This window comes from Klebsiella sp. 141240 (assembly GCF_050600805.1).
In the GTDB taxonomy this organism is placed as follows: Bacteria; Pseudomonadota; Gammaproteobacteria; order Enterobacterales; family Enterobacteriaceae; genus Klebsiella; species Klebsiella aerogenes.
Window position 1 is genome coordinate 1 of the sequence record NZ_JAQIRK010000015.1, and the last position, 87,051, is coordinate 87,051.

Annotated in this window: 81 protein-coding genes, 6 tRNA genes and 1 rRNA gene; 25 read left to right on the plus strand and 63 right to left on the minus strand. The window is 55.7% G+C overall.

Going from position 1 to position 87,051, the window contains the following annotated elements; translation table 11 throughout:
- Window positions 1-337: 337 nt before the first annotated feature.
- Genes hemG through pepQ form a run of 4 tightly spaced genes read right to left on the minus strand, consistent with a single transcriptional unit; the run spans window position 338 to window position 4,321 of the window.
- Window positions 338-871 (minus strand): menaquinone-dependent protoporphyrinogen IX dehydrogenase, encoded by a 534-nt coding sequence (gene hemG, locus PGQ95_RS20820; protein ID WP_087858686.1) that lies wholly within the window; start codon window positions 869-871, stop codon window positions 338-340.
- Between the two features lie 11 nt (window positions 872-882).
- The gene (gene trkH, locus PGQ95_RS20825) at window positions 883-2,334 is read right to left on the minus strand and encodes a Trk system potassium transporter TrkH (RefSeq protein ID WP_045378745.1); all 1,452 of its coding nucleotides are present in this window, start codon (window positions 2,332-2,334) and stop codon (window positions 883-885) included.
- Between the two features lie 41 nt (window positions 2,335-2,375).
- Complete coding sequence (locus tag PGQ95_RS20830) at window positions 2,376-2,990, minus strand: IMPACT family protein (RefSeq protein ID WP_015704001.1); 615 nt, start codon at window positions 2,988-2,990, stop codon at window positions 2,376-2,378.
- On the minus strand, window positions 2,990-4,321 hold the full coding sequence (pepQ, locus tag PGQ95_RS20835) for a Xaa-Pro dipeptidase (RefSeq protein WP_015704000.1): 1,332 nt from the start codon (window positions 4,319-4,321) through the stop codon (window positions 2,990-2,992). Before pepQ ends, PGQ95_RS20830 begins: the two co-directional genes overlap by 1 nt.
- 191 nt (window positions 4,322-4,512) lie before the next feature.
- Here pepQ and fadB point away from each other — a divergent pair, with 191 nt between their 5' ends.
- From fadB to PGQ95_RS20850, 3 genes are all read left to right on the plus strand, one after another.
- Window positions 4,513-6,702 carry a fatty acid oxidation complex subunit alpha FadB gene (fadB, locus tag PGQ95_RS20840; protein ID WP_430919207.1) on the plus strand — a complete coding sequence of 730 codons (2,190 nt, stop codon included), beginning with the start codon at window positions 4,513-4,515 and terminating at the stop codon, window positions 6,700-6,702.
- Between the two features lie 9 nt (window positions 6,703-6,711).
- Window positions 6,712-7,875: an acetyl-CoA C-acyltransferase FadA gene (fadA, locus tag PGQ95_RS20845; protein WP_008807927.1), complete on the plus strand. Its 1,164-nt coding sequence runs from the start codon at window positions 6,712-6,714 to the stop codon at window positions 7,873-7,875.
- A gap of 162 nt (window positions 7,876-8,037) precedes the next feature.
- Window positions 8,038-8,340: a hypothetical protein gene (locus tag PGQ95_RS20850; RefSeq protein ID WP_213317868.1), complete on the plus strand. Its 303-nt coding sequence runs from the start codon at window positions 8,038-8,040 to the stop codon at window positions 8,338-8,340.
- Between the two features lie 45 nt (window positions 8,341-8,385).
- Here the strand turns inward: PGQ95_RS20850 and fre are convergent, their stop codons facing one another.
- On the minus strand, window positions 8,386-9,087 hold the full coding sequence (gene fre / locus PGQ95_RS20855; RefSeq protein ID WP_008807928.1) for an NAD(P)H-flavin reductase: 702 nt from the start codon (window positions 9,085-9,087) through the stop codon (window positions 8,386-8,388).
- A 55-nt stretch (window positions 9,088-9,142) separates the two neighbouring features.
- The gene (gene ubiD / locus PGQ95_RS20860; protein ID WP_015368839.1) at window positions 9,143-10,612 is read right to left on the minus strand and encodes a 4-hydroxy-3-polyprenylbenzoate decarboxylase; all 1,470 of its coding nucleotides are present in this window, start codon (window positions 10,610-10,612) and stop codon (window positions 9,143-9,145) included.
- Between the two features lie 177 nt (window positions 10,613-10,789).
- Between ubiD and rfaH the strand changes: the two genes are divergently transcribed.
- Complete coding sequence (gene rfaH, locus PGQ95_RS20865; RefSeq protein ID WP_015703997.1) at window positions 10,790-11,278, plus strand: transcription/translation regulatory transformer protein RfaH; 489 nt, start codon at window positions 10,790-10,792, stop codon at window positions 11,276-11,278.
- Between the two features lie 8 nt (window positions 11,279-11,286).
- Here the strand turns inward: rfaH and tatD are convergent, their stop codons facing one another.
- From tatD to udp, 9 genes are all read right to left on the minus strand, one after another.
- Entirely contained in the window at window positions 11,287-12,081 is a 795-nt protein-coding gene (gene tatD / locus PGQ95_RS20870) for a 3'-5' ssDNA/RNA exonuclease TatD (protein WP_430919209.1), read from the minus strand.
- A gap of 32 nt (window positions 12,082-12,113) precedes the next feature.
- Window positions 12,114-12,887, minus strand: coding sequence for a Sec-independent protein translocase subunit TatC (gene tatC / locus PGQ95_RS20875; protein ID WP_015368842.1), 774 nt, complete (start codon window positions 12,885-12,887; stop codon window positions 12,114-12,116).
- Window positions 12,888-12,890: 3 nt separating this feature from the next.
- The gene (tatB, locus tag PGQ95_RS20880; RefSeq protein WP_087858690.1) at window positions 12,891-13,427 is read right to left on the minus strand and encodes a Sec-independent protein translocase protein TatB; all 537 of its coding nucleotides are present in this window, start codon (window positions 13,425-13,427) and stop codon (window positions 12,891-12,893) included.
- 3 nt (window positions 13,428-13,430) lie between these two features.
- Window positions 13,431-13,682 (minus strand): Sec-independent protein translocase subunit TatA, encoded by a 252-nt coding sequence (gene tatA / locus PGQ95_RS20885; protein ID WP_015368844.1) that lies wholly within the window; start codon window positions 13,680-13,682, stop codon window positions 13,431-13,433.
- A 131-nt stretch (window positions 13,683-13,813) separates the two neighbouring features.
- The gene (gene ubiB, locus PGQ95_RS20890) at window positions 13,814-15,454 is read right to left on the minus strand and encodes a ubiquinone biosynthesis regulatory protein kinase UbiB (RefSeq protein ID WP_015368845.1); all 1,641 of its coding nucleotides are present in this window, start codon (window positions 15,452-15,454) and stop codon (window positions 13,814-13,816) included.
- Window positions 15,451-16,056: a ubiquinone biosynthesis protein UbiJ gene (ubiJ, locus tag PGQ95_RS20895; protein WP_032713803.1), complete on the minus strand. Its 606-nt coding sequence runs from the start codon at window positions 16,054-16,056 to the stop codon at window positions 15,451-15,453. The genes ubiB and ubiJ overlap by 4 nt, the downstream gene beginning before the upstream one ends.
- Window positions 16,057-16,069: 13 nt before the next feature.
- Entirely contained in the window at window positions 16,070-16,825 is a 756-nt protein-coding gene (ubiE, locus tag PGQ95_RS20900; RefSeq protein ID WP_015368847.1) for a bifunctional demethylmenaquinone methyltransferase/2-methoxy-6-polyprenyl-1,4-benzoquinol methylase UbiE, read from the minus strand.
- A 70-nt stretch (window positions 16,826-16,895) separates the two neighbouring features.
- The gene (rmuC, locus tag PGQ95_RS20905) at window positions 16,896-18,344 is read right to left on the minus strand and encodes a DNA recombination protein RmuC (RefSeq protein WP_430919211.1); all 1,449 of its coding nucleotides are present in this window, start codon (window positions 18,342-18,344) and stop codon (window positions 16,896-16,898) included.
- Window positions 18,345-18,482: 138 nt separating this feature from the next.
- Window positions 18,483-19,244 (minus strand): uridine phosphorylase, encoded by a 762-nt coding sequence (gene udp / locus PGQ95_RS20910; protein WP_004181652.1) that lies wholly within the window; start codon window positions 19,242-19,244, stop codon window positions 18,483-18,485.
- Between the two features lie 265 nt (window positions 19,245-19,509).
- Here udp and PGQ95_RS20915 point away from each other — a divergent pair, with 265 nt between their 5' ends.
- A complete protein-coding gene (locus PGQ95_RS20915) occupies window positions 19,510-20,322 on the plus strand; it encodes a dienelactone hydrolase family protein (protein WP_430919213.1) in 813 nt (270 codons plus the stop codon).
- A gap of 59 nt (window positions 20,323-20,381) precedes the next feature.
- Here PGQ95_RS20915 and metE read toward each other — a convergent pair whose 3' ends face one another.
- Window positions 20,382-22,646, minus strand: a complete 2,265-nt coding sequence (gene metE, locus PGQ95_RS20920) for a 5-methyltetrahydropteroyltriglutamate--homocysteine S-methyltransferase (RefSeq protein ID WP_430919215.1) — start codon at window positions 22,644-22,646, stop codon at window positions 20,382-20,384.
- Window positions 22,647-22,763: 117 nt separating this feature from the next.
- Here metE and metR point away from each other — a divergent pair, with 117 nt between their 5' ends.
- Window positions 22,764-23,717: an HTH-type transcriptional regulator MetR gene (gene metR, locus PGQ95_RS20925; RefSeq protein ID WP_015703991.1), complete on the plus strand. Its 954-nt coding sequence runs from the start codon at window positions 22,764-22,766 to the stop codon at window positions 23,715-23,717.
- Here the strand turns inward: metR and PGQ95_RS20930 are convergent.
- From PGQ95_RS20930 to pldB, 3 genes are all read right to left on the minus strand, one after another.
- Window positions 23,605-24,504, minus strand: a complete 900-nt coding sequence (locus PGQ95_RS20930; protein WP_015368852.1) for a carboxylate/amino acid/amine transporter — start codon at window positions 24,502-24,504, stop codon at window positions 23,605-23,607. The two genes, metR and PGQ95_RS20930, sit on opposite strands and share 113 nt — an antisense overlap.
- Window positions 24,505-24,592: 88 nt before the next feature.
- Window positions 24,593-25,393, minus strand: coding sequence for a sugar/pyridoxal phosphate phosphatase YigL (yigL, locus tag PGQ95_RS20935; protein ID WP_015368853.1), 801 nt, complete (start codon window positions 25,391-25,393; stop codon window positions 24,593-24,595).
- Between the two features lie 44 nt (window positions 25,394-25,437).
- Window positions 25,438-26,430, minus strand: coding sequence for a lysophospholipase L2 (gene pldB, locus PGQ95_RS20940; protein ID WP_045378727.1), 993 nt, complete (start codon window positions 26,428-26,430; stop codon window positions 25,438-25,440).
- A 109-nt stretch (window positions 26,431-26,539) separates the two neighbouring features.
- Between pldB and rhtB the strand changes: the two genes are divergently transcribed.
- A complete protein-coding gene (gene rhtB / locus PGQ95_RS20945) occupies window positions 26,540-27,160 on the plus strand; it encodes a homoserine/homoserine lactone efflux protein (protein WP_015368855.1) in 621 nt (206 codons plus the stop codon).
- A gap of 162 nt (window positions 27,161-27,322) precedes the next feature.
- Window positions 27,323-28,219, plus strand: a complete 897-nt coding sequence (locus PGQ95_RS20950) for an Rpn family recombination-promoting nuclease/putative transposase (protein WP_349178464.1) — start codon at window positions 27,323-27,325, stop codon at window positions 28,217-28,219.
- Window positions 28,220-28,266: 47 nt separating this feature from the next.
- Here the strand turns inward: PGQ95_RS20950 and rhtC are convergent, their stop codons facing one another.
- From rhtC to pldA, 3 genes are all read right to left on the minus strand, one after another.
- Window positions 28,267-28,887, minus strand: a complete 621-nt coding sequence (gene rhtC / locus PGQ95_RS20955) for a threonine export protein RhtC (RefSeq protein WP_308958004.1) — start codon at window positions 28,885-28,887, stop codon at window positions 28,267-28,269.
- Window positions 28,888-28,948: 61 nt separating this feature from the next.
- Window positions 28,949-30,775, minus strand: coding sequence for an ATP-dependent DNA helicase RecQ (gene recQ, locus PGQ95_RS20960; protein ID WP_015368858.1), 1,827 nt, complete (start codon window positions 30,773-30,775; stop codon window positions 28,949-28,951).
- Window positions 30,776-30,842: 67 nt separating this feature from the next.
- The gene (gene pldA, locus PGQ95_RS20965; RefSeq protein WP_087858698.1) at window positions 30,843-31,715 is read right to left on the minus strand and encodes a phospholipase A; all 873 of its coding nucleotides are present in this window, start codon (window positions 31,713-31,715) and stop codon (window positions 30,843-30,845) included.
- 155 nt (window positions 31,716-31,870) lie between these two features.
- Between pldA and yigI the strand changes: the two genes are divergently transcribed.
- A complete protein-coding gene (gene yigI, locus PGQ95_RS20970) occupies window positions 31,871-32,335 on the plus strand; it encodes an acyl-CoA thioesterase YigI (RefSeq protein WP_004097567.1) in 465 nt (154 codons plus the stop codon).
- Window positions 32,336-32,383: 48 nt separating this feature from the next.
- Window positions 32,384-33,277 (plus strand): EamA family transporter RarD, encoded by an 894-nt coding sequence (gene rarD, locus PGQ95_RS20975; RefSeq protein WP_015368860.1) that lies wholly within the window; start codon window positions 32,384-32,386, stop codon window positions 33,275-33,277.
- Between the two features lie 88 nt (window positions 33,278-33,365).
- Here rarD and corA read toward each other — a convergent pair whose 3' ends face one another.
- From corA to lptM, 8 genes are all read right to left on the minus strand, one after another.
- Window positions 33,366-34,316: a magnesium/cobalt transporter CorA gene (corA, locus tag PGQ95_RS20980; protein WP_002883400.1), complete on the minus strand. Its 951-nt coding sequence runs from the start codon at window positions 34,314-34,316 to the stop codon at window positions 33,366-33,368.
- 150 nt (window positions 34,317-34,466) lie between these two features.
- Entirely contained in the window at window positions 34,467-34,523 is a 57-nt protein-coding gene (gene ysgD, locus PGQ95_RS20985; RefSeq protein WP_349815745.1) for a YsgD/CorL family protein, read from the minus strand.
- A 148-nt stretch (window positions 34,524-34,671) separates the two neighbouring features.
- Window positions 34,672-36,834 (minus strand): DNA helicase II, encoded by a 2,163-nt coding sequence (gene uvrD / locus PGQ95_RS20990; protein WP_015368861.1) that lies wholly within the window; start codon window positions 36,832-36,834, stop codon window positions 34,672-34,674.
- Between the two features lie 63 nt (window positions 36,835-36,897).
- Complete coding sequence (gene yigB, locus PGQ95_RS20995; RefSeq protein ID WP_430919219.1) at window positions 36,898-37,614, minus strand: 5-amino-6-(5-phospho-D-ribitylamino)uracil phosphatase YigB; 717 nt, start codon at window positions 37,612-37,614, stop codon at window positions 36,898-36,900.
- The gene (gene xerC, locus PGQ95_RS21000; RefSeq protein WP_430919221.1) at window positions 37,614-38,516 is read right to left on the minus strand and encodes a tyrosine recombinase XerC; all 903 of its coding nucleotides are present in this window, start codon (window positions 38,514-38,516) and stop codon (window positions 37,614-37,616) included. The genes yigB and xerC overlap by 1 nt, the downstream gene beginning before the upstream one ends.
- Window positions 38,513-39,220 (minus strand): DUF484 domain-containing protein, encoded by a 708-nt coding sequence (locus PGQ95_RS21005; protein WP_015368864.1) that lies wholly within the window; start codon window positions 39,218-39,220, stop codon window positions 38,513-38,515. The genes xerC and PGQ95_RS21005 overlap by 4 nt, the downstream gene beginning before the upstream one ends.
- On the minus strand, window positions 39,217-40,041 hold the full coding sequence (dapF, locus tag PGQ95_RS21010) for a diaminopimelate epimerase (RefSeq protein ID WP_430919224.1): 825 nt from the start codon (window positions 40,039-40,041) through the stop codon (window positions 39,217-39,219). The genes PGQ95_RS21005 and dapF overlap by 4 nt, the downstream gene beginning before the upstream one ends.
- A 35-nt stretch (window positions 40,042-40,076) precedes the next feature.
- Entirely contained in the window at window positions 40,077-40,280 is a 204-nt protein-coding gene (gene lptM, locus PGQ95_RS21015; RefSeq protein ID WP_020077593.1) for an LPS translocon maturation chaperone LptM, read from the minus strand.
- 263 nt (window positions 40,281-40,543) lie between these two features.
- Here lptM and cyaY point away from each other — a divergent pair, with 263 nt between their 5' ends.
- Entirely contained in the window at window positions 40,544-40,864 is a 321-nt protein-coding gene (gene cyaY, locus PGQ95_RS21020) for an iron donor protein CyaY (RefSeq protein ID WP_015368867.1), read from the plus strand.
- A 48-nt stretch (window positions 40,865-40,912) separates the two neighbouring features.
- Here the strand turns inward: cyaY and cyaA are convergent, their stop codons facing one another.
- A complete protein-coding gene (gene cyaA, locus PGQ95_RS21025) occupies window positions 40,913-43,465 on the minus strand; it encodes a class I adenylate cyclase (protein ID WP_015368868.1) in 2,553 nt (850 codons plus the stop codon).
- Between the two features lie 350 nt (window positions 43,466-43,815).
- On the opposite strand from cyaA, the gene hemC reads away from it, so the two are divergent.
- From hemC to hemY, 4 genes are read left to right on the plus strand one after another with little or no spacing between them, the layout of a single operon-like run.
- Entirely contained in the window at window positions 43,816-44,757 is a 942-nt protein-coding gene (hemC, locus tag PGQ95_RS21030; RefSeq protein WP_032715387.1) for a hydroxymethylbilane synthase, read from the plus strand.
- Window positions 44,754-45,494 carry a uroporphyrinogen-III synthase gene (gene hemD / locus PGQ95_RS21035; protein WP_045395574.1) on the plus strand — a complete coding sequence of 247 codons (741 nt, stop codon included), beginning with the start codon at window positions 44,754-44,756 and terminating at the stop codon, window positions 45,492-45,494. Before hemC ends, hemD begins: the two co-directional genes overlap by 4 nt.
- Before the next feature lie 21 nt (window positions 45,495-45,515).
- Window positions 45,516-46,688 carry a uroporphyrinogen-III C-methyltransferase gene (gene hemX, locus PGQ95_RS21040; RefSeq protein WP_271032863.1) on the plus strand — a complete coding sequence of 391 codons (1,173 nt, stop codon included), beginning with the start codon at window positions 45,516-45,518 and terminating at the stop codon, window positions 46,686-46,688.
- A 3-nt stretch (window positions 46,689-46,691) separates the two neighbouring features.
- Window positions 46,692-47,888 (plus strand): protoheme IX biogenesis protein HemY, encoded by a 1,197-nt coding sequence (gene hemY / locus PGQ95_RS21045; RefSeq protein WP_042894676.1) that lies wholly within the window; start codon window positions 46,692-46,694, stop codon window positions 47,886-47,888.
- Window positions 47,889-48,354: 466 nt separating this feature from the next.
- On the opposite strand, the gene PGQ95_RS21050 is transcribed toward hemY, so the two are convergent.
- From PGQ95_RS21050 to trxA, 20 genes are all read right to left on the minus strand, one after another.
- A tRNA-Pro gene (locus PGQ95_RS21050) sits at window positions 48,355-48,431 on the minus strand.
- Window positions 48,432-48,473: 42 nt separating this feature from the next.
- Window positions 48,474-48,560, minus strand: a tRNA-Leu gene (locus tag PGQ95_RS21055).
- Window positions 48,561-48,582: 22 nt separating this feature from the next.
- Window positions 48,583-48,658: transfer RNA gene (locus PGQ95_RS21060), tRNA-His, on the minus strand.
- Between the two features lie 55 nt (window positions 48,659-48,713).
- Window positions 48,714-48,790, minus strand: a tRNA-Arg gene (locus PGQ95_RS21065).
- Between the two features lie 102 nt (window positions 48,791-48,892).
- A complete protein-coding gene (thrP, locus tag PGQ95_RS21070; protein ID WP_087858704.1) occupies window positions 48,893-50,278 on the minus strand; it encodes a bifunctional threonine/serine APC transporter ThrP in 1,386 nt (461 codons plus the stop codon).
- Window positions 50,279-50,483: 205 nt separating this feature from the next.
- Window positions 50,484-51,224, minus strand: a complete 741-nt coding sequence (gene wecG / locus PGQ95_RS21075) for a lipopolysaccharide N-acetylmannosaminouronosyltransferase (protein WP_015368874.1) — start codon at window positions 51,222-51,224, stop codon at window positions 50,484-50,486.
- Between the two features lie 11 nt (window positions 51,225-51,235).
- The gene (wzyE, locus tag PGQ95_RS21080; protein ID WP_087858705.1) at window positions 51,236-52,582 is read right to left on the minus strand and encodes an ECA oligosaccharide polymerase; all 1,347 of its coding nucleotides are present in this window, start codon (window positions 52,580-52,582) and stop codon (window positions 51,236-51,238) included.
- Window positions 52,579-53,655, minus strand: coding sequence for a TDP-N-acetylfucosamine:lipid II N-acetylfucosaminyltransferase (locus tag PGQ95_RS21085; RefSeq protein ID WP_213794872.1), 1,077 nt, complete (start codon window positions 53,653-53,655; stop codon window positions 52,579-52,581). Before PGQ95_RS21085 ends, wzyE begins: the two co-directional genes overlap by 4 nt.
- Window positions 53,652-54,902 (minus strand): lipid III flippase WzxE, encoded by a 1,251-nt coding sequence (gene wzxE, locus PGQ95_RS21090; protein ID WP_045378694.1) that lies wholly within the window; start codon window positions 54,900-54,902, stop codon window positions 53,652-53,654. Before wzxE ends, PGQ95_RS21085 begins: the two co-directional genes overlap by 4 nt.
- 1 nt (window position 54,903) lies before the next feature.
- Window positions 54,904-56,034, minus strand: a complete 1,131-nt coding sequence (gene rffA / locus PGQ95_RS21095) for a dTDP-4-amino-4,6-dideoxygalactose transaminase (protein ID WP_113374967.1) — start codon at window positions 56,032-56,034, stop codon at window positions 54,904-54,906.
- 4 nt (window positions 56,035-56,038) lie between these two features.
- Window positions 56,039-56,713: a dTDP-4-amino-4,6-dideoxy-D-galactose acyltransferase gene (rffC, locus tag PGQ95_RS21100; protein WP_087858708.1), complete on the minus strand. Its 675-nt coding sequence runs from the start codon at window positions 56,711-56,713 to the stop codon at window positions 56,039-56,041.
- On the minus strand, window positions 56,691-57,572 hold the full coding sequence (rfbA, locus tag PGQ95_RS21105; protein ID WP_430919238.1) for a glucose-1-phosphate thymidylyltransferase RfbA: 882 nt from the start codon (window positions 57,570-57,572) through the stop codon (window positions 56,691-56,693). Before rfbA ends, rffC begins: the two co-directional genes overlap by 23 nt.
- Before the next feature lie 18 nt (window positions 57,573-57,590).
- Complete coding sequence (gene rffG / locus PGQ95_RS21110) at window positions 57,591-58,658, minus strand: dTDP-glucose 4,6-dehydratase (RefSeq protein WP_047038438.1); 1,068 nt, start codon at window positions 58,656-58,658, stop codon at window positions 57,591-57,593.
- Complete coding sequence (wecC, locus tag PGQ95_RS21115; RefSeq protein WP_087858710.1) at window positions 58,655-59,917, minus strand: UDP-N-acetyl-D-mannosamine dehydrogenase; 1,263 nt, start codon at window positions 59,915-59,917, stop codon at window positions 58,655-58,657. Before wecC ends, rffG begins: the two co-directional genes overlap by 4 nt.
- Window positions 59,914-61,044: a non-hydrolyzing UDP-N-acetylglucosamine 2-epimerase gene (gene wecB, locus PGQ95_RS21120; RefSeq protein WP_072048022.1), complete on the minus strand. Its 1,131-nt coding sequence runs from the start codon at window positions 61,042-61,044 to the stop codon at window positions 59,914-59,916. The genes wecC and wecB overlap by 4 nt, the downstream gene beginning before the upstream one ends.
- Window positions 61,045-61,099: 55 nt before the next feature.
- Window positions 61,100-62,146: an ECA polysaccharide chain length modulation protein gene (wzzE, locus tag PGQ95_RS21125; RefSeq protein WP_087858711.1), complete on the minus strand. Its 1,047-nt coding sequence runs from the start codon at window positions 62,144-62,146 to the stop codon at window positions 61,100-61,102.
- A 13-nt stretch (window positions 62,147-62,159) separates the two neighbouring features.
- The gene (gene wecA, locus PGQ95_RS21130) at window positions 62,160-63,263 is read right to left on the minus strand and encodes a UDP-N-acetylglucosamine--undecaprenyl-phosphate N-acetylglucosaminephosphotransferase (RefSeq protein WP_015368885.1); all 1,104 of its coding nucleotides are present in this window, start codon (window positions 63,261-63,263) and stop codon (window positions 62,160-62,162) included.
- A 241-nt stretch (window positions 63,264-63,504) separates the two neighbouring features.
- Complete coding sequence (rho, locus tag PGQ95_RS21135) at window positions 63,505-64,764, minus strand: transcription termination factor Rho (RefSeq protein ID WP_002883293.1); 1,260 nt, start codon at window positions 64,762-64,764, stop codon at window positions 63,505-63,507.
- A gap of 86 nt (window positions 64,765-64,850) precedes the next feature.
- Window positions 64,851-64,952 carry a rho operon leader peptide gene (locus PGQ95_RS21140; protein WP_049245627.1) on the minus strand — a complete coding sequence of 34 codons (102 nt, stop codon included), beginning with the start codon at window positions 64,950-64,952 and terminating at the stop codon, window positions 64,851-64,853.
- Between the two features lie 143 nt (window positions 64,953-65,095).
- The gene (trxA, locus tag PGQ95_RS21145; RefSeq protein WP_002883224.1) at window positions 65,096-65,425 is read right to left on the minus strand and encodes a thioredoxin TrxA; all 330 of its coding nucleotides are present in this window, start codon (window positions 65,423-65,425) and stop codon (window positions 65,096-65,098) included.
- Window positions 65,426-65,768: 343 nt separating this feature from the next.
- Between trxA and rhlB the strand changes: the two genes are divergently transcribed.
- The 5 genes from rhlB (at window position 65,769) to PGQ95_RS21170 (ending at window position 71,507) form a co-directional block, all read left to right on the plus strand.
- Window positions 65,769-67,034 carry an ATP-dependent RNA helicase RhlB gene (gene rhlB / locus PGQ95_RS21150; RefSeq protein WP_015368886.1) on the plus strand — a complete coding sequence of 422 codons (1,266 nt, stop codon included), beginning with the start codon at window positions 65,769-65,771 and terminating at the stop codon, window positions 67,032-67,034.
- Window positions 67,035-67,149: 115 nt separating this feature from the next.
- Window positions 67,150-68,655: a guanosine-5'-triphosphate,3'-diphosphate diphosphatase gene (gene gppA, locus PGQ95_RS21155; RefSeq protein ID WP_213317857.1), complete on the plus strand. Its 1,506-nt coding sequence runs from the start codon at window positions 67,150-67,152 to the stop codon at window positions 68,653-68,655.
- A gap of 19 nt (window positions 68,656-68,674) precedes the next feature.
- Window positions 68,675-69,592, plus strand: a complete 918-nt coding sequence (locus PGQ95_RS21160; protein WP_087858713.1) for a LysR family transcriptional regulator — start codon at window positions 68,675-68,677, stop codon at window positions 69,590-69,592.
- A 131-nt stretch (window positions 69,593-69,723) separates the two neighbouring features.
- Window positions 69,724-70,722, plus strand: coding sequence for an amidohydrolase family protein (locus tag PGQ95_RS21165; RefSeq protein WP_087858714.1), 999 nt, complete (start codon window positions 69,724-69,726; stop codon window positions 70,720-70,722).
- 62 nt (window positions 70,723-70,784) lie between these two features.
- On the plus strand, window positions 70,785-71,507 hold the full coding sequence (locus PGQ95_RS21170) for a DUF554 domain-containing protein (protein ID WP_396265072.1): 723 nt from the start codon (window positions 70,785-70,787) through the stop codon (window positions 71,505-71,507).
- Between the two features lie 4 nt (window positions 71,508-71,511).
- Here PGQ95_RS21170 and rep read toward each other — a convergent pair whose 3' ends face one another.
- Complete coding sequence (rep, locus tag PGQ95_RS21175; RefSeq protein ID WP_087858715.1) at window positions 71,512-73,533, minus strand: DNA helicase Rep; 2,022 nt, start codon at window positions 73,531-73,533, stop codon at window positions 71,512-71,514.
- Between the two features lie 112 nt (window positions 73,534-73,645).
- On the opposite strand from rep, the gene ppiC (PGQ95_RS21180) reads away from it, so the two are divergent.
- A complete protein-coding gene (ppiC, locus tag PGQ95_RS21180) occupies window positions 73,646-73,927 on the plus strand; it encodes a peptidylprolyl isomerase PpiC (RefSeq protein ID WP_032709514.1) in 282 nt (93 codons plus the stop codon).
- A 51-nt stretch (window positions 73,928-73,978) separates the two neighbouring features.
- A complete protein-coding gene (ppiC, locus tag PGQ95_RS21185) occupies window positions 73,979-74,260 on the plus strand; it encodes a peptidylprolyl isomerase PpiC (RefSeq protein WP_002883180.1) in 282 nt (93 codons plus the stop codon).
- Window positions 74,261-74,358: 98 nt separating this feature from the next.
- Here the strand turns inward: ppiC (PGQ95_RS21185) and ilvC are convergent, their stop codons facing one another.
- Complete coding sequence (ilvC, locus tag PGQ95_RS21190; RefSeq protein WP_015703965.1) at window positions 74,359-75,834, minus strand: ketol-acid reductoisomerase; 1,476 nt, start codon at window positions 75,832-75,834, stop codon at window positions 74,359-74,361.
- Between the two features lie 155 nt (window positions 75,835-75,989).
- Between ilvC and ilvY the strand changes: the two genes are divergently transcribed.
- Window positions 75,990-76,880 carry an HTH-type transcriptional activator IlvY gene (ilvY, locus tag PGQ95_RS21195; protein ID WP_430919230.1) on the plus strand — a complete coding sequence of 297 codons (891 nt, stop codon included), beginning with the start codon at window positions 75,990-75,992 and terminating at the stop codon, window positions 76,878-76,880.
- Here ilvY and ilvA read toward each other — a convergent pair.
- The 6 genes from ilvA to ilvL form a co-directional block, all read right to left on the minus strand.
- A complete protein-coding gene (ilvA, locus tag PGQ95_RS21200; protein ID WP_080924842.1) occupies window positions 76,877-78,421 on the minus strand; it encodes a threonine ammonia-lyase, biosynthetic in 1,545 nt (514 codons plus the stop codon). The genes ilvY and ilvA overlap by 4 nt on opposite strands.
- A 2-nt stretch (window positions 78,422-78,423) precedes the next feature.
- On the minus strand, window positions 78,424-80,274 hold the full coding sequence (gene ilvD / locus PGQ95_RS21205; protein WP_430919232.1) for a dihydroxy-acid dehydratase: 1,851 nt from the start codon (window positions 80,272-80,274) through the stop codon (window positions 78,424-78,426).
- A 60-nt stretch (window positions 80,275-80,334) separates the two neighbouring features.
- A complete protein-coding gene (locus PGQ95_RS21210; RefSeq protein WP_008807980.1) occupies window positions 80,335-81,264 on the minus strand; it encodes a branched-chain amino acid transaminase in 930 nt (309 codons plus the stop codon).
- A 19-nt stretch (window positions 81,265-81,283) separates the two neighbouring features.
- Window positions 81,284-81,541, minus strand: coding sequence for an acetolactate synthase 2 small subunit (ilvM, locus tag PGQ95_RS21215; RefSeq protein WP_015368897.1), 258 nt, complete (start codon window positions 81,539-81,541; stop codon window positions 81,284-81,286).
- Entirely contained in the window at window positions 81,538-83,184 is a 1,647-nt protein-coding gene (ilvG, locus tag PGQ95_RS21220; protein ID WP_430919234.1) for an acetolactate synthase 2 catalytic subunit, read from the minus strand. Before ilvG ends, ilvM begins: the two co-directional genes overlap by 4 nt.
- Before the next feature lie 140 nt (window positions 83,185-83,324).
- Window positions 83,325-83,423 carry an ilv operon leader peptide gene (ilvL, locus tag PGQ95_RS21225; RefSeq protein ID WP_001311244.1) on the minus strand — a complete coding sequence of 33 codons (99 nt, stop codon included), beginning with the start codon at window positions 83,421-83,423 and terminating at the stop codon, window positions 83,325-83,327.
- Window positions 83,424-83,777: 354 nt separating this feature from the next.
- Between ilvL and PGQ95_RS21230 the strand changes: the two genes are divergently transcribed.
- Entirely contained in the window at window positions 83,778-85,298 is a 1,521-nt protein-coding gene (locus PGQ95_RS21230; RefSeq protein ID WP_430919236.1) for a YifB family Mg chelatase-like AAA ATPase, read from the plus strand.
- 23 nt (window positions 85,299-85,321) lie between these two features.
- Here PGQ95_RS21230 and PGQ95_RS21235 read toward each other — a convergent pair whose 3' ends face one another.
- Window positions 85,322-85,660 carry a DUF413 domain-containing protein gene (locus tag PGQ95_RS21235; RefSeq protein ID WP_015368901.1) on the minus strand — a complete coding sequence of 113 codons (339 nt, stop codon included), beginning with the start codon at window positions 85,658-85,660 and terminating at the stop codon, window positions 85,322-85,324.
- Window positions 85,661-85,778: 118 nt separating this feature from the next.
- Here PGQ95_RS21235 and hdfR point away from each other — a divergent pair, with 118 nt between their 5' ends.
- Complete coding sequence (gene hdfR, locus PGQ95_RS21240; protein ID WP_045389306.1) at window positions 85,779-86,600, plus strand: HTH-type transcriptional regulator HdfR; 822 nt, start codon at window positions 85,779-85,781, stop codon at window positions 86,598-86,600.
- A 102-nt stretch (window positions 86,601-86,702) separates the two neighbouring features.
- Here the strand turns inward: hdfR and PGQ95_RS21245 are convergent.
- From PGQ95_RS21245 to rrf, 3 genes are all read right to left on the minus strand, one after another.
- Window positions 86,703-86,778, minus strand: a tRNA-Trp gene (locus PGQ95_RS21245).
- Between the two features lie 52 nt (window positions 86,779-86,830).
- Window positions 86,831-86,907, minus strand: a tRNA-Asp gene (locus PGQ95_RS21250).
- 56 nt (window positions 86,908-86,963) lie between these two features.
- Window positions 86,964-87,051, minus strand: a 5S ribosomal RNA gene (gene rrf, locus PGQ95_RS21255); the annotation flags it as partial.

Here is an 87,051-nt window from a genome sequence, read left to right on the forward strand (position 1 = left end):
AGAGACTTGGTATTCATTTTTCGTCCGAGGACGTTAAGAATCCATGTCACTTTGAGTGCCCACACAGATTGTCTGATAAATTGTTAAAGAGCAGTGCCGCTTCGTTTTTCGCTGCGGCGCGGGGTGTGCATATTACGCTTTCCCGCCTCAGAGTCAAGCATTTATTTTTGCTTTTCTCCGCGAGGTTCTCACCGGAACCCCGCTGACCCGGCGGCTTGTTTGCCGTTGTTCCGTGTCAGTGGTGGCGCATTATAGGGAGTAATTCTGAAGTGACAAGAGGAAATTCAAAAAAACTTTTCGTTCGCTCGATTTTCCACCATAACGCGAGTTTTACGCGCTATTTGCTCGTCATTTGCGCGATTTCTCGGGCAAATCTGGCCACCTGCGGCCAATCGGTATAAACCACTTCTTTACTAGTATCCGTTTCCCCGCCGGTCATCTTCATAATTAAGCGAATCATTATTCGATCGTACCAGCGATAGCGCGGATAACGCAGCGCACCGGCAAATACCGCGCAGCTCTGCGGCTGCCACGGCGAGTTAAGGAGAAACTTGCGCGTATAGCTGTTGGTTTGCGGCGTTCGCTTTTCCGGTTTGCGCGCCACCAGGTTTACCGAGAAGAACGCTCCCGGCAACGCCTGCAGAGATGCCAGATGCTTTTTCACGAAGCGGTCCAGCGCTGGATGAAAGTGCCCGTAGCGAATAGAAGCGCCAATCACCACCCGATCGTAATGATGCCACTCAACCGTCTCGGTACGGTTCAGGTTCACAGTATCCGCATCAACCCCCAGCTCTTTGAGTTCAGAGGCCAGATAGGAGGCAATTTCACGGGTCTGCCCATCCCGGGTGGAGAAAAGAATTAAAGTTTTCACGAGCACTCCTGTTAATCGCGCCAGAAAGTGGGAGTAAAGAGCACCAATAAGGTGAACACTTCCAGACGACCAAACAGCATATTAGCAATCAGGATCCATTTCGCGACCGGGTTCATTGTCGCAAAGTTATCAGCAACGACCCCAAGACCAGGCCCCAGGTTGTTCAATGTCGCCACCACTGAAGCAAAGGCAGAAAAGTCATCAACCCCAGTCGCGATTATCGCCAGCATACTAATGATAAAGACCAGCGCATAGGCGGAGAAGAATCCCCACACGGCTTCCAGAATACGTTCCGGCAGCGCGCGGTTACCTAACTTAATGCTATAGACCGCATTCGGGTGCACCAGGCGCTTAAGCTCACGATTCCCCTGCTTAAACAGCAACAGGATACGAATGACCTTTAAACCACCGCCCGTTGACCCGGCGCAGCCGCCGATGAAAGCCGAACAGAGCAGCAGCACCGGCAGGAACAACGGCCAACGCGCAATACTGTCGGTGGTAAACCCAGCGGTCGTCGCCATCGACACCACCTGGAAGAACGCCTGGTTCAGCGTTGTTAACACCGAGCCGTAGACATTATGTAACCACAATACCAGCGTACAGACGATAACCAGGGTTAGCTGAACACCAATAAACATTCTGAACTCCGGATCACGCCAGTAAACCCGTAAACTGCGCCCACTTAATAGCGAAAAGTGCAGGCCATAGTTACAGCCGGAGATTAGGAGGAAGATGGCGATGATGGAGTTAATCATCGGGCTATTAAAGTAGCCGACGCTGGCATCGTGAGTTGAGAAGCCGCCGATAGCGATGGTCGCAAAGCTATGGCCAATCGCATCAAACGCCGGCATCCCGGCAAACCATAGCGCTAATGCGCAGGCGACGGTCAATAAGACATAAATAAGCCACAGCGTTTTTGCCGTCTCGGCAATACGCGGTCGCATCTTATTGTCTTTCAACGGGCCCGGCATTTCCGCCCGGTAGAGCTGCATCCCGCCGACGCCGAGGATAGGCAAAATCGCCACCGCCAGCACGATGATACCCATACCACCGAACCACTGCAGCATCTGGCGATAGAACAGGATGGCATGAGGCAGTGAGTCAAGCCCCACCAGCGTCGTCGCGCCGGTAGTGGTTAAGCCGGAGAAGGATTCAAAAAAGGCATCCGTCACCGTCAGATTAGGCTGTTCAGCAAAGATAAACGGTAACGCACCGACGCTGCCCAGCACCGTCCAGAACAATACGACTATCAGAAATCCTTCACGGGATTTCAGCTCGCCTTTTTGCTTACGGTTCGGCCACCACAGCATGGAGCCGATCGCCAGGGCAACAAAGAAGGTTTGGGTGAAAGCTCGCCCCGCGCCATCGCGATATATCAGGGCCACTAATCCCGGGACAATCATCGTCCCCGAAAATAAGATGACCAACAGTCCAACGATTCGGGTTATCGCGCGAAAATGCATCTCTGGCGCTTCCTTTGGGTTACAAAAAAATCAGGTGGGGATTATTCGTCAATCTTCAGTAATTGCAATGAACCACGACTAAAATCAGCCAGTTTTGTCGAAAAAGAGGCCACTTCAGCTTGCGGAAGCGCGACGCGCAGTTGCACAGACGCCTGATATTCGCTTTCCACAATAATGCCCGAGAACTGCGCCAGCAACGCTTCTACCCCGGCCAGCTGTCCGTATTCACATTGCAAAGTATATGCGGTTAACGGCGTCTTGCGCTGCGTTTTCAACTGCGCAAGCGCCTGATGGACGCCGCCGCCATAGGCCTTCACCAGGCCGCCGGTACCCAGCAGAATACCACCGTAGTAGCGCACCACCACCGCGGTTATCTCGCCGACGCCGCTGCCCATCAGCTGCGCCAGCATGGGTTTACCTGCCGTTCCCGCCGGTTCGCCATCGTCAGAGAACCCCAGCTGCTGTGAATCATCAGGAGGCCCGGCAACCCACGCCACGCAGTGGTGACGTGCGTCCGGGTGCTCAGCCCTGACCGATTCGACAAACGCTTTTGCCGCCGCCACGCCGTCGGTATGCGCCAACAGCGTGATGAAACGGCTCTTTTTGATCTCTTCAACAACGCTCACCGGCGCGGCCGGCACCAACCAACTTTCCATTACGCCAGTTTCAGGTCGCGCGTCATATTTTCGATGCTGTTTTCGTGAACCACCACGTTATCTTCGATACGAATCCCGCCAAACGGCTTCATGGCTTCAATTTTCTGCCAGTTGAAGTGCTTGCTGAACTGCCCTTCACGCCAAGGCGCCAACAGCGACTCAATAAAGTAGATGCCTGGTTCGATAGTCAACACCATACGCGGCTCGAGAATACGGGTGCAACGCAGGTAAGGATACTTCGACGGCGCCGCCAGATGCGTACCGGTATCGTCCTGCATGAAACCGGCGACATCATGAACCTGCAGGCCCAGCGGATGACCAATCCCGTGCGGCATAAACGGTCCGGTCAGATCGTTTTCCACCATCGCCTCTTCGCTCATGCCGGTCACTAGCTGGTGTTTACGCAGCAGCTTTGCGATGCGCTGATGGAACTGAATATGGTAATCAACGTAACTGGTGCCGGCCTTCATGGTGCTAATCAGCGCCAGTTGCTCGTCGTTAACGTCTTTAATCAGCTGCGCGAAATCGTTGTCGCTGTGGCCTGCCCAGGTACGAGTCAGGTCCGCGGCATAGCCGTTGTACTCTGCGCCCGCATCCAACAGGAAGCTGCGCATCTCGGTTGGCGCACGGTGATCCAGCTTGGTGTAGTGCAATACGGCCGCATGCTCATTCAGCGCCACGATATTGCTGTAAGGGACGTCGGTATCGCGATGACCGGTCGCCGTCAGGTAAGCCTGATTAATATCGAACTCGCTCATCCCCGACTGGAAAGCTTCGTGGGCCGCGCGATGGCCGTTGACCGCCGATTTCTGCGCTTCACGCATACAGGCCAGCTCATAATCGGTTTTGTAAGCGCGATAATAATGCAGATAGTCGATAACGCCTTTCGGGTTGATTTTGTCTGCCGCGATCTCCAGACCTAAAGCACGTTCCGGCACCGGGCCGATATACGCGATGTTGCCACGCGCCGCGGGCAGTTGACCGCCAATACCGTCGGCTTTCGGCAACGCAATGACATCTACTTCCTCAGTCCAGAAAGAGGTCGGCAGCGGCTCAACGTTGTGCCAGTAATCGACCGGCAAATAAAACCACAACTTCGGTTTATTCACGCCATCCACCAGCAGCCAGCAGTTTGGCACCTGGGTCACCGGCACCCACGCCTTAAACTGCGGGTTAACCTTAAACGGATACGGATGATCGTCGAGGAAGACATTGATCAGCTCGCCGGAGTGGATAAGCAGAGCATCCAGCTTGAAGCGATCTAAAACTTTGCGGGTACGTTCTTGTAGGGTAACGATATGATTTTTATAAAGCGCGGCCAGTGATTCCATCTTTTATCCTTTGCTTTTATTGGATCGTGATTCTCCGCATCTTAGCACATTGGCTCCAGGCCGGGTGATTTCTACCGGATGTGATCCGACCAGCAATTATTTAAAGAGTAATTTGCATTTTCTTAACATAAATTCCACACTCCGAGTCATCTGGTATGACCAGATCATATTGCTGGATTCAGGAGACTGACATGCTCTACAAAGGCGACACCCTGTACCTCGACTGGCTGGAAAATGGCATTGCCGAACTGGTTTTCGACGCCCCCGGCTCGGTTAACAAGCTTGATACTGCAACCGTTGCCAGCCTCGGCCACGCGCTGGACGTACTCGAAAAACAAAAAGATCTCAAAGGGCTGCTGCTGCGCTCTGAAAAAGCGGCCTTTATCGTCGGCGCCGATATCACCGAATTCCTTTCACTATTCCTGGTGCCGGAAGAACAGTTGAGCCAGTGGCTGCACTTTGCCAACAGCGTCTTCAATCGCCTGGAAGATTTGCCGGTCCCTACTCTGTCAGCGGTTAACGGCTACGCGCTGGGCGGCGGCTGCGAATGCGTGCTGGCGACCGACTATCGCCTCGCCACGCCGGATCTGCGCATCGGCCTGCCGGAAACCAAGTTGGGCATTATGCCTGGCTTCGGCGGTTCCGTACGTCTGCCGCGCCTGCTCGGCGCCGATAGCGCGCTGGAAATTATTGCCGCCGGTAAAGACGTCGGCGCCGATCAAGCGCTGAAAATTGGCCTCATTGACGGCATTGTTGCCGCGGAAAAACTGCATGACGGCGCGCTGGCGATTCTGCGCCAGGCGATTAATGGCGACCTGGACTGGAAAGCCAAACGTCAGCCGAAACTGGAGCCGCTGAAGCTCAGCAAAATTGAAGCCGCCATGAGCTTCACTATTGCCAAAGGCATGGTCGCGCAAACCGCCGGAAAACATTACCCGGCGCCGATCACCGCGGTAAAAACCATCGAAGCCGCCGCGCGTCTTGGCCGTGACGACGCGCTGAAGCTGGAAAACCAAAGTTTTGTTCCGTTGGCACATACCAACGAAGCGCGCGCGCTGGTCGGCATCTTCCTTAACGACCAGTACGTCAAAGCGAAAGCGAAAAAACTCACTAAAGATGTCGAGACGCCGAAGCACGCTGCCGTCTTAGGCGCCGGCATAATGGGTGGCGGCATCGCTTACCAGTCAGCCTGGAAAGGCGTGCCGGTGGTGATGAAAGACATTAGCGACAAATCGCTGACCCTTGGCATGACCGAAGCGGCGAAGCTGCTGAATAAACAGCTGGAACGCGGAAAAATCGACGGTCTGAAGCTGGCCGGAGTGATTAGCACCATTCAGCCAACGCTGGAATACAGCGGTTTTGACCGCGTGGACGTCGTCGTTGAAGCGGTGGTGGAAAACCCGAAAGTGAAGAAAGCGGTACTGGCGGAAACCGAAGAGAAAGTGCGTCCGGACACCGTGCTGGCTTCCAACACCTCAACGATTCCTATCAGCGAGCTGGCCAGCGTTCTGCAGCGCCCGGAGAATTTCTGCGGTATGCACTTCTTTAACCCGGTACATCGCATGCCGCTGGTTGAAGTGATCCGCGGCGAGAAAACTTCGGACAAGACCATTGCCAAAGTCGTTGCCTGGGCCAGCAAAATGGGCAAAACGCCGATCGTGGTGAATGATTGCCCCGGCTTCTTCGTTAACCGTGTACTGTTCCCCTATTTCGCAGGCTTCAGCCAGCTGCTGCGCGACGGCGCGGATTTCCGCAAAGTCGACAAAGTGATGGAAAAACAGTTTGGCTGGCCGATGGGCCCGGCCTATCTGCTGGATGTTGTCGGCATCGATACCGCGCACCATGCTCAGGCGGTAATGGCGGCGGGGTTCCCACAGCGGATGCAGAAAGATTATCGCGATGCTATCGACGCGCTGTTTGACGCCAGCCGTTTCGGCCAGAAGAACGGCCTCGGTTTCTGGCGTTATAAAGAAGACAGTAAAGGTAAGCCGAAGAAAGAAGAAGATGCCGCAGTCAATAGTCTGCTGGCCGAAGTCAGCCAGCCGAAGCGCGATTTCAGCGATGAAGAGATTATCGCCCGTATGATGATCCCGATGGTTAACGAAGTTGTTCGCTGCCTGGAAGAAGGCATTATCGCCAGCCCGGCGGAAGCGGATATGGCGCTGGTATACGGCCTGGGCTTCCCTCCGTTCCACGGCGGCGCATTCCGCTGGCTGGACACCATCGGCAGCGCAAAATATCTCGATATGGCGCAGCAATACCAGCACCTCGGCCCGCTTTATACCGTGCCAGAAGGTCTGCGTAACAAGGCCCGTCATAACGAAGCGTATTATCCTCCAGTAGAACCAGCCCGTCCGGTTGGCGAACTGAAAACGGCTTAAGGAGTCACAATGGAACAGGTTGTCATTGTCGATGCAATTCGCACCCCGATGGGCCGTTCAAAGGGCGGCGCCTTTCGCAACGTGCGTGCGGAAGACCTCTCCGCGCACCTGATGCGAAGCCTGCTTTCGCGTAACCCGTCCCTTGAGGCGAGCGCGATTGACGATATTTACTGGGGCTGCGTGCAACAAACGCTGGAGCAGGGTTTCAACATTGCGCGTAACGCCGCGCTGTTGGCGGAAATACCGCACTCGGTACCGGCAACAACGGTTAACCGCCTGTGCGGTTCCTCCATGCAGGCGCTGCACGATGCCGCCCGTATGATCATGACCGGCGACGCCAGCGTCTGCCTGATTGGCGGCGTTGAGCACATGGGCCATGTGCCAATGAGTCATGGTGTCGATTTCCATCCGGGCCTTAGCCGTAACGTGGCGAAAGCCGCCGGTATGATGGGGCTGACCGCGGAAATGCTGGCGCGTCTACACGGCATTAGCCGTGAAATGCAGGATCAATTCGCCGCACGTTCCCACGCTCGCGCCTGGGCGGCGACGCAATCCGGGGCATTCAAGGCGGAGATTATCCCGACCGGCGGCCACGATGCCGATGGCGTGCTGAAATCCTTTAATTATGACGAAGTCATCCGCCCGGAAACCACCGTAGAAGCGCTGGCGGCGCTGAGACCGGCTTTCGATCCGGTGACCGGCACGGTCACGGCAGGTACCTCTTCCGCGCTTTCCGACGGCGCGGCGGCGATGCTGCTGATGAGCGAAAGCCGCGCCCGCGAGTTGGGGCTGAAGCCGCGCGCTCGCGTCCGTTCAATGGCGGTGGTCGGCTGCGATCCGTCCATTATGGGTTATGGCCCGGTTCCGGCCTCAAAGCTGGCCCTGAAAAAAGCGGGATTATCCACCAGCGATATCGACGTCTTTGAAATGAATGAAGCGTTTGCCGCGCAGATCCTGCCGTGTATTAAAGATCTGGGGTTAATGGAGCAGATTGACGAGAAGATCAACCTCAACGGCGGCGCGATCGCGCTCGGCCACCCGTTGGGCTGTTCCGGGGCGCGTATTAGCACCACCTTGATCAATCAGATGGAACGCAAAGACGCGCAGTTCGGTCTGGCGACCATGTGCATCGGTTTAGGTCAGGGGATCGCCACCGTATTCGAGAGGATATAGGTAAAAAACTCGATGCCATTATTGCCTGCCAGCCAACAGGCAATAATGGATTAGAGGGGGTTTAGTTGCCGTTCTTCCCGCCTGTCAGGGGCGGGTTTTTTATTTCTATCATTCAGTTATTATCTCCACTACTGTAGAAATCATTAAGGATAATAACTAGTTATGAAAAAACTCTTACTAATTCTCCCACTGATTGCATTACCTGCTGCAGCTCTCGCCGATGAACAAACTGACGCTCAGGCGTGTCTATCATGGGGGATCAGCAAAATGGCGCCTAACCAGCAATTAAGCCATGTAGATATCACTGATATTAATAGCGAACGCTATGATGAGAAGGTAGGTTCCCAGCATATTGCGACGCAACTAACCGCAACGCTGGCAAAAAAAGGCGACAGCGTTGGAAACATGCTCTGTTTGCTGGAAAACGAGCGGCCGCTGTACGTTTACTTCAGCGATATGCAGTAAAAAAAGCATCCGGGTCTCGCGCCTGGATGCTTATTAGAAACACGATCAGATAAACGCAAACGCATCGCCAAACAGGCGATCTTCACGCGCGCCGCGCTCATTACAGAACAGGTCGCGGGCAATTTTGGCCATCTCAAAACGACCGGCAATGTAAATATCATGCTCGGCCAGCGTACCGTAATCCTGCAGCACGGCGGTGAGTACCGTACCGGAGCGGCCGCGCCACCCTTCTTCCGGCTGCTCAACCACCGGCTCGATGCGCAGATTCGGATGCTTGATGCTTAACGCTTCCAGCTCGGCCAGATCGTACAGATGCTTAGCCTCGCGGCCGCCCCAATAAATGGCGATATCACGATCCGGGTTACGCGCCAGCGCGGTTAACAGAATAGAACGCACATAAGAGAATCCGGTACCGCCGGCGATCAGAATCAGCGGGCGATCTTCGTCATCGCGCAGCCACGCTTCGCCATGCGGAATATCAACCTCAATTTCACGCTCTTTCAGAATGCGATCCATCACCGCCATCGCATACAGATTGAGTTCAGAAGCACCGATATGCAGCTCGATAAACTCGTGCTCTGACGGCGTGGAAGCCATAGAGAACGGACGCTTGTCGCGCTCATCCATCACTACCATCAGATACTGGCCGGCGCGGAAAGAAAATGCCGCTTCCGGTACTAATCGAACGCGATACACGGTATCGGTAATCGCCTCCACCGAGGTCACTTTACAGCTTAAGGTTGTCATGCGTCCCCTCTGTCGGGTCTATAGAGCAAAACAGCGGCGTTAGCCCCGCTTACTGTTATTTAAAGATGGCCAGTTCATCCCAGATGGCGTCGATACGCGCCGTCACCTCAGGATCTTTTTTGATTGGACGACCCCATTCACGCTGGGTTTCGCCAGGCCATTTATTTGTGGCATCCAGCCCCATTTTTGAACCCAGGCCGGAAACCGGCGAGGCAAAATCCAGATAATCTATTGGCGTATTTTCTACCAGTACCGTATCACGAGCCGGGTCCATACGGGTAGTAATCGCCCAAATCACGTCATTCCAGTCGCGCGCGTTCACGTCATCGTCGCAGACAATCACGAACTTGGTATACATGAACTGGCGCAGGAACGACCAGACGCCCATCATCACGCGCTTGGCATGGCCTGCGTACTGTTTTTTCATGGTGACCACCGCCAGGCGATAGGAACATCCTTCCGGCGGCAGATAGAAGTCGACGATTTCCGGGAACTGCTTTTGCAGAATAGGCACAAAGACTTCGTTAAGCGCCACGCCCAGCACCGCAGGTTCATCCGGCGGACGGCCGGTATAGGTCGAATGATAAATCGCGTCTTCACGCTGGGTAATATGGGTCACCGTAAATACCGGGAAGCTGTCTACTTCATTGTAGTAGCCGGTATGATCGCCGTATGGCCCTTCCGGCGCCATCTCGCCGGCCTCAATGTAGCCTTCAAGCACGATTTCCGCGCTGGCCGGCACTTCAAGGTCATTGGAAACGCATTTAACCACTTCGGTCTTGGTGCCGCGCAGCAAGCCTGCGAAAGCGTATTCCGACAGGGTATCGGGCACCGGCGTCACCGCGCCCAAAATGGTCGCCGGATCGGCGCCAAGCGCCACGGATACCGGGAAACGCTCGCCGGGATGCGCCGCGCACCACTCCTGGAAATCGAGCGCGCCGCCGCGGTGGGACAACCAACGCATGATGAGTTTATTTTTGCCGATCAGCTGCTGGCGATAAATACCCAGATTTTGCCTCTCCTTGTGCGGGCCGCGGGTCACCGTCAGCCCCCAGGTAATCAGCGGCGCGGCATCTTCCGGCCAGCAGGTCATAATCGGTATTTTGTTGAGATCGACATCATCGCCCTGGATGATTTTTTGCTGACAAGGCGCGCCGCGCAGGCGTTTGGTCGGCATATTCAACACTTGCTTGAACTGCGGCAGCTTATCAAACAGATCGCGGAAGCCTTTTGGCGGCTCCGGCTCTTTCAGAAAGGCCAATAGCTTCCCGACTTCCCGTAGCGAACTGACGTCTTCCTGGCCCATCCCCAGCGCCACACGACGCGGCGTGCCAAACAAGTTACACAGCACCGGCATCGAGTAGCCTTTCGGGTTTTCAAACAGCAGCGCCGGGCCGCCGGCACGCAGGGTGCGGTCGGCAATTTCGGTAATTTCCAGATGCGGGTCGACCGGCAGGGTTATCCGTTTTAGCTCGCCCTGCTGCTCAAGTAATGTCAGAAAGTCGCGTAGATCGTGGTATTTCATGGAGTTATTATTGACCTCTATACAAGCGGCTGATTATACGATTTTCGCCGCAACGATGCTGTACTTTTGTTAAATAAGCGTAAATGAACAGGCTATTTACGCTTTCGCTTATAATGGTTTTCGCGATTGTTCCAGGCTTTTGTTATGCTTGCAGGTAGTAAAGCGGAAAGAGTCATTATGCAAGCCTGGTACTTACTTTATTGCAAACGTGGGCAGCTTCAGCGCGCCCAGGAACACCTTGAACGTCAGGCAGTCAACTGCCTGATGCCGACGATCGCGCTGGAAAAAATCATCCGTGGTAAACGTACTACGGTCAGCGAGCCCCTGTTCCCAAACTATCTGTTCGTCGAATTCGATCCCGAGATCATTCATACCACCACCATCAGCGCTACCCGAGGGGTGAACAGTTTCGTCCGTTTTGGCGCCCAACCGGCAGTGGTCCCTTCAGAGGTGATTCACCAGCTTTCCATCTATAAACCGGAAGGTATTACCGACCCGGAAACGCCTCATGAAGGCGATAGCGTGTTGATCACCGACGGCGCTTTTGAAGGACTGCAGGCTATCTTCACCGAGCCCGACGGCGAAGCCCGTTCAATGCTGCTCCTCAATCTGTTGAATAAACAGGTCCTGCAAAGCGTTAAAAATACCGACTTCTATAAAATCTGACGGCGCGGTTAAAAGCGCACGCCAAACAGCTTCCTGACGTTCGCATCCGTAACCTCCTCCAACCATTGCGCTTCCTCGCCTCGCCAGCCCGCTACGCTTGCCAGAATATGCGACAGATAAGCGGGCTCGTTGCGCCGCGAGGAGGGCTTCGGCTTCATGTCCCTCGGTAATAGATATGGCGCGTCGGTCTCCAGCAACAGACGTTCCGCCGGGATTGCCGGCAACAGTTCACGAAGCTCCAGTCCCCGCCGCTCATCGCACACCCAGCCGGTGATACCGATAAATAACCCTTTATCAAGGCACTGAAGCACTTCCTCGCGGCTACCGGTAAAGCAGTGCAACACGGCGCCGGGCAGTTTATTGAGCCACGGATCCAGCAGTGCAAGGAACCGTTCATGGGCGTCACGGCAGTGTAAAAATACCGGCATTGAGAGCTCGGCCGCCAGCGCCAGCTGGGCGCTGAACGCCTTCTCCTGCTCCTGCGGCGTTGAGAAATTACGGTTGAAATCAAGACCGCATTCGCCAATCGCCGCCACCTGCGGCTGGCGGGCCAGCGCGTGGATTTCTTCAGCCACCGACTCAGTCCAGGTGCTGCTATCGTGCGGATGCACACCCGCGGTAGACCAGCAGTTGGCGTAATGGCCAGCCATCTGCCGCGCCTGCTGGCTTTCATGCAGATTGGTGCCGGTTAGCAGCATCCCATGAACACCCGCCGCCTGCGCGCGCGCAACCACGGCGTCGTGGTCGCGAGAAAACTGCGAGCTGGTCAGATTCACGCCAATATCAAACATCATAGCTCCCATATGACAACCGCCCTGACGGGCGGTTGGCGTTGTTACTCTTCTTTGCTCTCCGCCTCTTCGGCGGCGGCATCTTCGTCACGCGTCAGGCGTTTACCGGTATAGAAACGGGCAAAGAACACCCCGACTTCAAACAGGCAATACATGGGGATGGCCAACAGCGTTTGCGAGAACACATCCGGCGGCGTCAGCAGCATACCGACCACGAAGGCGCCCACCAGCACGTAGGGCCGTTTTTTACGCAAATCCTCCGGCGTCGTGACGCCCATCCAGCAGAGCAGGACGATGGCGACCGGCACTTCAAACGACACGCCAAAAGCCATGAACAGCGCCATGACAAAATCGAGGTAGCTACGGATATCGGTCGAAACTAATACCCCTTCCGGCGCGGCGTGAGTCAGGAAGCCGAATGCCAGCGGGAACACGACGAAATAAGCGAAAGCCATGCCGATATAGAACAGCAGCGTACTGGAAACCAGCAGCGGCATGACCAGCCGACGTTCATGCTTATACAGCGCCGGCGCCACGAATGCCCATACCTGATAAAGAATGACCGGCACTGACAGGATCACCGAGACCATAAAGGTCAGTTTGATCGGCGTGAAGAAAGGAGAAGCGACATCGGTGGCGATCATCGTCGCGCCTACCGGCATTTTGCTGATAAGCGGAGCGGAAACCAGTTGATAGATATCGTTGGCGAAGTAAACCAACGCCAGGAAGATCACCAGGATGGCAATGATGCTGTTGAGCAGGCGCTTACGCAGCTCAATCAGATGTGAAATTAACGGTTGAGTCTCGTCTACGCCCATTTTTTACGCTTTATCACTCGATGCGGGGGAAGAATCTGGCACTGCCGCGGCGGCTTTTTCCTTAACCGCCGGGACTTCAGCCGGCGAAACGGATGGCTCCTCGGCAACGGGCTCCGGCGTATGTGCCGGGGCGCTGACCTGATGTTCCGCCGTTGCCGGTGTGACATCCTGGCGCTGCGCTTCGCTACCTTTGACGACCGGATTATGGATGGTGTTCGCTTCGTCGCTGGCCTTTTCAGGATCGTGGGCGGTATAGGAACGCTTCATGGATTCGGCCGCTTCGCGCAGTTCATCCATCGAGGCTTTGAGCTCCGGAGTCAGATTATCCAGGCTGGCCTTCTCCACCTTCTTCAGGCTCTCCTGAAACTCCTGCAGTTTTAGCTCCTGGGCAAGCTCATTTTGTACGGTGGTCGCCAGCGAGCGCAACGTACGGATCCAGCTGGCCACCGTTTTGACGGCGACGGGTAGTCGCTGTGGCCCCAATACGATGAGGCCAATCACGAACACCAGCAATAGTTCACTAAAACCGATATCGAACACGAATTACACCTGCTCTTTGTCGTGGCGTTTTGTCTCGTCTTTTTTCGCATCATCTTGTTTATCAGCGATAGTTTTCGCTGCAAAATCTGCATCGGCTGAGGATTTATCAGATTTCTCATCATCGCTCATCGCTTTTTTAAAGCCCTTGATCGATGCGCCTAAATCCGAACCCAGCGAGCTCAGCTTCTTCGTCCCGAAAAGCAGAACTACGATGACGACAACAATTAATAACTGCCAAATACTGATACCACCCATACACGTTCCCCTATGACAGATGATGAATGATGAGAGCGCATTATACACGTCATCCGGTGAGACGCCTCTTTGTCAGGCCGCTCACATGACTTCGCGCAAGAATCAATGCGCCAGAATAAACGCGAAACCTGTCAGCGCGTTTTTCGCCAACCAATAAGCCAGGTCACGACGCCGCCGGCCATCAGCCAGCCTGGCATCATGCCCCACTCCGGGCGGTGGATAAATAACAGCGTACCGCTTAAAAGCAAAACGGCGCCTATACCAAACAGATAGCGGGACTGCCCCTGGCGCACGTGACGCACCTGGAAGTCACGCACGATAGTATCGACGCTGGTCTGCAGCTGTTTGCTCTGCTGCAGGCTTTGGTACACCAGCTCAGGAATTTCCGGCATCCTTTCAATCCAGAACGGCGCTTTTTCTTTAAACGCACGCACCAGCGCGGGAATACCGACCTGATCCTTAATCCACGACTCGAGGAAAGGCTTCGCCGTTTTCCACAAGTCTAACTGAGGATAGAGCTGACGACCTACCCCTTCTACGTAAAGTAATGTCTTCTGAAGCAAAACCAGCTGCGGCTGTACTTCCATATTGAAACGCCGCGCGGTGTTAAACAGATTCAGCAATACGTGGCCGAAGGAGATTTCCGCCAGCGGCTTTTCAAAGATGGGCTCGCACACGGTACGAATCGCAAACTCAAACTCTTCAACGTTGGTATCCGGCGGCACCCAGCCGGAATCGACGTGCAGCTCGGCAACCTTACGATAATCGCGGTTGAAGAAAGCAATAAAGTTTTCTGCCAGATAGCGCTTATCGTCTTTGTTCAGCGAGCCGACGATACCGCAGTCGATACCGATATATTGCGGGTCATGCGGATGATCGTAGCTAACGAAAATATTACCCGGATGCATATCCGCATGGAAAAAGCTGTCGCGAAACACCTGGGTAAAGAAGACCTGCACCCCACGCTCCGCAAGCAACTGCATGTTGGTGCCCTGGGCTTCCAGCGCAGCGACGTCGGAAACCGGAATACCGTAGATCCGCTCCATCACCATCATGCCTTCGCTACAGTAATCGGAATAGACTTCCGGCACGTATAGCATTGGGCTATCTTCGAAATTGCGCCGTAGCTGAATAGCGTTAGCCGACTCGCGTAACAGGTTCAGCTCGTCCATCAGCGTTTTTTCATATTCGCGGACGACTTCTTGCGGGCGCAGACGGCGGCCATCCGGCAGCAGACGAGGTACCCAGCGCGCCAGGCGGTAGATTAATTTCATGTCCGCTTTAATTACCGGCAAGATATCCGGGCGGATGACCTTGATGACGACCTCTTTACCGTTGTCTTTCAGGCGCGCGGTATGGACCTGGGCAATGGAGGCGGAAGCGAGCGGCTCAATGGCGAAATCATCGAACCAGGCTTCAATGGGCAAACCGCCCATCGCTTGTTCGATCTGTTGTTTAGCCAGTTTGCCATCGAAAGGCGCGACGCGATCCTGCAGCAGCGCTAGTTGATCGGCGATTTGCGGCGGGAACAGGTCGCGGCGGGTGGAGAGCATTTGGCCGAACTTAATCCACACCGGGCCCAGCTCCTGCAGCGCCAGGCGTAAGCGTTGACCCAGCGGTTTATCTTTGTGGCGATTCGGCATCCAGAACAACATTCGCCGCCAGATGCGCAGCGGCAACGTGATACGCATTTTGGGAATGAGCTCATCAAGCCCGTAACTCAAAAAGGTGCGGATGATAAAATACAGGCGCCGTAATTCTCCTGGCGTCATTTGCCCTCCAGCGTTTCCAGCCGTTTTTCCAGTGCGGCCAGCGCGCGTTCTACAGCGGCGGACTCTTCAGCAAACCAGGCCATCTCTAACGGCCCCGGCGCCAGTCGCCACTCTTCGGTAATCGCTTCAGCGACGTAGCGCTGCTGGCTTTTCGCGCCCTGCAGCAGGAAGCGCGCGCCGCCGCGAAGCACCTTGCCAACCCCTTCAGCGACGATGTCACCGGTATATGGCGCCAGTAGCTCTGCCGGGTCGAACTCCGCCAGATCGCAAAGCGCGACCATGTTCTGCACAACCTGCAGGTCGCCCTGTACTTCCAGATCGCCGCTGCGAATCAGCGCGGTCAGTTGTTGGCGGTTACGCAACTGCGGCAGCACGCTCAGGCGGGTTATCACGGTACAGTCAGCTTCGCCTTCCCACGCGCCGAGCACGTCGATTTGCTGCTCGCTAAAGGCCAGCACGACAGGCGCCGACAGCTCTTTGAGCTCTACGCGCAGCACTTTCCCCAGTAGGCGTTGACGCGCCGGTTTAAGCGCGCGGTCGCGCCAGAGAAAAGTATTAAGAACCGTTTCGATGCCAGCGGTAACCAGTGGTGCGAAAGGCATAGCGTCCCTCCTGTCAGAACTTATAGCCGCGGTGTAGCGCGACAATACCTGCCGTCAGGTTGTAGTAGTCGACGCTTTCAAAACCCGCCTCCTGCATCATGCCTTTCAAGGTGTCCTGATCGGGATGCATGCGGATGGATTCCGCCAGATAGCGATAGCTTTCCGCATCGTTTGCCACCAGTTCGCCGACTTTCGGCAGCACGTGGAAGGAATAAGCGTCGTAGGCTTTGCTCAGTGGTTCGAGAATCGGTTTGGAGAACTCCAGAACCAGCAAACGTCCGCCCGGTTTCAGCACGCGGTACATTGAACGCAGCGCTTTGTCTTTATCGGTAACGTTACGCAGGCCAAAGGAGATGGTGATGCAGTCAAAGGTGTTATCCGCAAACGGCAGCGCTTCAGCGTTGGCCTGAACGTATTCGACGTTACCGACAATACCGATGTTACGCAGTTTTTCGCGGCCCATTTTGAGCATCGAGTCATTGATATCGGCGAGCATTACGCGGCCGGTTTCGCCCACCAGACGGGAAAACTTCGCCGTCAGGTCGCCGGTGCCGCCCGCTAAGTCCAGCACGGTTTGCCCGCGACGCACGCCGCTGCAGTCGATGGTGAAGCGCTTCCACAAGCGATGAATCCCGAACGACATTAAGTCGTTCATCACATCATATTTTGCAGCGACAGAATGGAATACATGCGCCACCATGTCCGCCTTCTGCTCTTTGGCTACCGTTTGAAAGCCAAAATGCGTTGTTTCTTGTGAATCCTCAACCATCTCTATGCCCGCTTACTTATCAAGAAAATGTTCAGCGAGTGTAACAGATTCAGGCCATTTCCCATACGTTTCAGCTTGGCCTGACGTGCTCGTTTACTCTCGCTGCAGGCGCGGAATCGGAGCTAAGGACATCTTCCTGCGGTGAATTTTCATCTTCCTCAAGGCGGTATTCGTCATCCTGCGCCGTGGCCTGCTCGACTAAATCAGGATTAATCCCGCGCTTAACCTCGACTCCCAGGCCACGGAATGACTCGGCCTGAACCAGCAGGTTGCCGCGCCCCGAGGCGAGCTTTTTCATCGCCTGGCGATAGTTATCCTGGGCTTTATCAAGGCTTTGACCAATAGCCGACATATCGTCGACAAACAGTCGCATCTTGTCATACAGGCGCCCGGCGCGCTCGGCGATTTTCTGCGCATTACGGCTTTGATGCTCATAGCGCCACAAGTTGGCGATGGTGCGCAACGCCACCAGCAGGGTTGTCGGGCTAACCAGCATAATATTGTTCTTCAGCGCCTCGCTGATAAGCTCAGGTTGACGGTCGATGGCCAGCAGGAACGCTGGCTCAACGGGGATGAACATCAGCACATAATCGAGCGAACGTAACCCTGGCAGTTGTTGGTAATCTTTACGCCCCAGCAGGCGAATGTGATTACGCACCGAGGCAATATGCTCCTGCAGCGCCGCTTCGCGGGTGTAATCATCCTCAGCGTTGAAATAACGCTCATAGGCGACAAGGGTCATTTTGGCGTCGATAACCACGTCTTTGCCCTGCGGCAGACGCACGATAACATCCGGCTGCATCCGCGATCGGTTATCGGTTTCGATGCTCACCTGAGTTTGATACTCATAGCCTTCGCGCAGGCCGGAGGCCTCCAGCACGCGGGTTAGCACCACTTCTCCCCAGTTGCCCTGGGTTTTGTTATCGCCTTTCAGCGCTTTCGTCAGGTTCAGCGCCTCTTGCGCCATCTGTGCGTTCAGCTGTTGCAGGTTGCGGATTTCGTGCGCCAGCGTGTGGCGCTCACGCGCCTCCTGGCCGAAGCTATCCTGCACCTGGCGACGGAAGCCGTCGAGCTGTTCACGCAGCGGCGTCAGCAGGCCATGCAGGCTCTGGCGATTTTGTTCATCAACCCGGCGGTTGCTGTGTTCGAATATGCGGTTCGCCAGATTTTCAAACTGCTCGCTCAGGCGCTGCTCGCTGTTGACCATCTGGCGGATTTTATCTTCGGCGTGCAGCTGTGTAGATTCCAGACGGGTGGTCACTTCACGCAGGTCGGCCTCCAGCGAGGTGTTGATATCACGTAGGCTGCGCAGCTCGTTGTTGAGAAGTTCGCACTCATCGCGCCAGTGCGATTCCTGCACCAGCTGCTGACGTGCGGCGCTAAGTTCGATATCCAGCTCGCGGCGCTCTTCAATGAGATCGGCACGGATTTGATCGGCACGGGCTTTTGTCGCCAGCCAGCCAACGATTAATCCTGCCGCCAGCGCCACCACGGCGCTTATCACAATAGAGATATCCACAACGCCTCCCCGGCAACCACTTACGACACAAAAATAGAATTGTGCTGTACAAACGTCCAGTTGAAAAGGATTTTCCTGCGAGGCGCTACGCAAAAAAGAAGGGCCGGAAGATCCGGCCCTGTCAGAAAGAGAGAAGAACTACAGCAGACGGCGCGCCGCTTCCACAACGATTTTTACCGCGTGGCTTTCGGTTTGCTTCATGGTTTCGGCGTTAGGGATCTCTTGCTGGGTACGGTTGACGATAACCCCTGCCACCATCCCTGCGCGCAGGCCCTGGCTGGCGCACATGGTCAGCAGCGTAGCGGATTCCATTTCATAGTTCATGACGCCCATTGCCTGCCACTCTTCCATCGAGCCTTTGAAACGGCTCACGACGCGGCCGGAGAAGGTGTCGTAACGCTCCTGGCCTGGATAGAAGGTATCAGAGGAAGCAGTCACGCCGATATGCGTAGTCGCGCCGATTGATTTCGCCGCTTCCACCAGCGCGGTGGTACAGGCGAAGTCAGCAACGGCCGGAAACTCCATCGGCGCAAAGTGCAGGCTGGCGCCGTCCAGACGGACAGAACCGGTCGTCACCAGTACATCGCCAACATTGATATGCGGCTGAATCGCGCCGGTGGTGCCGATACGCAGGAAGGTACGAACTCCCAGCTGCGCCAGCTCTTCCACGGCGATAGAGGTCGACGGGCCGCCGATACCGGTGGAGCAAACAATCACCGGTTTGCCGTCCAGCTCAGCGCGCCAGGAGGTAAATTCACGATGTGATGCCAGCTTAACCGGCTTATCCATCAGCGCGGCGATCTTTTCCACACGCTCCGGATCGCCAGGGACGATAGCCAGCGTAGCCCCTTGTAAATCGTTCTTAGTGAGGCCGAGATGAAAAACATCAGACTTGGACATAAAAAACTCCTCTGTGGGTCGAAGTATCAGCAGAAGCAAAAGGGTACTTTACAGAAGCCACTCGCTTATTTTTGTGATGATAGTCACCATGCATAACAATGATTGCATTTGTTTTTCAACAAATAGTGATTCACATCACATTAACAAGTTATATTCGCGGTCACAGAACAAAAGATAGCCGCTTTCAGGCACTGTGCTTTATTAACGTTCAGTCTAAGAGTCTATATTTATCGATGCGCTAATAAATAAGGGTACGGAGAATACCATGACCACAACCAAGCAACCCGGATTCGCACCTGCAGCCTCGCCGCACGCCTCTACCGCCGTCCATACGTCGGATGAGCATATTGTCGCCGGAGAAACCTCGATCCCATCGCAGGGCGAGAATATGCCGGCCTATCACGCCCGCCCGAAAAACGCCGACGGCCCGCTGCCGATCGTTATCGTGGTGCAGGAAATTTTCGGCGTACATGAGCATATTCGCGATCTGTGCCGCCGCCTGGCGCAGGAAGGCTATTTGGCGATTGCGCCAGAACTTTACTTCCGCCAGGGCGATCCGAATGAGTACAACGATATCCCTACTCTGTTCAAAGAACTGGTCACTAAGGTGCCTGACGCGCAGGTGCTGGCGGATCTCGACCACGTCGCCAGTTGGGCGGCACGCCACGGCGGCGATGCCCATCGTCTGCTGATCACCGGTTTCTGCTGGGGCGGTCGCATCACCTGGCTGTATGCCGCGCATAACCCGCAGTTGAAGGCAGGCGCCGCCTGGTATGGCAAACTGGTGGGAGAAAAATCGCTGAATTCGCCAAAACACCCGGTGGATATCGCCGTCGACCTCAACGCGCCGGTACTTGGCCTGTACGGCGCTAAAGACGCCAGCATTCCGCAGGATACCGTCGAGACCATGCGCCAGGCGCTGCGGGCGGCGAATGCGAACGCCGAGATCGTGGTCTATCCCGAGGCCGATCACGCCTTTAACGCCGACTATCGCGCCAGCTATCACGAAGAGTCAGCCAAAGACGGCTGGCAGCGAATGCTGGCCTGGTTTGCTCAATATGGCGGTAAAAAAGGGTAACTCGCCTGATACATGAAAAGAGGAGGCCGTGGCCTCCTCTGTTGTTTTCCGCCTATCTATCAGGCTGATTCGCGCAGATTTTGCGCCGCTTGCACCATGTTCGCCAGCGCGGCGCGGGTTTCCGGCCAGCCGCGAGTTTTCAGGCCGCAGTCCGGGTTAACCCACAAGCGCTCCGCCGGGATACGTTGCGCGGCCTTCTCCAGCAACCCTTCAATCCACTCCACGCTCGGTACGTTTGGCGAGTGAATATCATAAACGCCCGGGCCGATTTCGTTTGGATATTCGAACTCTTCAAACGACTCCAGCAGTTCCATGTCAGAACGCGAGGTTTCAATGGTGATGACGTCGGCATCCAGCGCGGCGATAGAATCCATGATGTCATTGAACTCGCAATAACACATGTGGGTATGAATCTGGGTGTCATCCTTAGCAACCGCGGCGTTGATGCGAAAAGCTTCTACACCCCACTGTAGATAAGCATCCCAGTCGCTGCGCTTCAGCGGCAGACCTTCGCGTAGCGCCGGTTCATCAATCTGGATAATACCGATACCGGCCGCCTCCAGATCCGCCACTTCATCGCGCAGCGCCAGCGCAATCTGTTTCGCGATGGTTTCACGGCTGACATCTTCCCGCGGGAAGGACCAGCACAGAATGGTTACCGGACCGGTCAACATGCCTTTGACCGGCTTGTCGGTAAGAGACTGCGCGTACTTCGCCCATTCGACGGTGATCGCCTGCGGACGGCTGACGTCGCCGATAACCACCGGCGGTTTCACGCAGCGAGAGCCATAGCTTTGCACCCAACCGTTTTGCGTGAAGATGAAACCGTCCAGATGCTCACCGAAATACTCCACCATGTCGTTACGCTCGGCTTCTCCATGCACCAGCACGTCTAAACCCAGACGTTCTTGTTCGACGATCGCCTGCTTAATATGTTCGGCAATACCCGTCCGATAATGGCTGGCGTCGAGGTTACCTTTTTTGAAATCCAGCCGCAGGGTACGAATTTCGGTTGTCTGCGGGAATGAACCGATCGTCGTCGTCGGCCATGCTGGCAGGTTAAAGCGCCTGCGCTGCGCCTGTGCGCGCTCGGCATAAGGGCTGGCGCGCTGGCTGTCCTGAGCAGTGATTGCCGCCAACCGTTTTTCCACTGCCGCGTTGTGTACGCGAGTCGAATGGCGACGAGCCTGGATTGGCGCGCTCCACGCCTCGATCGCCGTCGTATTACCGCTGTTCAGCGCATCGCGCAGCAGCGCCAGTTCGCCGCACTTCTGCAGGGCGAAAGCAAACCAACTTTTTACTTCGGCATCAAGACGGGTCTCTACGCTCAGATCGATCGGGCTATGCAACAGCGAGCAGGATGAAGCGATCCACAGCGCACGTTGACCGACAATCGCTTTAATTTGCGCATATTTTTCCGTGAGATCGGCGCGCCAGACGTTACGACCGTTGATCAGCCCGGCGGATAGCAGCCAGTCGGCCGGCAGGCGTTTATGTAATTCAGCAACATCATCTTTGCCATGCACCAGATCGACGTGAAGCCCCTGTACCGGCAGCGCGGTGATAACATCAAGGTTGTCGGCGATCCCTTCAAAATAGGTGGTCAGCAGTAGTTTTAGCTGCCCCTGCAGGGCCTCATAAGCCGGTTTAAAGGCATCCAGCCATGCTTGCGGCAGCTCCAGCACCAGCGCCGGTTCATCAATCTGCATCCACTCAATGCCGCGTTTCGCCAGCTCGCCCAGTACCTGCTGGTAAACCGGAAGGATATCGTTCAGCAGGCTTAAACGGTCAAACTGTTCGCCTTTTACTTTGCCCAGCCACAGATAGGTTACCGGCCCCAGCAGTACAGGCTTAATCTTGTGGCCCAGCGCCAGCGCTTCGTCCACTTCATCCAGCAGTTGGGTCCAGCTCAGCTTGAACTGCTGGCCCTGGACAAATTCCGGCACCATGTAGTGATAGTTGGTATTGAACCACTTGGTCATTTCCGCGGCGGCAGCGGGTTCGCCGGTCGGCGCGCGACCGCGACCAATGCGGAACAGAGTATCGATATCGACGGTGCCGTCTTTGTTCTGATGACGAGCCGGCACGTTGCCCAGCAGCAGGCTGGTGGTCAGAACATGGTCGTACCAGGCAAAATCGCCCACCGGCAGCAGATCAATGCCAGCCTGTTTCTGCTGCTCCCAGTGACGAGCGCGAAGTTCGCGACCTACCGCCAACAGCTCTTCACGCGTGGCGTTGCCCGCCCAGTAGCTCTCTTGCGCTTTTTTCAGCTCGCGGCGAAGGCCAACGCGAGGAAAACCGAGGGTGTGATTGAGGATTGTCATGTTATGCCCCTTATGGAATTTTTTGCATTTAGCCATCCAGATGTTTACACATCCATAATGTAAAGGTACTGTATATTCCTCAAGCGCAAATTATTCATGCCGAAGTGAAGGACATTCATGATCGAGATTAAACACCTGAAAACGCTACAGGCGTTGCGGAACAGCGGCTCGCTGGCGGGCGCGGCGGCGGCCCTGCACCAAACCCAGTCGGCCCTGTCCCACCAGTTTAGCGATCTGGAACAGCGCCTTGGCTTCCGTTTGTTTGTGCGTAAAAGCCAGCCGCTACGCTTCACGCCGCAAGGAGAAATTCTGCTGCAGTTGGCCAATCAGGTGCTGCCGCAGATCGCTCGCGCGCTACAGGATTGCAACGAACCACAGCAAACCCGTCTGCGGCTGGCGATTGAGTGCCATAGCTGTATTCAATGGCTCACCCCGGCGCTGGAAAGCTTCCGCGCCCGCTGGCCGCTGGTGGAAGTTGATTTTCAGTCCGGCGTCACCTTTGACCCGCAGCCAGCCCTGCAGCAGGGTGAACTCGATCTGGTGATGACCTCAGATATTTTACCGCGTAGCGGTCTGCACTATTCACCGATGTTTGATTATGAAGTTCGTCTGGTGTTAGCACCGGAACATCCGCTGGCGGCGAAAACGCGCATCTCCCCGGAAGATCTGGCTGCGGAAACGTTACTGATTTATCCGGTACAGCGCGGGCGACTGGACATCTGGCGCCACTTCCTGCAACCGGCGGGGATCAGCCCGCAGTTGAAAAGCGTCGATAACACGCTGCTGCTAATTCAGATGGTTGCCGCGCGAATGGGTATCGCCGCCCTGCCGCATTGGGTGGTGGAAAGTTTTGAACGCCAGGGTTTGATTGTCACCAAAACCCTGGGAGAAGGACTGTGGAGCCGGCTGTACGCTGCGGTGCGCGATGGTGAGCAACGCCAGCCGGTAACAGAAGCATTTATTCGCTCAGCGCGGAACCACGCTTGCGATCATCTGCCGTTTGTACGGAGTGCGGAGCGACCCAGCGGCGATGGACCCATAGCGAAGCCAGGATTACCAGCGCGCCAATGATAAAGCTCGGCCAGTGAGGCTGCTCCTGCCAGATAGCAAGGTTAACCAGCAGCCCGGCGGGGACGTGAACGTTATTCATGATCCCCAACGTACCGGCATCCACCTGCGTCGCGCCGTAATTCCACATGAAGTACCCCAATCCGGAAGCAACCACGCCAAGCCAGACCAGGATTCCCCACTGCAGACCGGTAGTCGGTAGCCTCTGCGGATTGCCCAGCATAAACCACGCCGCTACCGCCACAATAAAGGCGCCGGCATAGAACCAGGCAAAAGCATTGTGTTGCGGCATCGGGCGGACTTCCATCAAACGCTTGTAGCCCACCATGCCGATGGCGAAGCAGATATTCGACAACTGCACCAGCAATAGCCCGGTCCAGAAATGATCGCTGACTTTGTCGTAGCGGATGATCGCCGCCCCTAACACCGCCAACGCCGCGCTAAGCAGATAGCCCCAGCGCAGTTTACGACCGCTGAGCAGATCGTAAATCAGGGTGATATATAGCGGGGTAAAGACCGTAAACAACAGAAATTCCGACACCGTCAGATAGAGATAGGCGCGGAAAGCCAGCAAATACATAATGCCAAGCTGCATTGCCCCCACTAGCATATAGAGCACGATGGTACGCGGAGACTGGCCGCGCGTACGCAGGAAAGGCAGGAACACCAGCGCTGCCAGGCCCACGCGCATCAGCACGGAAAAATAGCTATCGACGCTACCGGCAAGGTATTCGCCAATCAGACTAAACGAAAAGGCCCACAGGATAGTGGTGATAATTAAAAGCGCCACAACGGTCGTCTCATTGAATAAAGAACAGGCATTGTAGCGGAGAGAAGGGTTGACGACTGACCACTTATTAGTCAGTCGTCAATGTTTATCAATCGAGATATAACTTGCGCAGGTAATGCGGTACGGCATCGTCGGCGTTGCTGCCGATCACTTCCAGCTCCGGATGCAAATCCTTCAACCGCTGATGGGCGTTTGCCATAATGCAGCCTTTACCGGCCATCGACAGCATCTCGGCGTCGTTCATGCCGTCGCCAAAGGCGATACACTCCTTGAGGCTGTAGCCGAGCATTTTCGCAACGGCCTCCAGCGCATGTCCCTTCGAAACACCGCCGGCCATTACTTCAAGACAAGTTAGCGTGGAAAAACTCACATTGACGCGGTCGCCCCAGCGCGCGTTGATAGCCTGCTCAAGCGGCAGCAAATGTTCATGATCTTCACAGGTGAAGAAAACTTTGCTGATGCCATCCGCATCCAGCTCGCCCGGTTCATAAAGCTTGTAGTTGAATACCGCCTCTTTGAAGAAGCGCATCTCTTCCGGGCGATGGCGATTCATAAACCATTCATCTTCACGATAGACGTTGGTCACAATCTTCACATCGTTACGCACCATCTCAAACAGATCGCTGGCGATATCGCGGTCGAGGTTATGGGCGAAGATTTGTTTTCCTTCACTATCATGTACCCGCGCGCCGTTAGAGGTGATCATGTACGACTTAATGCCGAGATTATCGCGGATCTGCCCCACATCGATGTAGTGGCGGCCAGTGGCGAAGACGAAATTTATCCCGCGCGCGGTGAGTAGCTTCAGCGTCTCTTTGGCATAAGGGGTGAGGAAATGGTCGGGGGAAAGCAGCGTGCCATCTAAATCAGACGCAACAACCTGGTACATAAAAAATTTAACCTCTAAGCAGGGCGACGAGATCTATCGTCGGATTAAGTATGTCGATTGAAAAAATCGACGATGGCATTTAGCGCGACTGAGCGCATAGCGTCCTTTTCAAAAAGGATCTCGTGATATGCCCCTTCAATAACGAGCGGCTTATCGCCTTCACAAGGGTGCCCGGCAGCGGAACGGAGTTCACAATAGCGGTCGTGCATCAGATTATCGACCACCCTTTCATCCTCAGCCTGAATCAATAACGTCGGAGTCGTGTCTTTCTCGACGCCGGACAATATCTCTTCACCGGCCAGAATACCTTCACGCACCCAGTGATAGGTTGGCCCGCCAACGCGTAGCCGCGGATCGTCAGCATAAAAACGCAGGTTGCGACGATAGCGCTGGCGGCTATGAGTCAATACATTGAGCGAAAACGGCAGCGCCCGCCAGCGGCCCGTACCGATGGCATACTCTTCGCGAATACGCTGATGGCCCTCAGCCCAGTCGAGAATATGGCGCACCATCCAGTCAGGCAGGCGCATGATGATGCCAAACATTGGCGCGCACAAGGCAATGGCGTCACAATGCTGCCGGTGACGCTGCAAGAACAGCGTGGCAATGGCGCCGCCCATCGAGTGGGCGAGAATAAAACGTTTACGCCAGTGGCCGGGAACCACTTCCTGCTGCCAAAGCGCAGCCAGATCGTCAACATAATCGCTAAAGCGCACAACATGACCGCGGTGGGTATCAGACAGCAACCTACCGGAGCGACCCTGACCGCGGTGATCGATAATCATCACGTCAAAGCCGCTGTGGAAGAGATCGTAGGCTAGTTCGGCGTACTTCACGTAGCTTTCGATGCGGCCGGGGCAAATGACCACCAGCCGGTCGTTATTTGCGGCACAAAAGCGCACAAAGCGTACCGGAACCTTATCGACGCCCGTAAATTCAGCTTCTTCCCGCTGATGCCAAAAATCCGTCAGCGGCCCCATGGTAAAGGCCGCAAACGCGTTTTCTCGTGTGTCCCAGTCCTTTTGCTGCCCAAACATCGGGTTTACACCCCTGTTAACCGCTGAAAATCGTTTTTTTGTCGCACATCACACAATGCTGATGCAATAGCGTATTGTGGCATAAAAATAGACAATCAGGGAGATTCTCATGACCTTCGAGTGGTGGTTCGCTTATCTGCTGACATCAATCATTCTCAGCCTGTCGCCGGGTTCCGGCGCGATCAATACCATGACCACATCCATCAACCACGGCTATCGCGGCGCGGCGGCCTCTATTGCCGGCCTGCAAACCGGGTTGGCCATTCATATCGTGCTGGTCGGCGTCGGTTTGGGCACGCTCTTCTCACGCTCGGTACTGGCATTTGAAGTGTTGAAATGGGCGGGCGCGGCCTATCTTATCTGGCTGGGGATTCAGCAATGGCGGGCGGCGGGTTCAATCGACCTGAATACGCTGGCGCGAACTCAAAGCCGCGGTAAGCTCTATAAACGCGCGGTGTTCGTCAATCTAACCAACCCAAAAAGTATCGTCTTCCTCGCCGCACTGTTTCCCCAGTTCATCGTGCCGCATCAGCCGCAGGTGATGCAGTACCTGGTACTCGGCGTCACCACTATCGTAGTCGATATCATTGTGATGATCGGTTACGCGACGCTGGCGCAGCGCATTGCGGCCTGGATTAAAGGTCCGAAGCAGATGAAGGCGCTGAATAAAGTGTTTGGTTCGCTGTTTATGCTGGTGGGTGCGCTGCTCGCTTCCGCCCGTCACGCCTGAATACTGGAATCTTGCTCGCACAGCGCTGCGCCATTTGCGGCCTTAGTCGTATTATCACGCGTGCTGGCGCGCAAAGATGAGAGAGACTTTATCCACGCGCTGTCGGCCCCGCCTTTTCAGTGCCAGAATGCCGCCATTGGGTTTATTCACGGATGAACGAAAATGGCGGAAACGGCAACCCCTCATGATGCAGTCTTTAAGACCTTTCTGTCGCGGGTAGAAACGGCGCGCGATTTTATTGAGATCCACCTTCCGCCGGCGTTAATTCAGGTTTGTAAACTGGATACGCTGCGCCTGGAATCCGGGAGTTTTCTGGAAGATGACCTGCGGCCCTACTACAGCGATATTCTGTATTCGCTGGAGACAAACCGCGGCCCGGGGTATATCCATGTCCTGATAGAACACCAGAGTTCACCTGATAAACTGATGGCGTTTCGTCTGATGCGCTACGCCATCGCCGCCATGCAGAGGCATCTGGAGAATGGTCATAAAACGTTACCGCTGGTAATTCCCATTCTCTTTTATCAAGGACGTCGCAGCCCCTATCCCTGGTCGCTGAACTGGCTGGATAATTTTGACGACTCGATGCTTGCCCATCAGCTGTATTCAGGCGCGTTTCCGCTGGTCGATATTACGGTGATCCCTGATGACGAAATTATGCGCCACCGCAGTATGGCGGCGCTTACGCTGGTACAAAAACATATTCGCCAGCGCGATATGGCACAGCTGCTTGACAAGTTGACCCACCTCTTAATGTTGGAGCAGATGAGCGGACAACAAATCGCCGTGCTGATAAAATATATGGCTCAGGCGGGAGAAGCTCAGGATATTCGGGCACTATTGTATGGGCTGGCACAGCGTGTGCCGCAGCATGGAGGAATGCTAATGACTCTGGCAGAAACGTGGCTCGCAGAAGGCAGAGAGAAAGGTATTAAAGAAGGAAAACGACAGGCCCTTTTACAGGTCGCCGCAGCGATGCTCAATCGCGGCATGGATGACGATGCTATCCTGGAAATGACCGGTTTGACCAGGGATGAACTACAGCGCCTTCGTCACTAATGTCTGCCCCACCCGGCAACCAACCGGGTGGATAATCGCATGACGAGTTAGCGCGAAATAATCAGATGAATGCCGAAACCGGCAAACAGGGTGCCGGCGATGCCGTCTATCCACTTTGCCATCCGCTGATAGCCGCGGCGCATTTTCGGCAGTGCGAAGAGGCTGGCTACGATGGTGAACCACGCCAGCGTTTCAAGGACGATCAGCAGGAAAATTCCCCAACGCGCCCCGGCGCCGATGTTATCGCCAACGAACAGCGAGAAGACCGATCCGAAGTAGATAATCGCTTTCGGGTTGGCGAGGTTAGTCAGCAGGCCCTTCAGGAAACTGCGCCCGCTACGCGCCAGCTCAACCTGCGGTTCCGCCGCAACAATGTCGTTTTTCTTCAGCGCGCCGCGCAGCATTTGATAGCCCATCCAGCACAGATACAGCCCACCGCCGACCATAATCAACGTATGCAGCCAGGCCATTTTCTCGATAATCAGATGCAAGCCGAGCAGCGCGACGCCCGCCCAGACCATCACGCCGCCGGTGATCCCCAGCACGCCCATCATCGCCTCTTTGCGCGAGCGGCTCACCGCGGTTTGCGAAACGAAGAAAAAATCCGGCCCCGGACTCATTAGCGCAATGATGTGCACCAGCGCCACGGTGAGAAAAAGCATCAACATGTTTAACTCGCAGGGAAATAGTGAAGAAGGAAACTATTCTGGCACCTTTTCCCGCGGCTGACTACTCATCATCGCCATCGACATGAGCACGTATCAGCGCCATGAATTCTTTACCGAAGCGCTCAAGCTTGCGAGTCCCCACGCCGTTGACGCTAAGCATCTCCCCGGCGGTAAGCGGCGACTGTTCGGCCATCTCAATAAGCGTCGCGTCGTTAAAGACGACGTATGGCGGGATATTCTCCTCGTCGGCGATCGCTTTACGTAATTTACGCAGCTTGGCGAACAGCTTGCGGTCGTAATTGCCGCCGAAGGATTTCTGCATCGCTTTCGGTTTTAGCGCCACGATACGCGGCACGGCGAGCTGCAGCGGGACTTCACCGCGCAGTACCGGACGCGCGGCCTCGGTGAGCTGCAGCGCGGAGTGCTGGGCAATATTTTGCGTCACCAGTCCGAGGTGGATTAACTGGCGAATCACGCTCACCCAGTGCTCGTGGCTCTGCTCGCGACCAATACCGTAAACCGGCAGTTTATCGTGGTTCAGGTCGCGGATACGCTGATTGTTGGCGCCGCGGAGTACTTCAACCACGTAGCCCATCCCGAAGCGTTGATTCACCCGGTAAATAGTTGAAAGCGCCTTGCGCGCGTCCATTAAGCCATCGTACTGCTTTGGCGGGTCAAGGCAGATATCACAGTTGCCGCACGGCTCCTGGCGCCCTTCGCCAAAATAGTTCAGCAGCACCAAACGGCGACAGGTCTGCGCTTCGGCGAAGGCGCCCATCGCATTCAGCTTATGACGTTCAATATCCTGCAGCGGCCCGGCGGGCTTCTCCTCCAGGCAGCGGCGCAGCCACGCCATATCCGCCGGATCGTAAAACAGCATCGCTTCCGCCGGCAGGCCGTCACGCCCGGCGCGGCCGGTTTCCTGATAATAGGATTCAATATTGCGCGGGATATCAAAGTGCACCACAAAGCGGACGTTCGGCTTGTTAATGCCCATACCGAAGGCCACCGTCGCCACCACGATCTGCAGATCGTCACGCTGGAATTTCTCCTGCACGTCGGCACGAATATCATTTTCCAGGCCAGCATGGTAGGCCGCCGCGCTGATGCCACGGCTTTGCAGCCTGGCAGCGGTGTCTTCAACTTTAGAACGGCTGTTGCAGTAGATAATCCCTGATTTACCGCGCTGATCCTGGACGTATCGCATCAACTGATCGAGCGGCTTAAATTTCTCCATCAGCATATAGCGGATATTGGGGCGATCGAAGCTACTAACCTGAATCAGCGGATCGTTAAGCCCCAGCAGGCGAACAATATCGCGGCGGGTGGTGTCATCCGCGGTGGCGGTGAGCGCCATAAACGGAATATGCGGCATCCGCTGACGCAGCTGGCCCAACGCGGCATATTCCGGGCGGAAATCATGGCCCCACTGCGAGATACAGTGCGCCTCATCCACCGCCAGCATCGCTAAGTTCCAGTGGCTCAGATGCTCCAGGAAGTTGTCCAGCATCAGGCGTTCCGGCGCGATATACAGCAGACGAATCTGCCCGCTGCGGCACCCCGCCATCACCTCTTGCTGCTGCTCGCGGCTCTGAGTCGAGTTAAGACAAGCCGCGGCGACGCCGTTAGCCAGCAGCTGATCGACCTGGTCTTTCATTAGCGAAATCAGCGGCGACACGACAACCGTCAGGCCGCCTAGCACCAATGCAGGCACCTGATAGCACAGCGACTTACCGCCGCCGGTCGGCATCACCACCAGGCAATCGCGGCCTTCCAGCGCCGTGGCGATGATCGATTCCTGGCCCGGGCGGAACTGCTGGTAGCCGAAGGTCTCTTGTAAAACCTGCTTAGCCAGCGATTCCTGATTTAATACTTCCGCCTGTGCCACGTTGACCCCATCCGCCTGAAAAGAAAACAGGCGCTATTTTCAGCGCCTGAGAGCCAGAGTGCAACGATTAAAACAGATCGTTGAGCATCACGCCGACGCCGACCCGCGTCTGATTGAAGTTATAGTCGATGAGCGACTCGCCATAACCGCTGTACACCTGAGTATAGGCGCGCACGTGTTTGGTAATAGGGTAACTGACCCCGATTTCCGCGCCGCCGTAGCCCGTATTCCAGTTATATTGCCCCTGAGCGCTAAAAATAGCTTCCCCCAGCTGGTAGCCAATCTTCAGGCGGTAGTACCCCATGTATTTCGTAATATCCGGGTTATCATCGGTGCTGCCGACCACATACCACGGCTTCACTTCAACCAGCCAGTTACCGTTTTGCGCCATCAGGCGAGTATACAGGCGGTTCCAGCTACGTGACGTTGGATCGGAACGGCCGTTAGAGTCGTGGTTATAGCCGACTTCGATATCGCGCAAGGTCCAGCCGGCAAACTCATAATCCGTCGCGAAGCCAAGGAAGAGCTGAGGCTCGTAGTTAGTTTCGCGAAACGGCGCCGAGCCTTTACTGTTAGAGAGCTGCCACCAGGATTTTTGCGTATAGGAGGCGCCAAGCAGCGAATTATCGCCGAGAATGCCGCGCCATAACGGGAATGCCAGGCTGAGCTGGAACTTCACCTCATCCTTACGCGCGTCATCTGCCCAGTCGTAACTACGAATAGCCTCTTTATTGAGATCGCTGGTCCACGTATAGAGCAGATAGTTGCTCTCATAAGGATAAAGCAGGAACGGATTATCATGGTCCTGCAGCAGGTTGGCGATAATACTGCCCCGTACCGCGGGTTTGTCATGAACGGATTGTTCAATCGGCGCGTCCTGCGCCAGAACGCCCGCCGGCAGCGCGCTAAGCGCCAGCAGCCAGGCTAAAGAGATACGCATTACTGTTCTCCTGAAGAAGGGTTCTTATTTAATGTTTTGTCCTGCTGCCATTCTACCTATTTATCCACCTCCCGCTGCGTTATCGCCTCCGAAAGTGGAAATCAATATTTTTGAAGCATAAAATCAACATTTCATTAACGAAATGGACCTCTGCTATGTCTGAACTGACCGCCGCCGCCGCGCTAAAGCTGGTGGGAGAGATTTTTGTTTATCACATGCCTTTTAACCGCGCGCTGGGGCTTGAGCTGGAGCGTTATGAAAAGGAATTTGCCCAGCTCAGCTTTAATAATCAGCCGATGATGGTTGGCAACTGGGCACAGAGTATCCTGCACGGCGGCGTTATCGCCTCTGCGCTGGATGTCGCCGCTGGGCTGGTCTGCGTCGGCAGCACCCTGACTCGCCATGACACTATCAATGAAGAAGAGCTGCGCCAGCGCCTCTCGCGGATGGGAACTATCGATTTGCGCGTCGATTACTTACGCCCTGGCCGCGGCGAGCGCTTTACCGCCACCAGCAGCCTGCTGCGCGCTGGAAACAAAGTCGCGGTGGCCCGCGTCGAGCTGCATAACGAAGAGCAGGTTTATATCGCCAGCGCCACGGCCACCTATATGGTGGGTTGATTGCCGCAGATCGAGTAACATCACTCTCTTTGGCAATGGATTCTACCAATGGACGCAAAACAAACGCGGCTGGGCGTTATGCTGGCGCTGGCCGCCTATTTTATCTGGGGTATCGCACCGGCGTACTTCAAACTTATTTACTACGTTCCCGCCGATGAAATCCTCACGCATCGCGTGATCTGGTCTTTCTTTTTCATGGTGGCGCTCATCAGCGTCAGCCGCCAGTGGCCGCAGGTAAAAAAACTGCTAAAAACCCCGCGCAAGATCTTCCTGCTCGCGCTCTCTGCAGTGCTGGTCGGCGGCAACTGGCTGCTCTTTATCTGGGCGGTCAATAACCACCATATGCTGGAAGCCAGCCTCGGCTACTTTATTAACCCGCTGGTTAATATCGTGCTCGGGATGATTTTCCTCGGCGAACGCTTTCGTCGGCTGCAGTGGTTGGCGGTGATCCTCGCCTTCTGCGGCGTGCTGGTGCAGTTGTGGACCTTTGGCTCACTGCCGGTAATCGGCCTTGGGCTAGCCTTCAGCTTTGCCTTCTACGGACTGGTACGTAAGAAAATCGCCGTCGATGCGCAGACCGGCATGTTGGTGGAAACGCTATGGCTGCTGCCAGTGGCGGCGATCTGGCTTTTCGGCATCACCGATAGCCCAACCAGCCATATGGGAGACAACCCCTGGTCGCTCAATTTGCTGCTAATGGCCGCGGGCGTGGTAACCACCATCCCCCTGCTGTGCTTCACCGGCGCGGCGACCCGCCTGCGCTTGTCGACATTGGGCTTTTTCCAGTACATCGGCCCGACGCTGATGTTCCTGCTGGCGGTAACGTTCTACGGTGAAGTGCCGGGCACGGATAAAATGGTAACCTTCGCCTTTATCTGGGTGGCGCTGGCGATATTCGTGATGGATGCGGTATATACGCAAAGACGGGGGCGTCGGGGATAGGATATTACCCGATGTCGGCTACGCCTTATCCGGCCTACAAAAGCACAACACGTAGGCCCGGATAAGCGAAGCGCATCCGGCACAACAACTACAGCCAGTTTTTACGCTTGAAGTAGAGATACGGCGCCAGGCCAGCCAACATCATAAACACGATGGCTCCCGGATAACCAAAGCTCCAGTGGAGTTCCGGCATAAACTCAAAGTTCATCCCATAGCTGGACGCCACCAGCGTCGGCGGCAGGAACACCACTGAGACCACCGAGAAGATTTTGATAATGCGGTTCTGCTCGATGTTGATAAAGCCCATCGCCGCCTGCATCAGGAAGTTCACCTTCTGGAACAGCGATTCGTTGTGCGGCAGCAGGGATTCGATATCTCGCAGGATCTCTCGCGCCTGTTCCAGCTGGCCTGCCGGCAGACGCGCCTTGCGCACGAGGAAGTTGAGCGCGCGCTGGGTATCCATCAGACAGAGGCGAACCTTCCAGCCGATATCTTCCAGTTCCGCCAGCGTCGACAGCGCTTCGTCATACTCGTCGCCCTGATGGCCTTCCATAATCACGCGGCTCAGCTTTTCCAGGTCGCTGTAGATGTTTTCTATTTCATCCGCCAGCTGTTCGATTTTGGTCTCGAACAGGTCTAACAGCAGCTCATAGGCGTTGCCGTCGACCAGCGTCTGGTTACGCACGCGCATGCGGTACAGGCGAAAAGCGGGCAGTTCACGCTCGCGCAGGGTAAACAGGCGGCCTTCGCGGATAGTAAACGCCACGGTTGAGTTGCCGGCGTGATCGTCAGCATCTTCGAAAAAGAAAAAGGAGTGGATGTGTAAACCATCTTCGTCTTCAAAGAAACGCGCTGACGCTTCGATGTCTTCCAGTTCCGGGCGCGTCGCCAGGTTCTGGCCTAGCTCCGTTTGCACACGGCTACGTTCGTCATCGTCTGGCTCGACCAGATCGACCCACACCGAGCTGGCAAGATGCTTGATCTCATCGGCCTCAAGGCGCGTTAAACGATTATTTTCCAGTTGAAATGCGCTCAGCATGACCGGGACTCCCAATACAAAAAATTTATCGGACAGTTCGATGGGCACACAGAAACTATTTGGGTTTCAGACCATTAAGCCTGACTCAGAGCGACGGGGATAGGACGAGTCGCCGACAACCGCTAAGGCTATCGGCATAAGGGGATAGCCTTAGGAGTTGTTCCTGAATGACAGGAAGTTGAGCCAGCATCTACTGGGTGTGTCCAAGGCGAATGTCCTCTTAGCGTAATCGTGCGCGCATGTTACGCCAGCGCCAAAACGGCGTCAACACGCAAGGGAACGCTAAAGAGCAAATCCTGCCCTTTAGCATATAAGGCTAGCAGATTATTACAAAAAAATTATATTTTTCTTAAAGTTACACCGTTTCCAGCCGGGCATAGGCGGCAACCAGCCATTTAATTCCCTGCCCCTGGAATGCCACCTGCAGCCGGCTATGTTCACCGCTGCCCTCAAGGTTTACGATGGTGCCTTCGCCGAACTTCGGATGCCGAACCCGCTGGCCCAGCTTATAGCCGGTATCGTTCTCCGCCACCGGTGTACCGAGGCGCTGATGGTTAACCGGGCGGCTCACCGTCGCCCGCAGCCGTACCTCTTCCACGCACTCTTCCGGCAGCTCGCCGATAAAGCGCGATGGGCGATGGTAAACCTCTTTGCCGTACAAACGACGGGTTTCGGCGTAGGTCAGCGTCAGTTTCTGCATCGCGCGCGTCACGCCGACGTAGGCCAGACGACGCTCTTCCTCCAGACGACCGCCCTCATCAAGCGCCATCTGGCTCGGGAACATCCCCTCTTCAACGCCGACGATAAACACCTGCGGGAACTCCAGCCCTTTCGCCGAGTGCAGAGTCATCAGCTGTACCGCATCCTGCCAGGTATCCGCCTGCCCTTCGCCGGCTTCCAGCGCGGCGTGGGAGAGGAACGCCTGCAGCGGCATCAGATCTTCATCTTCTTCGTTGTAGCTGAACTGGCGCGTCGCCGTCACCAGTTCTTCCAGGTTTTCGATACGGGTCTGGCCCTTCTCGCCTTTCTCCTGCTCGTACATCATACGCAGGCCGGAATCTTTAATGACCCGGTCAGTCTGGACATGCAATGGCATATCGGCGGTTTCCTGCGCCAGCGCGTCGATAAGCTCCATAAAGCGCTGCAGCGCGCTGGCAGCGCGGCCAGCCAGCGCTTTCTCTTTCAGCAGCTCGCGGCAGGCCTGCCACAGCGTCAGCTGACGATCGCGCGAGGTCTGGCGCACCACATCCAGAGTACGATCGCCGATGCCGCGGGTAGGCGTATTGACCACACGCTCAAACGCCGCGTCATCGTTGCGGTTGGCAATCAGGCGCAGATAAGAGAGCGCATCTTTGATTTCCTGACGTTCGAAGAAGCGCATGCCGCCGTAGATACGGTAAGGCATGCTGGCCTGCAGCAGCGCCTCTTCCAGCACGCGCGACTGGGCGTTACTACGATAGAGGATGGCGCACTGCTCCAGCGCTCCGCCGTTCTCCTGCCAGGTTTTAATTCGGTTAACGACGAAACGCGCTTCATCGAGATCGTTGAAGGCGCAGTACAGCGAAATGGGCTCACCGTCGGCACCGTCGGTCCACAGTTTTTTGCCCAACCGCCCGTTGTTGTTTTCAATCAGGGCGTTAGCCGCGCTGAGAATATTGCTGGTCGAACGGTAGTTTTGCTCCAGGCGGATGGTTTCCGCGCCGGGGAAGTCATTAAGGAAACGCTGAATGTTTTCGACCTGCGCGCCGCGCCAGCCGTAAATCGACTGATCATCATCGCCGACAATCATCACTTTGCCGGTATCGCCCGCCAGCAGGCGGATCCAGGCATATTGAATGTTGTTGGTATCCTGGAATTCGTCGACGAGAATATTGGTGAAGCGCTCGCGGTAGTGCTGCAGGATATGCGGTTTGTTCAGCCACAGTTCGTGCGCGCGCAGCAGCAGCTCGGCGAAGTCCACCAGCCCGGCGCGATCGCAGGCTTCCTGATAGGCCTGATACACTTTCTGCCAGGTCTGTTCGACCGGGTTGCCGTAGCTCTGAATATGGTGCGGGCGCAGCCCTTCATCTTTTTGGCTGTTGATGTACCACATCGCCTGACGCGGCGGCCATTGCTTCTCATCCAGGTTCATCGCCTTAATCAGGCGCTTCAGCAGGCGTAGCTGGTCTTCGCTATCGAGGATTTGGAAATCCTGCGGCAGGTTGGCATCCAGATGATGGGCGCGTAGCAGGCGATGGGCCAGGCCGTGGAAGGTGCCGACCCACATACCGCCCTGGGTGGTGCCCATCAGTTGGCCGATACGGTGGCGCATTTCCGCCGCCGCTTTGTTGGTAAAGGTCACCGCCATAATGGAATATGGCGAGCAGTTCTCTACGCTCAGCAGCCAGGCGATACGGTGCACCAGTACGCGCGTCTTACCACTGCCCGCCCCTGCCAGAACCAGCATATTGGTGCGCGAGGCCGCTACGGCTTCACGCTGTTTGTCATTAAGGCTGTCGAGCAGGTAAGAAACGTCCATTGGCACCGCCGGAAGAGAAGGGGTTCCACGAACCCCTGTTAATATATACAGAGTTACTGGTGATTATATCAGCGAGGTCAGAGATGCCAACCGTGAAATTTCAATATGCGGCAGCAGGCGGCTATCGGCGGTTTTCATCAGCGAGGCGTCCTGCGGCTTGATCCAGCAGGCCTGCATTCCACAGCGAATAGCGCCAGCCACGTCGGTGGTCAGATCATCGCCGACGTGCAGAATCTGCCCGAGCGGCAAATCCAGACGCTCCGCCGCCAGATGGTACATATCGGCAAACGGCTTGGAGCGGCCATCCGGACCCGCGCGCAGCACGAAACGGAAATAGTCGTTCAGGCCGAACAGTTCCGGCTGGGCGTTACCGTTGGTGATAGCCACCAGCGGCCATTTCTGCGCCAGCTTCGCCAGCGTATCGTGCGTCTCCTGCGGCACATCGACGCGGCTGCGCCAGTGGGCGAAGTTTTCCATCGCCGCATCGGCGCCGGCTTTCGCCTCGGCGGCGGAGAGCCCGGCGTTACGCATCCCTAACTCCAGCGCGCGGTGGCGCCAGACGGTGACGTCATGATAAATCTCAGGTTCTGAGGACAATAGCGTTTGGCGCAGGCGGTTAAGATCGCTTGCATCAAACTGGCTCAGCGCCGGATGGTAATTACGCACAAATGTCAGCGATTCCTGCATCGTCCGGTCAATCACCGGGCGGTTATCGTAAAGGGTGTCATCCAGGTCGAACGTCAGCGCGGAGATCGGGCCCAGAGGTCGGTAAAAACGCATTATTTCCCCCGTTTAGCGCGCGGATGCGCGGCATCGTACACCGAGGCAAGGTGTTGAAAATCGAGATGGGTATAGATTTGGGTGGTGGAGAGATTGGCATGCCCCAGCAGCTCCTGCACGCCGCGCAGATCGCCGCTCGACTCCAGCATATGCGTCGCGAAGGAGTGCCGCAGCTTATGCGGATGCACGTGGCTATTGAGCCCCTGCTTGATACCCCACTCGGCAAACCGCTTCTGCACGTTGCGCGCTGAAATGCGCTTACCCAGCTTCGACAAAAACAGCGCGTCGTCATCGCTGCCGAACAGGCCGCGCAAATCCAGCCAGTGTTCGATCCACGCCACCGCGTTGCGTCCAATTGGCAGGCGGCGCTCTTTGCTGCCTTTCCCCATCACCCACACTTCCCCTGACTCAAGATCAAGGTGCTTAATATCAAGGTTAACTAACTCAGAAAGACGCAGCCCCGCGCCGTACATCACTTCCAGCATCGCCCGGTCGCGCACCGCGAGCGGGTCGTTGAGGTCGATATCCAGCAGCCGATTCACATCATCAACGTCGATATTTTTCGGCAAATGACGGGGAATTTTTGGCGCCGCAATCCCCTTCGCCGGGTTAGCCGCTAACTCGCCCTGGCTGACCATCCAGTCGAAGAAACTACGCAGGGCGGAAAGCCGCAGCGCCAGGCTGGCCGGCCCTAAGCCCGCGCGGCGGCTGCGCACGGCAAAGCTACGAACCTGAGCGGCGTCACACTGCTGCCAGCTTGTCACCCCGGCATCCTCCGCCAGCGCGATCAGCGCTTCCAGCTGACGCTGGTAATTCGTGAGCGTAATCGGGCTAAGCTGGCGTTCTACGCCGAGATAGCGCAGGAAGCGGTCGACGCAGGCGAATAGCGGGGAGTCGGTCATGCGCGTTCAATCCAGCGCTCCAGCAGGCCGGGCAGCATACGGGCGATCTCCTGCAGTAGCTGCGTCCCCTGGCCTTGCTGATAATGCTGTGGATCGCGGCTGCTGAAAAACATCACCCCCGGCGCGTCATCATCGCCCAGTAGCGACATCGCCACCGAGCCGATAGCTTTCGCATCCGGCAACACCACCAGCAGCTCTGGCCCATTCAGCGGCCCAAGATAGTGACGAGCCTGGCCCAGCCGCTGGATACGAATGGGTTCGAACGCCTGCCGGCTCAACGCCAGATGGGTGAATTTAGACGGTGCGCCGAGATGCCAGCTGTCCGGAAACAGGCGCACCGTCGCGCCCGCCAGGCCCAGCTCGCGCGCCCAACGATGAAAGCGGTTGAGCATTTCATCCAGGCTATCGGCGGACGCCAGACGCGTCTGCAGATGGAACAGGCGCTGAAACAGGCTTTGATTGGCCGTCGCCTGTTCCATCAGCAGCGTCATGTTCTCTTCCAACACGTTGATATGGTTACGCGCCCGCAGCATATGCCACTCTACCAGCGAGATGGTGCCACGCACCGGATGCGGGACGCGGATATGCTCTACCTGCGCCGCATTACGAATAAAGAACTCAGGATTTTGCAGCAGATAATCTACTACCGCGCTGTCGTCGAGCGCTGTGGCGAGTTCCTGCTGTTCTTCCCCGATCTGTTTCATAGATGAATAAATCCGTCGTAGACGTGTGCCGCCGGGCCAGTCATATACAACGGTTGACCCGGACCTTTCCAGGCGATGTCGAGACGCCCGCCTGGCAATTCCACGCGTACCTCTTCGGCGAGTAATCCTTGTTGGATACCGACCGCCACCGCCGCACAGGCGCCGCTGCCGCAGGCCTGCGTTTCACCTGCGCCGCGTTCATAGACGCGCAGACGAATATGAGAGCGTTCCACTACCTGCATAAAGCCGATATTGGCGCGTTCCGGAAAACGTTCGTGGCTTTCCATCACCGGACCGAGGGTTTCCACCTCAGCGGTATCCACGTTATCGACCTGAATCACGCAGTGCGGGTTGCCCATTGAGACGACGCCGCACAATACTGTCTGTTCAGCCGCGCGCATAATATAGGTCTTTTCCGCTTTGTTGGCGCGGAACGGGACCTGAGAAGGTTCGAAATTCGGCTCACCCATGTTAACGCGCACCAGATCATCTTCCGTTACGCTTAATACCATACGACCGTTGGCGGTGCTCACGCGGATATCACGTTTATTGGTCAGGCCTTTTAAACGGACAAAGCGGGCGAAGCAGCGCGCGCCGTTGCCGCACTGAGAGACTTCGCTACCGTCAGCATTGAAGATACGGTAGTGGAAGTCCAGATCGGGATCGTACGGCGGCTCGACAACCAACAGCTGGTCGAAGCCGACACCAAGATGCCGATCCGCCAGGCGACGAATCAGCTCCGGTGAGAAGAAAACATTCTGCGTTACCGCATCAACAACCATGAAGTCGTTGCCGAGGCCATGCATTTTAGAGAACTGCATTATCTACTCCAATTGCGCGGAACAGAACGTTATCGTTAATAGTTAACCTGGGTCGGACCGCCATTATCGCCGCGATCGTTACGATCCGGCGTCGCGCTCTGAATGCCTGGGTTAACCGGCTTGGTCGGCGGTGGCGCGGTTTTGTCTGCCGGCGGGAAATACAGCGGCCCTTTCAAACCGCAGCCGGTCAGGCTGAAGATTGCAAACAGAACGGCAAGCGTGGGTAAAACGTTTTTCATTGATAGTTGCCCATGATTCATTCGTTACTGCTTTCTATCATCGCAGGAGAAGACGTAAAAGCAAGCGTTTAGCATCTGACTGCGCGCGCTTTTGTTTCGCGTTATGCTGCGGCCATCTTCAAAAAAGCAGGCTATACCCGTTATAATTCAAGCTGCATGTACGTTGGCTTTCCTCGCTCGCCCCAGTCACTTACTGGAGTAAGCTCCTGGGACTCCCTGCGTCGCCGCCTTCCTGCAACTCGAATTATTTAGGGTATATAACCATGAACGACAGTGAATTCCATCGCCTGGCCGATAGCCTGTGGATGACCATCGAAGAACGTCTGGACGACTGGGACGGCGACAGCGATATCGACTGCGAAATCAACGGCGGGGTGCTGACCATCAGCTTCGAAAATGGCAGTAAGATCATTATTAACCGTCAGGAGCCGCTGCATCAGGTCTGGCTGGCGACCAAGCAAGGCGGCTATCACTTCGATCTGCAAGGCGATGAGTGGATCTGCGATCGCAGCGGCGAACGCTTCTGGGATCTGCTGGAGCAGGCGGCGAGCAATCAGGCCGGCGAGACGGTGAGCTTCCGTTAATGACGTCTTTCCCGGATGGCGGCGCATCGCGCCTTATCCGGGGCAAATCTACGAGTAGCGCTGCTGCAGCACCGGTGAAGCGACCGCTTCCTGGCCCGGCGGCACCGCGGCGGCAATCGCCTGACTGCGGAACGGGATCACCTGCGTGCGTCCGTCAACTTCGACTATCTGATAGAACTGCGGCAGGTTGAAGTTAATGAAGCTTGAGCCGTAGGTGAAGCGATCGTGCGATGACGAGTAGAAGCGGCTGACGTCGCGCACCAGCTCTTCTTTGCTGCCTTCGCAGTGATGATAGACCTCTGCGCGGTTGCTTTCGTCGAGAATGTAGATGTTAAAGCCGCTGTCATTGTTATCCGCATCTTCAAAGAAGAATTGAATAATCCCTTCGCTGGCGAAGCCATCCACCACCGCCGGCAGCTTAACATGATTGGTTTCTACCTGTACCGACAGGCCGTGGAGCTTGTTGTGCGAGATAGCGCCGTAGAACTCAATGGCGTTTTCCAGCTTCTGCACCGAAACGTTCAGGCGCTCGAAGAACAGGCCCCAGGTCTGGCCGGAGACGCGCAGCGCTTTGAAGCGCCCGGTGTCCTGACGGGTACTAGAGAGGCGCAGTTCGATGCACTCGGAGACCATCTGCTGCACGCGGGTGCGGATAAGGCCGCGAAGATGCTGGCTATAGCAGAACACCTCCACGCTATCCGGCGGCGCAGCGTCCTGATGCATTTTGCCGAGAATAGTCTTCAGCGCTTCGATCATCGCCTGCTCGCCGTTAAAGTGCAGCGTGCGCACTTCGTTCCACGAGTTGCGATACAGCAGGTCGACGCTGCCAATCAGGCATTTTTGCTCTTCGCCGAAGCTGAAAACATCGAGCTTACGGAAGTCGAAATGCACCACCTGATTGCGGAAAGCTGCCGTCGGGTCATATTCGAGGTTGACGATAATCGCCAGGTGGCGAATTTCGCACGGGCTGTACAGCGCTTTTGGCGTCGGCGCCGGCAGGCGTAGTGGGAAGTGGTGCGACACGTCTGCCACCATCTCCTGCAGCTTCGGTAAATCGACGATACCGTTGCCCTTAATAAACAGACGGGTGCGTGAGGTCAGCAGGCCGTTAAACCAGGCCCAGGCCACCAGCTTATTAAGATAACGGTTATATTCCAGCGGCTGATGGCTGATAATCGATTCCATATCCGGCGCGCGGTTATACAGATACCAACCGGTACGGTTGGCGCGGCCCGGCGGCACGTGGATAAAGGTCAGATTCGGCTCCGACAGGTCCGGTGAAATTTGCGGGTTCACCAAGGTGACCTTGCCCGGCAGCGCTTCAAAGGCCGCATACAGCTTGCGCGTCAGCACGCCGATATCTTGCGGGCTGGCGGAGACGCTAAGGTTATTGCGCCGAGCGAAGCGGATCAGATTACGATAGCTCTGCATCATCGCGTCGAGCAGTTCGTTGTGCGCTTTGCGCACTTCATCGATTTTCCAGTTAGCGCGGTTATCAAGCATCATCAGACGCTTTTCATCCCAGCCCCACTCTTTCACCAGCTGGCTGACGACTTCACGACGCCAGCCCACGCAGGCGCGCTCGCGGCTGAGTTTTTCACAGACTTTCAAATAGAAGCAGCGACGAACCAGATCGAGACGGGTGTCGTCTTCGATAGCCTGCAGATAGGCGGTTACGCGCTCCAGCATCATGCAGTAAGGGTCGAGACCGAATGAGACAATCTCGCCATCGTGCAGGCGCTGTTTAATATCTTTCGCCAACAGGCGGTTGTTGGGGTATTCCCAGGAGTAGGCTTCCAGCAGCAGCGTTTTCAACACCGCTTTATACGGGGAGTCGATGCTTTTATAAAGCTGCCACAGGCTGGCGCCGAAGTACTCTTCCGCCGACAGCGAACTGAGGCCGCCAAGATCGAGCCATTCGTTTGGCGTCAGCACGCCCTGGGCATACAGCCCCATCACGTAATCATCGTAATGATCTTCTTCATCGCCCGGCACCATATTCCACAGAATACGTTTCCCGGCAAGACGCACGGCGGTGCGGTAAAATTCATCGAGCAACAAAATATGCTGGGTCGAACCACAGTCTTCGCCGCCCAGGCTGCCGCTTTCGTTATGGCGGAAGCGGTTTTCGTCGATCAGGAAGAAACTGACCTCGACGCCGAGCGACGCCGCCCAGCTTTCAAGCAGGCTGCATTTACGCTGCAGCAGTTGGCGTTCTTCGTTATCCAGCCAGGCCTGATGGCATACCCAGATATCCAGATCGGAAGAGCAGCTTTGCCCAACGGAAGAGGTACTGCCCATCGAATAGACGCCGGTAATCGGCAGTTCGCCTTTCGGCGGCTCCTGCGTTAGCAGGCCGCGATGCAGTTCGAGTTCGTCAAGATAGTGGCGTTGGGTTTCATCAGGCGTGTAGAGGCAAATGCCGCGGGGAACGTTACCGTCAAGGTAACCCGGCATCAGCGGGTGATGATAATGTAGTAATGTCGGCAGAAGACTGTAAACCTGCTGGAAAGCGGGTCCCATGGCAGCAAGCGCGCGATCCACGCGCAATTGATTGATGGCATCCAGTCTCTGTTTCAGTGTCTCAATATAGAGGTACAAGACATATCGCCTGATGTTCAAAAATCCGACGTACAATAGTACGGAGGATTTCAGTATTTCAACAAGAACCGTCACCATTCGTCATCGGTGTGGTTGTGATGAACTGCTGGCTGACAAATGGTTTAAAACGTGATCAATTTAACACCTTGCTGATTGACCGTAAAGAAAGATGCGCTACATACAAGTGTAGCACCGTTTGCCGGGTGTAAATTCCCCACTACGCTTGCGGCAACCGCATCCGCATGAAACGCTAAAGGTCATCATGCCAGCATCCCACATTAACCGCGAAACTAACATCCCTAAAGCAACAATGTTAGGATGGCTCATGGTCGACAATGACGGTAACAAGCATGTTAGACAAAGTTTTGAGAATTGCCACACGGCAAAGCCCGCTTGCGCTATGGCAGGCACATTATGTGAAAGAGCGTCTGGAGTCCTGTCATCCGGGGCTTTCCGTTGAGCTGGTGCCCATGGTCACCCGCGGCGACGTGCTCCTTGATACCCCGCTGGCGAAAGTGGGCGGCAAGGGCTTATTTGTAAAAGAGTTAGAGCTCGCCATGATTGAGGGGCGCGCCGATATTGCCGTCCATTCGATGAAAGATGTCCCGGTCGAATTCCCTGAAGGCCTGGGATTGGTCACCATCTGCGAACGTGAAGATCCGCGCGACGCCTTTGTTTCCAATCACTATGCCTCAATCGACGCGCTGCCGGCTGGCAGCATCGTTGGCACGTCAAGTTTACGTCGCCAGTGCCAGTTGGCGGCAGAGCGTCCCGATCTGGTGATCCGCTCGCTACGCGGCAACGTCGGCACGCGATTAGGCAAACTCGATAACGGCGAGTATGACGCTATTATCCTTGCCGCCGCCGGGCTGAAACGCCTGAAACTGGAAGCGCGTATTCGCCAGCCGCTCTCGCCTGAACAATCTCTGCCGGCCGTCGGCCAGGGCGCGGTGGGTATCGAATGCCGCCTTGACGATGAATGGACCAAAGCGCTATTAGCGCCGCTTAACCATACGGAAACCGCCGTGCGCGTACGTGCCGAGCGGGCGATGAACACCCGTCTCGAAGGCGGTTGTCAGGTGCCGATTGGCAGCTATGCCGAACTGCGCGATGGTGAGCTGTGGCTACGGGCGCTGGTAGGCGCGCCGGATGGGTCGCGGGTCGTGCGCGGCGAACGTCGCGGGCGGCCGGAAGAGGCAGAGGCGCTCGGCGTCTCGCTGGCGGAAGAGCTACTGGATAACGGCGCCCGAGACATCCTCGCGGCGGTCTATGATGGAGAAGCCCCACGATGAGCATCCTGGTCACTCGTCCGCTACCGCAAGGTGAAGAGTTAGTCAGCCGCCTGCGCGCGCTGGGACGCGTGGCCTGGAGCTTTCCGCTGATTGAATTCACGCCGGGTCGAGAACTGGCAGCGCTCCCGCGCCAGCTGGCGGCATTAGGCGCGGACGATTTGTTGTTTGCGCTGTCGCAGCATGCGGTGGAATTCGCCCATGCCCGTCTGCTGCAGGAGAGCCAACGCTGGCCCTCCGACCCGGCCTATTTCTCGATAGGCCGCACCACCGCGCTGGCCCTGCATACGGTCAGTGGTAAAAATATCCGTTACCCGTTAGATCGGGAAATCAGCGAAGTCTTGCTACAATTACCTGAATTACAAAACATTGCGGGCAAGAAAGCCCTGATTCTGCGCGGCAACGGCGGGCGGGAATTATTAGGCGACACGCTGCGTGAACGCGGCGCCGAAGTAACATTTTGTGAATGTTATCAACGTTGTGCGAAGTACTATGATGGTGCGGAAGAGGCTATGCGCTGGCAATCTCGTGGAGTCACTACGCTGGTGGTCACCAGCGGCGAGATGCTGCAGCAGCTGTGGTCGTTAATACCCCAGTGGTATCGCGAACGGTGGCTGCTGCACTGTAGCCTTGTCGTTGTCAGCGAACGTCTGGCCCTTCAGGCCCGGGAATTGGGCTGGCAGGATATTCAGGTTGCCGATAACGCCGACAACGATGCGCTGCTACGCGCATTACAATAACTCTCAACATTGGAAGCCATAATGACGGAACAACAAAATCAATCCGCCGTGGTTGAAGAGACCAGGGAGGCCGTGGAAATCACGCCACAGCCAGAAAACAACGAGAAGAAAAAGGCCGGCAACAAAACCAGCCTGGCGCTCAGCGCGATTGCTATCGCTATCGCCCTCGCCGCCGGTATTGGCCTGTATGGCTTAAATAAGCAACAGGTTACTCGGCAAAACGAAACCCGCTCTGAATTAGCAAGCCAGCTCGCGGCGCTGCAAAAAGCGCAGGACAGCCAGAAGAGCGAGCTGGAAGGCATTATCAAACAGCAGGCCGATCGGCTGAGCGAAGCCAAACGCGAACAGGAAACCCTGACGAAACAGCTTGATGAGCTACAGCAAAAAGTTGCCGTGATTTCCGGCAGCGACGCCAAAACCTGGCTGCTGGCGCAGGCTGATTTCCTGGTTAAGCTGGCGGGACGTAAGCTGTGGAGCGATCAGGATGTGACGACCGCCGCCGCACTGCTGAAAAGCGCCGATGCCAGCCTCGCCGACATGAACGACCCAAGCCTTATCGGCGCGCGCCGCGCCATCACCGATGACATCGCTTCGCTGTCGGCGGTAAGCCAGGTCGATTACGACGGCATTATCCTCAAGGTTAACCAGCTGGCGAACCAAATCGACAATCTGCGCCTGGCTGATAATAACGACGATGATTCCCCGATGGATGCCGACAGCGATGAGCTCTCCAGCTCCATCGGCGAATGGCGCGTTAACCTGCAGAAAAGCTGGCAGAACTTTATGGATAGCTTTATTACCATACGTCGCCGCGACGAAACGGCGGTGCCGCTGTTAGCGCCAAATCAGGATGTCTATCTGCGCGAAAATATCCGCTCTCGTCTGCTGGTTGCCGCGCAGGCGGTGCCGCGTCATCAGGAAGAAACCTATAAGCAGGCGCTGGAAAACGTCTCCACCTGGGTACGCGCCTATTACGATACTGAAGACGCCACCACCAAGGCTTTCCTTGAAGAGGTGGATAAGCTCAGTCAGCAGAGTATCACCATGAGCGTGCCGGAAACGCTGCAGAGCCAGAGCCTGCTGGAAAAGCTGATGCAAACCCGGGTGCGTAATTTGATGGCCCAGCCTGCGGCAGCCGCTCCGGCGCCAGCGCCAGCAGCGACCGCGCCAGCCCCTGCGCCGCAAGGAGAATAACCGATGCTGAAAATTCTCCTGCTTTTCGCACTGCTGATCGCCGGGATCGTCGTCGGCCCGATGATCGCGGGCCACCAGGGCTACGTTCTGATCCAGACCGATAACTACAATATCGAAACCAGCGTGACGGGCCTTGTGATCATCCTGATCCTCGCAATGGTGGTGCTGTTCGCTATCGAGTGGCTTCTGCGCCGCATTTTCCGTACCGGCGCGCACACGCGCGGCTGGTTCGTCGGCCGTAAGCGCCGCCGCGCGCGTAAGCAAACCGAGCAAGCGCTGCTGAAACTGGCGGAAGGCGATTACCAACAGGTTGAAAAGCTGATGGCGAAAAATGCCGATCACGCCGAACAACCGGTCGTGAACTATCTGTTAGCGGCGGAAGCGGCCCAACAGCGCGGCGATGAAGCTCGCGCCAATCAGCACCTTGAGCGCGCCGCCGAACTGGCCGGCGACGATCTCATCCCGGTCGAAATTACCCGCGTGCGTCTACAGCTGGCGCGGAACGAAAACCACGCCGCTCGTCACGGCATCGATAAGCTGCTGGAAGTGACCCCGCGTCATCCGGAGGTGCTGCGTCTTGCCGAGCAGGCCTATACCCGCACCGGCGCGTGGAATTCACTGCTGGACATCATTCCATCCATGGCGAAAGCCAACGTGGGGGATGAAGAGCACCGCGCCGCGCTGGAACAGCTGGCGTGGATTGGCCTGATGGACAAAGCGCTGGCCGACGGCGGTAGCGAAGGGCTACGCGAATGGTGGCGCAACCAGAGCCGTAAAACGCGCGCGCTGATACCGCTGCAGGTGGCAATGGCCGAACGCCTTATCGAGAGCGACGATCACGATACCGCGCAGCAGATTATTATCGATGGTCTGAAGAAACAGTATGACGACCGCCTGGTCATGCCGATCCCGCGACTGAAGACCAATAATCCGGAGCAACTGGAGAAAGTGCTGCGCCAGCAGATCAAAGCCGTCGGCGACCGTCCGCTGCTGTGGAGCACCTTGGGCCAGTCGCTGATGCGTCACGGTGAATGGCAGGAGGCCAGTATCGCCTTCCGCGCCGCGCTTAAGCAGCGTCCGGATGCCTTTGATTACGCGTGGCTTGCCGATGCGCTGGACCGCCTGCATCAGCCGGAAGAAGCGGCGACCATGCGTCGTGACGGCCTGCTGTTGACGCTGCACAATAACCCTCAGCAGTAATTCACGATAACGCTATCGCCTCGTTCGGGGCGATAGCTCCCTTCTCTCGCGAAAAGATAGCCTTCCCCTGAAAGAAAAAAACGCCTGCACTGAAATCAGGGCAGGCGTTAAAACAGGTCTGTTTGACAACAAATTGGGTGCTTCACTCAACGTTATGTCCATGGTGTTTGATGAGACATATAAAATGCGACATCTATCAGTGGACGATAAGCACCGTAAGTACGGCTCTGCATCATTCCCGAGTTTATGAGGCACGAAGGCGAACATAAGAGATGGAATGAGCATCTACCCGGTTATTATCGCACAGGATCCAGCGAGATTGCATCTATCGCAGCAATCATTTGGGACAATTCCGGACAATAATTCGCAGAGATAGAAACTATTTTTTACGAGGAAGATCAGCGGGATAAAAGATGATTGAGCAAATCCGGAAAACAAAAAACCCCGCCGAAGCGGGGTTCAAAATTGGTCGGCGAGAGAGGATTCGAACCTCCGACCCACTGGTCCCAAACCAGTTGCGCTACCAAGCTGCGCTACTCGCCGAAATACTGCTTTTTGAATTTTTAGTTCAATTCTTTAAAGTCGTGGTGCGAGGGGGGGGACTTGAACCCCCACGTCCGTAAGAACACTAACACCTGAAGCTAGCGCGTCTACCAATTCCGCCACCTTCGCAATTCACAACTCTATCAAATAATGGGGTGGCTAATGGGATTCGAACCCACGACAACTGGAATCACAATCCAGGGCTCTACCAACTGAGCTATAGCCACCACAACAATTCTTTTACGCGGTATTAAAACCACCGCAGCTCCAGCACCGGGTAAATGGTGCGCCCGACAGGATTCGAACCTGAGACCTCTGCCTCCGGAGGGCAGCGCTCTATCCAGCTGAGCTACGGGCGCTTAGCGCCGTTGCGGGGGTGGATAATACGGACTTCCCCCCCCCCTGTCTAGTGCCTTTTTAAATAAAATTTCTATTTGCTCACAGTTTGTGCGCTTTGGCGCTTATTCCGCCGTTTTATCAAGATTCCCCCGCTTGCCGAGGCCGAAAACCTTATAAATAAGGGTCACCAGGGCGAGGAAAATAATTCCGACAAAGAGCGACATCCGGGTTTCATCGTTAATTCCCATGCCGATTAGCACACAAACGAGGAATGCCATCGTCAAATAGTTCGCCCACGGGAACAACAGCGAACGGAACGGATGGCTGGCCATCGCCTGCTGATGCTCGCGACGGAAACGCAGCTGGCTAATCAGGATCACAAACCACGGCACCATCCCCGGCAATACGCTGGCGCTATAAACATAGACAAACACGCGCTGCGGGTTAGGAATAATGTAGTTCAGGCACGAACCGATGAGCAGAATCACGATCGACAGCGCGACGCCCGCTACCGGTACGCCCTGACGCGACACTTTGGCCATTGCCGCCGGTAGCTGGCGGTTGCGCGCCAGCGCGTACAGCATACGCCCACAGCTATACATCCCGCTGTTGCACCCTGACAGCGCTGCGGTCAGCACCACGAAGTTGATAATCCCCGCCGCCGCGGTAATGCCGATTTTGGCGAAGGTGAGGACGAACGGGCTTCCAGTCGAGCCAATCTGGTTCCAAGGGAAGATAGTCACGATAACGAAAATCGCCCCCACATAGAAAATCAGGATACGCCAAAGCACTTTGCCCACCGCGCTACGCAGCGTGACCTGCGGATTTTTCGCTTCTCCGGCGGTGATACCGATAAGTTCAACGCCCTGATAAGAGGCGACGACAATACACAGCGCCGTCAGGAAGCCTTTCCAGCCGCCGGCGAAGAAGCCGCCGTGTTCGGTCAGGTTGCCAAAACCGATCGACTGTCCGCCATTGCCGAAGCCAAAGAAGATAACGCCCAGGCCGATGACAATCATCACGATAATGGTGGTGACTTTAATCATTGCAAACCAGAACTCGATCTCACCGTAAAGACGTACTGCCGCCAGGTTCGCTAGCGCGACCAGCCCGACGGCAATCAGCGCCGGGATCCACTGCGCCATCTCCGGGAACCAGAACTGCACATATACTCCGATGGCGGTGATCTCAGATATCCCCACCGCCATCCACATAAACCAGTATGACCAGGCCGTGAGATAGCCGAAGAACGGGCTCATATAACGGTGTGCGTAAACGGCGAACGAGCCGGTTACCGGTTCGAGGAACAACATTTCGCCCATCGAACGCATGATAAAGAAGACAAATAAACCGGCGATAATATACGCCAGCAGGACGGACGGACCGGCCCACTTCAGCGTACTTGCCGCCCCCATAAATAACCCTACGCCAATCGTCCCGCCTAGCGCGATTAGCTCAATATGTCGGGCCTCCAGTCCACGCTGGAGTTCCGCTTTTTTCTCAGTCATAAAGCCTCTTGTGTTTGCTGTATTCCGGGTACTGCCGGTTATTGTTATTAATTGAAACCATAGCCTTGCCGACGCGCAGGTCTCCCCCACGCGTTTGAAGCATGCGAATGGTTAATTAATTTTACGGAAATGGCAAATAAAGTATCAGGCGAGTGAAGAGATTACACAGAATATGTATGCAATCTCTTCTGGTTGCAGTGGAATATCAGAGCTTGCCGGAATAATGCCAACGTAAATAGCGCAGTAAACGGAACTGTCTTTTAATGCGGCTCGGCTGCAGGAGCAGGCGATAGAACCACTCCAGCCCCAGGTTCTGCCAGAATTTGGGCGCTCGGTGTACGTGGCCGGTAAAGACGTCATAAGTGCCGCCAACGCCCATATACAGCGCTGCGGGATACACCAGTCGGCAGTCGCGCATCAGAATTTCCTGGCGCGGCGATCCCATCGCGACGGTGACAATTTTCGCCCCGCTGTCGCGTACCCGCTCAAACAGCTGCTGGCGCTGATCGGCGGAAAAATAGCCGTCCTGACTGCCGACGATATTCACCTTCCAGCGCTCACGCAGCTTCGCTTGCGTCTCCGCCAGCACCTCGGGCTTACCGCCAATCAGAAACACCGGCGTTCCCTGCGCCCCGGCGCGCTCCATTAAGGCTTCCCACAGATCGGCGCCGGCAACGCGCGACACCTCAGCCTGCGGATATTTTTTGCGTAATGAGCGCACGACGCTGATGCCGTCGGCATATTTAAACTCGGCGGCCTCAATCAGCGCTCGCACTTCCGGGTTATCTTCTACCGCCAGCATTTTTTCGGCGTTGATCGCAACCAGCGTTCCCTGACGCAGTTCGCCGTCAGCGAAGAGATAGTTGAGCGCATGCTGCATGTCGCGCCAACCAATAAGCTGCAGTCCTCGCAGCGCATACTGCGGCGCGGAAGTGTTATCAGTCATGTTCATCCTTATCATACCTGCGGTTGCGAAAGCGGCTTCAACCGCTTATGAATCAATCCTGCGCTGTCCAGGAGCCAGTACAGCAATTTCGCCGCTAACAAGCAGATACCAAAGATCACGAGGAAAAACACCACGCGGGAGCCAAACGAATCCAACCCTTCGCGCGCCAGCACTATCATGTTGAAGATAGCGCCGAAACAGAAACTATGCAGGATAGCCGCTTTGTAGCGATTGCTCTCCCGATTGCCAAGTTCGTACAACCAGTCAAACCATTTAATGATGAGCCCTACCGCGACGGCGCCCAGCGGTACGAACCATACGCCGCCCATCACCACCAGCGAACCAATCAGCGTCGGCGATATCGCCAGCCCCGAGTGGTTGTTTAACACTTCCCAGGTGAAGTAATTGGCGGTATTCAGCACCATTGTTGGGCGGCCGTGCCACATCCAACTGGGGATAAAGACGTAGAAGTCGCGGATCATCGGCGCCAGCCCCTGGAACTCAATCTTGTCGTAGTTCTGCAGCAGCAGCGCCAGGTTCTCCCACGGCGAGAAGGTATCGCGCGTGAGATAGAGGAAAGTATAAAACGCTTCATCGCCGCTAACGTTCATCCCGTAGCGCTTCAACGCCAGCCAGAACATGCCGACAATGCCCAGCACGCCCGCCGCCGCCAGCATCCACAGGCTGATCCAGCCGCGAATAATGCCGATAAACAGGAAGATAGCGAAAGCGATAATGATATTGGCGCGGGTACCGCCGACGATCGCGTAGGTCAGCAGGCCAAAGGCGACGGTGCTCACCAGGAAAAAAATCCACGCCTTGTAATCCTGACGCAGGAAATAGATCACCAGCATCGCCGGAATAAAGAAGTAGAAGAAGCGCTTCAACGCCACGCCGGACACTTCCGCAGAGAATATCTGGCTGTATGAATTGAGCTTAAATAGCAGAAAACCGTTGTGGGCGAAGAAGATACCGACGCACAGCAGCGCCAGCCCCATCAAAATCCCCCAGGCCAGATGGGTTTCAACCCGGTTCATGGTGAACAGCGGGCGACGTGGAACATCACGCGATGCCGGACGCAGTCGCGTTTTGTAGGTCACGTAGTAGATGGCGTAGAAGCACACCGCAACCAGCAGCGTCTGCAGCAAAATCTCCGGCGGCGCCACGCTGACGTCAAAGCGGAACACCAGGATACTGGTTAACGGGAAGCCGAAGAAAAAGGTGAGCAGGAACAACAACGAGAAAAAGACGTTGAAGTTAAATCGCACGCGGCGAAACTCAAACCAGGTGGCGGTAGCGATAAACAGCGTCGACAGCAGCCAGACCACCAACAGCCCGCTAAATTGCATTAACGTCATACCCGTGCCTCCGCTGCCAGCTGTAGCGCCCGCTGCCACCCCGCCAGATAGTTCGGTCGGAAGAAGGCGATTTGCGTTTTATCAACGCTCGCTAACTGACGCTGCGCTTCGCGCACCACGTCGACATCCAGGGTATCGCTGGTAAACAGCACCGGGATCTGTTGTTCGGTCATATCCTGCCAGAACGGATTTTCGCGATTGAGCACGCAGGGAATACCCGCCTGAATCAGCAGGCACAGCGTGCCGATACCCTGCTGGCGAGCAAACAGGAAATAACCCAGATCGCAGCGGCGCAGCAGCGCCAGATAATCATCAAACTCAAGCTTCTCGCTAAGGATCTGCAGATGCTCGCGACTAAACAGCGTCTCTCCCGCCTGGCGCACTTCGTCAATGTACGCTTCATTGTTAGCCGGATAGCCCATCGGTACGATGACATTCACCGTATCGCCAAACTGCTGATGTATCGCCTTCAGCGCTGCAATATGCTCGTTACTACGATCGCCGGAATTCCCCACCAGAATGGTCAGGGTGTCACCGCGCGGGGCGGTATCGGCAAGGGAATTTAGCGTCGGATCCATACGGGTCGGGAAGTACAGCAGTTCGCCCGGCACGCGCGGATGGCGATTAGCAAACCAGCTGAGATCGCCGCGGGTGGCGAAAACGCGTCCTACCCGCCCTTGCGCCATCCGGCGCAGAGGATAAAAAAGACGGAATTTCAGGCTAACGGAGTTCTCATACAGATCCGCACCCCAGATATGCCAGTTAAATTGCGACGGGCGGATCCCGCCGCTCAACAACGCCAGCCACAGACCGGTATTAAACTGGCCGTGGAAAAAAAAGCGCTGCTGGCGATCGGCTTTCGCTTTGGCAATCACCGCCTGCGCCAGCGATTTCTTAGCCGGGTAGCAGGTAATCTCCAGCGCCGGATACGCCTCACGCATACCTGTCGCATCACCCACGACCATAAACGTCCTGGCCCGCGCGTCGGCGGCCAGTTCGTCGTTAAAGAACCGCAATACGGTCTGGTTGTGGTGCGGGATATCCGATCCCAGTACGTGTATCAGTGCTGTCATGCCCGTTTACGCCAGAGTAAAAACACGCCACTACAAAGGGCGAAATAAACAATATAAGTGGCCATATACGCCTGCGCCGCGCCAAGTGCGCCGTGCGCCGGAATAAGCCAGTGTGAAAATGCGGTCAGCAGCGTGAACTGGCTGATTTCCGTCAGAATATAAAAACGCAATGACGCTTTGGCGATCACCAGATAGCCGTAGACGTAAGCGCCAACTTTTAAAACATCGCCCACCAGCTGCCAGGCGAACAGGTCGCGCATCGCGGTGAAGCGCGCGGAAAACAGTAGCCAGATGGCAAAATCGCGCAGCAGCCAGACCGTCAGGCTCGCCGCCGCCACCGCCGGCAGAACGAATTTCAACGACTTCACTATCTCACGCGTGATGTCCGTTTTGGCGCTCAGCCGCGACAGCGTAGGCAGCAGATACACGCTAAAGGAGGCGGTAATAAACTGCAGGTAGGCATCTGAGATACTGCTCACCCCCTGCCAGATACCGACCGCCTCCCAGCCGTAATGCGCCGCCAGCAGATTACGCATCATCACATAGGCCACCGGCAGCGTCACCGAGGTAATCAGCGCCATCAGGGTAAATTTCGATAGCTGCCCTGCAAGCCCGTTATCCCAACGCGGGCGTAGCGCGCTCAACGGGATCGCGCCACGCCGCCATAGCATAATGGCGGCCGGAACCACCACCAACGCGGGGACTAACGCCAGCCCTAACAGCGCCCCCTGATAACCACCGAAGTAGTAACAGGCGTAATAGGCCGCAACGCCAATCAGGCTACCGGCAATCAGCGAAAAAGCGTTACCCGCAGCATCGCGAAAACCTTTCATCAGCGCCAGCAAATAGTTGGCCCACGCAATCCCCATCTGCACCAGCGCCACCAGACGTACCAGATTCTGGTAGTGCGAATGGCCGAACAGCGCCTGGCTTATGGGCGCCGCCGCCAGCAAAAAGACCAGCGCTAACAGGGTGGAAAAGCCGAGCACCATTGATGACGACGTCCCGACCACCTGCTTCAGGCGTAGCGGATCGTCGTGATGTTGGGCAACCAGCTTAGTGACGCCATTAAAAATCCCGGCGCCCGCCAGTACGCCAAGGACGGTGACCAATTGCCGGAAGTTACCGGCCTGGCCCACGCCCGCCGGGCCAAATGAGACCGCCAGCAGCTTTACCACCAGCAGACCGGCGCCTATTTTGACTAAGGTGGACGCCGCGGTCCACAGTGACGCTTTTGCCAACGACATATCAGGAGAAGTAGCTCAGCAGCGAGTTAATCACCGTCCGTTGGTTTACCGCAGACAGGTTATAGAACAGCGGCAAACGCAGCAGGCGTTCGCTCTCCTGGGTGGTATAACGATCTTCCCCGCAGAACTCGCCGAACTGTTCGCCAGCCGGGCAGCTATGGAGCGGAATATAGTGGAACACCGCCAGTATTTCTGCCTCTTTCAGCCAGTTAATCAGCGCCGCGCGGTCATCGTTATCCCGCAGCTTAATGTAGAACATATGCGCGTTTTGCCCGCAATCCGCCGGTACCGCCGGCAGATCGATACGGCCCGCGCGCGCCAGCGGCAGCAGCGCGTCATAATAATTTTGCCACAGCATCAGACGCTGCTGGTTAATACGTTCAGCGGCTTCCAACTGCGCCCAGAGATAGGCGGCCTGCAGATCGGACATCAAATAGCTGGAACCGATATCGCGCCAGGTGTACTTATCCACCAGACCGCGGAAAAACTGGCTACGGTTAGTGCCTTTTTCGCGAATGATCTCCGCGCGTTCCACCAGTTTACGATCGTTGATAAGCGTTGCGCCGCCTTCACCGCCGGCGGTGTAGTTTTTCGTCTCATGGAAGCTAAAGCAGCCAATATGGCCGATGGTGCCCAGCGCGCGGCCCTTATAGGTGGACATCACGCCCTGCGCGGCGTCTTCCACCACGTACAGGTTATATTTGGCGGCGAGCGCCATGATGGTGTCCATCTCACAGGCCACGCCAGCATAATGCACCGGCACGATCGCCCGGGTTTTATCGGTGATCGCCGCTTCAATCAGCGATTCATCAATATTCATCGTGTCGCGACGGATATCGACAAAGACGATTTTCGCCCCGCGGAGTACAAAAGCATTGGCGGTGGAAACAAAGGTATAGCTGGGCATGATGACTTCATCGCCCGGCTGAATATCCAGCAGCAGCGCCGCCATCTCCAGCGACGCGGTGCAGGATGGCGTCAGCAGCGCTTTGGCGGTGCCGAAGCGCTGTTCAAACCACTGCTGGCAGCGACGGGTAAAACCGCCGTCGCCGCAAAGCTTGCCGCTGTTCATCGCCGATTGCATGTAATCGAGCTCAGTCCCCACCACCGGCGGTGCGTTAAATGGAATCATCGTGTCACCTGTATAACCAGTACGCGGTGCTTTCCACATTCGCACCGCTGAGAATATAACGTTTAAGCGCGGCGGTGTTGCCCATTTGGGTCGCCACCCGCAGTGTAGAAAGCCCGCGTTGCGCCGCCCAGTGGCGCGCCGCCTGCATTAGCTCGGCTCCAGCGCCGCGTCCGGCCAACAGGCCGATACGCGCGTCGGTGTCATTGAGCTGACGCAAAGAAACAAATGCGCGGATGTCGCCATCGGACGCGCGAAATAACAGACACTGGTGGTCAAAGGTTCCCAGTACCGCGTTTTCGATCCATTGCGCGTAGAACCGGCCGCTGGCGTCAGCGGCGTACCAGGGAGCGCGAAAACGGCTCATGGCAAAGGCCTGCGCCGCCAGTTCACGCAGTCGCGCAATGTCGCCTTCAACGGCCCATTCGGCGCCGGCATCAGCCGGCTCGCCCACCGGCAACGCCAGATCGACCTCGCCTTCTACCAGTTGAAAACCGATCTCCTGTAGCGCATCCAGCCGGGCGGTGTCGCTGGCGGCGACTTTCGCCTGCACTCGCGACCATCCCGCCAGGGCTTCAGCGGTGAGCTGCGGCGCGCGTTCGTCAAAGCGAACGATGCCGCTATTAACGGCGAAGAAGCGGTTTTCCCACTCCAGCGCTTCAATACTGGCGCGGGCGGGCACGGAGGAGATCCAGCAAGTATTGGCCATAGCCGGTTTTTTCCAGCCGCTTCGCGGCGCGTTTGACGCCATCATCGTCAAGCCAACCGTTACGCCAGGCGATTTCTTCCAGACAGGCGATTTTAAAACCTTGCCGCTTTTCTACCGTTTGCACAAACATGCTGGCTTCAATCAGGCTATCGTGCGTGCCGGTATCCAGCCACGCAAAGCCGCGCCCAAGCAGCTCGACGGTTAACGCGCCATCCTCAAGATACATCTGGTTGATGGAGGTAATTTCCAGCTCGCCGCGCTCGGACGGTTTGACCCGTTTGGCGTACTCGGCCACTTTGCCATCGTAGAAATAAAGCCCGGTGACCGCCCAGTTCGACTTCGGTTGTTTCGGCTTTTCCTCCAGCGACAAGGCGCGGAAGTTGTCATCAAACTCCACCACGCCGAAGCGCTCAGGATCCATCACCTGATAGCCAAATACCGTCGCCCCTTCGGTGCGGGTTGCGACGCTACGCAGCTTAGGACTAAAGCTCTGGCCAAAGAAGATATTATCGCCCAACACCAGGCACGCCGGTTCGCCGTTGAGAAACGCTTCGCCGATGATAAACGCCTGGGCTAAACCATCCGGCGTCGGCTGAACGGCATACTGCAATTTGATACCGAACTCGGAACCATCGCCGAGCAGGCGTTGGAAATCGCGCTGATCTTCCGGCGTGGTGATGATAAGGATTTCACGGATCCCGGCCAGCATTAACACCGACAGCGGGTAGTAAATCATCGGCTTGTCGTAAATCGGCAGCAGCTGTTTCGACACGCCGCGCGTGATGGGATGCAGGCGCGTACCGGAACCGCCTGCCAGAATAATACCTTTCATCATGCCCCCCTGGGCCAGTTAGCCGTGCAGCCCAAGACGCTCGCCCTGATAGCTACCGTCCTGAACCTGTCGCCACCATGCCTCATTTGCCAGATACCACTGGACGGTTTTGCGCATGCCGGAAGTAAAGGTCTCATCCGGCGTCCAACCCAGCTCGCGTGCAATCTTCGCCGCGTCAATCGCATAACGCAGATCGTGGCCCGGCCGGTCAGCGACGAAGGTAATCAGATCGCGATAGTGCGCCACGCCCTGCGGTTTATGCGGCGCCAGCTCTTCGAGCAGTTCGCAAATGGTTTCCACCACCTCGATGTTTTTACGCTCGTTATGACCGCCGATATTGTAAGTTTCGCCCGGCTCGCCGCGGGTCGCCACCAGATACAGCGCTCTGGCGTGATCCTCGACGTACAGCCAGTCGCGAATCTGTTGGCCGTTACCGTAAACCGGTAGCGGTTTTCCCGCCAGCGCGTTGAGAATAATCAACGGGATCAGCTTCTCCGGGAAGTGATACGGGCCGTAGTTATTCGAGCAATTAGTGATAAGCGTCGGCAGGCCATAGGTACGCTGCCAGGCGCGCACCAGATGGTCGCTGCTAGCTTTCGAGGCCGAATAAGGACTGCTTGGCGCATAGGGCGTGGTCTCGGTAAAGAAATCATCGCTGCCGTGCAGATCGCCATACACTTCATCCGTCGAGATATGATGGAAGCGAAACGCCGATTTTTGCTCCGCCGCCAGCGTATTCCACCAGCTGCGCGCGGCTTCCAGCAGCGTATAGGTACCGACGATATTGGTTTCGATGAACGCCGCCGGGCCATCGATGGAACGATCGACATGGCTTTCCGCCGCGAGGTGCATCACCGTATCGGGTTGATGCTGGCGGAAGATGCGATCCAGCTCGGCTCGGTTGCAGATATCCACCTGTTCAAAGGCAAAACGCGCATCCTGCGCCACCGGCGCCAGCGACATCAAATTGCCGGCGTAGGTCAGCTTATCCACGACCACGACGCGATCGGCGGTGTGCTGGATGATTTCACGCACTACCGCGGAGCCAATAAAGCCCGCGCCGCCGGTGACCAGAATCGTTCTCACCGCCACACTCCTTTGGTGTCGATGATATAGGCCTGAGTAACGCTATCGCCGCTAACGGCTTTAAACTCGTTGTGATCGACCAGCATCACCAGCACATCGGCGCTCGCCAGCGCGTCATCGAGGGTCGCCAGCGTACACAGGCCATCAAGTTTCTTCGGCAGCGCATGAATGTTGGGCTCAACCACCTGCGTCGCGCCGCTGTGCCAGCGGGCGATCTGCGCGGCAATTTCCATCGCCGGGCTTTCGCGCAGGTCATCAATGTTAGGCTTAAAAGCCAGGCCGAAGCAGGCAATAGTCAGTTCGCTGGCGCGTTTATTGCTGGCATTCAGGCACTCGGCAACCTGTGCTTTTACCCGATCGATTACCCATTCCGGCTTGTGGTCGTTAACCTCGCGCGCGGTGCGAATCAGACGCGCCTGCTGCGGGTTTTGCGCCACGATAAACCACGGGTCGACGGCGATACAGTGGCCGCCGACGCCCGGACCCGGCTGCAGAATATTGACGCGCGGATGGCGGTTCGCCAGGCGGATGAGTTCCCAGACGTTGATCCCCTGATCCGCGCAAATCAGCGATAGTTCGTTAGCAAAGGCGATGTTGACGTCGCGGAAGCTGTTTTCCGTCAGCTTGCACATTTCCGCAGTGCGCGAGTTAGTCACTACGCATTCGCCTTCAAGGAAAATTTTATAGAGCTCACTGGCGCGCGCCGAGCAGACCGGCGACATTCCGCCAATAACGCGGTCGTTTTTGATGAGCTCAACCATCACCTGCCCCGGCAGCACGCGCTCCGGACAGTAGGCGACATTAACGTCGGCCGCCTCGCCAACCTGCTGTGGGAAGCTGAGATCGGGGCGCATCGCCGCCAGCCACTCGGCCATCTGTTCAGTCGAGCCGACCGGCGAGGTGGATTCCAGGATCACTAACGCCCCTTTCTTCAGGGTCGGCGCAATAGATTTAGCGGCGGATTCAACAAAGGCCATATCTGGCTCATGCCCGCCTTTAAACGGCGTCGGAACGGCAATCAGGTAGGCGTCAGACTCCACCGGCACGGTGGTGGCGCTTAAATATCCCTGTTCAACCGCCGTTTTCACGACGCTCGCTAAATCCGGCTCGACGATATGAATCTCACCACGGTTAATGGTCTCAACGGCGTGTTGATTGATGTCCACGCCAACCACCCGCCGTTGCCGGGAAGCAAATGCGGCAGCGGTTGGCAGACCAATGTACCCAAGGCCAATCACTGAAATGGTAGAAAAACTCATAGCGTTACCTGATTATTTTTAAGGGCGGATAAAATACGATCGCATGCCTGACCATCGCCGTAAGGGTTATGGGCCCGACTCATCGCCTGCCAGGCGGCATCATCCTGCAGCAGCCGGGTGACTTCATCGACGATACGCTGCCTGTCGGTGCCGACCAGCCGCACGGTGCCAGCGGCGACCGCCTCCGGGCGCTCAGTCATTTCGCGCATCACCAGTACCGGTTTCCCCAGCGACGGCGCCTCTTCCTGAATCCCGCCGGAATCGGTCAGAATCAGCCACGCCCGATTCATCAGCCAGACGAACGGCAGGTAATCCTGCGGTTCAATTAATTTCACGTTAGCGACATGGCCAAGAATACGGTTGACCGGTTCGCTGACGTTCGGGTTCAGGTGAACCGGATAAACAATCTGCACATCAGGATGATGGCTGGCGATATCCGCCAGCGCATGGCAAATGTGCTCGAAGCCGAGACCAAAGCTCTCGCGACGGTGGCCGGTCACCAGAATTAATTTCTTATCCGCTTCAAGGAACGGGTAGCGCTGCATCAGTTCATTGCGCAACGCCTCGTCGCCAAGGACACGATCGCGAACCCAGAACAGCGCATCGATCACCGTATTGCCGGTGACGGTAATGCGCTCTGCGTCAATATTTTCCCGCAGCAGGTTATCGCGTGAGGTGGCGGTCGGGGCGAAATGGTACATCGCCAGGCGCCCTGTCAGCGTGCGGTTGCCCTCTTCCGGCCACGGCGAGTTCAGGTCGCCGGTACGCAGGCCCGCTTCCACGTGGCCCACCGGGATCCGCTGATAAAACGCCGCCAGACTGGCCGCCATCGTCGTCGTGGTATCGCCATGTACCAGCACTACGTCCGGCTTAAACGACTCCAGTACCGGCTTTAAACCTTGCAGAATGCGGCAGGTGATCTCGGTTAATCCCTGACCCGGCTGCATAATGTTCAGATCGTAGTCCGGCGTAATCGAAAACAGTTTCAACACCTGATCGAGCATCTCCCGATGCTGCGCGGTTACGCAAACCTTTGCCTCAAAATGAGGATCCTTTGCCAGCGCATGGACCAGCGGCGCCATCTTGATGGCTTCTGGTCTCGTGCCAAATACAGTTAGTACTTTCACATCGATTCTCTTCGATTAGGTGATGATGGCGCGGAGCCTTCATCACAGGCCCCATTCACTGGACACGACGACGTGCTAACGCCACGCCTGCGCCGATGAGCGCGCCCACAATCCCCCACATGATCATCAGAAATACGCGCCGCGGGCTATCGCGTTTTACAGGTTCTTCCGGCGTACGCAAATATCTGTAAGTCTGAAAACGTGGATCCAGCGTCGGGCCAACGTTTAGCGTGTTCAGCATGGCGCGGTTCTGGTCATAGTCGAGATCGTATTCCGGCCCTACGGCCTGCAGATTTTCGAGGCGCGCCTGCAGCATCGGCCGGCCCAGTAAGAAGAGTTCGGAGGCCGGCAGCTGCTCCGCTGGAACATCGGTCTCGCTGCGCGAAATGTTATGTTGCTGGGCGATTTTCAACGCCTGCTCGACGCTCTGCACGCGGCGGTTGTAGATCTCGCTCGCCACCTCTTCCTGACGCTTCACCTGCGCTTTCATCTGTACGGTACGCGCCGCCCAGGCGCCCTTCAGCTCATCATTAAGATGACCGGCGGCACGCTGACTGGCGAAAGCGACGTACTGACGCAGCAGATTATTGGCATCTGGCGCGGTCTCCGCCGTCAGCTTGATGCTGTCATTGACGCTTTTCAGCGGGTCGCCCGGGATAAACTGAATATCGTTAATGAGATCGTCAAGCATCGCCGCATCCGCGCGCGCGTTACCTGACTGACGCTGCTTGTAGTAGTCGGTCTGCAGCCAGAAGTCACGGCGGGTATCCCATGACGCCTGTTGCATAATGAACTCTTTGTATGCCTCATCCATGGCGGAAGGTTGGTCTACCGAAGCCAGATCGGCTTTGATATCCAGGTTACGTAAGAACTGCTGTTGCGAATAGTATCCGCCCAGCATATTGACGGTCGGCCGGTCGGTAATTGCCGTCGCGCTCCACTCCTGGCGAGCAAAAAAGGAATAAATAAGAACGATCAGCGCGAATAGCGCGGCGGTGCCGACTATCCAGCCTTTTCCTGCCCATAAGGCGCGAAACAGCCCGCGAATATCCAGTTCGTTCTCAACGTTCACTGCTTGTGCTCCCGGTAATGGTTGAGTCATCACGTCCCCAGTTTTACTTGGTTAAATTTGGATTATTGCCGCTGTGTCGCCGAATTCTGCGTCTAATGCGCTTAACCAGACGCGCCACTTTCCATGCGCGCTTAATGCAGTAGCCATAAAGTAAAAAAGCAAACAAAAAGAGTATTAACATCACCCATTCAGGAACAATACGGGTGTATTCCGCCACTACGCCGACCAGCGCCAGTAAAGCGGCAGCCAGCGTAATCAGGACAAAGGCCTGCCGGGAAGTAAACCCGGCACGCATTATCAAATGATGAATATGCTGACGATCCGGCGAGAACGGGCTCATCCCCTTTCTCAGGCGGCGATACATAATCGCCACCATATCCATCAAAGGAATCGCAATAATCCACAGCGCCGTAACCGGGCTGATGGGATGCGTTTTACCCTGCGTGGTCTCCAGCAGGATCCAGATAATGGTGAAGCCAATCATGGTGCTGCCGGCATCGCCCATAAACACTTTATAGCGACGTCCAAGCGCGCCGAGATTAAGTAAAATATAGGGCAGGATGGCGGCGATCATCGCAAAACACCACATCGCCAGGCTGTACTGGCCGTCAAACCATAAGATGATGCCGGTTGCGGCGAAGGAAACGGACGAAAGCCCGCCGAGCAACCCGTCAATGCCATCCACCATATTGAAGGCGTTGATTGCCGCCCAAACGGCGAAAAGCGTGAGGAAAAAACCAAAGGGGCCGAGGACTAACTCCCACGAACCGAAAATATAGCCGAGGCTGCTGAGATGCAGATTACCCGCCGTCATCATGATAACGGCTATCGCGGCCTGAATAACCGCACGAATTTTTACGCTGATATCAAATCGGTCATCCAACGCGCCGACCAACACCAGCACGCCCGCACAGGCCAGATACAGCGTGGCATGAGGGATATAATAATCGGCAATCGCAAAGGTAAAACAAATACCGGCATAAACTGAGATACCACCAACTAACGGAATCAAACCTTGATGCCGTTTCCGATAGTTTGGCTTATCCACTAACCCAATTTTTTTCGCTGCTTTACGGGCAACAAATATAAACAGGGTCGTGAATAAGAAAACACTGATTAATTCAGTAATAGCAGTGAGTAAATTCACAACACATGTGCTCTCAGCATAGTTAATCCGGGGAGTATAACGATGATGTCTCCACTCCTGAAGGGGAAAAGCAGAACATTACAAATTTATTGTATATATTTTAGACTGTTAAAGTCCTTTCTGCCTTACCCGCCGCGCATATCATACGGCAACGCTGGCGGCGCTTTTCCCGCCTGGATCATACAAAGCTACAAAACAAAACGCCACGCAATCGCGTGGCGTTTTTTCGGCGTATTCCGTCCTACGAACGCTTCATCATATCGAAGAAGTCGTCGTTAGTTTTGGTCATCGCCAGCTTATTAATGAGGAACTCCATTGCGTCGATTTCACCCATAGGATGGATGATTTTGCGCAGGATCCACATTTTCTGCAGCTCTTCCTGGGTGGTCAGCAGCTCTTCTTTACGGGTACCGGAACGGTTGTAGTCGATAGCCGGGAAGACGCGTTTTTCCGCAATCTTACGGGAGAGGTGCAGTTCCATGTTACCGGTGCCTTTGAACTCTTCGTAGATAACTTCATCCATTTTAGAGCCGGTATCGATAAGCGCGGTAGCGATGATAGTCAGGCTGCCGCCCTCTTCCACGTTACGCGCCGCACCGAAGAAGCGCTTCGGACGATGCAGGGCGTTGGCGTCCACACCACCGGTCAGCACTTTACCGGAAGCCGGAACCACGGTGTTGTAGGCACGGGCCAGACGGGTAATGGAGTCGAGCAGGATAATAACGTCTTTTTTGTGCTCAACCAGACGTTTCGCTTTCTCGATAACCATTTCGGCAACCTGCACGTGACGAGATGCGGGTTCGTCAAAGGTAGAAGCGACAACTTCACCTTTAACCAGACGCTGCATCTCGGTCACTTCTTCCGGACGTTCGTCGATAAGCAACACCATCAGCACGCAGTCAGGATGGTTGTATGCGATGCTCTGCGCGATGTTCTGCAGCAGCATGGTTTTACCGGCTTTCGGCGGCGCGACGATCAGGCCACGCTGGCCGCGGCCAATCGGCGATGCCAGATCCAGTACGCGGGCGGTTAAGTCTTCGGTAGAACCATTACCACGCTCCATACGCAGGCGTGAATTCGCGTGCAGCGGCGTTAAGTTCTCGAACAGAATCTTGTTACGCGCGTTTTCCGGCTTGTCGTAGTTAACTTCGTTAACTTTCAGCAGCGCGAAGTAACGTTCACCCTCTTTAGGAGGACGAATCTTACCGGAAATGGTGTCACCAGTGCGGAGGTTGAAGCGGCGGATTTGGCTGGGGGATACGTAGATGTCGTCTGGACCGGCGAGGTAGGAGCTGTCTGCTGAGCGGAGGAATCCAAATCCATCCTGCAGTATCTCCAGTACGCCATCGCCAAAGATATCTTCGCCACTCTTTGAATGCTGCTTGAGGATGGCAAAAATAATATCCTGCTTACGCATACGAGCCAGGTTTTCCAGCCCCATATTTTCGCCGAGAGTAATCAGCTCAGAAACCGGCGTATTCTTTAATTCGGTAAGATTCATAGTGGTGTGGGTTCTTAAACTCGGGGTAAATCTCGAACTTAATGTTGTGAATGGTATGGCAGGAACATCCATGCCTGTTAGCGGCTTCATCTCGTGTCTGTACGTTGCCTGGTCACAGGAAAGAACGCAGAACTGAAACGACAAGACGGAATGAGTGATAAGCCCGGAATTATTAGCCTCACGCGCATAGTCTGCGGGACGCTTTGGGTAAAACAAGATTCAAACAATAGGTATGTTTAAAACGAAGTCTGGAATTAACTTAGCACGACTCAGGCCGGGCGTCCAGAGTTCCACAAAAAATAGGAATCCGGACGCCGGAATGGCAAACCGATTACGCCAGGTTGGCGTCGAGGAACTCTTTCAGTTGGCCTTTGGACAGCGCGCCGACTTTAGTCGCCGCGACTTCGCCGTTCTTGAACAGCAGCAGCGTCGGGATGCCGCGGATGCCGTACTTCGGCGCCGTGCCCGGGTTCTGATCGATGTTCAGTTTAGCCACGGTCAGTTTGCCTTGATACTCTTCAGCGATCTCATCCAGAATCGGGGCGATCATTTTGCACGGACCACACCACTCTGCCCAGAAATCGACGAGGGTCAGCCCGTCAGCCTTGAGTACGTCCGTGTCAAAACTGTCGTCAGTCAGGTGAATAATTTTATCGCTCATATATAACTCCACAGGAATAAGCCTGGTGTGTTGGTGTCGCAGTCATCAACGACGTGTTGATGCTACGTTATGCACGCTATTCTTCAGGATGCCTCTTTTATAAGCTACCTGCGGGAATGGATCCACCATGGACCACCACCGCCGATGCTTAAGCGCACTGTCTGCAAATCAACCTGCGGCAGATTTACCGCCCCCGTTGCGCTTAGTAGTCTAAGCTTTCCGGGATCCATTCAGTAGCCGGAGACGCACCTTGAATAATTTCGTATATCGCCAACGAAAGGTTGACGTTATTTCACCGGATACGCTTTCTTAATGCAATAGTTAGCTGATATTCTACCACACTATGAGCAAAACACATTTGACAGAACAGAAGTTTTCCGACTTCGCCCTGCACCCGGCAGTTGTCGAAGCCCTTGAAAAAAAAGGGTTTCATAATTGCACACCCATTCAGGCTCTCGCCCTTCCGCTCACGCTGGAAGGCCGCGATGTCGCCGGGCAGGCGCAAACCGGTACCGGTAAAACGATGGCGTTTCTGACGTCAACGTTTCATTATCTTCTCTCTCACCCGGCCATCGCAGACCGCCAGGTTAACCAACCGCGCGCGCTGATCATGGCGCCGACGCGCGAGCTGGCGGTACAGATTCACGCTGACGCCGAACCGCTGGCGCAGGCCACCGGCCTGAAGCTCGGTCTGGCTTATGGCGGCGACGGCTACGATAAGCAGCTGAAAGTACTGGAAAGCGGCGTTGATATTCTGATCGGCACCACCGGTCGCCTTATCGATTACGCTAAACAAAACCACATTAATCTCGGCGCCATTCAGGTTGTCGTGCTGGACGAAGCCGATCGCATGTACGATCTCGGCTTTATTAAAGATATCCGCTGGCTATTCCGCCGCATGCCGCCGGCCACTCAGCGCCTGAACATGCTGTTCTCCGCCACGCTGTCTTACCGCGTACGCGAACTGGCGTTCGAACAAATGAACAACGCCGAGTACGTTGAAGTCGAACCGGAACAGAAAACCGGCCACCGCATTAAAGAAGAGTTGTTCTACCCTTCCAACGACGAAAAAATGCGCCTGCTGCAGACGCTGCTGGAAGAAGAATGGCCTGACCGCGCTATTGTTTTCGCCAACACCAAGCATCGTTGTGAAGATATCTGGGGCCATCTGGCGGCAGATGGGCATCGCGTTGGCCTGCTGACCGGCGACGTAGCGCAGAAAAAACGCCTGCGTATTCTCGAAGAGTTCACCCGCGGCGATCTCGATATTCTGGTTGCGACCGACGTAGCCGCTCGCGGTCTGCATATCCCCGCCGTCACTCATGTCTTTAACTATGACCTGCCGGATGACTGCGAAGACTATGTCCACCGTATTGGCCGTACCGGCCGCGCGGGCGCCAGCGGACACTCCATCAGTCTGGCCTGCGAAGAGTACGCGCTGAATCTGCCGGCAATCGAAACCTATATCGGCCATTCGATCCCGGTCAGCAAGTACAATCCGGACGCGCTGATGACCGATTTACCGAAGCCGCTGCGTTTGACGCGTACCCGCCCAGGTAATGGCCCGCGCCGTAATGGCCCGCCACGCAATCGTCGTCGTTCAGGTTAACATCTATGCCATACGCGAAATCTTTCAGGATGCGCCACGGAGATAATCCCGGGCAACGCGTTCAGATAAGTGGAATGGGCAACGAAGCCCAGTCGACACAGGAGCCGCCTGAAAGATGAAGAGTATGAGTTCCACCTCGCTGTATGCCGCCATCGACCTTGGCTCCAATAGTTTTCATATGTTGGTGGTGCGCGAGGTGGCAGGCAGTATTCAAACGCTGAGCCGCATTAAGCGCAAGGTGCGTCTGGCCGCTGGCCTGAATAGCGATAATGCGCTCTCCGCGGAAGCGATGGAGCGCGGCTGGCAGTGCTTACGCCTGTTTGCCGAGCGTTTGCAGGATATTCCTTCGGCGCAAATTCGCGTCGTCGCCACCGCCACCCTGCGTCTGGCGGTCAACGCCGGCGAGTTTCTGGCGAAAGCGCAGGAAATCCTCGGTTGCCCCGTCCAGGTGATTAGCGGTGAAGAAGAAGCCCGCCTAATCTACCAGGGCGTAGCCCATACCACCGGCGGCGCCGATCAGCGTCTGGTGGTGGATATCGGCGGCGCCAGTACTGAACTGGTGACCGGCACCGGCGCGCAAACCACCTCGCTGTTCAGCCTGTCGATGGGCTGCGTCACCTGGCTTGAACGCTACTTCGCCGACCGTAGTCTGACTAAAGAAAACTTCGATCTCGCTGAAGCGGCGGCGCGCGATGTGCTGCGTCCAATCGCCGATGTCCTACGTTATCACGGCTGGAAAGTGTGCGTCGGCGCTTCAGGCACCGTGCAGGCGCTGCAGGAAATTATGATGGCGCAGGGAATGGATGAGCGCATCACCCTCAGCAAGCTACAGCAGCTTAAGCAGCGCGCCATCCAGTGCGGCCGACTCGAAGAGCTGGAAATCGAAGGGCTGACGCTCGAACGCGCCCTGGTTTTTCCGAGCGGCCTTGCCATTCTGATCGCTATCTTTAGTGAACTGAATATTCAGTGCATGACGCTGGCTGGCGGCGCCTTACGCGAAGGGCTGGTCTACGGCATGTTGCACCTTTCTGTCGATCAGGATATTCGTAGCCGCACGCTGCGTAATATTCAGCGGCGCTTTATGATCGATACCGAACAGGCGCAGCGGGTTGCTAATCTGGCCACCCATCTGGTGGATCAACTGGAAAGCGGCTGGGAGCTGGATCCGCTTAGCCGCGATTTACTCGTCAGCGCCTGCGCGCTACATGAAATTGGCCTGAGCGTTGATTTTAAACGCGCGCCGCAGCACGCCGCCTATCTGGTCAATAACCTCGACCTACCCGGCTTCACCCCGGCGCAAAAGAAGCTCATCGCCACGCTGCTGCTCAACCAGACTAACGCCATCGACCTTTCTTCGCTCCATCAGCAAAACGCGGTACCGCCGCGCGTTGCCGAACATCTGTGTCGCCTGCTGCGACTGGCGATTCTGTTTGCCAGCCGCCGGCGCGACGATCTCCTGCCAACCATTCAGCTTACCGCCGACGACGAAAAACTGACGCTGACGCTGCCGGATGACTGGCTGGAAGAACATCCGCTGGGCCGGGAAATGGTCGAGCAAGAGTGCCAGTGGCAAAGCTATGTCCACTGGGCGCTGCTGATCGACGACGACGCGGCGAGGTAATTTCCGGCCAGGAGGGCGCATGCGGGAAGAACTGGATTTCAAATCACTACGCTTTTTCTCCGCGCTCTACCGTTTGGGGAATGTCTCTCCGGCGGCGGAAGCGCTTGATATCAGCCAGCCAACCGGAAGCCTGCTGCTAAAAAAGCTACGCGAGCACTTTGACGACCCGCTATTTGTGCGCGTTGGTCAACGAATGGCGCCAACGCCGCGCGCGGACGCTATCGCCCCCACTATTTTTACTCTGCTGCAATTGGCCGATACCGATCTGGCGGCTAAGCCGGAATTTATCCCACAAGAGAGCAACCGTAACTTCACCATCGGCATGACCGATATCAGCCAGATGACGCTTCTTCCTTTGCTGCAAAGCCAGATCCAACGGCTGGAAGCCAGCGACATCACCTTTACGGTGCTGAATATTGACGATCAAACGCTTAGCGCGCTGGAATCCGGGAAATGTGATTTGGCGATCGGGTATCTTACCCAGTTGCCGGATAGCGTCTATCAGCAGCATCTGTTCGATCAATCGTATGTTTGTCTGGCAGCGGACAATCATCCGCGCATTCGTCATCATTTCAGCGCCGAAGACTGGCGTCAGGAAAAGCATCTTGCGGTTCGCGTCAACGGCACCGCCCACGGTGATATTGATAAACTGCTCGCGGAACACAGTATGCCGCGACGCATCGCATTGACGCTGCCCAGCTTTTTAGGCGCAGGCGAGCTGGTTGCCGGCAGCGAGATGATCGCGGTGGTGCCGGAACAGCTGGCGCGCCACATCACCAGACGTTACCCCTGCCGCAGCTGGCCGCTGCCTTTCTCACTGGCTAACATCGCGATTCGCCAGGTCTGGCACCAGCGCCTGCACCGCGACCCAGGGCATATCTGGCTGCGCACGCAGATTGTAGGCCTTGCCGCCTCTGGCGGTTCTATTAGCATTTAAATCATAAAAGAATCGGCTGTATTAGTATTACTGATACGCCGTATTCTATTTGGTTTATTGCTGTCAATACGTCAAATATTTTAATCTCCTCGCATCAGTTCATATCGATAGAATAAGTAAAGGAACTTATCATGCGCGGAAAAATCGCTTTAGAAGAACATGTATCCACCCCTGAAAATAATCGTTTGTGGGATTCGACCGGCGAAGCTAACCGTAACGGTAGCGAATATATGCAAGATGTTGAACGCCGCCTGCTAGACCGCAGTATTCAGCTCGAAGAGATGGCGCAACGGAATATTGACCACGTCATTCTTTCTCTGACTTCACCCGGCGCGCAATCTATTTTAGATAAAGCCAAAGCGGTCTCTTTCGCTCGCGACACTAACGACTTTATCGTTGATAATTATGTAAAACCGAATCCGGATAAATTTAGCGCTTTCGCCACGCTGGCGTTACAAAACCCGGAAGCGGCGGCGGAAGAGCTGGAGCGCGCGGTGAAAAAACTGGGCATGAAAGGCGCGTTGATTAACGGCTATACCAACGTCAAAGATAACGAACATGGCCTGTATCTTGATGATGAATCCATGTTGGTATTCTGGGATAAAGTTAACGAGTTAAACGTGCCGGTGTACCTGCATCCGCGTGAACCGCTGGAAGGCCCGGCTCGCGGTATTTATACCGGTTACGAAAGCCTGATCGGTTCCGCCTGGGGCTTTGCGCAGGAAACCGCCGTTCATGCCATTCGCCTGATGATGAGCGGCCTGTTCGACCGTTATCCAAACCTTAATCTGGTGCTGGGACACCTCGGTGAAGGGCTGGTACACATGCTGCCGCGCACTCAACATCGTCTCTATCGTCAGCGTTTCGGCTGCGGTTTGGGCAAGGCGGAAAAACCGTTAATGCACTATCTGCAAAATAACTTTATTGTCACCACCAGCGGTCATTTTAATACTCACTCGCTAAATAATGCGATTGAAGTGATGGGTGCCGATCGCGTGATGTTCTCCGTCGATTATCCGTATGAAGATATTCATCAGGCCTGCGACTGGTTTGATCCATTGGAGATGGAAACAGGGCTAAAAGATAAAATAGCCTGGGGCAATGCCAGCCGCGTTTTTAATATCAAATAATTTAAAAAACACGCTTCAGGGTCTGATTTCAGGCCCTGATTTTATTACAGGGAGAATATAGTATGCCGATAGGTATTTTTGTTTGCAGCGGTTCATTACTCGTTGGCGCAATTGCAGGCGCCTCGCTCAACCGATTTATCCCGGACCACTTTAAGAAAACGCTACCGCTTATTTCCGGGTTAATCTCTATCAGTATGGGCGTGTTCTTCCTTAACAAACTGATCAATCTGCCGCCCATTGCGCTGGCCGTTATCATCGGCACGATTATTGGCGGCCTGTTGAATATTGAGAAGTGGATTGAGCGGGCGGGAACACAGCTGCGAACGCCCATCGAGCGCATTTTTCCAGGCCAAAACAACGCAGGCGTAGAAGCGGAGGATTTTATGAACCAGTTTATCGCGGTGCTGATCCTGTTCTGCGCCAGCGGTACCGGTATTTTTGGCGCCCTAACAGAAGGGATGACCGGCGACCCGACCATTCTGCTGACCAAGTCGATACTCGACTTTTTCACCGCCGCCATTTTCGCTTCCACGCTGGGCTACATTATCACCGCGATTTTTATTCCCCAGCTGATCATCTTCGTGATTCTGTTCTTCGCCGCCACGTTTATTATGACGTTGATAAGCCCATCGATGATCGCTGATTTTACTGCCTGCGGCGGTATTATTATGCTGGCGACCGGTTTTCGGCTTTGCGGTATTCGCCATTTCCCCACCGCCAACATGCTGCCGTCGCTGCTGCTGGTGATGCCATTTTCCACCGCCTGGCAGCAGTTTGTCGCCTGAAACGTTAGCCCTTTTTCGCCTTCGCCAGCATCGCCTTGATATTCGCGACGTTGGCCTGGCCTTTATGCATACGTTCTTCCGCAGAGATGACTTTCCGCTCCTGCTCCCAAATCAGATCGTCTTGCGGGAGCTCAAGCAGAAAACGGCTCGGCTCCGGGCGTACCAGCTCGCCATACTGACGACGCTCCTTACAGAGCGTAAAGGTCAACTCTTTCTGCGCGCGCGTGATACCTACATAGGCCAGACGCCGTTCTTCATCAACATTATCTTCATCGATACTGCTCTGATGCGGCAGCAATCCCTCTTCCATTCCCACCAGGTAAACATACGGGAACTCCAGCCCTTTTGAGGCATGCAGGGTCATCAACTGCACCTGATCCAGCTCTTCATCCGATTCGCCGCGTTCCATCATATCGCGCAGGGTAAAGCGGGTAACCACCTGCGTCAGCGTCATCGGCTCATCTATCTCGCTGCCTTCCAGCATTTCGGTCATCCAGGTGAACAGCTGGTTGACGTTTTTCATCCGCATTTCCGCGGCTTTCGGGCTCGGCGAGGTTTCATATAGCCAGGACTCATAGTCAATCCCACGAATTAAATCCCGCACGGCATTAACCGGTTCACGCTCGGTCAATTGCTGAATTTCCCGCAGCCAGTGGGTGAAACGAGTGAGGGATTCATACCCGCGCCCGGTCAGCGTCTGGCTTAACCCCATATCAAAGCTGGCGGTGAATAAGCCTTTATTGCGGCTCATCGCCCATTCACCCAGTTTTTGCAAGGTCGCCGGACCAATCTCTCGCTTTGGCGTATTGACGATACGCAGGAAGGCGCTGTCGTCATCCGGGTTGGTGAGTACGCGCAGATAGGCCAGCAGATCTTTAATTTCCGGACGCGAGAAGAACGACGTGCCGCCCGAGATTTTGTACGGGATACGGTTCTGCATCAGCATCTTTTCAAAGACCCGCGACTGGTGATTGCCGCGATAAAGGATGGCGTAATCTTTGTAGTTGGTTTTATTAATAAAGTGGTGAGCAATCAGTTCGCCTGCGACGCGTTCCGCTTCATGATCTTCATTGTTAGCGGAGAGCACCTTCAGTTCAGCCCCGTAGCCTAGTTCAGAGAACAACCGCTTTTCAAAGACGTGCGGATTATTGGCGATCAAAATGTTGGCGGCCTTCAGAATACGCCCTGATGAACGGTAGTTCTGTTCAAGCTTGATCACCTGCAGCGCCGGAAAATCCTGGCTCAGTAGTACCAGGTTTTGTGGCCGCGCGCCGCGCCACGAGTAGATCGACTGGTCATCATCACCCACCACGGTAAAGCGCGCGCGCTGCCCCACCAGCAGCTTCACCAGCTCATACTGGCTGGTGTTGGTATCCTGATACTCATCCACCAGCAGGTAACGGATCTTGTTCTGCCAGCGCTCGCGCACCTCTTCATTACGCTGCAGCAGCAGCGTCGGCAGCAGGATCAGGTCGTCAAAATCGAGGACGTTGCAGGCCTTCATATGCGCATCATAGAGCCCATAGCAGTGGGCGAAGATGCGGTCCCGTTCGCCTTTCGCGCCAGCCGCCGCCTGCGCCGGCGTTTTCAGATCGTTTTTCCAGTTGGAGATCGTCGAGATCAGCTGCTGCAACACCACTTTGTCATCTTCGATCAACCCTTCGGTGAGTTCTTTCAGCAGCGCGACCTGGTCGGTATCATCGAACAAAGAAAAGTTGGATTTCATTCCCAGCGCGGCGTATTCGCGTTTGATGATATCCAGCCCCAGGGTGTGGAAGGTGGAAATCATTAGCCCGCGCGCCTCTTTGCGCCCCAGCGTTTGCCCGACGCGCTCTTTCATTTCGCGCGCGGCCTTGTTAGTAAAAGTGACGGCCGCGATATGGCGCGCCTGATAACCGCAGCCGCGGATCAGGTGGGCGATTTTATTCGTAATAACGCGGGTCTTACCGGAACCGGCGCCCGCCAGCACCAGGCACGGTCCGGTAACGAATTCGACGGCTTGTTGTTGGCCAGGGTTTAAACGCATGGGAATATTGCTCAATCTTCGAACGGGGTGTGGATTGTAGCAGAAAGCGAGGCTGAGATTTACCGGCTGATGGTAAAGTGTCAGCCACGCAATTTATCCTAAGGCTCCGGTTATGGCAAAAAGCGCAGCGGCCCTGCATATTCTGGTCAAAGAAGAAAAACTGGCACACGAGATCCTCGCCAAGCTGGAACGAGGCGTCAGCTTCGATCATCTGGCGAAGCGCTACTCAAAATGTCCGTCCGGACGTCATGGCGGCGATCTGGGGGAGTTCCAGCAGGGCGCGATGGTCGCTCCGTTTGATAAAGCCGTGTTCAGCTGTCCGCTGCTCAAACCCTATGGCCCGGTACAAACCAAATTTGGCTACCATATCATCAAGGTGCTGTATCGCCGCTAGCGCGTGTTACTATGGCGCCCTGATTTATCCCAACTCAATCAAGGCGCAATCATGGCTAAAACAGCGGCAGCACTGCATATCCTGGTAAAAGAAGAGAAACTGGCTCTCGATCTGCTTGAGCAGCTTAAAAACGGCGCCGACTTCGGCAAGCTGGCGAAAAAACACTCTATCTGCCCGTCAGGAAAACGCGGCGGCGATCTGGGCGAATTCCGCCAGGGCCAGATGGTTCCGGCATTCGATAAAGTGGTCTTCTCCTGCCCTGAACTGGAGCCAACCGGCCCGCTGCATACCCAGTTCGGTTACCACATCATCAAAGTGCTGTACCGGAAATAAACAACAAGGCCTTCTCAAAGAGAAGGCCTTTAATGTTTGCCCCCTCTCCCTGTGGGAGAGGGTTGGGGTGAGGGCATCCGCCCGCACCTTTTGTTTTATCAGCCGGCAACCGCGATACGCTTCATATCGGTCATATAACCGCGCAGTTTTTTACCCACCGCTTCGATAGCGTGGCTGCGAATCGCTTCGTTCACGTCACGCAGCTGAGCGTTATCTACCGCGCCTTCGGCAATCGCTTTGCCCAGGTCGCCGGTCTGCAGGGTAGTCATGAACTCTTTCAGCAGCGGTACGCAAGCATAAGAGAACAGGTAGTTACCGTACTCCGCGGTATCGGAGATAACCACGTTCATTTCATACAGACGCTTACGGGCGATAGTGTTGGCGATAAGCGGCAGTTCGTGCAGTGATTCGTAGTAAGCGGACTCTTCGATGATGCCGGAATCAACCATGGTTTCGAAGGCCAGCTCAACGCCCGCTTTCACCATCGCAATCATCAGAACGCCTTTATCGAAGTACTCCTGCTCGCCGATTTTACCTTCATACTGCGGCGCGGTTTCGAACGCGGTTTTACCGGTCTCTTCACGCCAGGTCAGCAGTTTTTTGTCGTCGTTCGCCCAGTCAGCCATCATGCCGGAAGAGAATTCGCCGGAGATGATGTCATCCATATGTTTCTGGAACAGCGGCGCCATGATCTCTTTCAGCTGTTCGGACAGCGCGTAAGCGCGCAGTTTCGCCGGATTAGACAGGCGATCCATCATCAGGGTAATGCCGCCTTGCTTCAGCGCTTCGGTGATGGTTTCCCAACCGAACTGAATCAGTTTTTCCGCGTAGGCCGGATCGGTACCTTCAGCCACCAGCTTGTCGAAGCACAGCAGAGAACCCGCCTGCAGCATACCGCAGAGGATGGTCTGTTCGCCCATCAGGTCAGATTTCACTTCCGCCACGAAGGAGGATTCCAGAACACCCGCACGATGGCCGCCGGTCGCTGCTGCCCACGCTTTAGCAATGGCCATACCTTCGCCTTTCGGATCGTTTTCCGGGTGTACGGCGATAAGCGTCGGCACGCCGAAACCGCGTTTGTACTCTTCACGAACTTCGGTACCCGGGCACTTCGGCGCCACCATCACCACGGTGATGTCTTTGCGGATCTGCTCGCCCACTTCAACGATGTTGAAGCCGTGGGAGTAACCCAGCGCCGCGCCGTCTTTCATCAGCGGCTGTACGGAACGCACAACGTCAGAGTGCTGTTTGTCCGGAGTCAGGTTGACAACCAGGTCAGCCTGCGGGATCAGCTCTTCATAGGTACCCACTTTGAAGCCGTTTTCCGTCGCTTTACGCCAGGATGCGCGCTTCTCGGCAATCGCTTCTTTACGCAGCGCATAGGAGATATCCAGGCCGGAGTCACGCATGTTCAGACCCTGGTTCAGGCCCTGCGCGCCACAGCCGACGATGACTACTTTTTTACCCTGAAGATAGCTCGCGCCATCGGCAAATTCATCGCGCCCCATAAAGCGGCATTTGCCCAGCTGAGCCAGCTGCTGGCGCAGATTCAGTGTGTTGAAGTAGTTAGCCATGGTGATACCTCGTGATGTTGTGTTGTCGTGCTTATTGTTCGGTTCGCGTTTTGCGAGAATGAACCCACTATATGACAGGAATTTCGTTGCGAAAATTGATATATTCACAACATCACATTGCAATAACTGCAACGTTATTCTCAGGGGATTGAGCCATGGATTTACGCGATCTGAAAACCTTTCTGCATCTGGCGGAAAGCCGCCATTTTGGCCGCAGCGCGCGGGCTATGCACGTTAGTCCCTCGACGCTTTCGCGACAGATTCAACGCCTCGAAGAGGACCTCGGCCAGCCGCTGTTCGTTCGCGATAATCGCACCGTGACCCTAACCGAGGCCGGCGAAGAACTTCGCACCTTTGCCCAGCAGACTTTACTGCAGTATCAGCAACTGCGTCACGCCATCGACCAGCAGGGGCCGTCGCTCTCCGGCGAGCTACATATTTTCTGCTCCGTGACCGCCGCTTACAGCCATCTGCCGCCGATTCTCGACCGCTTTCGCGCCGCGCATCCCTCAGTAGAGATAAAGTTATCGACTGGCGATGCCGCTGATGCGATGGAAAAAGTGGTCACTGGAGAAGCCGATCTGGCCATTGCCGGTAAGCCGGAGACGCTGCCGGGCTCGGTGGCGTTTTCGATGCTGGAAAATCTTGCGGTAGTGCTGATTGCCCCGGCGTTACCCTGCCCGGTGCGCAATCAGGTGTCGGTCGAACATCCTGACTGGGCAACGATACCGTTTATCATGGCCGATCAGGGGCCGGTGCGCCGCCGCATCGAGCTGTGGTTCCGCCGCCATAAAATCAGCAATCCGTCCATTTACGCCACCGTCGGCGGCCATGAAGCCATGGTATCGATGGTCGCCCTCGGCTGCGGCGTGGCGCTACTGCCGGAAGTGGTGCTGGAAAACAGCCCCGAGCCGGTGCGTAATCGCGTGATGATCCTCGATCGCAGCGATGAGAAAACGCCATTTGAGCTGGGCGTCTGCGCACAAAAAAAGCGGCTGTATGAGCCGCTTATTGATGCGTTCTGGAAAATACTGCCTAACCACTAGCCCGCAAGGAAAAAGCGGAACGCCGGGTTATGGGTTTCGTCATGACACTCGTAGCCCAGTTCATTAAGACGGGTTTCGAAGTCTGGCTCATGCTCGCCAAGCTCAAACGCCGCCAGAACGCGGCCAAAATCGGTGCCGTGGCTACGATAGTGGAACAGCGAAATATTCCAGTGGGTGCCGAGGGTGTGCAGAAACTTGAGCAGCGCGCCAGGTGATTCCGGGAATTCGAAGCTAAACAGGCGCTCCTGCAGCGGTTTAGACGGACGTCCGCCGACCATATAGCGCACGTGCAGCTTCGCCATTTCGTCATCGGAAAGATCGACCACGCTGTAGCCGCCTTCGCTTAGCAGCTCGAGGATCTCTTTGCGCTCATCCAACCCGCGGCTCAGCCGCACGCCAACGAAAATACAGGCATCTTTGGCATCGGCAAAACGGTAGTTGAACTCGGTGACCGAACGGCCGCCCAGTAGCTGACAGAACTTAAGGAAGCTGCCTTTCTCTTCCGGTATCGTCACCGCCAGCAGCGCTTCGCGCTGTTCCCCGAGCTCGCAACGCTCAGAAACGTAGCGTAGTCCGTGGAAGTTGACGTTGGCGCCGGACAGGATGTGAGCCAGACGCTCGCCGCGGATGTTATGCTGGGCGATATACTTTTTCATCCCCGCCAGCGCCAGCGCGCCGGAAGGCTCCGCCACCGCCCGCACATCTTCGAACAGATCTTTCATCGCCGCGCAGATAGCATCGCTATCGACGGTGATGATATCGTCCAGATACTCCTGGCATAAACGGAACGTTTCATCGCCGATGCGCTTCACCGCCACGCCTTCAGCAAACAAACCGACGCGCGGTAGATCCACCGGATGACCGGCATCCAGCGCCGCTTTCAGACACGCCGAATCTTCCGCTTCCACCGCTATCACTTTAATCTGCGGCATCAGCTGCTTGATCAGCACCGCCACGCCTGCCGCCAGACCGCCGCCGCCAACAGGGACGAATACGCGGTCAATGTGGGCATCCTGCTGCAGCAGCTCCAGCGCCAGCGTTCCCTGACCGGCGATCACCATCGGGTGATCGAACGGCGGCACCCAGGTAAAACCCTGCTGCTGCGCCAGCTCAATCGCGCGGGCTTTCGCTTCGTCAAAGTTGGCGCCGTGCAGCAGCACTTCGCCGCCGAAGCCGCGAACGGCATCGACTTTGATATCGGCGGTCGCTACCGGCATCACGATCAGCGCCTTAACACCCAGCCGGGATGCGGAAAACGCCACGCCCTGCGCATGATTACCCGCCGAAGCGGTGATCACGCCATTTGATTTTTGTTCCGCCGTCAGGCCGGACATCATCGCGTAAGCGCCGCGCAGCTTAAAGCTATGCACCGGCTGGCGGTCTTCGCGTTTCACCAGAATCACGTTATCCAGCCGCGAAGAGAGCTTATCCATTTTTTGCAGCGGCGTTTTCTGCACCGCTTCATAAACCGGCGCGCGCAGTACCGCCCGGAGATACTCCGCCCCCTCAGGGGCGGCGGATAGGGGTTGCGATTCGGCCATTATTAACCCCCAAGTTTTGATTTATCGCGCACGGCACCCTTGTCGGCACTGGTCGCGAGGCTGGCATAAGCACGCAGCGCGAAGGAGACCTGGCGCTCGCGGTCTTTCGGCGTCCACGCCTTATCGCCACGCGCTTCTTGCGCTTCGCGACGGGCGGCGATTTCGGCATCGCTGAGCTGCAGCTGAATACCGCGGTTAGGAATATCGATAGCAATCATGTCGCCATCTTCGATGATAGCGATGTTGCCGCCGCTCGCCGCTTCCGGCGATACGTGGCCGATGGAAAGCCCGGAGGTGCCGCCGGAGAAACGGCCATCGGTGATCAACGCGCACGCTTTGCCAAGACCCATGGACTTCAGGAAGGTGGTCGGATAGAGCATCTCCTGCATTCCTGGCCCGCCTTTCGGCCCTTCATAACGAATAACCACGACATCGCCTTCCACGACTTTGCCGCCGAGGATGGCCTCAACCGCTTCATCCTGGCTTTCATAAACTTTCGCCGGGCCGGTAAATTTCAGGATGCTATCGTCCACGCCGGCGGTTTTGACGATACAGCCGTTTTCGGCAAAGTTACCGTACAGCACCGCCAGGCCACCGTCTTTACTATAGGCATGCTCCAGAGAACGGATACATCCCTCGGCGCGATCGTCATCCAGCATATCCCAACGGCAATCCTGCGAGAACGCTTGGGTGGTACGGATCCCCGCCGGGCCGGCGCGGAACATTTTTTTCACCGCGTCGTCCTGAGTCACCATCACATCGTACTGTTCCAGGGTCTGCGGCAGCGTCAGGCCAAGAACGTTTTTAACATCGCGGTTGAGTAACCCCGCGCGATCCAGCTCGCCGAGGATCCCCAGCACGCCGCCGGCGCGATGCACGTCTTCCATATGGTATTTCTGCGTACTCGGCGCCACTTTACAAAGCTGCGGCACTTTGCGGGACAGCTTGTCGATATCACTCATGGTGAAGTCGATTTCGGCTTCCTGCGCCGCCGCCAGCAGATGCAGAACGGTATTGGTTGAGCCGCCCATTGCGATATCGAGAGTCATGGCGTTTTCAAATGCCGCCTTGCTGGCGATATTGCGCGGCAGCGCGGAGGCGTCGTCCTGCTCGTAGTAGCGTTTGGTCAGTTCAACGATACGTTTACCGGCGTTGAGGAACAGCGCTTTACGGTCGGCATGGGTCGCCAGCAGAGAACCATTACCCGGCTGCGACAAGCCTAATGCTTCGGTCAGACAGTTCATTGAGTTCGCGGTGAACATCCCCGAGCACGAACCGCAGGTCGGACAGGCGGAACGCTCCACCTGTTCGCTTTGATCGTCAGAGACTTTCGGGTCTGCCCCCTGAATCATGGCATCAACCAGATCCAACTTGATGATTTTGTCAGACAGCTTGGTTTTCCCGGCTTCCATCGGGCCGCCGGAAACAAAGATTACCGGAATATTCAAACGCAGGGAGGCCATCAGCATCCCCGGGGTGATTTTGTCGCAGTTGGAGATACAAACCATGGCATCGGCGCAGTGGGCGTTAACCATGTACTCGACTGAATCGGCGATGAGCTCGCGGGATGGCAGTGAATAGAGCATACCCCCGTGACCCATGGCGATCCCATCATCCACTGCGATGGTGTTGAATTCTTTAGCGACGCCGCCCGCAGCTTCAATTTGCTCGGCAACCAGTTTGCCGAGATCGCGCAGATGCACGTGCCCAGGTACAAACTGGGTAAAGGAGTTAACAACGGCGATGATCGGTTTGCCGAAATCGGCATCGGTCATCCCGGTTGCGCGCCACAGCGCGCGGGCGCCCGCCATATTGCGGCCATGTGTGGTGGTGGCGGAACGGTACTTAGGCATGCTCTTTTTACTCCCATCTCTGTTTATGCAATGGGACGGTGCGTGCCGTCCCATTTTTAATCACTTACTTACCGGATCCAGCCAGCCCCATTTATCTTCCGTTTCACCGGTGAAGAGGCCAAAGAAGGCTTCCTGAATGCGTTTGGTCACCGGGCCGCGGCGGCCTGCGCCGACCTGGATACCGTCAACGCTGCGTACCGGCGTGATTTCCGCAGCGGTACCGGACATGAACACTTCATCCGCCAGGTACAGAGATTCGCGGGACAGCACCTGCTCGCGGACTTCGATACCGAGATCTTTCGCCAGTTTGATGATGGCGTCGCGGGTGATACCCGGCAGCGCGGAAGAGGTAAACGGTGGAGTAAACAGCACGCCATCTTTCACCTCAAACAGGTTTTCGCCTGCGCCTTCGGAGATATAGCCGTTAACGTCCAGCGCGATACCTTCCTGATAACCGTGACGACGCGCTTCGCTGCCGACCAGCAGAGAGGAGAGATAGTTGCCGCCCGCTTTCGCTGCGGTTGGGATGGTGTTAGGCGCCGCGCGGTTCCAGGAAGAAACCATCGCATCGATCCCCTGCTCCAGCGCTTCTGCGCCAAGGTATGCACCCCACGGGAACGCCGCGATGATAACGTCGGTTTTGTAACCGTCCGGCGGGTTAACGCCCATGCCAACATCGCCAACAAACACCAGCGGACGGATATAAGCGCTGGTCAGTTTATTGGTACGAATAACTTCGCGGCAGGCTTCCATCAGCTCGTCAACGCTCTGAGAAACCGGGAAACGGTAGATTTTGGCTGAATCATGCAGACGCTGCATGTGTTCACGATGGCGGAACACCACTGGCCCTTTGTGAGAATCGTAGCAGCGGATACCTTCGAATACCGAAGTCCCGTAGTGCAACGCGTGGGACATGACGTGTACTTTCGCCTCGCCCCATGGGGTCATCTCGCCATTGAACCAAATGTAATCAGCTTTCTTCGTCGTCATTTTTTTTATTCCTCTGCGCTCAGGCGCGGATTTGTTGTGATGTGGGTTGCTGGATCTCGACGCAGGCGACGTCGACCAGTTTGCGTAACTGACTAAACAGTAATTCGACGGGCCGCTGACTGGCAACGGTCAGTTCGATATTTATGTTTTGCGCATCCGACGCGGTTTCCATATTCATTGAGCAGATTTGAAAACCGCGATGGCGCACCACGCGCAGCACGCGTTCTAAGGTTTCGGGGTTGAAGCGAGCCTGTAAAGCGACCTGATGTTGCATCATGATAATTTCTCCAGCATTTCTGCATTACTGGCGCCGGGCGGCACCAACGGCCAGACATTCTCAAGTTCATCGATTGAGACATGAAGCAGGTATGGCCCCTGGCTCGAAAGCATGGTGTCGAGTGCCGCTTCAACCTGGTCTTTACGGGTGATGTGCTGGCCTGGAATGCCGAAGGCGCTGGCCAGCGTAAGAAAATCAGGATTATCGGTAAGCGTGGTTTCGCTGTAACGCTCCTGGAAGAACAGCTGCTGCCACTGGCGAACCATACCTAGACGTTGGTTATCCAGCAGCACGATTTTCACCGGTAACTGCTTACGTTTAACGGTGCCCAGCTCCTGCACGTTCATCATGAAAGAGCCATCGCCGGAGATACAGATAACCGTATCGTCCGGGCGGGCCACCTGCGCGCCAACGGCTGCCGGCAGACCAAAACCCATGGTGCCCAGGCCGCTGGAAGTGATGAAGTTTTCCGGGCGGGTATAGGTCATGTGCTGGGCCGACCACATTTGGTGCTGGCCGACATCGGTCGTCACGACGCAATCCGTCGGTTTGCGATCGGAAAGCTGCTTGAGCAACAGCGGCGCGTAGATTGCCTCGCCGGGATGATCGTAACGCCAGGCGTGCTCCGCGCGCAGCTGCGCGTTGTGCTCGCGCCACGCATCAATGGCCAACGGCTGCTGCAATGCTGGCAGCATGGCGTTTAAATCTCCAGTTAAAGCGACGTGCGCCTGGCGCAGTTTGTTCAGCTCGGCCGGGTCAATATCCATATGGATAACTTTGGCGTGCGGGGCAAAGGTATTCAGCTTGCCGGTCACCCGGTCATCAAAACGGGCGCCGACGGCGATCAATAAATCGCACTCCTGCACCGCCAGGTTTGCTGCCTTGGTTCCGTGCATACCCAGCATGCCAAGGTAATACGGATAATCCGCGGCGACGGCGCCCAACCCTTTCAGAGTGCAGGTTACCGGCATCTGCGTCACCGCCAGAAATTCGCGCACGGCCGGTACCGCTTGCGCCATTCCGACGCCGCCGCCCACGTACAGCATCGGCTTATGGGACTGTGCAAGCATCGCTAACGCCTGCTCGACTTGTGTGTGAGGGAACTCAACATCGTCAGGAACGGTAGAGAAATGCGGATCTAATTCGCCTTTAGCCAGCTGGATATCCTTAGGGATATCAACCAGTACCGGGCCAGGACGGCCTGAGTTTGCCACCTGGAAAGCTTCCGCGATCACGCGCGGCAGCTCTTCCAACGACTGCACGAGGAAACTGTGTTTGGTGCAGGCCAGCGACAAACCGAGAACGTCCACTTCCTGAAAAGCATCGGTGCCGATAAATGGCGCCGCCACTTGACCGGTGATGGCGACAACAGGCACAGAATCAAGTAACGCGTCAGCCAAACCGGTGATCAGGTTGGTGGCGCCAGGGCCGGAAGTGGCGATGCAAACTCCAGTCTTGCCGGTCGCGCGGGCATAACCGATGGCGGCCATTGCGGCGCCTTGCTCGTGCCGACACAGCAGGTGTTCCACGCCGCCATCATACAAAGCATCGTAAACCGGCATAATCGCGCCACCCGGATAGCCAAATACCGTGTCGACCCCCTGTGTTCGCAAAGCATGTACCACCCACTGCGCCCCGTTCATAGTTACTTCCCCGTCATAGATCGGGAGAAACAGAATTTTATGCTAAAACTCATCTTCTGCTCCTCGCTTATGTTTTTTAAGTTATAAAAAAACCCCCGGACCTTTCGGTGCGGGGGTCTTAGTTCGTTAAGGCTTGATTTCTAAGCCTTTCCTCGTCCAAGTGCAGCCCCGCACGGTGGGATAATAATCACCACCACGCTAATCACGACCAGGCTAATCACTCGTAGAAGGGCTGTCATTTTCTGTTCTTTCTGGCTTCTTGTTCGAAGGAATACCTAAAGAGTTACCACAGACATCACATTAAGCACAAGATTTTTTTATGTTCCATTTTCTGATCTTGCTAACGATTTTTATTAAACCAGTTGTTTTTAAAAAGAAAAAAATTAAATGAAAAAAATTCAGCTTATTCTCGCGTTTGCATCCGTGTTTTACGGCATTAAAACGGCGTCATGACGGATTTGCGTATGCCCTCGCAAGATAATAAAAATGCAAAACTTTGCAGACAATTGTCTGGAACAGGCGTCGTAAAGTTAAATATTCCCAGGTTCATGAAACTCTATGAATAGACATAATCATTCCGCTCAGGAGGCGTTATGTCACTCGCAATTGTCTATACCCGCGCGGCGCTCGGGGTCAGCGCGCCGCTAATTACCGTCGAAGTCCATATCAGCAACGGACTCCCCGGTTTGACGATGGTCGGTCTGCCGGAAACCACGGTAAAGGAAGCCCGCGATCGGGTACGTAGCGCCATTATTAACAGCGGCTACAGCTATCCGGCAAAGAAGATAACCATAAACCTTGCGCCAGCCGATCTGCCGAAAGAGGGCGGGAGATATGATTTACCTATCGCTCTCGCGCTCCTGGTCGCTTCGCAGCAGCTTGCCGCCCCGAAACTTAATCAGTATGAGTTTATTGGCGAATTAGCGCTTACAGGCGCATTACGCGGCGTTCCTGGGGCAATATCCAGCGCTATGGAAGCGATAAAAGCCGGAAGGCAGATTGTCGTTGCTGGAGATAACGCCGAAGAGGTCGGCTTGATTAACGGCAATGAGTGCCTTATAGCAGGGCACCTGCAGGAAGTCTGTGCGTTTCTGGAAGGGAAACATACTCTGCAGCCGCCGACTGGTGAAATAACTGCGGGAGAGGACGATTATGACGATCTCGGCGATGTCATTGGCCAACAGCAGGGAAAACGCGCGCTGGAGATAGTCGCAGCGGGCGGTCACAATTTACTCTTGATGGGTCCACCGGGTACAGGAAAGACGATGCTCGCCAGCCGTTTGCCGGGGCTTTTACCGCCGCTAAGCAACCAGGAAGCGTTGGAAAGCGCGGCCATCCTCAGCCTCGTCAATGCTCATTACGTCACGCGTCAGTGGCGTCGGCGGCCTTTTCGCGCCCCTCACCATAGCGCGTCGCTAACGGCGATGGTCGGCGGCGGCTCAATCCCGGCCCCTGGAGAGATCTCTCTCGCGCATAACGGTATTCTGTTTCTTGATGAACTACCTGAATTCGAGCGTCGGGTTCTGGATGCACTACGAGAGCCCATTGAATCAGGAAAAATTCATCTTTCCCGCACTCGGGCTAAGATTGACTATCCTGCGCGATTTCAGTTGATTGCCGCCATGAATCCCAGCCCAACAGGACATTACCAGGGTCAGCATAATCGGGCCACACCGGAACAGACCCTGCGCTACCTGGGCCGATTGTCAGGGCCATTTCTCGACCGCTTCGATCTCTCGCTTGAGATTCCACTTCCTCCACCGGGCGTATTAAGCCGGGGCGGCGTTGGCGAAGAGCGAAGCGCCACCATTCGTCTACGGGTATTCGCGGCGCGCGACAGACAGATCGCACGGCAGAATAAACTTAATGCACAACTGGATAGCGGGGAGATAAAAGTCTGGTGCAAGCTGAAAGAAGACGACGCGATATGGCTGGAACAGACGCTCTCAGCGTTAGGGCTCTCAATCCGCGCATGGCAACGTTTACTGAAAGTTGCGCGTACTATCGCCGATCTGAATGAGGATAGGGATATCGAACGTCATCATTTGCAGGAGGCGCTAAGCTACCGGGCTATCGACCGTATGTTAAATCACCTGCAGACGCTGATGGCATAAAAAAAGGGCTTTCGCCCTTTTTTTTAATCGTCGCTTTCTGTGTAGTCTTCAGCGCCTTCAACCTGCGGCTTGCCGCCAGATAAAGTATGAAAACGCTTCGGACGTTTGATTCGCGCCATATACTTAATCCAAACGCGTTCCGCTTCGGTTACCGGCTCACGTTCGCCGTGGCATACCGCAACGAATTGTTTTTCATCTTCGGTAACAGGCTCGCGTTTACCCAATTCCAGCTCATTAAAGGCGTAACCATGACGTTCAAGCAGTTGCGCCTCTTTGATGGTGAAATCACCGTGACGGGAGAACCCGCGTGGATAATTTTTATTGTCGAAAAAACGATTAGTCGTCGTAAAGCTTTCCGCCATCCTACACGCTCCTGATTCTTTGGCCGAGCTATTTATGGCGCGGAGTATTAGTTACGCTTGACAGAGCGTCAAACAAAACATTTAAATCATCACGACAAATAATTTTGCGGAGAAGAGTGTGGACACGGAATTGCTCAAAACTTTCCTTGAAGTGAGCAGAACTCGCCACTTTGGCCGGGCAGCGGAAGCGCTTTATTTAACACAATCAGCGGTTAGCTTCCGCATTCGTCAGTTGGAGAACCAGCTGGGCGTAAATTTATTCACCCGCCATCGTAACAATATTCGTCTGACGTCAGCCGGCGAAAAGCTCCTGCCCTATGCAGAAACGTTGATGAATACCTGGCAGGCCGCGCGTAAGGAGGTCGCCCACTCTTCTCGCCATAATGAATTTTCGATCGGCGCCAGCGCGTCGCTATGGGAATGCCTGTTAAACGGTTGGCTGGGAACTCTATACAAAGATCCCTATAACCTGCAATTTGAGGCGCGGATAGCTCAGCGCCAGTCATTAGTTAAGCAGTTGCATGAACGCCAACTCGATCTCCTGATCACCACTGAATCACCGAAGATGGATGAATTAAGCAGCCAGTTATTGGGTCATTTCACCCTGGCGCTCTATTGTGCCGCACCGGGAAAAAATAAGAATGATTTGAACTATCTGCGACTGGAATGGGGGCCGGATTTCCAGCAAAACGAAGTAGGTTTGATCGGCAGCGATGATGTACCCCTGTTGACGACGAGTTCCGCAGAACTGGCTTATCAGCAACTCAGTACGCTGAATGGTTGTACATGGTTACCCGTTAGTTGGGCACAGCAGAAAACCGGCCTGCACACGGTGACCGATAGCGCGACGCTTTCACGTCCTCTGTATGCCATCTGGCTACAAAATAGCGATAAGCAGGCCCATATTCGCGAGATTCTGAAAAGCAGCATCCTGGAATAGCGATCTGACTCCATGGACGGAGTGACAAAACAACAGGAAAGGCAGAGTAAGAGGAGAAATTAAAGACAAAAAAAATCCTTTGCCGAAGCAAAGGATTATATATGGCAGGGGCGGAGAGACTCGAACTCGCGACACCCGGTTTTGGAGACCGGTGCTCTACCAACTGAGCTACGCCCCTAAATCTTTCTCGCTATTAAGCCCGCTAATATAGCAGGCTTAATATAAATAAGTGGCGGAACGGACGGGACTCGAACCCGCGACCCCCTGCGTGACAGGCAGGTATTCTAACCGACTGAACTACCGCTCCACCGAATTTTTTCTACATCTACCGGTTTAATGCCCCGGTTTTACTGCAAATTTGATGCCTGGCAGTTCCCTACTCTCACATGGGGAGACCCCACACTACCATCGGCGCTACGGCGTTTCACTTCTGAGTTCGGCATGGGGTCAG

Bases quoted from the DNA above. Each gene is read 5' to 3' on its own strand.
- ubiD (WP_015368839.1), bottom strand. From the start codon at position 10,612: ATGAAATACCACGATCTACGCGACTTTCTGACATTACTTGAGCAGCAG.
- corA (WP_002883400.1), bottom strand. From the start codon at position 34,316: ATGCTGAGCGCATTTCAACTGGAAAATAATCGTTTAACGCGCCTTGAG.
- wzxE (WP_045378694.1), bottom strand. From the start codon at position 54,902: ATGTCGTTGGCAAAAGCGTCACTGTGGACCGCGGCGTCCACCTTAGTC.
- ppiC (WP_002883180.1), top strand. From the start codon at position 73,979: ATGGCTAAAACAGCGGCAGCACTGCATATCCTGGTAAAAGAAGAGAAA.
- ubiB (WP_015368845.1), bottom strand. From the start codon at position 15,454: ATGACGCCAGGAGAATTACGGCGCCTGTATTTTATCATCCGCACCTTT.
- ppiC (WP_032709514.1), top strand. From the start codon at position 73,646: ATGGCAAAAAGCGCAGCGGCCCTGCATATTCTGGTCAAAGAAGAAAAA.
- rffA (WP_113374967.1), bottom strand. From the start codon at position 56,034: ATGATTCCATTTAACGCACCGCCGGTGGTGGGGACTGAGCTCGATTAC.
- PGQ95_RS21230 (WP_430919236.1), top strand. From the start codon at position 83,778: ATGTCACTCGCAATTGTCTATACCCGCGCGGCGCTCGGGGTCAGCGCG.
- tatD (WP_430919209.1), bottom strand. From the start codon at position 12,081: ATGGGAGCTATGATGTTTGATATTGGCGTGAATCTGACCAGCTCGCAG.
- fre (WP_008807928.1), bottom strand. From the start codon at position 9,087: ATGACAACCTTAAGCTGTAAAGTGACCTCGGTGGAGGCGATTACCGAT.
- ilvA (WP_080924842.1), bottom strand. From the start codon at position 78,421: ATGGCCGAATCGCAACCCCTATCCGCCGCCCCTGAGGGGGCGGAGTAT.
- ilvY (WP_430919230.1), top strand. From the start codon at position 75,990: ATGGATTTACGCGATCTGAAAACCTTTCTGCATCTGGCGGAAAGCCGC.
- rarD (WP_015368860.1), top strand. From the start codon at position 32,384: ATGGACGCAAAACAAACGCGGCTGGGCGTTATGCTGGCGCTGGCCGCC.
- rfbA (WP_430919238.1), bottom strand. From the start codon at position 57,572: ATGAAAGGTATTATTCTGGCAGGCGGTTCCGGTACGCGCCTGCATCCC.
- PGQ95_RS21235 (WP_015368901.1), bottom strand. From the start codon at position 85,660: ATGGCGGAAAGCTTTACGACGACTAATCGTTTTTTCGACAATAAAAAT.
- ilvM (WP_015368897.1), bottom strand. From the start codon at position 81,541: ATGATGCAACATCAGGTCGCTTTACAGGCTCGCTTCAACCCCGAAACC.
- metR (WP_015703991.1), top strand. From the start codon at position 22,764: ATGATCGAGATTAAACACCTGAAAACGCTACAGGCGTTGCGGAACAGC.
- hemX (WP_271032863.1), top strand. From the start codon at position 45,516: ATGACGGAACAACAAAATCAATCCGCCGTGGTTGAAGAGACCAGGGAG.
- rep (WP_087858715.1), bottom strand. From the start codon at position 73,533: ATGCGTTTAAACCCTGGCCAACAACAAGCCGTCGAATTCGTTACCGGA.
- trkH (WP_045378745.1), bottom strand. From the start codon at position 2,334: ATGCATTTTCGCGCGATAACCCGAATCGTTGGACTGTTGGTCATCTTA.
- ilvD (WP_430919232.1), bottom strand. From the start codon at position 80,274: ATGCCTAAGTACCGTTCCGCCACCACCACACATGGCCGCAATATGGCG.
- trxA (WP_002883224.1), bottom strand. From the start codon at position 65,425: ATGAGCGATAAAATTATTCACCTGACTGACGACAGTTTTGACACGGAC.
- hemD (WP_045395574.1), top strand. From the start codon at position 44,754: ATGAGCATCCTGGTCACTCGTCCGCTACCGCAAGGTGAAGAGTTAGTC.
- rhtC (WP_308958004.1), bottom strand. From the start codon at position 28,887: ATGTTGATGCTTTTTCTCACCGTGGCGCTGGTGCACATCATTGCGCTA.
- uvrD (WP_015368861.1), bottom strand. From the start codon at position 36,834: ATGGACGTTTCTTACCTGCTCGACAGCCTTAATGACAAACAGCGTGAA.
- udp (WP_004181652.1), bottom strand. From the start codon at position 19,244: ATGTCCAAGTCTGATGTTTTTCATCTCGGCCTCACTAAGAACGATTTA.
- thrP (WP_087858704.1), bottom strand. From the start codon at position 50,278: ATGACTGAGAAAAAAGCGGAACTCCAGCGTGGACTGGAGGCCCGACAT.
- metE (WP_430919215.1), bottom strand. From the start codon at position 22,646: ATGACAATCCTCAATCACACCCTCGGTTTTCCTCGCGTTGGCCTTCGC.
- cyaY (WP_015368867.1), top strand. From the start codon at position 40,544: ATGAACGACAGTGAATTCCATCGCCTGGCCGATAGCCTGTGGATGACC.
- PGQ95_RS20950 (WP_349178464.1), top strand. From the start codon at position 27,323: ATGGCGGAAACGGCAACCCCTCATGATGCAGTCTTTAAGACCTTTCTG.
- PGQ95_RS20915 (WP_430919213.1), top strand. From the start codon at position 19,510: ATGACCACAACCAAGCAACCCGGATTCGCACCTGCAGCCTCGCCGCAC.
- dapF (WP_430919224.1), bottom strand. From the start codon at position 40,041: ATGCAGTTCTCTAAAATGCATGGCCTCGGCAACGACTTCATGGTTGTT.
- ubiJ (WP_032713803.1), bottom strand. From the start codon at position 16,056: ATGCCTTTCGCACCACTGGTTACCGCTGGCATCGAAACGGTTCTTAAT.
- wecG (WP_015368874.1), bottom strand. From the start codon at position 51,224: ATGACTGATAACACTTCCGCGCCGCAGTATGCGCTGCGAGGACTGCAG.
- PGQ95_RS20850 (WP_213317868.1), top strand. From the start codon at position 8,038: ATGAAAAAACTCTTACTAATTCTCCCACTGATTGCATTACCTGCTGCA.
- PGQ95_RS20830 (WP_015704001.1), bottom strand. From the start codon at position 2,990: ATGGAAAGTTGGTTGGTGCCGGCCGCGCCGGTGAGCGTTGTTGAAGAG.
- wzyE (WP_087858705.1), bottom strand. From the start codon at position 52,582: ATGACGTTAATGCAATTTAGCGGGCTGTTGGTGGTCTGGCTGCTGTCG.
- yigB (WP_430919219.1), bottom strand. From the start codon at position 37,614: ATGCGTTTTTACCGACCTCTGGGCCCGATCTCCGCGCTGACGTTCGAC.
- rhlB (WP_015368886.1), top strand. From the start codon at position 65,769: ATGAGCAAAACACATTTGACAGAACAGAAGTTTTCCGACTTCGCCCTG.
- yigI (WP_004097567.1), top strand. From the start codon at position 31,871: ATGTCTGAACTGACCGCCGCCGCCGCGCTAAAGCTGGTGGGAGAGATT.
- fadA (WP_008807927.1), top strand. From the start codon at position 6,712: ATGGAACAGGTTGTCATTGTCGATGCAATTCGCACCCCGATGGGCCGT.
- PGQ95_RS21165 (WP_087858714.1), top strand. From the start codon at position 69,724: ATGCGCGGAAAAATCGCTTTAGAAGAACATGTATCCACCCCTGAAAAT.
- ilvC (WP_015703965.1), bottom strand. From the start codon at position 75,834: ATGGCTAACTACTTCAACACACTGAATCTGCGCCAGCAGCTGGCTCAG.
- wecC (WP_087858710.1), bottom strand. From the start codon at position 59,917: ATGAGTTTTTCTACCATTTCAGTGATTGGCCTTGGGTACATTGGTCTG.
- PGQ95_RS21005 (WP_015368864.1), bottom strand. From the start codon at position 39,220: ATGAAACAGATCGGGGAAGAACAGCAGGAACTCGCCACAGCGCTCGAC.
- hemY (WP_042894676.1), top strand. From the start codon at position 46,692: ATGCTGAAAATTCTCCTGCTTTTCGCACTGCTGATCGCCGGGATCGTC.
- rho (WP_002883293.1), bottom strand. From the start codon at position 64,764: ATGAATCTTACCGAATTAAAGAATACGCCGGTTTCTGAGCTGATTACT.
- lptM (WP_020077593.1), bottom strand. From the start codon at position 40,280: ATGAAAAACGTTTTACCCACGCTTGCCGTTCTGTTTGCAATCTTCAGC.
- ilvG (WP_430919234.1), bottom strand. From the start codon at position 83,184: ATGAACGGGGCGCAGTGGGTGGTACATGCTTTGCGAACACAGGGGGTC.
- PGQ95_RS21085 (WP_213794872.1), bottom strand. From the start codon at position 53,655: ATGACAGCACTGATACACGTACTGGGATCGGATATCCCGCACCACAAC.
- pldA (WP_087858698.1), bottom strand. From the start codon at position 31,715: ATGCGTATCTCTTTAGCCTGGCTGCTGGCGCTTAGCGCGCTGCCGGCG.
- yigL (WP_015368853.1), bottom strand. From the start codon at position 25,393: ATGTACCAGGTTGTTGCGTCTGATTTAGATGGCACGCTGCTTTCCCCC.
- PGQ95_RS21140 (WP_049245627.1), bottom strand. From the start codon at position 64,952: ATGCGCGTGAGGCTAATAATTCCGGGCTTATCACTCATTCCGTCTTGT.
- fadB (WP_430919207.1), top strand. From the start codon at position 4,513: ATGCTCTACAAAGGCGACACCCTGTACCTCGACTGGCTGGAAAATGGC.
- xerC (WP_430919221.1), bottom strand. From the start codon at position 38,516: ATGACCGACTCCCCGCTATTCGCCTGCGTCGACCGCTTCCTGCGCTAT.
- tatC (WP_015368842.1), bottom strand. From the start codon at position 12,887: ATGGGCGTAGACGAGACTCAACCGTTAATTTCACATCTGATTGAGCTG.
- gppA (WP_213317857.1), top strand. From the start codon at position 67,150: ATGAAGAGTATGAGTTCCACCTCGCTGTATGCCGCCATCGACCTTGGC.
- rhtB (WP_015368855.1), top strand. From the start codon at position 26,540: ATGACCTTCGAGTGGTGGTTCGCTTATCTGCTGACATCAATCATTCTC.
- PGQ95_RS21210 (WP_008807980.1), bottom strand. From the start codon at position 81,264: ATGACGACGAAGAAAGCTGATTACATTTGGTTCAATGGCGAGATGACC.
- ubiE (WP_015368847.1), bottom strand. From the start codon at position 16,825: ATGGTTGAGGATTCACAAGAAACAACGCATTTTGGCTTTCAAACGGTA.
- ilvL (WP_001311244.1), bottom strand. From the start codon at position 83,423: ATGACAGCCCTTCTACGAGTGATTAGCCTGGTCGTGATTAGCGTGGTG.
- wzzE (WP_087858711.1), bottom strand. From the start codon at position 62,146: ATGACTCAACCATTACCGGGAGCACAAGCAGTGAACGTTGAGAACGAA.
- tatA (WP_015368844.1), bottom strand. From the start codon at position 13,682: ATGGGTGGTATCAGTATTTGGCAGTTATTAATTGTTGTCGTCATCGTA.
- hemC (WP_032715387.1), top strand. From the start codon at position 43,816: ATGTTAGACAAAGTTTTGAGAATTGCCACACGGCAAAGCCCGCTTGCG.
- pepQ (WP_015704000.1), bottom strand. From the start codon at position 4,321: ATGGAATCACTGGCCGCGCTTTATAAAAATCATATCGTTACCCTACAA.
- pldB (WP_045378727.1), bottom strand. From the start codon at position 26,430: ATGTTTGGGCAGCAAAAGGACTGGGACACACGAGAAAACGCGTTTGCG.
- PGQ95_RS21170 (WP_396265072.1), top strand. From the start codon at position 70,785: ATGCCGATAGGTATTTTTGTTTGCAGCGGTTCATTACTCGTTGGCGCA.
- rfaH (WP_015703997.1), top strand. From the start codon at position 10,790: ATGCAAGCCTGGTACTTACTTTATTGCAAACGTGGGCAGCTTCAGCGC.
- PGQ95_RS21160 (WP_087858713.1), top strand. From the start codon at position 68,675: ATGCGGGAAGAACTGGATTTCAAATCACTACGCTTTTTCTCCGCGCTC.